This window comes from Bradyrhizobium sp. USDA 3311 (assembly GCF_054062495.1).
In genome coordinates this window covers 1,251,628-1,366,517 of sequence record NZ_JBSSFI010000001.1, presented here as the reverse complement: position 1 = coordinate 1,366,517, position 114,890 = coordinate 1,251,628, and the positions used below count along the sequence as shown (strand labels likewise).

Genomic DNA, 114,890 nt, shown 5'->3' with positions numbered 1-114,890 from the left:
ATGGCCTGGATGATGGCATCATAGCCGGGATTGCCGCCGCGCGGGCCGTCGGCGCCGAAGCCGCAGATCCGGCAATGCACGAGGCGCGGGAATTTCTCGCGCAGCACCTCGTTGCCGATGCCCCATTTCTCCAGCGTGCCCGGCTTGAAATTCTCGATCAGGACGTCGGCCGTCTCCAGCATCTTGAGCAGCACGACGCGGCCGCCCTCGGAGGCGAGGTCGAGGCCGATCGAGCGCTTGTTGCGGTTGATGCCGATGAAATAGGCCGCGTCCTCGTCGTGGAAGGGAGGGCCCCAGTCGCGCACCTCGTCGCCGGCGGGCGGCTCGACCTTGATCACGTCGGCGCCATGGTCGGCGAGGATCTGGGTGCAGTAGGGGCCGCCGAGCACGCGCGTGAGATCGACGACGCGCAGTCCGCTCATTGCACCCATAACGGCTTCAGTCATGCCTTCGCTTCCCCTGTGTCGATCGTTGGATCACAGGCCTAGCGAGGTTTATTTGCGCCAGCAATGGCGCCGGGCGTGGAGCCGTATGCGCCGCGGCGCGGCCATCCCGCGAGGTGGCAAATTCAAACGAAAGCGGCCGGCCCGAGGGGGATCCCGGGCCAGCCAATCCGCCGTTTGATCAGACGACCGTCAGGCGAACGTCGACATTGCCGCGCGTGGCATTGGAATAGGGGCACACCTGGTGCGCCTTCGCGACCAGCGCCTCGGCTTCGGCACGGGCGAGGCCCGGCAGCGAGACGGCGAGGTCGATGTCGAGGCCGAAGCCGCCTTCGGAGCGCGGGCCGATGCCGACGGTCGAGGTAACGGCGGCGTCGGCGGGAACCTTCGGGCCGCCCTGCGAGGCCACGAACTTCATCGCGCCGATGAAGCAGGCGGCGTAGCCGGCCGCAAACAGCTGCTCGGGATTGTTGCCGGCGCCGCCGCCGCCGCCGAGCTCCTTCGGCGTGGTGAGCTTGACGTCGAGCGCGCCGTCGAGGGTCGCAGCATGGCCGTCGCGGCCGCCGGTGGCTTTTGCGCTGGTCTTGTAAAGGACGTTCACGGACATTTTCGTCTCCCTGGGTTTCGGTGGGGTGCGATGTCTATCGCAGACAATTAGATTGTGCGCAATTGAAAATGCGACGTCTCACATTTAATTGTTCGCAATTGAATGTACGGCGGCGCGGCCCCACAATGCGGACAAACCTCGTGAGATTCTCCATGGCTCGGAAACCATCGGCAGCGGACGCGCCGCTGCGGCTCGACAACCAGATCTGCTTCGCGGTCTATTCGGCCGCGCACGCCTTCAATCGCGTCTACAAGCCGCTGCTCGACCGCCTCGGCCTGACCTATCCGCAATATCTGGTGATGCTGGTGCTGTGGGAGCGCGACGACGTGCCGGTCAAGGACATCGGGGAGAGGCTGTTTCTGGATTCGGGCACGCTGACGCCGCTGCTGAAGCGCCTCGAGGCCGCCCACCTCGTCAAGCGCACCCGCTCGAGCGAGGACGAGCGCCAGGTGCTGATCGCGCTGACGCCGCAGGGCCACGCGCTGAAAGACAAGGCGCGCGCCGTGCCGCAGTCGATCCTGGCGGCGTCGGACTGCTCGGTGTCGGAGCTGGTGGCGATGAAAGACGAGATCGTCGCGCTGCGCGACCGGCTCAATGCGGTGATCGGGGAGTAGTTGAGATTTAATTCAAAGCCCGCCTTCGCCCTGCGGGCTTCGGCGCGGCAGCCCTCGCTTCGCGAAGGCTGGTGGAGCCAGGCGGGATCGAACCGCCGACCTCTTGCATGCCATGCAAGCGCTCTCCCAGCTGAGCTATGGCCCCTTAAGTCTTCCAGTGGGGAGGATCCTGGGGGATCCGTCCCGGCCGGCGAGCCCTAGGCGACTCGCGCGGTGCACCCTTTTTCACAGATCAGGGCTGATCTCAAGTCTCTTCATCGCCCCCGACATCACCAATGATGTCGGTAACGTCCTCATCGCCCTCTTCTTCGTCGGCGATGAATGTCGAATCATCGTCATCGTCGTCGTCGAGGGTCTCGTCGACCTCGATATCGTCCTCCGATTCGGGCACGACGGCCTTGACCTTGCCGGTGTTCTCCTCGGCATCGGCCTCCTCGAGGGAGACCAATTCCTCGGCCTCCGCCGGCTCCGGCGTGGTGTCCGCGGCCGCTGCGTGGCGAGCTTCGGCGCCGCGAGTCGTGCGCGCAGGCGCCACGGGCGCGATCGGGACCACTTCGCCGGTATAGGGCGAGATCACCGGATTCTTGTTGAGGTCATAGAACTTCTTGCCCGTGGTCGGGCAAATACGTTTGGTTCCGAGTTCGGACTTGGCCACGGCAGAGGAATCCTGGGAATGTCTGAAAAGCGGTGTTTCACTTGGCTAGTTGGCGGCCCGCTGTCAATAGCGCATTACGGGAGAAAGACATGCCGGTGACGGGGCGCGGACCATGTGGTACCTGCGCCCCAGCTCTCCGGAGCACATCCAAGGACACAATCTTGACCCATTCCGACCAACCGAGGCCGCTTCAGTCGCGCGCAAACGGTCCCCTGACCGGGAAAGTACGGGTGCCCGGGGACAAGTCGATCTCCCACCGCGCCCTCATCCTGGGCGCGCTCGCGGTCGGCGAGACCCGGATTTCGGGCCTGCTGGAGGGCGAGGACGTCCTCAACACCGCCAAATCCATGCAGGCGCTGGGTGCCAGCGTCGAGCGCACCGGCGATTTCGCCTGGAAGGTGCAGGGCGTGGGCGTCGCAGGCTTCGCCCAGCCCAAGGCGGCGCTGGATTTCGGCAATTCCGGCACCGGCTGCCGGCTGGTCATGGGCGCCGTCGCCGGCTGCCCGATCTCGGCGGTTTTCGACGGCGACGCCTCGTTGCGCAGCCGTCCCATGCGCCGGATCCTGGACCCGCTCGAGAAGATGGGCGCCAGGGTCGTCTCCGGCGGCGAGGGCGGCCGTCTGCCGCTGACCCTCCAGGGCGCGCGCGATCCGCTGCCGATCACCTACAAGACCCCGGTCGCCTCGGCTCAGATCAAATCCGCCGTGCTGCTCGCGGGCCTCGCCGCCCCGGGCACCACCACGGTCATCGAGAGCGAGGCCAGTCGCGACCACACCGAGCTGATGCTGAAGCACTTCGGCGCCGACATCACCTCCACCAAGGAGGGCCAGCACGGCCGCCGCATCACCCTCGTGGGCCAGCCCGAGCTGCATGGCGCCAATGTCGTGGTGCCCGCCGATCCCTCCTCGGCGGCCTTCCCGGTCGTTGCGGCGCTGATCGCCGAGGGCTCCGATGTCGTGCTGTCGGATGTCATGACCAATCCGCTGCGCACCGGCCTGTTCACCACGCTGCGCGAAATGGGCGCTTCGATCGAGGAGAGCGAGGTGCGCGGCGATGCCGGTGAGCCGATGGCGCAGCTGCGCGTGCGCGCGTCGAAGCTGCGCGGCGTCGAGGTGCCGCCGGAGCGCGCGCCGTCGATGATCGACGAATATCTCGTGCTGGCGGTGGCGGCCTCCTTCGCCGAAGGCACGACCATCATGCGCGGCCTGCAGGAGCTGCGCGTCAAGGAATCCGATCGCCTGGAGGCCACCGCCGAGATGCTGCGCGTCAACGGCGTCAAGGTCGAGGTCTCCGGCGACGATCTGGTCGTCCAGGGCCGCGGTCACGTTCCCGGTGGTGGCACCGTCGCCACCCACATGGACCATCGCATCGCGATGTCCGCGCTGGTGATGGGCTGCGCCTCCGACCAGCCCGTGACCGTCGACGACACCGCCTTCATCGCCACCAGTTTCCCGGATTTCATTCCGATGATGCGTTCGCTTGGGGCCGAGTTTTCATGATTATCGCCATCGACGGGCCCGCGGCCTCGGGCAAGGGGACGCTCGGCAAGCGTCTCGCTCATCATTACGGTTATCGTCATCTTGATACCGGCGTGATCTATCGCGCGGTCGCCTATGCCCTGATGCAATCGGGCCACGATCTCCGCGACGAGGCGGCCGCGGTTGCGGCGGCGCTGGAATTGGATCCGGAAAAGTTCGGCGATCCCGCCCTGAAGACCCAGAAGGTCGGAGAGGGCGCCTCGATCGTCTCGGCGATCCCAAGGGTTCGCGAGGTCCTGGTCAATTTCCAGCGGCAATTCGCCGCCGATCCGCCGGGAGCGGTGCTGGACGGCCGGGACATTGGAACCGTGATCTGCCCCCATGCCGACGTGAAGATCTTTGTCGTGGCGGACCCCAAGGTCCGCGCCCGCCGCCGCACCATGGAGGCCAAGGCGCGGGGCGAGGCGGCGGACGAGGCGGCCGTGCTCGCCGACATCATCCAGCGCGACGAACGCGACAAGAACCGGCCGATTGCGCCGCTGAAACCCGCACCCGATGCTTACTTGCTAGATAACTCCCAACTGGATATAGAAGGCGGCGTCCGGGCCGCCATCGACATTATCGAGGCCGTCCGAGCGGGCCGGTCGCGGGGTTAAGCCGCAGCCGTCATTGGAGGAAGCGCCCGCTCCCGCTCTTTGAGGTCGATACCCCGGTCCGCCTGTTTCGGGACCGGTGCGATCGAGGCTCCGGACAAAGATTTCCACGTATCGAACGCGCGGGCCTCAGCCGGCCCGCTTCCGCCGTTCCGGTGCCAGCCGGGGCAGCAAGCGGTCGCTCGAAGGTCTTGCGGACCTTCCGACACTGCGCGTGCGATGCGCCCATGAACCCAACGGCCGGCAAGACATCCGCAACTGGAGAACAAATGGCTTCGACTTCTGCTGATACCTATAGCCCCTCGCGTGACGATTTCGCCGCGATGCTCGACGAGTCCTTCGCAGGTGGCAACCTGCAGGAAAGCTCCGTCGTCAAGGGCAAGGTGGTTGCAATTGAAAAGGACATGGCCGTCATCGACGTCGGCCTGAAGACCGAGGGCCGCGTCGCCCTGCGCGAATTTTCCGGCCCCGGCCGTGACAGCGAGATCAAGGTCGGCGACGAGGTGGAAGTGTTCCTCGATCGCATCGAGAACGCCCTCGGCGAAGCCGTGCTGTCGCGCGACAAGGCGCGCCGCGAAGAGAGCTGGGGCAAGCTCGAGAAGGCGTTCCAGAACAACGAGAAGGTCAACGGCGTCATCTTCAACCAGGTCAAGGGCGGCTTCACCGTCGACCTCGACGGTGCCGTGGCCTTCCTGCCGCGCTCGCAGGTCGACATCCGTCCGATCCGCGACGTTGCGCCGCTGATGAACAACTCGCAGCCGTTCCAGATCCTCAAGATGGACCGCCGCCGCGGCAACATCGTCGTCTCCCGCCGCACGGTGCTGGAAGAGACCCGCGCCGAGCAGCGCCAGGAGCTGGTGCAGAACCTCGAAGAGGGTCAGGTCATCGACGGCGTGGTCAAGAACATCACCGACTACGGTGCGTTCGTTGATCTCGGCGGCATCGACGGCCTGCTGCACGTCACCGACATCGCGTGGCGCCGCGTCAACCACCCGACCGAGGTGCTCTCGATCGGCCAGACCGTGAAGGTCAAGATCATCAAGATCAACCACGAGACGCACCGCATCTCGCTGGGCATGAAGCAGCTGCTGGACGATCCGTGGCAGGGCATCGAAGCCAAGTACCCGCTGGGTGCCCGCTTCACCGGCCGCGTCACCAACATCACCGACTACGGTGCGTTCGTCGAGCTCGAGCCGGGCATCGAAGGCCTGATCCACGTCTCCGAGATGTCGTGGACCAAGAAGAACATGCACCCCGGCAAGATCGTCTCGACCTCGCAGGAAGTCGAAGTGCAGGTGCTCGAAGTCGATTCCGTCAAGCGCCGCATCTCGCTCGGCCTCAAGCAGACCATGCGCAACCCCTGGGAGGTCTTCGTCGAAGGTCACCCGACCGGTTCGGTGGTCGAGGGCGAGGTCAAGAACAAGACCGAGTTCGGTCTGTTCCTGGGTCTCGAGGGCGACGTCGACGGCATGGTCCACCTCTCCGACCTCGACTGGAAGCTTCCGGGCGAGCAGGTGATCGACAACTACAAGAAGGGCGACATGGTGAAGGCCGTGGTGCTCGATGTGGACGTCGAGAAGGAGCGTATCTCGCTCGGCATCAAGCAGCTCGAAGGCGACCCCTTCGCCGAGCCGGGCGATGTCAAGAAGGGCGCGGTCGTGACCTGCGAAGTGCTCGAAGTGAAGGAGAGCGGTATCGAGGTGAAGATCGCCGGTACCGACTTCACCACCTTCATCAAGCGCTCGGAGCTCGCGCGTGACCGCAACGACCAGCGCGCCGAACGCTTTGCCGTCGGCGAGAAGGTCGATGCCCGCGTGATCCAGTTCGACAAGAAGGCCCGCAAGGTCCAGGTGTCGATCAAGGCGCTCGAAGTCGCCGAAGAGAAGGAAGCCATCGCGCAGTACGGCTCCTCCGATTCGGGTGCGACGCTCGGCGACATCCTCGGCACCGCGCTCAAGAACCGCGACAGCAAGTAAGCGAAACGTTCGTTTCGCTGACATCAAAGCCCCGGCGCGAGCCGGGGCTTTTTTGTTGCTCCATACTCAACTGTCGTCCCGGACAAGCGCGCTCAAAGCGCGCGTAGATCCGGGACCCATCACCACAGGGAGCGGTCTGGCGCGAGCTGGTAACTCCAAGTCTTCGCCAAACTCAATTCTGTGGGTATGGATCCCGGGTCAGCGCTCCGCGTCGCGGCGCTTGTCCGGGATGACGAGAAGCCTGTGACGGGGGCTCGGCCCGACCAGCACCAGCCTTGTTTTCTTCAAATTGCGCCGCAATTGATGTATCCAGATAAGCCGTTGGTCACGCCGTGACGGCACAACGCGCCTGGTCTTTCATTTGGAGATATTCCGATGTCGCTCGATTCGGACATCATCGTCGATCGTCGCAGGATCCGCCGCAAGCTGACGTTCTGGCGCGTCATGGCCGCGCTGATCGCGATCGCGGCGATTGCGGGCTTCGCGCTGATTGCGACGCCCGGCGCACGCGGCACGTTCGCAGCCGCCGGCTCGATTGCGCGGGTCCAGATCGACGGCCTGATCCGCAGCGATTCCGATCGCACGCAGGCGCTGGAGCGGCTGGAGAATTCGCAGGCTGCCGCCGTCATCGTTCACATCAACTCACCGGGCGGCACCACCGCAGGCTCCGAGCAGCTCTACGACTCGCTGGTCCGGCTCAAGGCGAAGAAGCCGCTCGTCGTCGTGGTCGAGGGTCTTGCCGCCTCCGGCGGCTACATCACGGCGATCGCGAGCGACCACATCATCGCGCAGCAGAGCTCGCTGGTCGGCTCGATCGGTGTGCTGTTCCAGTACCCCAATGTCACCGAACTCCTGAAGACCATCGGCGTCAAGGTCGAGGAGGTAAAATCCTCGCCGCTGAAGGCCGCGCCCAACGGTTTTGAGCCGACCAGTCCCGAGGCGCGGGCCGCGCTCGACGAGCTGGTGAAGGACTCCTACGCCTGGTTCAAGGGACTGGTGAAGGAGCGGCGTGGCATGGACGACACGCAGCTCGAGAAAGTGGCCGACGGCCGCGTCTTCACCGGACGCCAGGCGATCGATCTCAAGCTGATCGACCAGATCGGCGACGAGAAGACGGCGGTGACCTGGCTGGTCGAGCAGAAGGGCGTCAAGAAGGGGCTTTCGGTGCGCGACTACAAGCTTCAGTCGCGCTTCGGCGATCTGCCGTTCCTCAAGACGGCCGCTGCCGTGACGCTGGAAGCGCTGGGTTTAGGCTCGATTGCGCATCAAATCGGGCAAACCGGCGTCGCGCAGGCCGTTGACCGGTTCGGAATGGATGGAATGCTGGCCTTGTGGCAGCCGGCTGCGTCAAACTGACTGGGACAGGCGAGCGCTTAAGGGTTTTCTCGCCTGGCGAGTGTCGGGGCAGCCTGCTTTTTTGGCATTTGTCACGCATTTTCACGACGCTCAACCTTGATTTAGCGTCTTGACAGATCACGGTATTTTCACGGAAATGGTCATCCGCACGCTTCCGGGTCCTATCTCTCGATGATCAAATCCGAACTTGTTCAGCGTATCGCCGAGCACAACCCGCATCTGTACCAGCGGGATGTCGAGAACATTGTGAATGCGATTCTCGAAGAGATCGTAGCGGCTCTCGCACGCGGTGATCGCGTCGAGTTGCGCGGCTTCGGTGCCTTCTCGGTCAAGCATCGCCCTGCACGCGCCGGGCGTAATCCGCGCACCGGCGCCCATGTACCCGTCGATCAGAAGAGCGTTCCGTTCTTCAAGACCGGCAAGGAAATGCGCGAGCGGCTGAACCGCGACCATCCGGATCCCGGCGCGGCAGACTGAGGCCGGCGTCAGGGTTTCCCGCGGTCGCTCAAGATGCGGCCGGAAGCTTGATTCAAGGCGAGCGAAGCGAGATGCGAAAGTTCCTGACCGCGCTGATCGTGATTCCGCTGGGTCTGATCCTGGTGGTGTTCGCCGTCTCCAACCGGCATTTCGTCACGGTCTCCTTCGATCCCTTTGTCTCCGACGACCCGTCATTGTCGGTCACGCTGCCGCTGTTCCTGCTGCTGATCCTGGTGGCGGCGCTGGGCGTCCTGGCCGGCGGCTGTGCCGTCTGGCTCGGCCAGCGGCACTGGCGCCGCGCGGCCCGTCGGCATGAGGCGGATGCGCGCAGCGCCCGGACCGAACTGGCCGGCTTGCGGGCCCAGACGGCCGCGGCGAAGCCCGATTCCCAGCGCCTCCCCGCCCCCGTCGGGGTGGGCCTTTACGGGCCCGTCGGGCGAGACAAGCAGCGCGCGACGTTGTAGAAGCGGCCGCAACCGAAAACCCTGCTTTCCGGCCGCGGAGTTGCGGCCTTTACCTGCTTTGAGACCATGTCCCTGCTCGTCAAAATCTGCGGCCTGTCCACGCGCGAGACGCTCGAAACAGCGCTCGACGCGGGCGCCGACATGGTGGGGTTCGTGTTCTTTCCGCCGTCGCCCCGGCATCTGTCGCTGGAGCTTGGCCGCGATCTCGGCCGCCAGGTGAATCGGCGCGCGCTCAAGGTTGCGCTCACGGTCGATGCCGATGACGCCACGCTCGACAACATCATGGACGCGCTGTCGCCGGACATTTTCCAGCTCCATGGCAAGGAGACCGTCGCGCGGCTGCGCGACATCAAGCAGCGGTTCGGCCGCCCCGTGATGAAGGCGGTGCCGGTCGCAACCTCAGCCGATCTTGCCGTGCTGCCCGGCTACGCCGCGGTCGCCGACCGCATCCTGTTCGATGCGCGCGCGCCGAAAGACGCGACGCGGCCCGGCGGCCTGGGCGCGCCGTTCGACTGGCACCTGCTCGAAAACCTCGATCTGAACCTGCCCTACATGGTCTCGGGCGGGCTTCACGCCGACAACGTTGCGGAGGCCCTTCGCATCACCCGCGCCGGCGGCGTCGACGTGTCCTCCGGTGTCGAGAGCGCTCCCGGCGTCAAGGATCCCGAGATGATCAAGGCCTTCATCCGCGCCGCGCGCGCCACCCAAGATGCAAGTCAAGAGTTGAGCGTCCGATGAACATCGCCAAACCAAACTCCTACCGCAGCGGGCCCGACGAGCGCGGTCATTTCGGCATCTTCGGCGGACGCTTCGTCGCCGAAACGCTGATGCCGCTGATCCTCGATCTGGAGAAGGCCTACACCGCGGCCAAGGCCGATCCGGCCTTCCAGGCCGAGATGAACGGCTATCTCAAGAACTATGTCGGCCGGCCCTCGCCGCTCTATTTCGCCGAGCGTCTCACCGAGCATCTCGGCGGCGCCAAGATCTACCTCAAGCGCGAAGAGCTCAACCACACCGGCTCGCACAAGGTGAACAACGTGCTCGGCCAGATCATGCTGGCGCGGCGCATGGGCAAGAAGCGCATCATTGCCGAGACCGGCGCCGGCCAGCACGGCGTCGCCACCGCGACGCTGTGCGCGCGCTTCGGCCTCGAATGCGTGGTCTATATGGGCGCCGTCGACGTCGAGCGGCAGCAGCCCAACGTGATCCGCATGGAGATGCTGGGCGCAAAGGTGGTCCCGGTACAGTCGGGCACGCGCACGCTGAAGGACGCCATGAACGAGGCGCTGCGCGACTGGGTCACCAACGTGCACAACACGTTCTACTGCATCGGCACGGTGGCGGGCCCGCATCCCTATCCGACGCTGGTGCGCGACTTCCAGTCGATCATCGGCAACGAGACCAAGGCGCAGATGCAGGAGGTCGAGGGCCGCCTGCCGGATTCGCTGGTCGCCTGCATCGGCGGCGGCTCGAATGCGATGGGCCTGTTCCACCCCTTCCTCGACGATCCCTCCGTCGAAATTTTCGGCGTCGAAGCTGCAGGCCACGGGCTCACGCAGCTGCATGCGGCCTCGATCGCGGGCGGCCGTCCCGGCGTGCTGCACGGCAACCGCACTTATCTCCTGATGGACGCGGACGGCCAGATCCAGGACGCTCATTCGATCTCGGCCGGCCTCGACTATCCCGGCATCGGCCCCGAGCATTCCTGGCTGCACGAGATCGGCCGCGTGAACTATCTCTCCGCGACCGACGACGAGGCGCTCGCCGCGTTCCAGCTGCTTTCAAAGCTGGAAGGCATCATCCCGGCGCTCGAGCCTGCGCATGCCATCGCCAAGGTGATGGAGCTCGCGCCGAAGCGCGCAAAAGATCACCTGATGGTCGTCAATCTCTCCGGCCGCGGCGACAAGGACGTCCCGCAGGTCGGCGACATCCTGAGGGGCAAGAGCAAGTGACCACGCGTATCGACATCCGTTTTGCCGAGCTTGCGAAGCAGGGCCGCTCGGCCTTCGTGACCTTCCTGATGGCCGGCGATCCGGATCCCGCCACCTCGCTCGAGATCATCAAGGCGCTGCCGAAGTCCGGCGCCGACGTGATCGAGATCGGCATGCCCTTCACCGATCCGATGGCCGACGGTCCGTCGATCCAGGCGGCGGGCCTGCGCGCGCTCAAGGCCGGCATGACGCTGAAGAAGACGCTCGAGCTCGTGCGCGGCTTCCGCAAGGACGACAATGCGACGCCGATCGTGCTGATGGGCTATTACAACCCGATCTACATCTACGGCGTCGACAAGTTCCTCGTCGATGCCAAGAGCGCCGGCGTCGACGGCCTCATCATCGTCGATCTGCCGCCGGAGGAGGACGACGAGCTCTGCCTGCCCGCGATGAAGGCCGGGCTGAACTTCATTCGCCTGGCGACGCCGACGACCGACGACAAGCGCCTGCCGGCCGTGCTCGCCAACACCTCGGGCTTCGTCTACTACGTCTCGATCACCGGCATCACCGGTGCTGCGGCGGCGGATTCCTTGGCGGTGAGCGAAGCGGTTGCCCGCATCAAGCGTCACACCAAGCTGCCGGTCTGCGTCGGCTTCGGCATCCGCACGCCGGAGACTGCGCGCGCCATCGCCTCGCATGCGAATGGCGCGGTGGTCGGCACGGCGCTGGTCGATGCGCTCAAGAACAGCCTCGATGCGGACGGCCGGGCCACCGCCAAAACCGTTAACGCCGTCGCCGAACTGACGGCATCCCTGGCCCAAGGCGTCAAAGGCGCACAACAGGCGGCGGAATAGGCCATAATTCCGCTTTTGGGGCGGACGACACGGCGGCTTGCCGGGGCAGGGTCCGGCAGCCATATATCCCTTCAGGCGATCCCCGGAGCGGGATCGCACATCGGAGCAAACCATGAACTGGCTTACCAATGTGGTCCGGCCGAAGATCCGCAACATGCTGCGGCGGGAGACGCCGGAGAATCTGTGGATCAAGTGTCCGGATTCCGGGCAGCTCGTGTTCTACAAGGACGTCGAGGCCAACCAGTTCGTCATTCCCGGCTCGAACTACCACATGCGCATGGGCGCGGTGGCGCGTCTGAAGTCGATCTTCGACAACGAGACCTGGTACGACGTCGCGCTGCCGGACGTCACGCCGGATCCGCTCAAGTTCCGCGACGAGAAGAAATACGTCGACCGCATCAAGGATGCCCGCGCGCGAACTAACCTCAACGACGCGATCAAGGTCGGTTACGGCAAGCTCGAAGGCGCCGCCGTCGTCATCGCCGTGCAGGATTTCGACTTCATGGGCGGCTCGCTCGGCATGGCCGCGGGCGAGGCCATCGTGCGTGGGCTCGAACTCGCGGTCGAGAAGAAGTCGCCGTTCATCGTGTTCGCCGCATCAGGCGGCGCGCGCATGCAGGAAGGCATCCTGTCGCTGATGCAGATGCCGCGCACGACCGTCGCGGTTCAGATGCTGCGCGAGGCAAAACAGCCCTATATCGTCGTGCTGACCAACCCGACCACCGGCGGCGTCACCGCCTCCTACGCGATGCTGGGCGACGTGCAGATCGCCGAGCCCGGCGCGCTGATCGGCTTTGCCGGCGCGCGCGTGATCGAGCAGACCATCCGCGAGAAGCTCCCGGAAGGCTTCCAGCGCGCCGAGTACCTGAAAGAGCACGGCATGGTCGACATGGTCGTGCATCGTCACGATTTGCGCCCGACCCTGGCACGGCTCTGTCGCCTGTTGACCAAGGCACCGGCGCTGGAGACCGCGTCGAAATCGGTGCAGCCTGTCGTCAGCCCGGCGCAGATCGTATCGGCTTCCGAGACGGCGCCGGCCGCGCCGCACGCGTGAACGCGTCTCCTAACAGCGCAAAGCCGCCGCTCGGCGAATTGATCGGGCGGCTGTCGGCCCTGCATCAGAAGCGCATCGATCTCGGGCTGGAGCGGATGCATCGTCTGCTCGATCGGCTCGGCCACCCCGAACGCAAGCTGCCCCCGGTGATCCACATCGCCGGCACCAATGGCAAGGGCTCGACGCTCGCTTATCTGCGCGCGACGCTGGAAGCGGCAGACCTGCGCGTCCACGCCTACACCTCGCCCTATCTAGTCCGCATCAACGAATGTTTTCGGCTCGGTCGCCTCGGTGGCGGCGTGCTGGTCGGCGACGACGAACTGCGCGCCGCACTGGAAGAGGTCGAGCGCGTCAATGCCGGCGAGCCTGCGACCGTGTTCGAGCTGAAGACGGCCGCCGCGTTTCATCTGTTCGCGCAGAATCCGGCCGATGCGGTGCTGCTCGAGGTCGGCCTTGGCGGCCGGCTCGATTCGACCAATGTGGTCGATACGCCGGCGGCCACTGTGATCACGCCCGTTAGCATGGACCACACGGACTTCCTCGGCGATACGCTGACCTCCATCGCCGGCGAAAAGGCTGCGATCATCAAGCGCGGTGTGCCCGTGGTTTGCGCCGAGCAATCGGGCGAAGCGATGGCCGTGATCGAGGCACAGGCCAAGCGCATGCGCGCGCCGCTGTTTGCCGCGAACGAGAGCTGGCACGTCAATGTCGAGCATGGGCGCCTCGTCTATTCCGACGATCGCGGCCTGATGGATCTCGCAGCGCCGCGCCTGTTCGGCCGCCACCAGTTCGACAATGCAGGGCTTGCGATCGCGACACTGCGCGCGATTTCGACATTCAAGGTCAACCAGGCGGCGTTCGAGGCCGGCATCGTCGGCGCCGAATGGCCGGCGCGGATGCAGCGCATCACCTCGGGCGAGCTGCTCTCCTGGGGGCCGCAGGGCTCGGAGATCTGGCTCGACGGCGGGCACAATGCGGAAGGCGGGCGCGTTGCGGCGGCCGCACTCGGCGATCTCGAGGAACGGGTGTCGCGGCCGCTGGTCGTGATCGCGGGCATGATGGCCAACAAGGATGCGCGGGCCTTCCTCGCCAATTTCGCCGGCCTCACCCGTCACATCATCGCGGTGCCGATTCCCGACACCGAGAATGCGATGCCGGCCGACCGTCTCGCGGACGCCGCGCGCAGCCTCGGCATGCGCGTCGAGCCCGCGCCGGGCATCGAGGCCGCGCTGCGCGCGCTGTCGAAGCTCGCCTACGAGGTGCCGCCGCGCATCCTGATCACCGGCTCGCTCTATCTCGCCGGCCACGTGCTCGGCATCAACGGCACGCCTCCTGCATAGCGGTTGCGTCACCCGGATGGAGCGAAGCGCAATCCGGGATCGTGCCGCAAGCCATGATGGCCCCGGATTGCGCTTCGCTCCGTCAGGGCTACGACAGGAATGCCAATGCGTTTTGCTGCGATTGCCGACATTCACGGAAACCATCTCGCGCTGGAGGCGGTGCTTGCCGACATCCGCGCCCAGGGCATCGCCGACCTCGTCAATCTCGGCGACATGCTGAGCGGTCCGCTCGACGCGCGCCGGACCATCGAGTTCCTGATGAATCTCGACGCCGTGCATGTGCTCGGCAATCACGACCGCTACCTGCTCGACCGCCCGCCGGAGAAGATGGGCTCGTGGGATCGTCCCGCGCATGCGGCGCTCAATGCCGCGCAACTCGATTGGCTGCGGGCGCAGCCGATGACGCGCGTGTTTCGCGACCGGGTCTTCCTCTGCCATGCGACGCCCGAGAACGACGAGGTCTATTGGCTCGATACCGTGCATCCCGACGGCACGGTGGCGCTATCGCCGCTCGACCGCATCGAGCAGTTCGCGCAAGGCATCACGCAGTCCCTGATCCTCTGCGCCCACACCCATCTCGCCCGCACGGTGCGGCTTCGTGACGGCCGGCTGATCGTCAATCCCGGCAGCGTCGGTAGCCCGGGCTATCGCGACAAGCATCCGTTCCCGCATGTCGTCGAGGCCGGCACGCCGCACGCGCGCTACGCGATCCTCGAACTCGTCGATGCTGCTTGGCAAGTGACCTTCCGCCATGTCGTCTATGATCACGAGGCGATGGCCGCGCTCGCACGCCGCAACAATCAGCCGGAGCTCGCGAACGCGCTCGCGACGGGATGGATCAAGTAGCGCCGCTTCGCTCCATCCGGGCGGCGGGTTTGACTCCTTGATAAGGGCGCTTGTTATAAGCGTACATATCAAAGTGGGAGCGCGCCATGGACGACGGCCATGTCTGGCGAAACGAATATACCATCGAGACGTCTGCAACCGCAGAGACGATCTGGGGCATCTTTCGCGATGTCCCCGGCTGGAAAAACTGGAATGCGGGTATCGAGCAGATCGACATCGACGGGCCATTCGCGGCCGGCACTTGGTTCACGATGAAGCCACCCGGCGAGGAGACGCTACGCTCGCAACTGATCGAGGTTCGCGAGAACGTGTGCTTCATCGATGAAACGCGAGTCGGCGATCTCGTCATCACAGTCGCCCATCGCATCGAACCGCTTGGCGATTCTCCTGGACCGGCGCGCACGCGCATCGTTTACGCCGCGGACGCGCGAGGGCCGCAAGCGTCCGAGATCGGTCCGGCTGTCGCGTCGGACTTTCCCGATGTTCTCGCCAGTCTCGCCAAACTTGCCGAAACGAGATCGGCATGATTGCCGCCGACAAAAAACAAAACGGCCGGCGTGTTGCCGGCCGTTGCAGAATTCTCAGTTACTCGCGAGGCGGATCACACCGCCGACGTGATCCACTGCTGCAGCTTTGCCTTCGGCGCCGCGCCGACCTGGCGGGAGGCCATCTCGCCGCCCTTGAAGATCATCAGGGTCGGGATCGACATCACGCCGTACTTCGACGCGGTCTTCGGGCTCTCGTCGACATTGAGCTTCACGATCTTGACCTTGTCGCCCATCGCGCCGGCGATCTCGTCGAGGGCGGGCGCGATCATGCGGCAGGGACCGCACCATTCGGCCCAGAAATCGACGACCACAGGGCCGTTCGCCTTGAGCACTTCGGCTTCGAAATCAGTGTCAGAAACCTTGCCAACGGCCATGGGAGTACCTCACTCGGTTGAAAGAATCGGCGCGGATGGGAATCGCGCCCGGGATCATGGCGTCAACCTATGAACGGCCCCTTGCCGGGTCAAGGACGCTCACACCGAGATGAAGGGATGCCAGCGCCGCGTCCAGCGCGGGGGCTGAAATCTCCATATATTCAAGGGCCTCGGTCCAGAGCAGGACGGCCCTGACGGGCTTTTGGGGATAAAGCCGCGCCAGCACCGCCCGGTACAGCGCAAGCTGCCGGACATAGACGGCGGGCGCCTCGGCGATGCTTTTGGGTGCGGCCTGATTGGTCTTGAAATCGACGATCAGGACCTCATCCGGACGAACGACCAGCCGGTCGATCTGGCCCGACACCAGCGCTGGCGGTCGGCCCGGCCGCTCCAACCTGCCGACGATGGCGACCTCCGCCCGGCTGCCGGCGGCAAAGACCGGGGCAAAGCGCGGCTCGGCGATCAGCGCGAGCACCTTGTCGGCCAGCGCGGTGCGGTCGGCCTCCGTCCAGTCCGAGGCATTGCGGGCCATGAAGCCGCGCGCGGCCTCGCGCCGCCGCTCGGCGGCGATGTCGGGCAGGGATTGCAGCAGCCGGTGCACCAGCGTGCCGCGCTGCAGCGCCAGAGCGCGCGACTGCACCGATTCGCCTGACCGGACCGCGCGGCCTCCCTCCGCAGACTGGCCCGAGGGGCGCACGGAATCGTCGTCCTGCATCTCGCGCGGTGCCGGCGCCCGCAGCCAGTCCGGCAACGCGATCGTCTGATCCACGAATGTCGCGGGCGTGCCGAGGGCAACGACGTCCTCCGGCCGGGCGAATCGCGTCACCTTGCCAAGCGGCGTTTCCACCGTCTGCTTCTCCAGGCCGGAGCCGGCGAGCCCGGTGTCGACCAGGTCGTACCAGCTCAGCTTGCGGACCGTCCTCATATTGCCGGGCATGCAGCCGCCGACGATCAGCCGGTCGGCCGCGCGCGTCATCGCGACATAGAGCAGGCGGCGATATTCGTCCTCGGTCTCCTCGAGCATGGCCTTGCGGGCCTCGGCGACGGGCTTGGGATCGTCGGCCTTGCGGCCGGCCCACACCACCACCTCGCCGCCATTGCCGCGCGGCACCTGGATCAGCCGGACCCGCTGCGAGTCCGCGGGCGACGACGTGGTGTCGACCATGAACACGACGGACGCTTCCAAGCCCTTGGCGCCGTGCACGGTCATCACCCGCACCTCGTCGCGGGAGATTTCCATGTCGCGCTTCACCTCGGTGTCAGCCGAGCGCAGCCAGGCCATGAAGCCTTGCAGCGAGGCCGGCGCCTTGCGCTCGTAGTTCAGCGCCAGCTCCAGGAATTCGTCGAGCGCGTCATTGGCCTCGTGGCCGAGCCGGCGCAGGATGCGCGCGCGTCCGCCGTCGCCGCCAAGCAGCCAGGCGTAGAAGGCGAACGGTGTCTCCTCGCGCGCGCGAGTTTCGCAGGCCTCGAGCCGCCGCAGCACCGCGGCGAATTTCTCACTTCCGGCCGCATGCTCGCCGAGCGCCCGGCGCAGCGAGCCCTTGCGGCCCCAGGCAAGCGCAAACAAATCGTCATCGTCGAGCCCGAACAGCGGGCTCTTCAGCGCGACCGCAAGCGCGAGATCGTCCTGCGGCAGCAGCAGCGCGTCCGCAAGGTTCATCAGGTCGATGATGCCGATGTGCTCGGTGAGCTTCAGCCGGTCGGCGCCGGCGACCGGCACGTTGGCGTGCTTCAGCGCCTGGATCACGGCATCGAACGCGTTGCCGCGCCGGCGGACCAGGATCAGCATGTCGCCGTAGCGCAGCGGCCGCCGCTCGCCGTCGTGTCCGGTGAGTGTGCCGCTTTCGACCAGCCGCTTGATCTCTGCCTGGATGCGGCGGGCGAGCTTGACCTCGGGGCTGGTGACGGCAACGCCGTCGAACGGCGCGCGCCAGCCCTCGATATCCTGCCTGTCGTCGGCTTCAGCCAGGTCCCACAGCTCGATTACGCTTGGCCCTGCATCGGCGAGCGCATTGTGCAGGGGATGGCCGATCTCGACCGAATGGATGCTCTTGTAGATCGCGGGGTCGCGGAAGACGTGGTCGACCGAGTGCAGGATCGCGGCGCCCGAGCGGAACGAATAGGTGAAGGCGACCGGATCGAATTTCAGCCCGGCGGCGGTGAACTTGCGGTGCAGCTCGCGCCGGCGCGCGTCGAATTCCCGGGGCTGCGCGCCCTGGAACGAGAAGATCGACTGCTTCTCGTCCCCGACGGCGAAGATCGTGCGGTTCAGCCCCTCGCGCGCGCCTTCGCCCGCGGTGAACTCGGAGATGATGTGCGCGACGATGTCCCATTGGCGCGGACTGGTGTCCTGCGCCTCGTCGATCAGGACGTGGTCGACGCCGCGGTCGAGCTTGTAATGCACCCAGCCCGAGGAGACGCGGTTGAGCATCGCCAGCGTTTTGTCGATCAAATCGTCATAGTCGAGCAGGCCGCGCTCCTGCTTCTCGCGCCGGTAGTTCGCGGCAGCAGCGGTCGCGATATGCAAGAGAGCCGCCGTGCGGTCACGCATGGTTACCGCGCGGCGCTTCTCGATCAATCCAGTGATGCGCTGGGCCTCGTTCTCGAACAGGCGGGCGACGGAGGGATTGTGATCGCAAAATTTCCTGGTCAGCACCGCCTTGCGCGGCAGCTTCTCGTCGGTGAGGAAGACGCCGAGATAGGCGTCGACCTGCGCGCCGCCCGAAAACGCTTTTGCCTCGCGAAGCCGGCTGGCCTGGTCGTTGTCGGATTTGCTGCCGTCTTCCAGCGCAAACGCGATGTCGTCCCAGCGCGATCGCGGCAGGAACGGACCGTCGAGAATCTCCGTCTCGACGTCCTCGATGCGGTCGGCGGCGTCAACGCCCAGCACCGCCGCCATCTGCGCGGCGGCAGCTTCTGCGTTGCCGGCCTCGTCGGTCCAGGCCATGAAATGATCGCGGCTCAGACAGGCCTCGCGCACGACCTCCTTGAAGGTGACGTCGGCGGCGCTGGCCATCGCGGTCAGCAGCGCGCGGCCCGTGACCGTCTCCGGGTCGCGCGCGGCCTCCAGCAGCACCTTCAGATTGGCGCGCTCCATCATGTCGGTCTGGTCGCGCTCGTCGATGACGGAGAAGCGCGCCGGCACGTTGGCTTCGAACGGAAACTGCTGGAGCAGGCGGGTACACAGCGCGTGGATGGTCTGCACCTTCAGCCCGCCCGGCGTCTCCAGCGCACAGGCGAACAGTTTTCGCGCGTCGCGCCGTAATTTTCGATCAGGGTGCGGGATGCCGACCGCGCGGATCGCGGCATCAAGCCCTGTATCATCAAGCGTCACCCAATGGCCGAGCGTGGTGAAGACGCGCTCGGCCATGTTGGCGGCGGCGGCCTTGGTGAAGGTGATGCAGAGGATCTTTTCCGGCGGCACACCCGACAGCAGCAGGCGGATCACGCGCTGCACCAGCACGTGCGTCTTGCCCGAGCCCGCATTGGCCGACACGAAGGCCGATGCGGCCGGATCGGATGCACGCGCCTGCCTGGCGCGCACCTCATCGGGGATTGGGCGTGGCGCCTTCACCATTCCTCGATCCCCAATCCGCCGGCTGCCGACCACTCCTTGATGCGGGCGAGGTCGTCATAGGTGCCGTAGCGGTTGGACCACATCGGCAGGTTCAGCGAGGTGTAGGCCTGGTTCTCGTCCTCGAAGGCGCGGATCAGCGCTTCCAGCTTGGCCCGGGCCTCAGCGGCAGCAATATCCGGCGGCTGCGGTTCGTCGCCTTGCTTGTACTTGAGCTCGAGGATGCGCTCCTCGCCCGGCGGATTGTTGCCGCTGAGGCGGACATAGACGAGTTGGCTCACGGATGAGCCGGCGTCGATGTCGGGAAAGCCGCCTTCGCGCAGGATCGCCGCCTCCAGCGTGAGCTGCGGCGACAGGCCCATGCGGACCTGCTTGCCGGTCGGCGGCTGGCCGGTCTTGTAGTCGAGGATGGCGTAGCCGCCGCCCTGGCGGCGCTCGATGCGGTCGGCGCGCGCGGAGAGGCGGAAGCTGCGTTCATTGTCGAGCGTGATCGAGATCTCGCCGCGGGTCTCCGCGGTGATCGCCTCGACCACGTCGCGCCGTGCCGTTTCCCACTCGCCGAACCAGCGCGCGATGCGCTGGAAGCGCGGCCACCACAGCGCGCGCGCCTCGGGGCGCTCCATCAGCGGCGCGAAATGCTTTTCGCCGATCGCGCGCAGCACGCGGGCGGGATCGTCGGGCAGGCGCGTCGCATAGCGTTCCGTGAATTCGCCGATCGCATCGTGGATCGCCGAGCCGCGGTCGGCGGCCGACAGCGGCATGTCGACGGGATCGAGCGCATCCAGCCGCAAGATGTGCTTGGCGTAGATCGTGTAGGGATCGCGCAGCCAGTCCTCGATCGCGGTGACCGACATCTTCAGCGGCCGTGTCGCGCGCGGCGGCCGCGGTTCGGGTTGCTTGATCGGCCTGACCTCGTCGGGCTGGTCCAGCCGATCTGCGAACCGCACGTATTTCTCGCCGGCGCGAATGGCCGCCTTCCACCGATCGTCGCCCGCAACCGCCTCCAACCGATGCAGGAAGCGCGAAGCCACCGCCGGCGCGCCGCCGGCCTTGGCGGAATGGGTGAGGATCACCTCATCTCCGCCGAGCAACTGCGCGAAATCGTGGGCGGAGAGGCCGATGCGGCGCTCCGGCAGATCGAGGCCGAGCTCATGCCGCATCGGGCGGCTCAGCCAGGGATCGATGCGCGGCGCCGGCGGCCAGACGCCCTCGATCAGGCCACCGACGATGATGCGGTCCGCCTGCATCAGGCGCGATTCCAGCGGGCCGTAGATCTGGAGCCGCGCGCCCGGCTTGTCACGCCGCCGTACCGCGCGATCGCCGAACGCGGTCTGGAAGACATCAGGGTAATCAGGCAGCGGCACCATCAGTCCGCTGGTCGTGCCGCCGCGCAGGAGATCGTCGAAGGCGCCGGCGAGTGCGAGGCCCTCGCGCTCCTCGAAGGCGAGCGGGATGCCTTGCTCGTCGCGCGACAGCTCGATCATGATCTCGCGATGCCGGTGCGCGAGCTCGGCGAAGTCATATGGTTTTGACGGCGCCAGACTCTCGATCGGCGCCAAGGCCTTCTGCAAAGCATCGATTAGGGCCTGGACGCGATCGAGATCCTCCGCCTTGAGGCGTGCGCGCGGCTCGGCCTTGTGGAGCGCGGAGACCTCGCTGCGCCACAGCTTGGCCAGTTCCTCGCGAAAGCGGTTGAATTCACGCAGCAGGCCGGCCGTGCCCGCGGGCGGGCGCGTGCCGCGCAAGACGGCGAGCTCCAGGCCTTCGATTGCCGCCTTCCATGTATCCGGCGCGCGGCCGAGGCGGCACAGTGGATGCTTCAGCATCGCCAGCAGCGTCGGCGGCTCCAATCCCTTGGTCGCCGCTTCGGCCGCAAGGCGCGCAAAAACGCCGGCGGACGTCTCCATCAGCACGTCGCCGCCGGAATCGTCGAAGGCGAGATCCCATCGGGTGAGCGCAGCCATCACACGGCGCGCCAGCGCGCGGTCCGGGGTGACCAGCGCCGCCGACTTGTCGAGGTGCCGCGCCTCGCGCATCGCGATCGCAATCGCCAGCGCTTCCATTTCGGGGTTGGGGGCTTCGACGACCGCGAGGTTTGTCATGCCGCCGGCGATCTTTGCCGCGATATCCGGCTGCTTCAGCCGGTCGTGCCAGACTTCCGTCTTGGCGGAGGGCCGCATCGATTCGGATGCGAGCAGGTCGCGGCCGCCTTCCGCCGGCGCTTGAAGCAGCTCGACGTCGCCGCGCTTGATGCCGAAGCGCTCCAGCAGCGCGTGCATGGCATATTGCGGATGGTTCGATGCGGGATGCTCCGCGAACTTGCCGAGCGCATCGCGCACGCCGCCGATGGTCCGCCAGGCATCCTCGTCAAGATCAGTGTCGAGGCCCGGCAGCACCACCGCGCCATGCGGCAGCGAGGCGACCGCATGCAGGAATTTTGCGGTGGCCGGCATCGAGCCGGTCGAGCCGGCCGCGATCACGGGCCCATGCGGATGCGCGGTCAGGCGCTTCGCTTCCGCCGCGATCAGGAGGTCGCGCCGCGCCGCGGGCTCGATCCTGTTGATCTCGGCGAGATGGCCGGGCCAGGCGATGCGGGCGATGCGCAGGAATTCGAGCGAGTGCTGCCAGTAGCGATCGAGCTGGTCCGGCACCAGACCATCGAGCGCGCTCCAGTCGACCCCGCGCGTCACCATGTCGTCGATCAGGCGCGCGAGATCGCCGGCGAGAGCCAGCGTCGAGGCGGGGCCGCCGACCACCAGCGGCGACAGCACCGGCCCCTTGGCCCAGGCCGCGACGAGCTGCGCCAGCGTCAGCCGTCGCTCGAGCTCGCCAAGGCGCGGCGGGATGTCGAGCGGCGTTGCGCCGGAAAACTGCTCGCCTTCATCGGCGAAGGCGAGCTCGTCCTCGTCGATGTCGCCGAGCGCGACGATGCGCGGCAGCACGACCGCGTCCGCCTTCATCTCGTCGAGGAAGATCTCCCGCACGACACGCATGGCGCGCCGGGTCGGCAGGTACAGCGTGGCGTCCGCAAGCCGTGCCGGCTCCTTGCGCGCCTCGAATCCCGCGACCAGCCGGCCGTCGAGCAGGGCCGTGACGACCGTGCGCAGGAACGGAACTGAGATGGGAACACTGAAAACGCGCATCGGCTGCCTGATTCGGGATCAGGCGCCAATATAGGGAGGCGGACACAAATGGTCATGGGCGGAGGTGAAGTCGTCCCCGCTGTTCGTCACGGCCCGTAGCCTCGTAGGGTGGGCAAAGGCGCGCTTGCGCCGTGCCCACCGTATTCGTCATTGGAGTTAGCTTGTGCGGTGGGCACGCTTCGCTTTGCCCACCCTACGGCACCGTGTTCGCGGCCTACGCCACGCTCTCCAGAAATGCCTCTTCCGCGGCATGCACCGCATCAGGCGTGCCGACATGCATCCAGACGCCGTCGAGGCGCAGGCCGAACAGGCGCTCCTGCTCGTTGGCGCGGTCGAACATCTTGGTCAGCGAGAACTCGCCCTGCGGCGCATCGGCGAAGATCGACGGCGACAGGATCGCCGCGCCGGCATAGACGAACGGAACGACCTCTTTCTCCTTGCGCTTGCGCAGGGCTCCGTCGGGCAGCATGCCGTAATCGCCGCGGCCGCTATAGCCGATGCTGGTCGCCGTCGGCGCCATCAAGAGCAGGATGTCCATGCGCGCGGGATCGAAGTTTTCGGCAAGCCGCGCCAGGTTCGAGCGCACGCCGTCGATCCACAGCGTGTCGGAATTGACATGGAAGAACGGCGCGTTGCCGAGCAGCGGCAGCGCCTTGACCACGCCGCCGCCGGTGCCGAGCACCAGGTCGCGCTCGTCCGAGATGGTCACGCGCGGATGCTGGCGCGATGCGACGTGATCGATGATCTGGTCCGGCAGGTAATGCACGTTGACCACCGCCTCGCTCACGCCGGCCTGGCCGAGCTTGTCGAGCACGTGGTCGAGCAGCGGCTGGCCCGCCACCGGCACCATCGGCTTCGGCATCTTGTCCGTCAACGGACGCATGCGCAGGCCGAACCCTGCGGCGAGCACCATGGCTTTGGTCGGTTTGACGGACATCGTTTGCTTTCTCAGATTCGTCTTTCTCAGCCTCGTGGACTCAGAACTCTTGGGATTAGAACTCTTGGAATTACTCTCGAAATTGCCCTTGGAATTCGCGTTCGCGGCAATCCTAGCACGGGACTCATTCAGCCGCACCGCATCTCAACCGCCTTAGCCACCTGCCGTGACGGTTGTACGACGGGTGTGGCCGTTACGCCCCGACGGATGCGGAACGCGCCTTTTTCTTCTTGTCGCCGAGCTTGAGGAAATTGACGCCGATCTGGTCGCCATTGACCCAGGCAAGCTCACAGCGCCGGTACGCGAGTCCGGTGGATGACAGCAGGAGAAAAAATTCCTTCAGATGGAGGCCCTCGACCGAACCGTCGATGGTCAGCTTGGCGCCGCTCTGGGAGACGTCCTCCATGGTGCAGTCGCGCCGCCACGTGCCGTCGATTCCCATCATCTGGGCCGGAATCCCACGCTCGAAAACAACCCGGCTGTTGCTGCGCTGGTCTGTCTTCACCGCCATCTGCCCTTGCTCCAGCCCGGTAATCATTCGGCTCCTTGCCGCCAGAATACCGACGTCTTGGCTAACAGCCGGTAAATCGGGCCCGAATCAGCCTTGGGGCGGTTCTGGTGCCGGTTCTTGTGACGGCCTTTGGGGTGGCGGGACGTTGGCGAGATACCAGTCGCGCAAATGGCTGAGCGCGGGATGCGCCAGCGAGCGCTGGAGGTAGGTCCAGATCCGCGGCTGGTGGCGCAGGTAATGCGGCTTGCCGTCGCGGCGGTTGAGCCGGGCGAAGGTGCCGAGCAGGCGGGTGTTCCGCTGCGCCGACATGATGGCGTAGAGCTCGGCGAAACCGGCCGGATCGAAGCTCGCATCACCAGCGCGGCGCGCCTTGATGTAGCGCGACAACAGCGCCAACTCGAGATTCTCGGGCAAGTCGATGCGGGCGTCCTGGAGCAGCGACACCACGTCGTAGGATTGCGGCCCCAGCACGGTGTCCTGGAAATCGATCACGCCGACGCGTTCGATGCCGGTGCGCATCCCGAGCCAGATCAAATTGGGCGAGTGATAGTCGCGGATGATCCACGTCCTCGGCGCGGCCAGCGGCTTCTGCAGCAGCTCACGCCACATCGCAAAGAATTCCGCGCGCTTCGGCTCGCTCAGCGGCGCGTTGCGATCGGGCAGATACCATTCCGGCATCAATCCGATTTCGATCAGCATCGCCTCGATGTCGAAGACCGGAATGGCGTAGCTCTGCCCGTCCAGCGGCAGCGTCTCCGGCAGCGTCTTGCCGTGCAGCACCGCCAGCACGTCGGTCGCGGCTTCGTAGCGCTCGGGAATCGGGCGCGGCGGGTTGCCTTCGATTACGCCTTCGCTGCCGAAATCCTCCGATATCAGGAAGCCGTGGTCGAGATCGGCATGATGGATCGCGGGCGCCGAGATGCCTTGCGCGCGCAGGCCTTCGTCGATGGCGACGAAGGGTTTGACGTTTTCGGCGAGATGCACCGCGGCGCTGTAGGACTTTCCGTTGTAGAGCGCCGCGCCGTCGGGGCGCTGCGGAAAGTTCATGAGGATGACGATCTCGTCGTCGCGCAGCAGCCGCGCGTAGGACCGTGTCGAGGCGTCGCCGGCCATGCGCCGCCGCGTCGCGTCGAGATAGCCGGATGCGTCGAGGAATTCGCGCAGCGCTTTCAGACGCGCGACCTGGGCTGCGCCCTTGCCGTAACCGGTGACGTCGGCGGCACGTGCGTTCGAGCCCAGAGCGGGACGATGGTTGAGTGCGATGTCGATGCGATCCTCGGGCAGCGCCGACGGCGCACGCTCCGGCCATTCGATCAGGACAAGCGTGGCATCCGGCAGCGGCGACAGCCCGATCTCCTCGAGCTCGCTCTCGTCCTCGACGCGGTAGAGGTCGGCATGCATGACCGGAAACGGCGGCAGCTCATAACCCTGCACCAGAGTGAAGGTCGGGCTCGGCACTTCCAGCGCCTCGTCGTCGGCGAGGTAGCGGATCATGGCGCGGGCGGCCGCGGTCTTGCCGGCGCCGAGGTCGCCGGTGAGCGTGATGACATCGCCCGGCCCGACCAGCAGCGCGAGATCGGCCATCAGTTGCGCGGTGGCCGTCTCGTTGTGAAGCGCGACGGAGAATGTGGTTGGCGCGCTCATTCGGCGGCGTCGCGATGCGCCGCCTGGTCGGTCGGGAAGTCGCAGATCACGACCGTGCCCCTGCCCACGATCGAATCCACCCGCACCTTGCCGCCATGCAGCTCGACGAAGGAGCGCACCAGCGACAGGCCGAGCCCGGCGCCGCGGTGACGCGACCCCTGCGAGCGGCTTTCGAACCAGTTGAACACCTTGTCCTTCATGTCGGCAGGTATTCCAGGCCCGGAATCTGTCACAGTGAAGACCACACTGTGCTCGGTGCGACGCGCGCTGATGCCGACGGTGGAATCCTGTGGAGAAAACCCGACGGCGTTGGCGAGGAGGTTATAGAGCACCTGCACCACGCGCTTTTCGTCGCCGATGAAGCTGCCGATATCGGGCGCGATCTCGACCTTCAGGCGGATGCGGTCGGTGGCGAGCCGGTCCTGGATGCCTTCGGCGGCGAGCTCGATGGTCTTGCTGACGTCGACCGGGCCGAGTTCCAGCTTCATCGCGCCGGCGTCGATGGTGGCGAGATCGAGGATGTTGTTGGTCAGCGCCAGCAGCGCGTTGGTCGATTTCGTGACGTAGTCGAGATATTCGGCCTGTTTCGGCGTCAGCGGTCCGGTCGAGGGGTCGCTGAGGAAATGCGCGAAGCCGATGATGGTGGTGAGCGGCGAGCGCAGCTCGTAGGAGACGTGGTGGACGAAATCCACCTTCATCTGGTCGGCGGCCTCCAGCGCCTCGTTGCGCTCGCGCAGCGCGCGCTCGACGTTCTCGGTGTCGGTGATGTCCTGGAACGTCAGCATGGTGGCGCCGTCGTGCAGCGGCCGGATCATGCCGTCGAGCACGCTGCCGTCCTTGCGCTCCAGCTTCAGCGGCACGTCGGCGCGGCTCTCGATCGAGGTGACGGCCTCGCGGATCTGCCGCCAGACCACGGGGTCGTCGAACAGCTGATGGCACCAGCCTTCGACGGTCTGGATGTGCGGCTCGTCGCGCATCGCGTCGCTCGACAGCTTCCACATCCGGACGAAGGCCGGGTTGAACAGCTGCGCCTTGCCGTTGCTGCCGAACACCGCGACGCCCTCGGCGAGGCTGTCCAGCGTCTCGCGCTGGACGCGGATCATGCCGTCGAAGCGGCGGGCGAGCTCGAGGCTCTCGGTGACGTCGTCGAACAGATAGGTGACGCCGCCTTCCGGGTTCGGCGTGGTGACGACGGAGAGGGCGCGGCCGTCGGGCAGATACCAGGTATCCTTGGCGGCCTCGACCGCGCGATACGCCTCGTGCAGCTTGGCCTTCCAGGCGCGGAAGTCGGGCTGCTCCGGCAGTTTTCGCGCGGCACGGAGCTGGTCCAGCACGCTGGAATCATCGGGATTGGCGTCGAGGAAGGTACGGTCGAGGTCCCATAGCCGGCGGTAGGAATCGTTGTAGAAGGCAAGGCGCCGGTGGCCGTCGAACACGGCGACGCCGGAGGAGAGCTGGTCGAGCGTGCGGCGATGCGCCTCCGCCATCCGCACCAGCGCCGAGCTCAGCGCATCCGCCTCGCTGGCATCGATCGCGACGGCCGACGCTGCCGCTGCCGACATTGACGGCGCGCACGTCGTAGATGCGCCGCTCGCCGCCGATCACGATCGGCAGCCGGGAGGTGAAATTGGCCGCGTCCTTCAGTCCCCGTTCCATGGCGCTGCGGTCGGCGCTGTCGAGCAGCTCGAGCTTGCGCTCGTGAGCGTCGCTGAAGCTTGCAGCCTCGGTCGCACGGACATAGGCCGGGTTGGCGAACGTGAGCGCACCGTTCTCGCCCTTGGCCCAGATCGGCCAGGGTGCCGCCGCAGCGAAGCCGCGCAGCATCTCGGTCTCGTCGGAGAGCGCCTTGTAGCGCAGATTGGTTTCGGCGAGATCCCGGCGCAGGCCCGAGAGTTCGCGAATCCTGACAATGGCCTGGCCACCGATGGCGCGGCCGATGGCTTCCAGCGTATGGCCATGCGCGGTGGTCAGCGTCAGCTGGAACCCGTCGCCGCGGTCGCGCAGCGCATCCACAGCGTGGTCCATCTGGAGCGCCGGTTCCGGCGGCAGCCAGGTTCCGAAGGCGAGCACGCGCTGCGGGGAGGAGTCGCGCGGCAGCACCATCGAGACGTCGCCCGAAATCTGCGCGCGGTTGTCGCCGGCCGGCCAGGAGATCAGGATCTGCGGCTCGGCGAACAGCAGCGCGCCGAAGCGGTCGGCCTGGAGTTGCAGTTCCCCGATCCGCGCGCGCAGCCGCGCCTCGTTCTTCGCCGTGCGCACGCGCGTGCGCATCAGCAGGATCGCGGCCATCACCGAGAAGCCGAGCAGCGCCAGCGCGGTGGCGAGCACCGCAAGTTCCTGCCGGTTGAAGTCCAGCAATTCCGAAAGTGTGCCAACGAAGTCGGCGGCCTCAGCCGGCGCAGCCGGCAGCAGCGCCGCGAGAGCGCTCCCGATCAGGCCGTCGCGCACGAGCGATGTGCACGATAGCAGCGTCCGACGCATCGACACGATCACGCCTGACATAGTTGCCCCAAGACCGCACGAATTTACGCGCGGCGACCCCCGTCGCGCGCGAATCAAACGACAATACCCCCACCGTGACTCCACCGGTAAGAGTCCAGATCGTGAACGCAAAGGCGGCCCCAAAAAAATGCGGGACGTGGCGTTCCGGGTTCACGTAGTTCTTCGGGGAATTCGGCTGGAGTTGCCGTGCGTTAGCGGCCCATGCGAATTGTTGCCCCGATGAAGGTGCGCTCCCTCTCCCGCTCGCGGGGGAGGGTTGGGGAGGGGGTGTCTCCGCGGTGGGAATCCCCAAGAGGAGAGAACCCTCACCCGCGTCGCTTCGCTCCGCGACTTCTCTCGCAAGCGGAAGAGGTGAAGCCCAACTCGCTGCCGTGCGTTAGCGGCCGGTCGAGCCGAAGCCGCCGGCGCCGCGATCGGTCGCCGACAAGGTCGCCACCGGAACCAGCGCGGCCTGAACCACGGGCGCGATGACCATCTGCGCGATCCGCTCGCCGCGCTTGATCACGAAGGCCGCTGCGCCGTGGTTGATCAGGATCACCTTGATCTCGCCGCGATAGTCCGCGTCGATGGTTCCGGGCGAGTTCAGCACGGTGACGCCGTGCTTGGCGGCAAGCCCCGAGCGCGGCCGCACCTGCGCCTCGTGCCCGGGCGGCAAGGCGATCGCAAGGCCGGTCGGCACCAGCGCATATCGGCCGGACGCAAGCGTCAGCGGCGCGTCCTCCGGAACCGCGGCCATCAGGTCGAGACCGGCGGCCTCCGCCGTCTGATAGGCCGGCAGCGGCAGGCCCTCGGCATGCGGCAGGCGTTGCAGTTCGACCGTGACTTTCGTGCTCAAGATGCGGGCTCCAGGGATTTGCCGATCACACTCTTGACGATATGTGCGATCAGCTCGGTGGCGACCTGTTCCTTGGTCATCGCGGGCCAGGAATCAACCGCGATCTCGCCGTTCTTCTCACCATTCTTGCGGCTGATGAGGTGGACAGTGTTGCGGTCGCCGCCCATCACGCCGGTCGCCGGCGAGACGTCGTTGGCGACGATCCAGTCGCAGCCCTTGCGGGCAAGCTTTGTCTTGGCGTTGTCGATGAGGTGCTCGGTCTCGGCGGCGAAGCCGATCACCAGCGGCGGGCGCTTGTCGGTCAGCTTCGCGATCGTGGCGAGGATGTCGGGGTTCTCGACCAGCTGGAGCGGCGGCATGCCGGCCGAGGTCTTCTTCAGCTTCTGCTCGCCCTCATTGGCGACGCGCCAGTCGGCGACCGCGGCGGCGAAGATCGCGATGTCGGCGGGAAGGGCCGCCTGCACCTGCTCCAGCATCTGCCGCGCCGATTCCACATGCTTCACCGTCACGCCCTGGGGATCGCCGAGATCGACCGGGCCGCTCACCAGAATCACCTGGGCACCGGCGGCCTGCGCGGCGGCGGCGATGGCAAAACCCTGCTTGCCGGAGGAGCGGTTGGCGATGTAGCGCACCGGGTCGATCGGCTCGTGGGTCGGGCCCGCGGTGATCAGCACGCGCTTGCCGGCGAGCGGGCGCGGCACCGGCGGCCGCAGCAGGCGCTCGGCGGCGGCGGCGATCTCCAACGCCTCGGACATGCGGCCGATACCGGCTTCACCCGCCTCGGCCATCTCTCCGGAATTCGGCCCGATCAGCACGACGCCGTCGCGCTGAAGCTGCGCGACGTTGCGTCGGGTCGCCGCGTTGTTCCACATCAGCGGATTCATCGCCGGCGCCAGTAGCACCTTGCGGTTGGTCGCGAGCAGGATGGCGCTGGCGAGGTCGTCGGCATGGCCGTTGGCCATCTTGGCCATCAGGTCGGCCGTGGCGGGGGCCACCACGATCAAGTCGCAGTCACGGGCCAGGCGGATATGGCCGGCGTCGAACTCGCTCTGGGGATCGAACAGGTCGGTATAGACGCGCTCATGCGAAAGGGCGCTGACCGAGAGCGGCGTGACGAATTGCTGGGCCGCGTTGGTCAGCACGCAGCGGACCTCGATGCGCCGCTCCTTCAGCCTTCGGATCAGGTCGAGCGATTTAAAGGCCGCGATCCCGCCGCCGATGATCAGGGTGACGCTGGCCTCGGCAAGGGCGCCGGTACGCTGAGGCGTCGGAGCGGTGGATGCCGCAGGCGGCACCGCAAAGGGCGTCAGCGGCTCCTCACGGCCCTCGATCAGCTCCCGCAGGATGACCCGGACCTCTTCCTCGAGGGACCTGTGATTCTTGGCCGAACGCAGCCGCAGATAGGTTTTGACGTGTTCGTCGAGCTTGCGGATGGTTAGGCTCGCCATGACGCCCTCCGGCACGGAATGATAGCGATGCTATCAATCGAATGATTGCAATGCAATCACAAATTCCGGACGGCGATCAGGATCCCGATGAAGGTCGCTGCGATGATCCAGAGCGCCACCGTGCGCCAGCGGTTCTTGCGGCCCTCGCTGCGGCCCATCGCCGCGATGCTCTCCGGCGACAGCCGCAGGCCCTCCCGCGTCATGGTCTCGAGCTGCTCGAGCACCGCGACCGAACGCTGCGCGATATCGGGCAGGCGCATCAGCACGCGGGCGAGGTCGCCGCCGCCGGTGAGCGCGCCCTGCACCCGGCCGATCGGCCCGAGATTGCGCTCGATCCACTCACGCACCACGGGGTCGGCGGTCTTCCAGATATCGAGCCTGGGATCGAAGCCGCGCGCCACGCCTTCGACCACGACCATGGTCTTCTGGAGCAGGATCAGCTCGGGCCGTGTCGTCATGTCGAACAGGCCGGTGACCTCGAGCAGCAGCGTCAGCAGCCGCGCCATCGAGATCTCCTCGGCGGTGCGGTTGTGGATCGGCTCGCCGATGGCGCGGATGGCTTGCGCGAAATTCTCGACGGAGTGGTGCGCGGGCACATAGCCCGCCTCGAAATGCACCTCCGCCACACGGCGATAATCGCGGGTGATGAAGCCGAGCAGAATTTCGGCGAGGAAGCGCCGCTCCTTCATCCCGAGCCGGCCCATGATGCCGAAATCGACCGCGACGAGGCGGCCGGTGTCGTCCAGGAAAAGATTGCCCGGATGCATGTCGGCGTGGAAAAAGCCGTCGCGCAGCGCGTGGCGCAGAAAGCTCTGGATCACCTTGCGGCCGAGATCGGGCAGGTCGACCTGCGCCTCTGCCAGGCGCTTGTGATCGTTCAGCGCGATGCCGTCGATCCACTCCATCGTCAGCACGTTGTGCGTGGTACGGTCCCAGTCGACCGTGGGCACGCGGAAGTCGAGATCGTCGCCCGTGTTCTCCGCCATTTCCGACATTGCAGCCGCTTCCAGCCGCAGGTCCATCTCCATCGCGACCGAGCGCGACATGGTGTTGATGACCTCGATCAGGCGCAGCCGCCGCGCCTCGGCCGAATAGGTCTCGGCCTTGTGCGCAACGTAGAAGAAATCGGAGAGATCGCGGCGGAAGCGCGAGGCCACATTCGGGCGCAGCACTTTCACGGCGACTGCCTTGCGGATGCCGTCACGTACCACTTCGCCGCGATGCACCTGAGCGATCGAGGCGGCGGCGACCGGCGGGCCGAGGCTCGCGAACACGTCCTTGAGCGGACGCTCCAGGGAGGCTGCGATCGCAGCTTCCGCTTCTGCTTGCGAAAACGGCGGCAGGCGATCCTGGAGACTTTCCAGGTCACGCGCCATGATGACGCCGACGACGTCGGGGCGCGTCGCCAGGAACTGCCCGAGCTTGAGATAGGCCGGGCCCATCCGGGTCAGCGCGCGCGACAGTCGCGGTCCGTGCTTTGGACCGCGCCGTTCGACGATGCGCGCAAGCTTCAGCGCGAGCTGCCCGGGCGGCGGCACCAGGCTCGGATCGACGGAGCCGAACACGCCTTCGCGCGCGAACACGAACGCAGCGCGCATGAGGCGCGCGGTGTGGGTAATTGCAGAAATCACAAACGCCAGCCCGAATGCAGTGCGACGATGCCGCCGGACAATGTCTGCCAGTTCACGCGGGCAAAGCCTGCGTCGCGGATCATGTCGGCGAAGGCGTTGGGCTTGGGAAACTTGCGGATCGATTCGACGAGATATTGGTAGGACTCGGCGTCGCCCGTGATCATGCGGCCGAGCGGCGGGATCACCTTGAACGAGAACAGGTCATAGAGCTTGTCGAGGCCGGGCATCTCGACGGTGGAGAATTCCAGGCACAGGAAGCGGCTGCCGGGCCTCAGCACGCGATAGGCCTCGCGCAGCGCCAGGTCGATCTGCGGCACGTTGCGGATGCCGAAAGCGATCGTATATGCGTCAAAGCTGCGGTCGGCAAAGGCGAGCGCTTCGGCATTGCCTTCGACGAAATCGACCTGGGTCTCGAGATGGCGCTTGGCGGCGCGCTCGCGGCCCACGGCGAGCATGTCGGAATTGATGTCGCAGACCGTGGCGTGGAAGCCGGGGCCGGCGGCCTTGGCGGCGCGGAACGAGATATCGCCGGTGCCGCCGGCGACGTCGAGCAACGCGAACGGCCGGTCGCCCCTCGGCGGATCCAGCGCGTTGATCATGATGTCCTTCCAGACCCGGTGCAGGCCGCCGGACATCAAGTCGTTCATCAGGTCATAGCGCGACGCAACGCTGTGAAACACATCGTTCACCAGCGTCTGCTTGTCCCCCAGGGGAACGTCCCTGAAGCCAAAATGCGTGGTTTCGCCCGGCCGATCCATTACTCTGCTCCACGAGGCGGACCATAGCGCGCCCGCCGCAATGGCGCTATCACACCGCCCTCATAAGGTGAATGCCTGACCATGCCTGAATTGCCCGAAGTCGAGACCGTCCGCCGCGGCCTTCAGCCCGTCATGGAGGGTGCGAAAATCGTCGTCGCGGAGGCCCGCAGGCCGGACTTGCGCTTTCCGTTCCAGCCGGACTTCGTGGCCCGGCTCCAGGGGCAGGTCGTCACGGGGCTCGGCCGCCGCGCAAAATATCTCATGGCCGATCTGGCCTCCGGCGACGTGCTCTTGATGCATCTGGGCATGTCGGGCTCGTTTCGCGTCATCAAGCCGGACAATGATGCCGCACCTGGGGAGTTTCACTATCCACGGGGTAAGGACACCACCCATGACCACGTGCTGTTTCGGATGTCCTCCGGCGCCGACATCGTCTTCAACGATCCGCGCCGCTTCGGTTACATGAAAGTGATCGCGCGCAACGCGCTCGAAGACGAGCCGCTGCTCCGCGGCCTCGGCCCCGAGCCGCTCGGCAACGAATTCGATGCCGCGATGCTGGCGCGATCCTGCGAAGGCAAGGCCACCAGCCTGAAGGCCGCGCTGCTCGACCAGCGCGTGGTGGCAGGGCTCGGCAACATCTATGTCTGCGAAGCGCTGCATCGCTCGCACCTGTCGCCGCGCCGGATCGCTGCGACGTTGGCGACCAGGAAGGGCGAGCCAACGGATCACGCGAACAGATTGGTCGGTGCGATCCACACCGTGCTGAACGACGCCATCAAGGCCGGCGGCTCGTCACTGCGCGACCATCGCCAGACCACAGGTGAGCTCGGCTACTTCCAGCATTCGTTCAAGGTCTATGACCGCGAAGGCGAGACCTGCAAGACGCCTGCCTGCGGCGGCACGATCAAGCGCTTCACCCAGAACGGCCGTTCGACCTTCTGGTGTCCGAAATGTCAGAAGTGAGGATCAGGCTCGCGAGCGCGAGGCTGTGAGTCTCTGCGAGCGTGACGAGCTCACCACGACGTCATTGCGAGTGCAGCGAAGCAATCCGGCCGGGCTGGTGGCCGGATTGCTTCGACGCTGGTGCCCTTCCGGATGGTGAAGGGCCGGCTGACGCCCGATCGATCGCCCCGCTCAGGACGCCAGTGTCGTGGTCTCGTCCGTGGAAAGCCCAGTGGCGGCATGCAGCAGGCCGTCCGGAGCCGACATGACCTGGTCGATCAGGGCATTGGTCGTGGCGCTGAGCTCGAGCCGGGTCTCGATCCACTGCCAGAGGCCGCGGATCTCGTCCGCCGACTTGCCGTTCGGCGCGAATTCGCTGACGGCGAGGCCGCCGGCGAGTGAATCCTGGTGGTCGTTGCGCATCACGATCAGGGGACGCGCGAGCACCTCGGCGAGATCGAGCGCGGCTTCCTCGGCGAGCGTGTTGGCGGCATTGTCGATGCGCTGGCCGCGGATCGGCGTCTGGTTCAGCACGAAGCTGTAGGGCCGCTTCCAGGCGCGTGCGACGCTCAGCGTCGAGGCGGTCGCCTCGATGTCCGCGACGCTCGGGCGGGCCGGGATCAGGCAGAGATCGGAATGACGGATCGCGGCGGTGGTCGCGGCGCTGAGGCCGGCCGCGGTGTCGATGATCGCGAGCTGGAGGCCGCTGTCGGCCAGCATGTTCAGGCGCGGCGCGATGTCGGCGGCGTGATAGATCGGCTCGACCACGAGATCCTCGGCGGTGCGACGGCGCTGCCAGTTGGACAGGGTGCCCTGCGGGTCGGTCTCGATCAGGCGGACGGTGAAGCCGGCCTGCTTGGCCGCCAGCGCGAGGCCGACGGCGAGCGTGCTCTTGCCACTGCCACCCTTTTGGGTGGCCAGTACGATCGTGTGCATGGGAAGATAAATCCTTTGGAGTGCCTGGGTCAGGAATACGCCACGCGAACGTGCATCGCTTCTGGATGCTGAGCTCTTCTCGCTCAGGACGTGCCGGCCCGATCCAAAGGGGATCGCGGAGGTCCGAATCAACGGTAACAATGATGTCGGAATCGGGAATGCCAGCTAATCCGTACCATTACTGGACCCGTAGTCGTACGTGCGATGTGCGCCGATAGACACGAGAGATTGTGATTGTCGCCTGGCTTACTTCCGCACGCAGATCACGCGGACGACGGCGGCCTTCGCATCCGCTGAACTGCCGTTTGCTGTGACGCCGTTGGCCTTCAGGAAATCGCGCACCGTCTCCGCTGAGACCATCACGGCCTGCGACGCCGGCACCGACGTCGCGGGTCCCGCCACCATCGCCGGCTTCAACAGCGCAATGCCGGCGAATTTGCTGTCCGCGTCGATCGCGGGGCTGCCGGAAAATCCGACCGCTGGCGGTGGCGACAGCGCGGAATCGCTGCTCGTGACGGGTGCGAGCGCGCCCTTGACGCTCGAGACCCCGGCCGCGCCACCCTGGCTTTGCGGATCGGCGATGCCGACGACATCGACATTGGTCTTCGCCCCGCCGCCAGCGAGGCCGAGTGGCTTCAGGCCACGCGCGCCGTAGATGTGCAGGAGCGCAAGATCGTGCTCCTTGTCCTCGGCAAGACGATCGGCGCTGCCGTAGCCGGCGATGGTGATCGCAAGGCAGCTGTCGGTGACGAGGCGGTCGGTGAGGATCGCGCCGTCGTCGCTGACGACGATGCCGGTGCCGTATTCGACGGTCTTGCGCGGCGGCGGTCCGGCTTGCGGTCCTGCCGGAAATGCATTGAACGCGCTCGACATCGCGATCACGACCGGCTCGACCGTGTTCTCGGTGGCCTGGTCGTAGAGGATCGTCATGATGCGGACTTCGTCGCCCTTGAAGGTGCCGCGCACATAGAATTTCTTCAGGCCCTGGAGCCCCGACAGCACGAAGAAGTCGGGCTTCACCACGGTGTAGTCGACCTTGCGTCCGGCCGGCTCCTTCTTCTCGGCGTCCGCGAGCTTCGCGGTCGTGGGGTTCGCCTCCTTGCGCCGGCTGAGCAGCACCTGCACAGTTCCGGTCGGCGAGGTCCATTTCGAGCCGTTGGCGTCGGTCGCCTGCTGCGGCACCAGTTTTGAGGGAATGCCGAGCCGCGCGCCGCTGGTCATCTCCGTCACGATCTTCCAGCCGACGCTGTCCTGCTTCCGCCGCGCGGTCTCGGCAAGCGCAGCGCGCTCCTGCGGATTGAGCACGCCGGTCGGCTTGCCGCCCTTGTTCTTCTGGTACTCCTTGATGGCATTGACCATGCGCTCGCTGACCTCGCCGGTGATGGCGCCGTTATATTGGCCGACCCAGGCGAGGTCGGACTGGAGCGAGAGGCGTTCGGCCTGCGCCATGGCATCGGCCGTTTCCGACGGTGTCTGAAGTGCGGGCGGGCGGATCGGAACGGTCTGGACCGTTTTCGGCTTGGTGCCGGGGACCTGCGGCGTCGTCATCTGGGCGTTCGCGCCTGTGGCGGCCGCAAACATCAGTGTTGCCGCAAGCATCGATCTCATGACAAATCCAGCCAGCCCATTGAACGCAATGCCATTGAAGCACATCTCGTTGGTCGCGAACAATCTCGGGGTGGTTCAGGCCTGCGGGCAGGCCGGACCCTCATCTGAGAGGACGTGAGTGTTACGAGGTTATTCCGGGGCGGCTCGAAGAGCCGAACCCGGAATCTCGAGATTCCGGGTTCGATGCTTCGCATCGCCCCGGAATGACAGTATGTGCGACTTCCGCGCTCCTCGCGGGGAGCGGCAGCAATCTAGGAAGAGCTGAGAATGCTGAGCCCGGACGAACTCGAACGTTATGCCCGCCATATCGTGCTGCGCGACGTCGGCGGCCCGGGCCAGGCCGCGCTGAAGCGGGCCTCCGTGCTGGTGATCGGCGCCGGCGGGCTCGGCGCGCCCGCCTTGATGTATCTGGCTGCCGCCGGGATCGGCACGCTCGGCGTGGTCGATGACGACGTGGTGTCGCTGTCCAACCTCCAGCGCCAGGTGATCCATACGACGCCCGATATCGGCCGCCACAAGGTCGAGAGCGCGGCCGAGCGCATTTCCGCTCTCAATCCGCATGTCCGCTTTGTCGGTCACGCCACCTGGCTCAACGCCGACAACGCGCTCAGCCTGATCGGCGACTACGACCTCGTGCTCGACGGCTCCGACAATTTCTCGACGCGCTATCTGGTCTCGGACGCATGCTTCTTCGCGAAGAGACCGCTGATCACCGCGGCGCTCGGCACCTTCGACGGCTCGCTCACCACCATCCGCGCGCATGAAAAGAACGAGGCTGGTGAATTCAATCCGACTTATCGCTGCCTGTTTCCGGAAGCGCCGCCGCCCGGCACGGTGCCGGCCTGTGCCGAAGCCGGCGTCATGGGCGCGCTCGCGGGCGTGCTCGGCTCGATGATGGCGCTGGAGGCGATCCGCGAGATCGTCGGTTTCGGCGACGGCCTCGTCGGCCGCCTCCTGATGATCGATGCGCGCGCGATGCGCTTCGAGACGCTGCGCTACGGGCGCGATCCCGCCAATCCGCTCAACGGCGATGGGCCTGTGATCGAGGATCTAAGCATCCATCGCGCGTAGGCGCGTGTTCTTCAATCTCTACCCCCGCGTGGCCCCCAGCGCACAGCGCCTCAGAGCATGCTCGGCAGCACGCGATCCGGCGGCTTGTGCGCGTCGAGGAAGGTGCGGATGTTGATGATCACCTTCTCGCCCATCTCGACGCGGCCTTCGATCGTGGCCGAGCCCATGTGCGGCAGCAGCGTCACCTTGCCGGCCTTGGCCAGCCGCACCAGCTTCGGGTTCACCGCGGGCTCGTGCTCGTAGACGTCGAGCCCGGCGCCGCCGATCTCGCCGCCTTCGATCAGCTTGATCAGCGTGTCCTCGTCGGTCACCTCGCCGCGCGCGGTGTTGACGATGTAGGCGTCCTTGCGGATCAGCTTCAGCCGTCGCGCCGAGAGCAGGTGATAGGTCGCCGGCGTGTGCGGACAGTTCACCGAGAGAATGTCCATCCGCGCCAGCATCTGGTCGAGGCTTTCCCAATAGGTCGCGCCAAGCTCTTCGGCGATCTTCGGCGCCACGGGACGGCGGTTGTGGTAGTGGATCTGCAGGCCGAAGGCGCGGGCGCGGCGCGCCACTGCCTGGCCGATGCGGCCCATGCCGATGATGCCGAGGCGCTTGCCGCCGATACGGTGGCCGAGCATCCAGGTTGGCGACCAGCCGGGCCAGGGCTTGCCTTCCGTCAGGATCGAGGCGCCTTCGATCATCCGCCGAGGCACGGCCAGGATCAGCGCCATGGTCATGTCGGCGGTGTCTTCGGTCAAAACCTTTGGCGTGTTTGTGACGGTGATGCCGCGGGCATGCGCGGCCTCGACATCGATATTGTCGACGCCGTTGCCGAAATTGGCGATCAGGCGCAGCTTGCAGTCGGGCTGGTTGACGATGTCGGCGGTGATGTGGTCGGTGACGGTCGGAACCAGCACGTCGGCGGTGCGCGCGGCTTCCGCGATCTGGTCGGCCGACATCGGCGTGTCGTCGAGATTGATCCGCGCGTCGAACAGCTCGCGCATCCGCGTCTCGATCGAATCCGGCAGCTTGCGCGTTACCACGACGAGGGGCTTTTTCTTCACCGACATGTCCTGCTCTCATGAGGCGTGGCAAGCCCGCCTCTGTCGCCAAAGGCCGGCCGTTCAGGCCTCATTAACCCGGTTGTTCGACACTGCCCTTGCCGTGTCGTCCCCGGCGTTTCCTTCAAGCTCTCCCGATATTTCCATCCGGAAAATCGGGCCAAACTGGTTGTTCAAGCGTCCGTCCTCTCTAGCAGAAGGCCGGGCCAAGACAAGAACCACGGGGTAAGGCTTGGCGGAACACCCGCGTGGGGCGGGTCAGGGACGACCGCGGCAGGGTATTTTGGAATTTTGGGGTGAGGGTCCGGCTCGGCCGGGTCCTCGACAGGAGACGGGTTGATGGCGTTGGGGCGTTTTTGTTCGGTGATGGCGCTCGTTTGCACCTGGTTGAGCGCCTCGGTCAGCCCCTCGCATTCGGCGAAGGACAACACCCCCCAGAGCGCCAGCGGCCTCCCGGTGCCGCGCTATGTCAGCCTGAAGTCGGATCACGTGAACGTCCGTGCCGGTCCGACCAAGGACAATGACGTGGCCTGGGTCTATACCCGCGCCGGCCTGCCGGTCGAAATCACAGCCGAGTTCGAGAACTGGCGCCGGGTGCGCGATTCCGAAGGCGCCGAGGGCTGGGTCTATCACTCGCTGCTGTCGGGCCGCCGCACCGCGGTCGTCACCATGAAGCACAAGGACGAGCTCGCCCCGATCTATGACCGCGCCGATCCTGACAGCGCGGTTGCGGCCAAGCTCCAGGCCGGCGTCGTCACCCAGGTGAAGAAGTGCAGCGCAAACTGGTGCCGCGTCACCGGCAACGGTTTTGACGGCTGGATCCAGCAGGAACGCCTCTGGGGCGTGTATTCGGACGAGCAGGTGAATTGACGCTGCAGGCGTCATCCCGGGATGGCGCGAAGCGCCAGACCCGGGATCTCGAGATTCCCGGTTCGGTGCTACGCACCGCCCGGAACGACGGCGTAAACAATTACGGCCGGGACAAGCCCGGCCATGACGACCAAATCAACAGTTTAGGATAGATCTCAGCGCTTCTTGCGCAGGCGCACGACCATGTCGATGCGCGCGATCTCGTAACCCTCGGGCACCTCCGGCATCTTGGACAGCGCCAGATGCGGATCCTCGATGTCGACCAGCTCGTGGCTGTTCTCGAGGTAATAGTGGTGGTGCGTGGTGACGTTGGTGTCGAAATAGGTCTTGGTGCCGTCGACACTGACCTGGCGCAGCAGGCCGGCGTCGGTGAGCTGGTTCAGCGTGTTGTAGACGGTCGCCAGCGACACCGGAACCTTGGCCAGCGTGGCTTCCTCGTACAGCATTTCAGCCGTAAGGTGGCGAGCACCCTTGCCGAACAGGAGCCAGCCCAGCGCCATGCGCTGCCGCGTCGGGCGGAGCCCGGCGGACTGGAGCATTTCGTTAACGTCGTGCCACGGGCAGCCGGTCAAAGCCGGCTGGCGGCCGGACAGGAGGGCTGCGGCATGGACGTCGTCGTCGTGATGGGGCGCGGTATTCTCGCTCATTTCCAGATTTCGGGCACGCGTGAACAATAACTCCCTGCAATATAAGAACAGATAGATGCAGATGCAAGTTTCTCGCAACTAGAGAGGTTCTAATCGGAGTGGAACCGAGCGAGGAGCCCGTCATTTTACCTTCATGAGAGCGCTTTGCCACCGAAATGGCCTGTGTTAGAGAGCGCGCGGTTCCGCTTAGCCGATTTTGGTGCACCCGGGCATCGAGGCCCGGTCCGCAGTCCATCGGGGCTTGTGGGAGTTGCGCCTGACGATGGCAATTGGCGTTACTCTCCGACCGGGACGGGGCCCATTTTCGCCAAAAAACGTCGCTCAATCGGACTTTGAACAGAGGCACATGCATGCTGAACAGGCGCAACGGTTACGAATACGAAGATCTGCTGGCATGTGCCCGCGGCGAGATGTTCGGCCCGGGCAATGCCCAGCTGCCGCTGCCGCCGATGCTGATGTTCGACCGCATCACGGACATCAACGACAATGGCGGCGAATTCGGCAAGGGCCTGGTGCGCGCCGAGCTCGACGTGAAGCCCGACCTCTGGTTCTTCGGCTGCCATTTCAAGAACGATCCGGTGATGCCCGGCTGCCTCGGCCTCGATGCGCTGTGGCAAATGGTCGGTTTTTACCTGGGCTGGAGCGGCGGTGAAGGTCGCGGTCGCGCGCTTGGCCTGAACGAGCTGAAGTTCAGCGGCCAGGTGCTGCCCGAGGCCCGCAAGGTTGTGTACAACGTCGATATCAAGCGCGTGATGCGGGCAAAGCTCGTGCTCGGTATCGCCGACGGGTGGCTTTCGGTCGATGACCAGATTATCTATCGCGCGAAGGATCTGAAGGTCGGCCTGTTCAAGCAGGGCACGAGCCTGGGCTGAACGCATCACAAAGAAAGACAACGATTTAGGCGAGGCTGTCATGAGGCGGGTTGTGGTCACCGGGATGGGCATCGTCTCGTCCATCGGAAACAACACCCAGGAAGTGCTTGCGAGCCTCCACGAGGCGAAGTCGGGCATTTCGCGGGCTGAGAAATATGCCGAGCTCGGCTTCCGTTCGCAGGTGCAAGGTGCGCCGACGCTCGACCCTGCGACGGTCGTCGACCGCCGCGCGATGCGCTTCCTCGGCCAGGGCGCGGCCTGGAATCACATCGCGATGGAACAGGCGATCCAGGACTCCGGTCTGTCGCCCGAAGACGTCTCCAACATCCGCACCGGCATCATCATGGGCTCCGGCGGCCCCTCCGCCCGCACCATCGTCGAATCCGCCGACATCACCCGCACCAAGGGCCCGAAGCGCGTCGGACCGTTTGCAGTGCCGAAGGCGATGTCGTCCACGGCGTCCGCGACGCTCGCGACCTGGTTCAAGATCAAGGGCGTGAATTATTCGATCTCCTCGGCCTGTGCGACCTCGAACCATTGCGTAGGCAATGCCTATGAGACGATCCAGATCGGCAAGCAGGACATCATCTTCGCCGGCGGCTGCGAGGAGCTGGACTGGTCGCTGTCGGTGCTGTTCGACGCGATGGGCGCGATGTCGTCGAAGTACAACGACACGCCCGCGACCGCCTCGCGTCCCTACGACGTCAACCGCGACGGCTTCGTGATCGCCGGTGGCGCCGGCGTGCTGGTGTTGGAAGAGCTCGAACATGCCAAGGCGCGCGGCGCGCGCATCTACGGCGAGATCGTCGGCTATGGCGCGACCTCGGACGGCTACGACATGGTCGCGCCGTCGGGCGAGGGCGCCGAGCGCTGCATGCGCATGGCGATGTCGACGGTGAAGACCAAGGTCGACTACATCAATCCGCACGCGACCTCGACGCCGGCAGGCGATCCGCCGGAAATCGAGGCGCTCCGCAAGGTGTTCGGCACCGGCGAGAAGTGCCCGCCGATCTCGGCGACCAAGGCGCTGACCGGCCATTCGCTGGGCGCGACCGGCGTCCAGGAGGCGATCTACTCGCTGCTGATGATGAACAACGGCTTCATCTGCGAGAGCGCGCACATCCAGGAGCTCGATCCCGTGTTCGCCGACATGCCGATCGTGCGCAAGCGCATCGACAACGTCAAAATCGGCACCGTGCTGTCGAACTCCTTCGGTTTCGGCGGCACCAACGCCACGCTGGTGTTCAGCCGGCTGGACGTGTGATCTCTGATTTTGTCATGCCCCGCGAAGGCGGGGCATCCAGTATGCCGCGGCTTCTCCATTTATCACGACGGTCTCTGGATACTGGATCGCCCGCCTGCGCGGGCGATGACGTCGAAAATAGGAGCGACGGCTGACATGGAAGGTTTGATGAAGGGCAAGCGCGGTCTGATCATGGGCATCGCCAATGATCATTCGATTGCCTGGGGCATGGCGAAGACGCTGCATGCCCATGGCGCCGAGCTTGCCTTCACCTTCCAGGGCGAAGCCCTAGGCAAGCGAGTCAAGCCACTGGCGGAGCAGCTCGGCGTCGAACTGGTGCTGCCTTGCGACGTCGAGGACATCGCCAGTGTCGACGCGACCTTCGATGTGCTGCGCGAAAAATGGGGCAAGCTCGATTTCGTCATCCATGCGATCGGCTTCGCCGACAAGAACGAGCTGAAGGGCCGCTACGCCGACACCAGCCGCGAGAATTTTTCGCGCACCATGGTGATCTCCTGCTTCTCGTTCACGGAGGTCGCAAAACGTGCCGCCGAGCTGATGACGGAGGGCGGCAGCATGATCACGCTGACCTTCGGCGCCTCGGAGCGCGCGATGCCGAACTACAACGTGATGGGCGTGGCCAAGGCGGCGCTGGAAGCCTCCGTGCGCTACCTCGCCTCCGATTTCGGACCGCGCGGCATCCGCGTCAACGCGGTCTCCGCCGGTCCCATCCGCACGCTTGCCGGCTCGGGCATCGGTGAGGCGCGCGCGATGTTTGCCTTCATGCAAAAACACTCGCCGCTTCGCCGCGGCGTCACGCTCGACGAGCTCGGCGGTTCGGCGCTGTACCTGCTGTCGGATCTGTCCGGCGGCGTGACCGGCGAGATCCACTACGTCGATTCCGGCTACAACATCGTCCTGATGCCGAGGCCTGACGATCTGAAGTCGGAATAAAGCGTTCGCAGGCCGCCTGAGGCCGCGACCGTTTCCTCGCACCCCACGATCATGGGGCAGACTCGGCGATAGAAATAATGTTTGCTGCGCCCGGTGGCGCCGCGGGGTCGTATCCCGCGGTTCGGGAGAGCGGTCTTGCCGAGGATACGTGCGATCAGTCGCGTAGGCGTGCTGGCGTCTGTTGCCGGTGCGATGCTGGTTTGCGGCAGCTCCCGCGCCGTAGCGCAGTCGGCGATCTGGGATGCGACCCTCTCCAACACGAACTGGTACGTGCCGACAGCGCAGCTGCTGGCCTACGCCGCGCCCAAGACCGGCTTCTCCAATCCGATCCCGATCGGCGACCAGACGCTGTGGTCGCTGGCGACCGCGACCAACGGCGCCTTCACCGGAACGAGCGTGGCGCAGCTCAAGCTTGGTCCGGCGCTGCTGACCGATACCTCGACCATCCAGGGGTTCGTCACGACCGCGGGCCAGATCACGATGCTGTTCACGCCGACCGCGGGCGGTGCAGTGACCGTCGGCCTCGGCCACATGCGAACCGTCAACGGCGTGACCGGCATGGAAATGCAGATGATCACGGGCGACAGCCTGCTGGTGACGCATTGGGCCTACATGCTTCCTTACGATCCCGCGACCTTCACGCCGCCGGCCTCGCAGGCCGTTCCGGCGAACTCCGTCCCGCAATGGGCCTGGACGTCGGGCACGCCGTGGCGGATCGTCAGCTCCACGCTGTTCGGCACGTCCGCGCCCGGTCGCTTCGTCATCACGAATTACCAGAACGGATATTTCTGGGGCGCCGGCATTGCGCCCGCGGGGAGCGGTGCTGCGAACTTCACGCTGCTGGGGTCGGTGACGCCGGAAGGCAACGTGCTCTTCAACACACTCTCGAAGGGCACTCTTAGTAGTCTCTATGGCGCTGCGAGCGGCGACGCATCGGGCGCACAGATGCTGGTCAGCAGCTATGATCTCTCGGGCAACCCGACCGGCGGCATCGCCTATCTCTCCCTGGTGCGGCCCTATGCCGAAACGCTTCAGGCCCAGAACAGCCGTGCGGGCCTAGGCGCGGCGGATATGCTCTATCGCCTGTCCGCGACGTCACTCGGCTGGACCGGCAGCATGGCGACCGGCTTCACCGCGCTCGACAATCTCAGCGGCTCCGGTCTCGTCAACGCCGTCAACCAGACCTTGCCTGTCCTCACCGGCGCGGCGTCGCAGGCGACCTATTCCACGCAACGCACATTTCAGCAGGCGATGACAGGACGATTGGACGACGTGCTCGGGCTGAACGCGGGCGCAACGCCTGAGCGGAATCTTTGGATGAAGCCGCTCGGCGGCAGTGTCCGGCAGGGCAGTGTGGATGGCGTCCCCGGCTATAACGCGTCCGGCGGCGGCATTGCCGTGGGCGCGGACACGACAATCTCCACGCGCGCGATGATCGGCGGCGTGTTCGCCTATTCGCATCAAACGATCACCGGCAGCGAGGATGCCGTCCCGAACCGGCTCGCCATCGATTCCTATCAGGCCGGACTCTACGGCGCCTATGCGCTCGGCCATGGCGTTCAGGTCGATGGCCAGCTCGACGGTGCGTTGAATGACAATGGCGAGAGCCGCTCGCTCACGTTCATCAACAATACGGCTGCGGCCGGCTATCGGTCCTATAGCGGGCACGCCGGTGTGGGTGTTCGCAAGCTGATCCCGATCGAGTCTGGATTTGCGATCGCGCCGTCGCTGCGGCTGGACTACGGACAGGTTCGTTCGCCAGCCTATCAGGAAGGCGGCGCAGGCGGCTTCAGCCTCAATGTGGATTCGCAAACCTATCGCGAATTGACGCTGACGGCAGGGCTGAAGGGCGCCTACAGGATCGCGCAGCACGTCTATCTTACCGGCGATGTCGGCGTCGGCTACAACGCGCTGAATCAGGGACTTCAGATCAAGTCAGCGTTTGCCGGCGGCGGCGAGACCTTCACGACCGGCGGCCTTGCCCTGTCGCCGTGGATCTACTCGACCGCGCTGGGCATCGTCGCGGCCGACAACAACCGTTTCGATCTCGGCCTCCGCTACGGCCTTGCGGCGACATCCTCCGGATTGCTCCGGCAGTCCGGGCTCGCCGTCCTCAAGATCAGGCTTTGAGCCGGATTCTTGTTTTGTCGCGTTTTCTTTACGCGAACCGGCATCCACTTCGCTTGAAGACGCTCTAACCCGCCGCGATCTTCTCCGCGCGCTGGAACGCCGGCCGCGCCATGCAGCGCGCCAGATAGGCATCGAAGGCCGGGCGCGACGGCACCATCTTGAACAGGCGCACCGCGAAGTTCAGGCCCGAGCCGACCGTGATGTCGGCGGCGGAAAACTCCTCGCCGAGAATCCATGGGCCCTTGGCGAGCGCAGCTTCCAGCACGTCGAACACCTGCGTCGCGCTGCCCCACGCCGCGGTCGAGGTCGGGATCTCGATCTTGGTGAAGATCTGGATGATGGCCGGCTCGATGCAGCCCGGCGAGAAGAACAGCCATTGCAGATAGCGCGCGCGGCGCGGATCGGTCACAGCGGGCGCAAGCTTGGTCTCGGGATAGCGGTCGGCGATATAGGCGCAGATCGCCGCGGCCTCGCCGAGCGCAGCGTCGCCGTCGCTGAGCGCCGGCACCTTGCCCATCGGGTTGACCTTCAAATAGTCCGGCGCCTTCTGCGCACCGGTCGAGATGTCGGTCAGCACGCGCTCATAGGGCAGGCCGCTCTCCTCCATCAGCCAGAGCGTCGTGAACGAGCGAGAACGGGGCGACCAATAGAGCTTGATCATGGCGGGAACCTTTCATCGACGGAAGGCCAACAGCGCGCAATTCATGCCGCGTTTGCCGCGCATCCGCAACGCACTACGCCTAGGCAGAAGGCAAGCGGCGTGAACGACATGTGGGTCAACGTTCTTTGGCGTCGCTTTGACTCGCTGCTGATCGAACACCGAGCAAAAGCGGCAGCGTCTTGTCGAGGCTTTCCGCCAGCATGGCGCGCACGCCGTCGCGCAGTGCGGGATTGTCGGCGGCATCTTCAGGGCGCGTTGGAAACGATTCTGCGGGTAATTCGCGATAGGGGCCGCCGATTTGCCTCCCCAGAAGCCGCTGCACCACCAGGGAATGATGCACGTTGATCAGCGCAGAGCTCTGTCTGACAACGGAGAAGTCGCGCCCGTCAAAGATGCGGATAAACGCCAGGGCATAAAGATAGATGCGACGCCCTAGCACTACATCCTGGTTGAGGATGCCGAACCCGCGGACCGTATAGTTCGATGTCCCGATAGGGCTGATTGAATTGAGGATCTGAATGTAGTGCCGGCAATTCGTTCCTTTCGCGACCTCGCGCATGTATCCGGCCAGCTCCGCGTTGAGATCGCGGAACAGCCTGTCCTTCAATGTGTCCTTGGACTCATCGCGGGGAGGAAATTTCGCTGGGTTGTAGGAGATTCTCAGAACGGACACGCTGGCAGGGATCGCGGCGCGAGTCCGCGCGAAGATCAGATCGTTGAGCCCCCAGCCTGGGATCGGGACCACCATCGTCTTGTTCTGGAATACGGTGAGGCCGGTCGTCAGCACGGTGAACTCATCGCCGGTGGTGACCACGACACCGAAGTCGCACGAGCCGCCGGCCACGGGAGCGGGCTTGCCCGTCGCTTCACGCCGCGTGGTTATCTTGCCGATGGCTTGTTTGACGGTTGGTCGTGCCGTCTCCAATTGGGCTTGTGCCCGCGCCTGAGTTGAAAAACACCACAGGATGATCGCGACGACGAACAGCAGGGTCATGATGCTGAACACGGCTGTGTTCGCAAGCGCAGCGAAATTTGATTCTCTGGCGTGTCGCGTCGGCAAAGGCGCTTACTCTTCCTTTAGATAGCCCGGCAGGCCCCGGTCGAGCCTGTCGGTGATGAGCGCGCGCGTCCTCTCGCGCAGCGCCGCGCTGGCGGAAGCTGCCGCGGGTGGGTCGGGAAATAGCGAGTTGTCGAGCTTGTTGAGTGGGTCTTCGGTCAGTCGCAGACTCGCAGCGAAGTTGGCGCCGAAATTCACAAAGGGGCGCTTGATCTCCTCGTAGCTCCTTCCGTCGATCAGTGTGATCGCAACATTGGCGAAAAGATGCGAGTGACGGAGGATGCCGCCGACCCCCTGATTGTAAGTGCCGATGCCGTTTAGCGTCATATGCGAATTTGGCAGCTCCGCCTTGAACGTGGTTGCGACAAGATAGCGCTCGCAATTCGCATTCGCGGTGAAGCTTCGTACGATGTCCGGCAGACGCTCTCCGGGATCGCGGATCAGGATCGTTTTCGGATTATAGAAGGGCTCGAAGACGCCCTTGGGATAGGCGATCCTACGTACCCCGGGATCGTTATTCGTTGCCGCGCGCACCCGTGCGAAGACGAGATCGTCGAGACCCCAGTCGATCGGGACCTCGCTTGCCTCAGCCTCGAAGATCGTAATGCCAAATTTCTGTACGGAGTAGCGATCTCCGATCACCGAGATCACACCGAGCCGACACGGGCCGCTCTCTGCCGCGACCGGCGGCTTCGCAGTCGGCTTGGCCTTCGGCGCCGCTTTCTTGGCAACCGGCTTTGCCTGTGGTGCGGACTGAGCGACGGGCGCTGTTGTTGCGGGAGGAGTTTGTGCGACTGCCGGGGTCAGAAGGGACAGGAGCGCGATCAGCGAGACAGCAATGCGAAGCATGGATTCCAGGAGCAGGGGTCATCGGTCCCGCCACACTAGGTGGGGATCGTGACAACCGCAAGCTGCATCCAGAGATCGTGGTCTATCCCGCAGCCGGCCGCTTCCAACGGTAATACTTCATCACGAACCCGTTCGACGGTTCGACCTCTTCCTTCTCAAACACAAAGCCTTCGCGCTCGTACCAGCGCCAGGCCTTTTCGTTTTCGCGCACACAGCGCAGGTACATCTCGTCAGGCATTTGCGTGCGCGTGAAGGCGAGCAGTTTTCGCCCGAGCGATTGCCCCTGAAAGGCGGGCCCGACAAAGAGCATATCGAGATAGAGTTTGGGCAGATGCAGTGCGAGCATCGCGGCGATGGCGCCGTTGTCGTCGGCGACGAACAGGCTCCAGCCGTTCTCGATCTCGCGCCTGATGCGTGCGCGCAGGTTTGCCAGCAGGAATTCACTCGCCTCGGCAAGCCCGGTCGAGACCCAGCTCTCCATCCAGACGCGGGCGATCTCGTCATATTCGTCCGCGCGGGCGGGGCGGATGACGGGTTGCGGCATCGGAAGTCAGGCCCGTTGGCTGCGCACGGATTGCCGTGCGCGCACCTTGCCGGCCGACAGGCACACCACCTCCGAAATCTGGAGCAGCTGCCGCGCCAGCGGGCTGGTCTTGCGCCAGACCATGCCGATGGTGCGCGAGGGCTGCGGGTCGCGAAAGCGCGTGAGCGAGACCGAGGCCGATCGCGTCTCCACCGGCACCGCCATCTCCGGGATCAAGGTGACGCCGATGCCGGCGCTGACCATCTGGACCAGCGTCGACAGCGAATTCGCATCCAGCATCTCGCGCGGCGGCGCCGATTGCATGTTGCAGAAGGACAGCGCCTGGTCGCGGAAGCAGTGTCCCTCCTCGAGCAGCAGGAGCCGCATCTCCCGCATCATCTCGCGCGAGGGTGCGGGCGTTCCCTCATCCGCGCCCGGCCGCACCAGCAGGAATTTCTCCTCGAACAGGGCAACTTCGGTGAGCGAGGGCTCGGACACCGGCAGCGCGACGATGGCGGTGTCGAGCCGGCCTTCGACCAGTTCCTGGATCAGCCGCGGCGTCATCGTCTCGCGCACGCGGATGTCGAGTTCCGGATGCATGCGCGTGAGATTCTTGGTGATCTTGGGCAGCAAATACGGCGCGATCGTCGGAATCATGCCGATGCGCAGTCGGCCGGCGAAGCGGTCCTGCGACGCCCGCGCGAAATCGCCGAGCTCATCGACCGAGCGCAGGATGTCGCGGACGCGGGGGGCGAGCTCTTCGCCGAACCGCGTCAGCGCGACCTGCCGGGCGGTGCGCTCCAGCAGCAGGCCGCCGAGCGCCTCCTCCAGTTCCTTGATCTGCATCGACAGGGCCGGCTGCGAGATCGAGCTCGCCTCCGCCGCGCGCCCGAAATGGCCGTGACGCGCCAGCGCGTCGAAATACCGGAGCTGGCGCATCGTCACGTTGACCATCAGAAAATCCTATCGCAGCGATCATTAAAGTCAACTTCCCCTGATGGAATGCGAGGCTTAGAGTGTTTCTACCTGGTCAAAGGCGCGAGTTCGACGCCACCAGAGGAGGTATTCATGGACGACACTTCAAAGTGCCCGTTTTCGGGTGGAAAACGCGTGCCGGCGAACCGCGATTGGTGGCCAACCCAGCTCAGCATCGAGATGCTGCATAAGAATTCCGGCCTGTCCGATCCGATGGGCAAGGAATTCGACTACGCCAAGGAATTCAAGACGCTCGACCTGAACGCGGTCATCAAGGACCTGACCGCCCTGATGACGGACTCGCAGGAGTGGTGGCCCGCCGACTTCGGTCATTATGGCGGCCTGATGATCCGCATGGCCTGGCACAGCGCCGGCACCTACCGCATCACCGATGGCCGTGGCGGGGCCGGTGCCGGTCAGCAGCGTTTCGCGCCGCTCAACAGCTGGCCCGACAACGCCAACCTCGACAAGGCGCGCCGGCTGCTCTGGCCGATCAAGCAGAAATACGGCCGCAAGATCTCCTGGGCCGATTTGATGGTGCTCGCCGGCAATGTCGCGCTGGAATCGATGGGCTTCAAGACGTTCGGTTTCGCCGGCGGTCGCGCCGACGTCTGGGAGCCGGAAGAGCTCTATTGGGGTCCCGAAGGCACCTGGCTGGGCGATGAGCGCTACAGCGGCGAACGCCAGCTCGCCGAGCCGCTCGGCGCGGTGCAGATGGGCCTCATCTACGTCAATCCGGAAGGCCCGAACGGCAAGCCGGACCCGATCGCCGCGGCAAAGGACATCCGCGAGACCTTCTTCCGCATGGCGATGAACGACGAGGAAACCGTCGCGCTGATCGCCGGCGGTCATACCTTCGGCAAGACCCATGGTGCGGGCGATCCGTCGCTGGTCGGACCGGAGCCGGAAGCGGGCGCGCTCGAGGATCAGGGTCTCGGCTGGAAGAGCAAGCACGCTTCGGGCCTGGCGGGCGACTCCATCACCAGCGGTCTCGAGGTGACGTGGACGACGACGCCGACGAAGTGGAGCAACAACTTCTTCGAGAACCTGTTCAAGTACGAATGGGAGCTGACGAAGAGCCCGGGCGGCGCGAACCAGTGGACGGCCAAGGGTGCCGAGGCGATCATTCCCGACGCCTTCGACAAGTCGAAGAAGCACCGGCCGACGATGCTGACCACCGATCTCTCGCTGCGCCTCGATCCGGCCTATGAGAAGATCTCGCGGCGCTTCCTGGAGAACCCGGATCAGTTCGCGGATGCATTCGCCCGCGCCTGGTTCAAGCTCACCCATCGCGACATGGGTCCGATCCAGCGCTATCTCGGCCCGCTGGTGCCGAAGGAGACGCTGATCTGGCAGGATCCGATCCCGGCCGTGAATCACGAGCTGGTCAGCGATCAGGACATCGCTGCGCTGAAGACGAAGATCCTGGCCTCGGGCCTCTCGGTGCCGGAGCTGGTCTCGACCGCATGGGCGTCGGCCTCGACGTTCCGCGGTTCGGACAAGCGCGGCGGCGCCAACGGCGCGCGCATTCGTCTCAGCCCGCAGAAGGACTGGGAGGTGAACCAGCCGGCTCAGCTCTCGAAGGTGCTCGGCAAGCTCGAAGCGATCCAGAAGGAGTTCAACGCCTCGGCCGGCGCGAAGAAGGTCTCGCTCGCCGACCTGATCGTCCTCGGCGGCACCGCCGCGGTCGAGAAGGCCGCGAAGGACGCCGGCGTCGACGTCAAGGTCGCGTTCACGCCGGGCCGCATGGACGCCTCGCAGGAGCAGACGGATGCGGCTTCCTTCGCGCCGCTGGAGCCGCGCGCCGATGGTTTCCGCAACTACGTCGGCAAGCGGCAGCAGTTCCTGCAGCAGGAAGAAGCGCTCGTCGATCGCGCACAGCTTCTGAAGCTCACCGGACCCGAGTTGACCGTCCTGGTCGGCGGTCTGCGCGTGCTCGGTGCCAATGCGAACGGTTCGAAGCACGGCGTCCTCACCGCGAAGGTGGGTGCGCTGAGCAACGACTTCTTCGTCAACCTGCTCGACATGAGCACGCAGTGGGCGCCGGCGGCCGACGGCACCTACGAGGCTCGCGACCGCAAGACCAACGCGGTGAAGTGGACCGGCACGCGCGCCGATCTCATCTTCGGCGCGCACTCGCAGCTCCGCGCCTACGCCGAGGTCTATGCCACGTCGGACTCCAAGGAGCAGTTCGTGAAGGACTTCGCCAAGGCCTGGACCAAGGTGATGAACCTCGACCGGTTCGATCTCGCGGCGTAAGATGGTGTTACACCTCTCCCGCCTGCGGGAGAGGTCGCGCCGAAGGTGCGGGCTCACCCCAGCCCTCTCCCGCAAGCGGGAGAGGGAGCGCAGCTCTCCCGGGGCGAGCACGAACACAAACAAAAAGGGCGGCCTCTCGGCCGCCCTTCGTTTTTCTGGACTGGTGCGAGACTTACTCGCCGGCCGCTTCGCGCGGAGCCTTCTCGCCCTCGGCGGCCTTGTCCTTGGCCTCGAGGTCCTCGCCGGTGGTCTGGTCGACCACCTTCATCGACAGGCGGGTCTTGCCGCGGTCGTCGAAGCCGAGCAGCTTGACCTTGACCTTGTCGCCTTCCTTGACGACGTCGGAGGTCTTCTGCACGCGCGCCGAAGCGAGCTGGCTGATGTGAACGAGGCCGTCCTTGGAGCCGAAGAAGTTCACGAAGGCGCCGAACTCCATCACCTTGACGACGGTGCCGTCATAGATCTGGCCGACTTCCGGCTCGGACGCGATCGACTTGATCCACTTGATCGCGGCCTTCATCGCCTCGCCGTCGCTGGAGGCGACCTTCACGGTGCCGTCGTCCTCGATGTTGACCTTGGCGCCGGTCTTCTCGACGATCTCGCGGATCACCTTGCCGCCGGTGCCGATCACTTCGCGGATCTTGTCGGTCGGGATCTTGAAGGTCTCGATGCGCGGCGCGTATTCGCCGAGCTCGGCGCGGGCGTTGGTCAGCGCCTTGGCCATCTCGCCGAGGATGTGGATACGCCCATCCTTGGCCTGGCCGAGAGCGACCTTCATGATCTCCTCGGTGATGCCCTCGATCTTGATGTCCATCTGGAGCGAGGTGATGCCCGATTCCGTGCCGGCGACCTTGAAGTCCATGTCGCCGAGATGATCCTCGTCACCGAGGATGTCGGAGAGAACCGCAAAGCGCTTGTCTTCGAGGATCAGGCCCATTGCGATGCCCGCGGTCGGCCGCTTCAGCGGCACGCCGGCGTCCATCAGCGCGAGCGAGGCGCCGCAGACCGAAGCCATCGACGAGGAGCCGTTGGATTCGGTGATCTCGGAGACCACGCGGATCGTGTACGGAAACTCGTGATGCGGCGGCAGCACCGGGTGGATCGCGCGCCAGGCGAGCTTGCCATGGCCGATCTCGCGGCGCTTGGTGCCGCCGAGGCGGCCGGTCTCACCGACCGAATAGGGAGGGAAGTTGTAGTGCAGCAGGAACGTCTCTTTGTACGTTCCCGACAGCGCGTCGATGTACTGCTCGTCCTCGCCGGTGCCGAGCGTGGTCACGACCATCGCCTGGGTCTCGCCGCGGGTGAACAGCGCCGAGCCGTGGGCGCGCGGCAGCACGCCGACTTCGGCGATGATGTTGCGCACGGTCTTGGAGTCGCGGCCGTCGATGCGCTTGCCGGTGTCGAGGATGTTCCAGCGAACGATCTTGGCCTCGAGCTCCTTGAACACGCCGGCGATGCGCAGCTTGTCGTATTTCGGTTCCTGCCCTTCGGGGAAATAATGGGCGATCACCTTTTCCTTGACCTTGCCGACCGCGGCGTAGCGATCCTGCTTGACCGGAATGGCGTAGGCGGCGCGCAGTTCCTGCTCGACGAGGCCGAGCATTTCCTTCTCGAGCGCGGCATTGTCGATGACGGTGACTTCGCGCGGCTCCTTGGCGGCCTTCTCGGCGAGCTCGATGATCGCGTTGATCACCGGCTGGAAGTGGCGGTGACCGAACATCACCGCGCCGAGCATGATGTCTTCGTTCAGTTCCTTGGCTTCCGATTCCACCATCAGCACGGCGTCGGCCGTGCCGGCGACGACGAGGTCGAGCTGGGTGTCGACCATCTCGTCGAGCGTCGGGTTGAGCACGTATTCGTCATTGACGAAGCCGACGCGCGCGGCGCCGATCGGACCCTTGAAGGGAGCGCCCGACAGGGTCAGCGCAGCCGACGAGGCCACCAGCGCGACGATATCGGGATCGTTCTCCATGTCGTGCGACAGCACGGTGGCGATCACCTGGGTCTCGTTGCGCCAACCGTCGACGAACAGCGGACGGATCGGGCGGTCGATCAGGCGGGAGACCAGCGTCTCCTTCTCGGTCGGACGGCCCTCACGCTTGAAATAGCCGCCGGGAATGCGGCCGGCGGCGTAGGTCTTCTCCTGGTAGTCGACGGTCAGCGGCAGGAAGTCGACGCCTTCGCGCGGCGCCTTCGCCGCGACGACGGTGGCGAGCACCACGGTCTCGCCATAGGTGGCGACGACGGCGCCGTCGGCCTGGCGGGCGATCTTGCCGGTTTCGAGCTTGAGAGGGCGTCCGCCCCAGTCGATCTCGACTGAATGCTTATTGAACATAGAGGTCTTCTTTCATGGGTTCTCGAAACGAGGGACGCTTCGAAAAACAAAAACCATGCGCAAGATTGCGGGACGCTGATCGGAGCGGATGATCAGCGTCCTGCGATCCTGCCATGGTTTTTGGATTTCGGATGGCGTCCATCCTTTCGGGTCATACGGGCGCCTTGCCCGTTGTGCCCAGCCGCCGGATTGCTGCTGGACTGTCAGTCGGCACGAACGCGAACACCGAACTGCGGTCTTCGCCGATCGTGCCCCGGATGCTGGCCGTCACTCGAGTATGATCCGGAAAAGTGCGAATCGGTTTTCCGAAAAGATCATGCTCAAACAACAATCCAAAGTGCGATTCTTCGCGCTTTGGGCTCGCATCCGACGCGCACGCAGCCTCGATCAAAAACCTTTAAACAAACGCTTTCGTTCGAAACCACGCGCGAAAACGCGCGCCAGTGGCGCGCGCAGGAACACTTAACGACGAATGTTGTGCTTCTCGAGCAGTGCCTTGTAGCGCGCCTCGTCCCTCTTCTTGAGGTAGTCGAGGAGCGAGCGGCGGGTCGAGACCAGCTTCAAGAGGCCGCGACGCGAATGGTTGTCCTTCACGTGAGTCTTGAAATGGCTGGTGAGGTTGTTGATGCGTTCCGACAGGATCGCGACCTGAACCTCGGGCGAACCGGTATCGCCGGCCTTGGTGGCATTCGTCTTGATGACTTCCGCTTTGCGTTCTGCGGCAATCGACATCGTCAATTTCTCTCGTTGCGACCGGGGCTGGCAGTCAGGCCGGTCAGGTTGAACACACGCTTGGGGATGATTTCGCCATTGCCGACTTCGGCAAGCGCCAAAAGGCGGCCTGCCACCGTGACATAGACTGTGCCGCTACAAGTGGGCGCATCCCGTCCGCGCAACAAAACGGCCTGGCCCCGATGGAGCCTTGCCGCATCAGCCCGAGTGACGGCCAGTGCCGGGATGTCGTCCAGCGCGGTCTCAACGGGCAAAAGCGCGTCGGCGAGGCTGCCCTCGCCGGACGCGGCTCTATCGCACAAAGCCTCCAACTGATCCAGCGGAATCATGTCGTTTTCGCCAAATGGGCCGACCAGGGTCCGCCGCAGCGCGCAGATATGGCCATAAGTGCCGAGAATCCGGCCCATATCGCGGGCCAGCGCACGGACATAGGTGCCCTTGCCGCACTCGGCCTCGAACACGGCCCGGTCGTTATCCGGTTGATCCACAAGGGTTAATCGGTGAATCTCGACCGGGCGGGGAGCCAGCTCCACGACCTCGCCGTCGCGGGCGAGGTCATAGGCGCGCTCGCCCTGGATCTTGATCGCAGAATAGCGCGGCGGGATCTGCTCGATCACCCCGGTGAAGCGGGGCAACAGCGCCAGGATGGCCTCCCGGGTCGGGCGCAGCTCGGAGGTCGCGGTCACCCGGCCCTCGATGTCGTCGGTGTCGCGCTCCTCGCCCCAGCACACGGTGAACTGGTAGCGCTTGCGGCCGTCCATGACGAAGGGAACCGTCTTGGTGGCTTCGCCGAGCGCAATCGGCAGGCCGCCGGAAGCGAGCGGATCGAGCGTGCCGGCGTGGCCGGCGCGCTTGGCGTTGAACAGGCGCTTGAGCACGGCGACGGCCTGCGTCGAGGTCATGCCGATCGGCTTGTCGAGCACGACCCAGCCATGGACGTCGCGGCGGTCGCGGCGAACCTGGTTGCCCTTCTGCTGCTTGGCGCGGGGATCGTTGTTGACGCGGCGCGGCTCCTGGTGCGGCTGGGAATTGCCGCCCATGTCCGCGAAATTATTTTTCTGCACGTCGCTCTGATCGGCCTGTTCGCCGCCGATCGTGCCGTGAGCCGGGTCCATCGTCATTGCTCTTCTTCCCGATCCGAATCCGGATCCTGTTCCAGGTCCTTCTGCACCGCAGGTGTTCGCAAAAGCTTCTCGATCCGTTCCGCTTCGTCGAATCGCTCGTCGACGCGGAAGCGAACGTCAGGTGCAAATTTCAGGTTAACGCGCCGCGCGACTTCGCCGCGCAGGAATTTCTTGTTGCGCTCGAGCGCAGCGATGACGATCTCGGTGTCGCGGCCACCGAGCGGCATCACGTAGATTGTCGCGAGCTTCAGGTCGGGGGACATCCGCACCTCCGGCACGGTGACGATGTGACCTTCGAGGTCCGCATCATGCACGTTGCCTTGCGCCAGAATCTCGGCCATCGCATGGCGAACCTGCTCGCCGACGCGCAACTGGCGCTGCGAGCCTCCGCCGGACGCGGAACTTTTTTTCTGGTGGTGGCGCGGCATTCTGGAAATCACCTCGTCGTGCCCGCGTTTGGGACACGAGCATTGTCATTTGTCCGTTGAAACGAAGAGGCGCGGATGGCCGGAAAAAATCCGGCCATCTCACTCCCGCTATTTCAGCTCAAAAAGATCCGGGCGCTTCGGTAAGATTTGGACTTACAGGGAGCGCTGGATCGTCTCCACGCGATAACACTCGATCACGTCACCGGCACGCATGTCGTGATAGTTCTCGAAGGCCATGCCGCATTCCTGACCGGACTGGACTTCCTTCACTTCGTCCTTGAAGCGCTTCAGCGTCGACAGCTTGCCTTCGTGCACGACGACGTTGTCGCGGATCAGGCGCACATTGGCGCCGCGTTCCACGGTGCCGTCGGTGACGCGGCAGCCGGCGACCTTGCCGACCTTGGAGATGTTGAAGATCTCCAGGATCGCGGCATTGCCAAGCATGGTCTCGCGCAAGGTCGGCGCGAGCAGGCCGCTCATCGCCTTCTTCACGTCGTCCACGAGGTCGTAGATGATGTTGTAGTAGCGGATCTCGATGCCGTTGCGCTTGGCGGCCGCAGCGGCTTCCTTGTTGGCACGAACCGAGAAGCCGATGATCGCGGCGTTGAAGCCTTCCGCGAGCGTCACGTCCGACTCCGAGATACCGCCGACGCCGGCATGCAGGATGCGGGCGGCGACTTCGTCGGTGCCGAGCTTCTCCAGCGAGCCGAGGATCGCTTCCAGCGAACCCTGCACGTCGGCCTTGATGATCAGCGGGAATTCCTTGCGGCCCGCCGTCTTCAGCTGCGACATCATCTGCTCGAGCGAGCCGCGCATGCCGGAGATCGAGGCTGCCGCGTTCTCGCGCTTCTGGTGCGCGCGGTAGCTCGTGACCTGGCGGGCCCGGGCTTCGTTCTCGACGACGGCGAGGCGATCGCCGGCTTCCGGCGGACCGTTGAAGCCGAGCACCTCGACCGGCACCGACGGACCTGCTTCCTGCACCGTCTCGCCCTGGTCCGAGATCAGCGCGCGGACGCGGCCCATCTCGGCGCCGGCAACGATGATGTCGCCGACACGGAGCGTGCCGCGCTGAACCAGCACGGTCGCGACCGGGCCACGGCCGCGGTCGAGCTTGGCCTCGATCACGGTGCCTTCGGCCGGACGCTCCGAATTGGTCTTCAGGTCGAGGATGTCGGCCTGGAGCGCGATCATCTCGAGCAGCTTGTCGAGATTGGTCTTGTTCTTGGCGGACACCTCGACGTCGACGACGTCGCCGCCGAAGGATTCCACCTGCACTTCGTGCTGGAGCAGTTCGGTGCGCACGCGCTCGGGCTTGGCATCGGGCTTGTCGATCTTGTTGATGGCAACGATGATCGGCACCCGCGCCGCCTTGGCGTGGTTGATGGCTTCGACGGTCTGCGGCATCACGCCGTCATCGGCCGCGACCACCAGCACGACGATGTCGGTGACCTTGGCGCCGCGGGCGCGCATCGCGGTGAACGCGGCGTGGCCGGGCGTGTCGATGAAGGTGATCTTCTTGCCGCTTTCGGGCGACACCACCTGATAGGCGCCGATATGCTGGGTGATGCCGCCGGCTTCGCCGGAGACCACGTTGGCATGTCGGAGCGCGTCGAGCAGCGAGGTCTTGCCGTGGTCGACGTGACCCATCACGGTCACCACGGGCGAACGCGTCTCGGTGTCGGTGGAATCGTCGACCTGGTCGAACAGGCCTTCTTCAACGTCAGACGCGGCGACGCGCTTGACTGTGTGACCGAGCTCTTCGGCGATAAGCTGCGCGGTGTCGGCGTCGATCACGTCGGTGATCTTGTGCATCGCGCCCTGCTTCATCAGCATGCGGATGACGTCGACCGCGCGCTCGGCCATGCGGTTGGCGAGCTCCTGGATCGTGATCGCTTCCGGAATGATCACCTCGCGGATGAGCTTTTCCTTCGGCTCGTTCGAGGCATGCCCCTTCAGACGCTGGGTGCGGCGGCGGAACGAGGCGATCGAGCGCTCGCGCACCTCGTCGGCGTTGAGCGCGGTGACCACCGTGAGGCGGCCGCGCTCTTTCTGCGGGCCGGGCTTGTGAGTGGTCTTGGGAGGCGGCGCGGGACGCGCGGCGCCGCCGGGACCGCGACGGATCTGGCGCGGCGCCTCGTCCTCGTCCGGCTCGGCCGCAACTGCGGGGCCACGGCCTGCCGGTGCACCCGGACGCTGCGCGGTCGTCGTTGCAGGACGCGCGGTCGTTGTTCCCGGGCGGGTCGTCGTGGTTCCGGGTCGTGCCGCGGGCGCACCGGGGCGCGGTGCGGGCGCGGCCGGCGCTGCGGTTGCGGGACGCGCGGCCGAAGCCGGCTGCTCGCCCTCGCCAAAACGCTTCTTGGCCTCGGTCTCGGCCTTCCGCTTGGCTTCGTCCTCGTGGCGATGGCGCTCGTCCTCGGCCTTGCGGCGGGCTTCGGCGGCTTCGCGCTCGGCGCGTTCGGCGGCCTCGCGGACGGCGCGGCGCTGGGCCTCTTCCTCGGCCTGGCGGCGTTCCTCGACTTCGCGCAGCTTGGCATCGGCCAGCGCGCTGGCACGGGCCGAACGCTCGTCCTCGGTCAGGGTGCGCAGCACCACGCCGGAACCGGCATTGCGCGGCGGGGCGGGCGGCGGAGCCGGGCGCGACGGGGCAGGCGCGGCGGGCGCCGGCTTTGCGGTCACCTCGGGCGCGTGCGGCTCGGGACCGTCGCCAATACGGCGCTTGCCGCGCTTCTCGACCACGACCTGCTTGCTCCGGCCGTGGCTGAAGCTCTGGCGCACGGTGCCCGTTTCGACGCGCGGCTTGAGCGATAGCGTCTTGCTCGGAACGCTCAGCTTCTTGTCGCCAGGGGTCTTGGTATCAACCATTCAGCAGTCCTAATCCTGATCTTGTTGTCGTTGTGCGTTGCCGCACAGTCACGTCGGTTGGTCGTTGTCTCTCAGAAATCCTGGCCGCGCTTTTCGGCAGTCTTGTCATCGTCCGCCATCCGGTATCGGACCAGCATCTGGCTACGTGACAGGAATGACCTGCTCGCCGGGCCCGCGAGCAGCGCAGCATGTATCACATTTGACCGGGTCAGTGCCAAATCCAATTCTATCGATTTCAGTCCGGTCACGACGGGAATCTGCGGCTTGGCGCCGCGATTTCCGGCATTTTGACGCGCCAGCATGTCCAATTTGCGGATTCCGTCCGCGGCCCCGTCGCTGGCGTGGATCAGGACCTCGACCGTGCCTTCCCGAAGCGCGCTCTCGACCTTGCCGAAGCCGGCCACGACCTGGCCCGCCTTGGCGGCAATCCCAAGGGCTTCCGTCACGCTCCGGACCAGGAGCGCCTCGATGTCGGCGGGAAGCGTCTGAGGGGTGCGCAGCTCGCGCTTGAAGGCCTTGCTAAATTGGTGACGCCGCACCGCTTCCGCAACCACCTCGCGCGAGGCGGTGATCCACATGCCGCGTCCGGGCAGCTTGCGCTTGAGATCGGGAACTATGTGCCCTTCCGGCGAGACGACGAAACGGATCAGCTCGTCGATCGGCCGGACCTCGCGGCTGACCGCGCACATCCGCATGGTCGCGGACCTTTCGGTCCGCGGCCCATGGTCGAGATCGTGGTCAGTATCTGCGAGCATCCGGGCGACATTCTCCTTCGTCCTTAAGCCGGCTGATCTTCGCTCGCCTCAGCCTCTTCGGCGGGCTTGGCGAGATCGGCCTCGGTGATCCAGCCGGCCTTGACGCGGGCCTGCATGATCATCGCTTCGGCATCGTCACGGGAAATCTCGATACCGTCGAGCGCACCCGGATATTTGGTGGATTCGCCACCTTCCTTGCGCTCGGTCCAGCCGACCAGATCGTCGGTGGCGCAGCCGGCGAGGTCGTCGACGGTCTTGATGTCGTTCTCGCCGAACTTGACCAGCATCTTCGAGGTGACGCCGGGCACGTCCTTGAGAGCGTCCTCGACGCCGAGTTCCACGCGCTTGGCCTCGAGCTCGGCTTCCTGCTGCTCGAGATATTCGCGGGCGCGGTTCTGGAGCTCCTGCGCGGTCTCCTCGTCAAAACCCTCGATGCCGGCGAGCTCCTTGATGTCCACCATGGCGAGTTCCTCGACCGAGGTGAAGCCTTCGGACGCCAGCAGCTGGCCGACCACTTCGTCGACGTTGAGCGATTCCATGAAGACGCGGGTGGAGTTCTCGAAGTCGGCCTGGCGGCGCTCCGATTCCTCCTGCTCGGTCAGGATGTCGATATCCCAGCCGGTGAGCTGCGAGGCGAGGCGCACGTTCTGGCCGCGGCGGCCGATCGCCAGCGAGAGCTGGTTGTTGGTATCGGGCACCACGACCTCGATGCGCTCGCGGTCTTCGTCGATGACGACCTTGGAGACTTCGGCCGGCGCCAGCGCGTTGACCACGAAGGTCGCGATGTCGGGCGACCAGGGAATGATGTCGATCTTCTCGCCCTGCAATTCGTTCACCACGGCCTGCACGCGCGAGCCGCGCATGCCGACGCAGGCGCCGACCGGATCGACCGAGGAATCGCGGGAAATCACGCCGATTTTCGCGCGCGAGCCGGGATCGCGGGCAACCGCCTTGATCTCGACGATGCCGTCATAGATTTCCGGCACTTCCTGCGCGAACAGCTTCGCCATGAACTGCGGATGGGTGCGGGAGAGGAAGATCTGCGGGCCGCGGGTCTCGCGGCGGACGTCGAAGATATAGGCGCGGACGCGGTCGCCGTTGCGGAACACTTCGCGCGGCAGCATCTCGTCGCGGCGGATGATGGCTTCACCGCGGCCGAGATCGACGATCACGCTGCCATATTCGACGCGCTTGACGACGCCGTTGACGATGTCGCCGATGCGGTCCTTGAATTCCTGATATTGCCGGTCGCGCTCGGCCTCGCGCACCTTCTGCACGATCACCTGCTTGGCCGACTGCGCAGCGATGCGGCCATATTCGAGCGGCGGCAGGGTGTCGGCGATGGTGTCACCGACCTGGGCGCCGGGATTGGCGCGCTGCGCATCCACCAGCGAAATCTGGTTGGAGTGGTTTTCGACCTTCTCGACCACCAGCATGTGGCGCGACAGCCGCAGCTCGCCCTTCTTCGGGTCGATCTCGGCGTGAACGTCAGTTTCGCTGCCGTAACGGGCCCGCGCCGCCTTGGCGATGGCGTCCTCCATCGCCGCGATGACGATGCCGCGGTCGATCGATTTCTCGCGCGCGACGGCATCGGCGATCTGGAGCAGTTCAAGTCGATTGGCGCTGACTGCCATGGCTAGTCTCCTTCGTCAGGCTCGATCTCGCCGCGCCGCGCGCGTTCGGCGGCCAGGCGATGTTTCTTCGTATTGGTCGGTGCCGGCTTCTTCTTCGGCTTGGTGTTCTTGGTCGTTTTTTCGCTGATTTTCGCGTGAGGCGCAGCCGGCGGCTCCAGGCCGAGATTGCGGCGCATCTCGCGCGCCGCGGCCTTGCCACGGCGCATCGATTCCGCGATCAGCTCGTCGGTCAGTACCAGCCGGGCCTCGCTGATGTCCTCCATCGTCAGGAGAACGTCGCGTTCCTCGCCCGCCTTGACGTCGTCGCGCTGCAGATGCACGCGGTCGCCTTCGACAGCGCCGATCATGCCGCGGAACCGCTTCCGCCCCTCATGGGCGACCGCCATCTCGACCTTCACCAGATGTCCGGCATAGCGCTCGAAATCGGAACGCCGCACCAGGGGGCGATCGATCCCCGGCGAGGAGATTTCCAGCCGATAGGCGCGATCGATGGGGTCGGCGACGTCGAGCACGGGCGACAGCGCCCGCGAGATTGCCTCGCAATCCTCGATCTGCATCGAGCCGTCCGGGCGCTCGGCCATGATCTGCACGGTGCAGCCGGCCTCGCCGGAAATGCGGATCCGCACCAGGCGGTAGCCCATGCCCTGGAGCACGGGACCTGCCACCGCGGACACCCGTGCCGCGACGCCCGGCTCGACCACGAGCCTCGGCTCGGCCAGCAACTCGGCATCCGTGGAACCAGCGGTCGGTTCGGTCATATCCAGGGTCAAGGCGCTCGATGGTTAAGGCTTGGTTACGATTTCAAAGCCCGCTTCGGAACTCTCCCGGCAGCTCGCCGGGCCGCATCTTCCGCCAAGCCGCGCTCAGGTAATAAAAAAGAGCGGGTCCTTTCGGGCCCACTCTCACTACGCGGATCGTATGAGAAGATGAATTGGCGCTGATATAGCCCTTTCCACCCTCGCGGACAAGGCCCATCGCAGGGCAGGCGAGGCTTTTTGCGCCTTTCCAACGGCCCCCCGCGCAACGCTTCCTTCATCAACGGGGCCTAAATTCCCTGATTGTGGGGCGACTTGGACCAAGGGCGCACCCGCGGCGTGCCCTGTACGAGTTTGCGTTTTCATGACCGTTGCCACGTCGCTCATTCCCGGACTGGACGATATCGTCAAACGCGGCGACCCCCGGCGCCGTGGCGAGATCGCGCGTGCCATCGCCGAGCTGTTCTTCCAGGATCCCGCCAAGCTCCGTCCCGAGCTCATAGATCTCTTCGACGATCTCCTGATCGATCTCGTCCCGCATGCCGAGCTCGCCTCGCGCGTCGATCTCGCCGAGCGCTTTTCGCGCCTGGACAACGCGCCGCGGCACCTGGTGAACCAGTTCGCGCGCGAAAACGAGATCATGGTGGCGGCCCCTGTGTTGCGCCGCTCGCCCGTGCTCGACGAAGCGGCGCTGGTCGAGATCGCGCGGCTGAAGGGCCAGGGTCATCTGCTGGCGATGACGGAGCGTCCCGCCCTGTCGTCTGTCGTCACCGACGTACTGGTCGAGCGCGGCGACCGCGACGTGGTGCGTCGCGCCGCAGGCAATGCCGGTGCGATGTTCTCACCCGGCGGCTATTCCGAGCTGATCAAGCGTGCCGCGCAGGACGGCGTGCTGACGCTCAAGATCGGCCAGCGCAACGATCTTTCGGGCGAGCACCTGAAAGAGCTGCTCAACGGCACGCTCGACGTCATTCGCCGCCGTCTCTCCAGCGTGGTCAATCCCGTGCGCCAGGTCGAGATCAAGCGCGCCATGGCGGCCATCGAGGAGGCCGCGCTGCCGCCCGGGCCGCGGCGCGATTTCACGGCGGCACAGCGCACGGTGCTCGGCTTGCATCGCGAGGGCCATCTCGGCGAGAGCGCGCTGCTCGGCTTTGCCAAGGCAAACAAATACGAGGAAGCGATCGCCTCGCTCTCGGCGATGTCCGGCGTCCGCCTCTCGATCCTCGACCGCCTGATCGCGGGCGACCGCTACGATCCGATTCTGATCCTGGGGCGCGTGCTCAATCTCGGCTGGCCCACGGTGCGCGCGCTCATCCTGCTCTGGTACGGTCCGCATCGCACGCCGGCCGATGCCGACATCGAGGCCGCCCGCATGAACTTCACGCGCCTGATGCCGACGACGGCGGAACGCGTCGTGAATTTCTGGCGCAACCGGCAGACGATCTGAAGTTACTGTGTTGGTCATTCCGGGGCGATGCGAAGCATCGAACCCGGAATCTCGAGGTTCCGGGTTCGCGCTTCGCGCGCCCCGGAACGACAATCAGCTTCTTCTGAACCGCAAATACGCGGCCTTGCGTCCTTCGCGCGCGGCCTTCCAGCCGTAGCGCGTCATCGTGTAGCCGTCCCATGGCTGCCGGAAATCGTCGGCGCGCTCCGCAAGCCATTTGAAGTCCGCCGAGCGCGCAAGATGCGACAGCGTCCAGGCGCAGTAATCGTCGATGTCGCAGACGAAGCGGAATTCGCCGCCGACCTTCAGCACGCGCGCCATTGCGGCGATGGTCCTGTCCTGGACGAAGCGCCGCTTCCAGTGCCGCCGCTTCGGCCAGGGATCCGGGTGGATCAGGTCGATCCGCGACAGCGAGGCCTTCGGCAGCCAGGCCAGGAGCTCGGCGGCATCGCCCGCGAACAGGCGGATGTTGGCGATGTTGCCGGCCTCGATCTGCGCGAGGATCTTCGCCATGCCGTTGACATAGGGCTCGCAGCCGATGAAGCCGGTCGTGGCGAAGTTCTGCGCCTCGGCCGCAAGATGCTCGCCGCCGCCGAAGCCGATCTCGAGCCGCACGTCGCTCGCCGCGGGATCGAAGATCTCGCACGCATTCCCCGGCGCCTCGCCCGCGATGTCGAGCGCAAGATGCGGCAGCAGATGATCGATCAGCTCGGCCTGGTGCTGCCTGAGCTTGTGGCCCTTGCGGCGCCCGAAGAAGGCGCGCTCGCTGTTGTCATCGCGATCGGGATCTGACTTGCGTTCGCTCATCGCAGCGTCTGATACAGGCGATAGAGCAGCCGCGCGCGCGGTTCGAGCGACGAGACATAGAGCTGCTCATAATGGGTGTGTGCGCCCTTGCCGTCGACGCCGAGCCCGTCGAGCGTGCCGGTGTGGGGAGCGGTGAAATTGCCGTCCGAGCCGCCGCCCGTGTAGGTGTCGATCAGTTCGAAGCCGATCTCCGTGGCGAGCGTCCTGGCATGCTCGTACAGCGAGGCACCTGCATTGCCCTTCTCGTAGGGCGGACGATTGAGCTCGCCGGTGACCCTGACGGTGACGCCGTCCGTCTTCGACCTCAGGGCGAGGATCTTGCCGACGAATTCGTCCGCATCGGTGAAGCTCGGCACGCGCAGATCGATTTCGGCATAGGCCTCTTCCGGCGTCACGTTGGGGCGCGTGCCGCCGCGCACCACACCGACATTCACGGAGACGCCGCGCGCCGGGTCGTTCATCCCTTCCAGCGTCAGGATGATATTGGCGAGCTCGCGGACGGCGCTGCGACCATCTTCGGGTCGCGAGCCGGCATGCGCCGGCACGCCCTTGATGAACACCTGGAAGCGTCCGACGCCCTTGCGTCCGGTGACGATCTTGCCGCCGTCGCGTGCCGGCTCCGTCACCAGCACGTATTTGGCCTTGCGCCCTTCCTTCTCGATCAGCGCACGCGAGGTGGGGCTGCCGATCTCCTCGTCGGAGGTGAACAAGTGGGTGATGCCGAGTGGCGAGCGCTCGGCCGTGGCGCAAAGCGCGCGAAACGCGTGATGGGCGATGTAGGCGCCGCCCTTCATGTCGTAGATGCCGGGACCGAACGCGCTGTCGCCTTCGACCTTGAACGGCAGGCGCTCGATGAATCCCAGGGGATGAACGGTATCGAGGTGGCTCAGCACCAGGATGCCGGGCTGGTCCTGGCCCCAGGCCGAGCGTGCCAGCAGATGATCGCCGCAGCCGTCGACGCCGGCGATGCGCTCGAGCGTGACAGGCAGATCGCGATAATGATCCGCGACCAACGACACCAGCCTGTTGACCTGTTCAGGCGCCTCTGTCGGCGTCTCGATCTCCACCCAGCGCCGGATGCCGTCGAGAATAGTTTGGTTATCGAACCAGTTGGAGTTCGCCATGGGCGCATCTATGCCTTTGAATCGCATCATCCGGGAGGACGCGCGTCAAGGCGCGGCCGCAAATGACGACATAGGCCAGATTTGGCGCAGCCTCAAATCGATTGAGCTGGCACGCCTCAGCGCTTGTCGGGACCTTCGCGCGCCGCGATCTGCTCGACGAGATCGACGATCGAGCGGCGCATCTTCGAATCAGTGATTCGCGTGAACGCCTTGGTCAAAGCGAGTCCCTCGGAGGTCGCGAGGAAGTCCGAGACGTAAGAGGGCGAGGCGCCTTCCGCGAAGCCGTTCGGGCCGGCCGCACCGCTCGGTCCGCCTTCGAACAGGAACGACACCGGCACCTGGAGAATTTCGGCAATCTGCTGGATGCGGCTCGCGCCGACCCGGTTCGTGCCCTTCTCGTATTTCTGGATCTGCTGGAAAGTCAGGCCCAAAGCTTCACCGAGCTTTTCCTGGCTCATGCCCAACATGATGCGGCGCATGCGCACGCGGCTGCCGACATATTTGTCAACAGGGTTGGGCGCTTTCGACATTTCCTCAGCCTCCAAACACCACCCTCAGCGCAATCGACGGAATGCCTCAGGTGCCAGCATCATAAAAATCAGACCCTGTTATTGGGAAACATTGCGGAGAAATTTAGCAATGCCCACTGTCTTTTGCAGCTGGTGCAGAATGAGGAACCCGCGTGCAGTCTGTCAACCGTGGGACCGCGGTTGTCAAAGGATTCCGGCCGCTTCGGCGGTGACGGCGGGATCAGGGGTGCCGTTTGGCCACACGTCGGCGGACCGCGAGAAGCACGGCCAGCGCGACGAGCACGGCCGCGGGCACGTCGCCCACCCGTGCATAGATCGTCGGCGGGATCGCGGCGGGCAGGCTTGCATCCAAAATGCCTTCGACGCCGAGACCGAGGCTGGCGACGGTTCGCCCCACCGGATCGATCACCGCGGAGATGCCGGTATTGGCGGAGCGGACCAGCGGCAAGCCGAGTTCGATCGCGCGCATCCGCGCCTGCTCCAGATGCTGATAGGGTCCGGTCGAGATGCCGAACCAGCCGTCATTGGTGAGGTTCACGATCCAGCCCGGACGTTCGTTGCGACCGGCAACCTCGCCGGGAAAGATCGCTTCGTAGCAGATCAGCGGCAGCGCTGACGGCGCGCCGGGTATCGGCAGCGCATGCCGCACGGTGCCGGCGATGAAGCCGCCGCGCACACGCGTGAGCTGCTCGAAGCCGAGCTTCTCCATCAGATCCTGGTAGGGAAGAAATTCTCCGAACGGCACCAGGTGCAGCTTGTCGTAGACCGCGAGCACGCTGCCGTCGTGATCGATCGCGTAGATCGAATTATAGGCACGCGTGATCGGCGTTCCCCGCGGCAGATCGGGCGCGCGAACCGAGCCCGTGATCAGCACCGTGCCCTTCGGCAGCAGCTCGGCGATCTCGGCCATCGCGTCGGCTTCGCGGGTCAGGAAGAACGGAAAGGCGGATTCCGGCCAGATCAGGATGGTGGCATCGCGCACGCCGGTCGATTGCGGTCCGGAGGCGCGGTCCGACAGCGCCAGGTATTTCTTCATCACCTCCGTCTTGGCGGCGTAGTTGAACTTCGCGTCCTGCTGGAGGTTCGGCTGCATCAGGCGCAGCTTGGCGCCCGCGACCATCGTGGTCGGATGCAGCGACAGGCGGATCGCGCCGAAGATGCTCATGGCAATCAGAAGCGCGACTGCCGCGGCCGGCGCGCGCCACGCCACGCGGCGATCGGGCGTGCGGTCGATCAGCGTCGCGGGGCTTGCAAAGATCGCAACAGTCAGGAACGTCATGCCCCACAGGCCGATCAGCGACGCCGTCTGCGCCAGCGGCAACGGCTCGGACAGCGCATAGCCGAACGCGTTCCAGGGAAAGCCGGTCAGCGCGTGACCGCGCAGCCATTCGGCGATGGTGAGGCTTGCCGCGAGCGCAAGCACGCGCGTGGCGTTCTTGGTCCAGAGCAGGCGGGCGAGCGCAAAGCCGATCGCCGTGAAGATGGAAAGATAGGCCGGCAGGCCCAGCACGGCGAACGGCGTCAGCCAGGCGAACACATCGGCGTCGACGAAGAAGGCATAGCCGATCCAGTAGAGGCCGGGGACGAAATAGCCGAGCCCGAACCAGTAGCCGGTCAGCGCCGCGGCGGGGATGCCGCGGTATCGCCCAGCGCCGGCGCCGTCGATCAGCCAGACCAGCACCGGGAAAGTGATGAACAGCACGGGGAAGAGATTGAACGGCGCCAGCGCCAGCACCGACAGCGCGCCGGCGGCCATGGCGACGAGGGCGCGCTTCCATCCCCAGGTGAGGATGATGGCAAGCGCAATCTGCCGGAGTCGCTGGAACGCGCTCACTGCGGGCCGGTCCCGTCGCTTGGCGGCGGGGTCGGCGTGTCACTGGCCGGCGGTTGACCGCTCTCCGGCGCGCTCTCGCGGCGTCGGCTCTCGCGCTGGGTGCGCGGCGCGGGGCGTTCCTTCCGCGTCGAGATGCGCAGCCGCTTGACGCGGCGCGGATCGGCATCGAGCACCTCGACCTCATAGTTGCCGGGGCCCGAGATCACCTCGCCGCGCACCGGCAGGCGCCCGACGAAGCTGACGAGATAGCCGCCGAGCGTCTCGACTTCCTCGCCGGCCTCGCCGGTGACGAAGTCCGCGCCGATCACGGTGCGGACGTCATCGAGGCTGGCGCGGGCGTCGGCGATGAAGGCGTTGTCGGGCAGGCGCACGATCGAGGGCGGCTCGTCGCTGTCGTGCTCGTCGTCGATCTCGCCGACGATCTGCTCGACGATGTCCTCGAGCGAGACCAGCCCGTCGCTGCCGCCATATTCGTCGACCACCAGCGCCAGGTGGATGCGCGTGGCCTGCATCTGCGCGAGCAGGTCGATCGCCCGCATCGACGGCGGCACGTAGAGCAGCTTGCGGATGATGCGCGCGTCCTCGAGCGGCATCGCGAGATCGACGGTACGAAGGTCGAGGCCGGCCGGCAGCGGCTTCTTGCGCTTGGTCTTGGTGGCGTCCGACACGCGTGCCCGCGCGGTCATGAACGCGAGCAGGTCGCGGATGTGGACGATGCCGACGGGATCGTCGAGCGTCTCGTTGTAGACGACGAGGCGCGAATGGCCGGCGCTTTCGAAGCGGTCCATCAGCTCGCCGAGCGGAATGTCGCGCTTTACCGCGATGATGTCGGCGCGATGCACCATGACGTCGGCGATGCGGCGCTCGTGCAGACCGAGGATGTTGCGCAGCATGGTGCGCTCGACGGCGGAGAAGCCGGTGTCGTCGGGCGTCGAGGCGTCGAGCACGACCTGGAGATCGTCGCGCACCGACCCCGCCTTCCAGCCGAACAGCGTGCGGATCGCGCGCAGCAGCCAGCCTTCGGCGGTCGGACGCAGCACCTCGCCGGGTGCCACCACGACCGGCAAATTGGGCGTGTTGCGGGGATTGTCGTGGATCGGGTCGGAATCCGGCATCTCAGTGCGTCCCCGGGCGGTCGGCATAGGGATCGGGAATGCCGAGATGGGCCAGGATCTGCGTCTCCAGCGCTTCCATCTCCTCCGCGTCGTCGTCGTTCTCGTGGTCGTAGCCGATCAGGTGCAGGAAACCGTGCACGGCCAGATGGCTCAGATGGTGGTCGAACGGCTTCTTTTCCTCGTCCGCCTCGCGCCGCATGGTCTCGTAGGCGATCGCGATGTCGCCGAGCATGCGCGGCGCATCGCCTTCCTTCCATGCGCCCTCCGGCTGGAGCGCGGGAAACGACAGCACGTTGGTCGGCTTGTCGATGCCGCGCCAGTTGCTGTTGAGCGTGCGGATGCCGGCATCGTCGGTCAGCATCACCGCCACTTCCGCCTCCGCGACGTCTTCGTCGACACTCTCGGCGGCGGCCGCGACCGCGCGCTGGATCACGGCTTCGGAATCGGGTTCGCGCTGCCAGCAATCGGCGACGACGAGGACCTCGGTCATGGGAAGGTTGGGGTGTGACATTGTCTTTGTTCGGAACGAAAAGGCGCTCGCGTCCGCGCCCATATGGTCCGGTTGTTGTCCCGTCAGGATTTACCGGCGGCCGGCCGCTGCGGCTGCCCTTCATAGGCGGAGACGATCCGCGCCACGAGTTCGTGGCGGATCACGTCCTCGGCTTTGAAATGAACTTGTGCAATGCCTTCGACGCCGTTCAGCAGGCGGGTTGCCTCGGCGAGGCCCGAGGTCTGGCCGTTCGGCAAGTCGATCTGCGAGGGGTCGCCGGTGACGATCATGCGGCTGTTCTCGCCGAGGCGGGTCAGGAACATCTTCATCTGCATCGATGTTGTGTTCTGCGCCTCGTCCAGGATGATGGCGGCGTTGGTCAGCGTGCGGCCGCGCATGAAGGCGAGCGGCGCGATCTCGATCTCGCCGGTCTGCAGCGCCCGCTCGACGATGCGTGCGTCCATGAGGTCGTAGAGCGCGTCGTAGATCGGGCGTAGATAGGGATCGACCTTCTCACGGAGATCGCCGGGCAGGAAGCCGAGCCGCTCGCCGGCTTCCACCGCCGGGCGCGACAGGATGATCTTGTCGACTTCCTTGCGCTCGAACAGTTGCGCGGCATGCGCGACCGCGAGCCAGGTCTTGCCGGTACCGGCAGGTCCAATGCCGAACACCAGTTCGTGGCGCTTCAGCGCGCGGATGTAGGAGTCCTGCGCGGCGGTGCGCGCGCGCACCGGGCGTTTACGCAAGTTGATGCTGTCGAAGGTCGTTTTGGCCGATTTGGCGTCGAACTCGAACAGGGAGCCCTGTGCGATCACGGCGCGGATCGCGCCCTCGACCTCGCCCTGGTCGAGATCCTGCCCCTTCACCGCCTGGGCGTAGAGCACCTCCAGCACGCGGCGCGCGGCATCGCAACCGTCGCGCGTGCCGCCGATGGTGATGTGGTTGCCCTTGGAATCGACGACGACGCCGAGCCGACGCTCGATCTGCGCGAGGTGCTGGCCGTAGGGGCCGACCAGTGCGGATGCGGCGCGGTTGTCGTCGAAGTCGATGACGACCTGGGTTTCGGGCGGAACTTGCATGTCGCGGTCAAATTTGCGGCTGGGAGCGATAGAAGACGAATCCGATGCGCTTTTTGGCAAGGGTTCAGGCTCCAGTGGCGATGGGTGATAAAGCGGGCTCGCGCGCAACGCGCGGTGTGACGAGCTCCCCGAGGAAGCTGTAGCGTTCGAGGCTGTCGATCCGCACCGGAAGGATTTGTCCGATGATGTCGGGCGAGGCCATCACATGCGCGGGCTGGAGGAAGGCGGTGCGGCCGACGATCTGGCCGTCCTTGCGCGCCGGACGCTCGAACAGCACATCGACGGTTGAGCCAATCGCGGCCTTGTTGAAGGCCGATTGCTGGCTGTCGATCAGTTCCTGGAGCCGCTCCAATCGCTGGTCCATCTCGGCGGGGGACACCGTCTCCTGCATATCCGCGGCCGGCGTTCCCGGCCGGGCGGAGTATTTGAACGAATAAGCGGCAGCGTAGCCGATTTGCGTGACAAGCGCGAGGGTGGCGAGAAAATCTTGCTCACTTTCACCCGGGAATCCGACGATAAAATCTGATGAAAAAGCAATGTCTTGGCGCGCGGCCCGGAAACGGTCGATGACACGCCGATAATCATCGGCGGTATGTTTGCGGTTCATGGCGGCCAGAATCCGGTCCGAGCCCGACTGCACCGGCAGGTGCACGAACGGCATCAGGGCCGCGAGATCGCGATGGGCCGCAATCAGGCTGTCATCGACGTCGCGGGGATGGCTGGTCGAATAGCGCAGCCGCGCGATGCCGGGAATCCCTGCCAGGTGTTCGAGCAGCCGGCCGAGTGGCCAGCTTTTTCCGTCGGGTCCGTCGCCGTGATAGGCGTTGACGTTCTGCCCGATCAGCGTGAGCTCGCGCACGCCGTTGTCGGCGAGCCGCTTCACGTCGTCGACGATCCTGGCCACCGGGCGCGACACTTCGGCGCCGCGCGTATAGGGCACGACGCAGAAGGTGCAGAACTTGTCGCAGCCTTCCTGCACCGTGACGAAGGCGGAAATGCCGCGCGCGCGGATCGCATCGGGTTTCGGCTGGGCCAGGAAGCCGAACTTGTCGGCCGCGGGAAATTCGGTCTCGACCGCGCGGCCTTCGTTGCCGGCCCGCTTCAGCAGCTCCGGCAGGTGATGATAGCTCTGCGGGCCGACCACGACGTCAACCACCGGCGCCCGGCGCACGATCTCCTCACCCTCGGCCTGCGCCACGCAGCCTGCGACGGCGATCTGCATCGCGCGGCCCCCGCGGGCGGCCTCGTCCTTGGCGACGCGCAGCCGGCCGAGCTCGGAATAGACCTTCTCGGAGGCCTTCTCGCGGATATGGCAGGTGTTGAGGATGACGAGGTCGGCGTCCTCGGCGCTGGCCGTCTCCACGAATCCTTCCGGAGCCAGCGTGTCCACCATGCGCTGGGCATCGTAGACGTTCATCTGGCAGCCATATGATTTGATGTGCAGCTTGCGCGGCGGCGTCATGGAACCCGAAAATGGAGGTGGAGGACGGCCCTCAGATATAGGCTGGAGGGGGGAAAATCCAGCGAATGGAGCCCGAGGCGGTCATTCCGGGGCGCCCGCAAGGCGGGCGAACCCGGAATCGCTCCAAAAGCACGGGATTCCCGGTTCACGCGCCTTGCGCGTGCCCCGGAATGACGGGCAAGGGGGCGAAATCAGCCCGCCAAAGCGTCCGCCTCGACCCGCCGGACCAGCTCCGGCAATTGCCGCATATCGTCGAACGTCAGTCCGGCGCCGGCGGCCCGCAGCCTTTCGGCGTGCCCCGGCGGGCAATGGCTGCCGCCGTGAAAGCCCAGCACGGTCATCCCGGCGGCGTGCGCGCCGGTCACTCCGGGAAGGCTGTCCTCGATCACGAGGCAGCGCTCCGGGGCGACCTTCATCTGCGCGGCGGCAAACAGGAACAGGTCGGGCGCGGGCTTGCCGCGGGCGACCTGGCTCGCGGAAAAGATGTTCGGCGCGAGCAGGTCGTAGAGCCCGGCGCACGTCAGGCCGTGATGGATCTTCTCCGGCGTGCCGCTCGATGCGACGCATTTCGGTAGATCGATTGCGGCGATCGCCGCGGCCACATGGGTGATCGGCTGCAAGTCGCTGGCGTAGAATTGCAGCGTGGCCGCATTCACTTGGCTCTCCAGATCGTCGGGGAGGCTGCGGCCGATTTCCTGCTCGACCATCCGCCGCGCGTCCTTCTCGGATACGCCGAGAAAGCGGATTAGTACCTGCTCCGAGGTGATCGGATAGCCGTGGCGGGTCAGCACGTCCGCATGCGCGCGACAGGAGATCACCTCGCTGTCCACGAGCACGCCATCGCAGTCGAAGATGATGAGATCGACGGGCACTTAGCTTGTGGGCTTGTCGTCGTCGAGCGGGACGCAATAGAGCTCGAGCCGGTGGTCGACCAGCTTGTAGCCGAGCTTGCGGGCGATCTCCGCCTGGAGCTTCTCGATCTCTTCGGAGGTGAACTCGATCACCTTGCCGTCGCGCAGATTGATGAGGTGGTCGTGATGGCTGTCGCGCATCGTCTCGTAGCGCGCGCGTCCCTCGCGAAAGTCATGGCGTTCGATGATGCCGGCATCCTCGAACAGCTTGACGGTGCGATACACGGTTGAGATCGAGATCTTGTCGTCGACGGCGACGCAGCGGCGGTATAATTCCTCGACGTCGGGATGATCGACCGCCTCCGCGAGCACGCGGGCGATGACGCGGCGCTGCTCGGTCATGCGCATGCCGGTGGCGGCACAGCGCGCCTCGATGCCGGACGCCTTGGATGCAGAAGAAGGTTTCAGTGCGGTCATGATCTGTCTGCCTGACGGGGCGCTTTCTGCCATCAATGTTACGACAAGTCACGCCGCATCAGAAGGGCGTTCAATTGTTCCCCGTTCGGCTGTTTATAGTAGCGTTCGCGGCGTCCGACCACCATGAATCCGCACCTCGCGTAGAGCCGCCGTGCCGGCTGGTTATTTTCCTCGACCTCGAGAAATATCGTGCGCACGCCGCGCCCGGCGAGGTGGCCGAGATGGCTCATCAGCAGTGTCTGGGAGAGGCCGCGGCCGCGATGGGCCTGGTCGACCGCGATCGAGAGGATCTCCGCTTCGTCCGCGCCGATCCGCGACACCGCAAAGCCGATGGTCTTGCGGCCGAGGCGCAGCCGATGCACCAGCGTATTGCGCTCGCTCATCATGCTCTCGAATTCGCCTTCGCCCCAGCCGTGCGCGAAGGAGGCGCCATGAAGCTGCGCGAGCCGCGCGGCATCGCGCGCGGAAGCCGGCTCGACGGCGGCCGTGCCGCCGCGCCACCATTCCGACAGCCAGCTCATCATGAAGTTGCGGCTTGAGCTGCGAGCGGCGGCTGCGTTGCCGGTTTTGCATCGGGGGCGCGCAGATAGAATGGCCGCGCCGGATTTGTCTCGGGATCGGCGGCAGCACCAAGCCATGCGACCCAGCCGATATCGGGCGCGGGCTGCGCGTCGACCGCGACCGGCTGCGGTGCATCCTTCGGCCAGCGATCGGCAAGGATGTTTGCGGCATTGCCGACCAGATGCGGTGCGCCGAATTGCGAGGCCGCGATCGCCTCGTCGACGGAGACGACGCCCGGCCGCACCAGCTGGCTGCCGTCGCCGGCGACGATCTGGAAGTAGACGTGATCGTGCCGCGCATCGATAGCGGAGATGACCGGGGCCGATTTGCTCTGGCCGACGACGGTGGCGGCATAGCCGGACAACGTCGTCAGCCCGACGGCCGGCCGCTTGGCCGCGAGTGCAAGGCCGCGTGCCGCCGAAATGCCGACGCGGAGGCCCGTGAAGCTTCCCGGGCCGACGGTGACGGCGATGCGGTCGAGCGCGGTGAAGGAAAGATTGGCCGATTGCATGACGCGCGCGATCATCGGCATCAACGCCTCGGCGTGGCCGCGCTTCATGAGAAGCTGCTCCTGCGCAAGCAGCTCGCCGGCGTCGGTATCGAGCACGGCGGCCGCGCACGCCTCGAGCGCGGTATCGATGGCAAGGATCAGCATGAGAACGCGAATGGCGAGTGGCGAATAACGAGTAGTGTAGCGAACCACGCGCCAATCCGCCATTCATCACGCACTATTTGCAGGCCTCCAAAATGCCCCACGCAAGCTGTCATTCCGGGATGGTGCGTCAGCACCAGACCCGGAATCTCGAGATTCCGGGCTCGGTCCTTCGGACCGCCCCGGAATGACGACTTCGTCGTCACATCGGCCGGACTTCGACCACGTCGGGCACGAAGTGCTTGAGCAGGTTCTGGATGCCGTGCTGGAGCGTCGCGGTCGATGACGGGCAGCCGGAGCAGGCGCCCTTCATGTTGAGATAGACGATGCCGTCCTTGAAGCCGCGGAAGGTGATGTCGCCGCCGTCATTGGCGACCGCCGGCCGCACCCGGGTCTCGATCAGGTCCTTGATCATGTCGACCGTCTCGGCATCGGCCTCGTCGAAGAACTCGTCTTCGTCGTCGAGATCGGCATCGCTTTGCGCCGCGCCGTCGGCGAGCAGCGGCGCGCCGGACATGTAGTGCTCCATGATGGCACCCAAGATCGCAGGCTTGAGCTGCTGCCACTCACCGTTCGCCTTGGTCACGGTGATGAAGTCCGATCCGTAGAACACGCCGGTAACGCCGGGCACCTCGAACAGCTTTTCGGCGAGCGGCGAACGCGCGGCCGATTCGCGGCTCGCAAATTCCATCGGGCTGCCGTCGACCACGACGCGGCCGGGAATGAATTTCAGCGTGGCGGGATTGGGGGTGGGTTCGGTTTGAATGAACATGGTTTTCTCCAGACGTCGCCGGTTCAAGGCCGGCGCGCAAGCTATCCACTAGCAGATGGCGACGGGGAACGCACGATCAAGGGGCGAGATGGCCGTTCCGTTGTTATATCAGTGGGTTAAGGTGCCAAGATATTCCAACCTCGTCATGGCCGGGCTTGTCCCGGCCATCCACGCCTTACTTCGCGGAACCAAGAACGTGGATGCCCGGGACAAGCCCCGGGCATGACGAGCGCCCGGCCTACGACAGCGAATCCACGCTTTGGTCGCTCAGCGCGCCGGAGATGATCGTCACCGGCACCGGGAACGTGCCCAGCTCATGCGCGAGCAGCGCGACCAGGGGTCCCGGACCTTCCGCGCCGGGATTGGCGGCGAGCACCAGCATGGCGATGTCGGGGTCCTCGTCGATCACCGCGAGCAGCTGTTCCATCGCGGCCCCTTCGCGGATCACCCGCTCCGGCGTGATCGCGGCAATGCCGTTGGCGCGGCCGGCGGCGCGGTCGAGCGCGGCTTCCGCCGCCTCATGCGCCTCGGCGCGCATGATGTCGGCGACACCAAGCCATTCCTGGGTCTGCTGCTCGGGCTCGATGATGCGCAGCATCACCACCCCGCCGCCGGCGCGGATCGCCCAGCGGCTGGCGTAGTAGACCGCGCGGTCCCATTCGGCGGTGTCGTCGACGATGACGAGGCATTTGGGCTTGTGACCCGGCTCGAAGCAAAGTCGCTTGCTGGTCATGCATGTCCCGGCGTGTGCGCGGCCGGCATGCTGCCACACTCCCGCAACGTTTGGGAGAGGGGAAGCGGCCGACGCCGGCGCGCCGGCCGCGTTTTGCGAATGCGACAATCAGCGCCGGCGGATGAAGCCGACGATGTCCTTCGAGAGCTTCATGGTCTCGTCGGCGATCGCGCGGGCCCGGTCGGAACCCTCGTTCAGGATCGCGTCGATATGGCCGGGGTCGGCGACGAGGCGCTTCATCTCGCCGGCAATCGGCGCGAGCTTGGTGACGCACAGCTCCGCCAGCGCGTTCTTGAAGCTGGAGAACTGTCCGCCGCCGAAATCCCTGAGCACGTCGGCCTTGGAGCGGTCGGCGAGCGCCGCGAAGATGCCGACGAGATTGTCGGCCTCGGGCCGGGCTTCCAGGCCTTTCTCCTCGGTCGGAAGCGGCTCCGGATCGGTCTTCGCCTTGCGGATCTTCTGCGCGATGGTGTCGGCGTCGTCGGTGAGGTTGATGCGCGAATTGTCCGAGGCATCCGACTTCGACATCTTCTTGGTGCCGTCGCGCAAGCTCATCACGCGCGTCGCCGGGCCCGTGATGAAGGGTTCCGGCAGCGGGAAGAACAGGCCGTCATTGGTGCCCTGGGCGCGGATCGAGTCGCCGAAGTCGTTGTTGAACTTCTGCGCGATGTCGCGCGAGAGCTCGAGATGCTGCTTCTGGTCCTCGCCGACCGGCACGTGGGTGGCGCGGTACAGCAGGATGTCGGCCGCCATCAGCACGGGATAGTCGAACAGCCCGACGGAGGCGTTCTCGCGGTCCTTGCCTGCCTTCTCCTTGAACTGGGTCATGCGGCCGAGCCAGCCCATGCGCGCGACGCAGTTGAATATCCAGGCGAGCTCGGCATGACCCGAGACCTGGCTCTGGTTGAACACGATGTGCTTCTTTGGATCGATGCCGCTGGCGATGAACGCAGCGGTCACCTCGCGGGTGTTGCGCGCGAGCTCGACCGGTCCGCCCCAGACGTCCACGCCCTGCGTGATCGCGTGCATGTCGACGACGCAATAAATGCAGTTATGGGTTTCCTGCATCTTCACGAAGTTGACGATCGCGCCGAGGTAATTGCCGAGATGCAAATTGCCCGTCGGCTGGACGCCCGAGAAGACCCGTTCAACGAATGGCATGGCAAGCTTTCCTGGAAGGTACCGGCCGTCGTTTCCAACAGCGGCGCTGCCCCGTCAAGGGCAATTCGATCATCCTGCGCGCCGAGGTCGGGCTAGGCGGGCCGCCTCAAGGCGGCAGCCGCCTCGCGCCAGGAGGCCGCGCCGAGGATTTGCAGGAGCAGGCCGTAGACGGCGATTCCGGCCGCGATCTGCACGCCCAGCACGATGAATTTGATGACGCCATGCGCTTCGGGCGGCACCAGGCCAGCGGTCAGCCAGAGCAGGGCGCCCATGGCGGAAGCGGCGAGCACGATCCGCGGCAGTCGCTTGCGGGCGGCGGTGTCGACCGAGAAGCCGAATTCGCCCGTGCCCTTCCGCAGCAGCGAGAGCGCGCTGCTCCAGGCGCCGGCCGCGATACTCGCGGCGATCCCGCTTGCGCCGAAGAAATGGCCGAGCAGAACCGCAAGCGCGACCGCGACCACAAAACCCTTGGCCGTTGCGAGCAGCGGCGTCATCGTGTCGCTGCGGGCATAGAAGGCCGGTGACAGCGCCTTGATCAGCACGTGAGCCGGCAGGCCCAGCGCCAGCCACATCAGCGCACGCGCGGTGGCCGTGCTGTCATCGGCGCCGAAGGCGCCATGCTCGAACAGCAGCCGCACGATCGGCTCGGCCAGCACGATCAGGCCAAGGGTTGCCGGCAGTGCGAGCCCGGTCGCAAGTTCCAGCGCGCGCGATTCCGCATGCGCCACCGCGTCGCGGTCGCCGCCGGTGACGGCGCGCGTGAGCTCCGGCACCAGCACCGTGCCCATGGCGACGCCGACGATGCCGAGCGGCAGCTCGATCAGGCGGTTGGCGAAATAGAGCCAGGAGACGGCAGAGGGCGTCGCCGAAGCGATGATCGCACCGGCCACCATCAGCCATTGCGGGCCCGAGCTTGCGATCATGCCGGGAATGGCCTTGGCGAAGAAGCCGCGCATCTCCTTGTCGAAGCTTGCGCGCAACGGTGCGGCAAGCCGTCCGCTTCGCTGCGACAGTAACATGGCGAGTTGCAGTAGCCCGGCAATGCCGACGGTCGCCGCCAGCATCCACGCGGCGGAGGTCGCATCGGCATGCCAGGCCAGCAGCGTCGCGATTGCGGCGATCAGGGCGATGTTGAACAGCAGCGGCGAGAACGCCGTGAGCGCAAAACGCCCCTGCGCGTTGAGCAGCCCCATCAGCACGGTGACGGGGCCGGCGAAAGCGAGATAGGGCAGCATCAGCCGCGCGTTCTGGACGGCGAGATCGAGGGTGCTGCTGCCGAGAAATCCCGGCGCGATCACCGTGATGATCAGCGGCATCAGCAGCGCAATGACGAGCGAGATTGCGATCAGGGCCGCGCTGACCGTGCCGAGCACGCGTCCCGCGAACGCGGAGGCGGCCGCCTCGCCGTCGCGATCCCCGACGCGCAGCCAGGCCGGGATCAGCGCCGCGTTCAGGGCCCCTTCGCTGAGCAGCCGCCGCACCACGTTGACGAGCTGGAACGCCGCCAGAAAGGCGTCCGCCACGGCGCCGGTGCCGAGCAGGGCGGCAATCATGGAATCGCGCGCAAAGCCCAGCAGTCGCGAGGCCAGTGTTCCCGTCGAGACGGTCAGGAAGGAGCGGATCATTGCGCGTGCATAATACCGTGGCTTGCCCGCGAAGGCCGGGTCGTGATAGGCCGCGAGCCAGATTTCAGGCAGACAGGAAGCGGATTTTCCCGGCAATCGCAATCCGCCAAACAGGATCAAGGTGAATGGCTGACGTGAAATATGACGTTCTCGGGATCGGCAACGCGCTGTTCGACGTGCTGGTTAGGACCGACGAGGCTTTTCTCGCCAAGCACGGCATGACCAAGGGCAGCATGTCGCTGATCGACGAGGCGCGGGCCGCCGCCATCTACCAGGACATGGGCCCGGCGACGGAAGTCTCGGGGGGATCTGCCGCCAACACCATCGTCGGCATCGGCAGCCTAGGCGCCCGCGCGGCCTATGTCGGCAAGGTCAAGGACGACCAGATCGGCAAGCTCTACGTCCACGACATCCGTGCCGCCGGCGTCGCCTTCAACACGCCCGCCGCGAAGGATGGCCCCGCCACCGGCTGCTCCTACATCCTGGTCACGGGCGATGGCGAGCGCACCATGAACACCTATCTCGGCGCGGCGCAGGATCTGTCGCCGGCCGATATCGATCCGGCCGAGATCGCGAGCGCCGGGATCGTCTATCTCGAGGGCTATCTCTGGGACCCCAAGAACGCCAAGGAGGCCTTCGTCAAGGCGGCCAAGATCGCCCATGACGCGAGGCGCAAGGTGGCGCTGACGCTGTCGGATTCCTTCTGCGTCGATCGCTATCGCGACGAGTTCCTGTCCTTGATGCGCAACGGCACCGTCGACATCGTCTTTGCCAACGAGTCCGAGCTGCATTCGCTCTACATGACCTCGGACTTCGACACGGCGCTGAAGCAGCTGCGCAACGACGTCAATCTCGGGGTGGTCACCCGCAGCGAGAAGGGCTGCATGGTGGTGTCAGTGGAAGACGCCGTCGCCGCGCCGGCGGCTCCCATCGCCAAGCTCGTCGACACCACAGGCGCCGGCGATCTCTTCGCCGCCGGCTTCCTCTATGGCCTGGCGCGCAACCTGCCGTACAAGCAGTGCGGCGAGCTCGGCGCGCTTGCGGCCGCCGAAGTGATCCAGCACATCGGCGCCCGTCCGCAAGTGTCGCTGAAGGAATTGGCGGAGCAGCGCGGGCTGACGGCGTAACGCAAGCCCGCGCCTCGCTCTCCGCTGTCATCGCCCGGCTTGACCGGGCGATCCAGTACTCCGAGACGCCTGTGATTTATTGAGAAGCCGCGGCGTACTGGATCCCCCGCCTTCGCGGGGGATGACAGTCGTCGTGTGGTGAGAGCCGTGCGCGAAGTCGCCCCCTCACGCCGCCTTCTGCCCGCTCCCCGCATCGAGCCCGGCATAGACGCCGCGCTCGAATCCCGCGAACGCCTCCAGGCACTTTCCGTCCGCGAACGGCAACACCTGCATCAGGATCACGCCGGTGACGTCGCGCGCCGGGTCGATCCAGTAATAGGTGTTGGCGAGGCCCGCCCAGGCGAGGCTGTTCGGGCTGCGGCCTTCCGGCGTCTTGGCGGTGTTGATGAGGAAGCTGAGGCCCCACTTCTTCACCTGGTCCGGATAGAGGTCGACGTCGTTGGTGTACATCGGCGCCACCGAGGTCATCTTGGTGACGTTGAGATCGCCGATGTGGTTCTGCCCCATCGTTGCGACCGTCTCGGCCTTCAGCACCTGGTTGCCGTTGCCGCGGCCCTTGTTCAGGATCATCTGCGTGAACCTGATGTAGTCGGCCGCGGTCGAATAGAGGCCGCCGCCGCCCATGCAAAATTCCGGCGCTTGCTCGAGCTCGAACGGGATCGCGCCGAGCTGGCCGTCCTCGCCGCGCGCATGCATGCCGACCAGCCGTTTGCGCATGTCGTCGGTGATCTTGAAGCCGGTGTCGCTCATGCCGAGCGGGGTAAACAGACTGTCACGCAAATACGCGTCCAGCCGCTTGCCGCTGACGGCTTCCACCGCCTTGCCGACGAAATCGATATTGGTGCCGTATTCCCAGCGCGTGCCGGGATCGGAGGCGATCGGCGTCTTCAACGCGGCGTTCTGGCAGGTGATGATACCCGGCGTTCCGGTCTTCTCGAGATAGATGCCCATATTGCCGTTCCACATGTCGTAGCAGAAGCCGGCGGTGTGGGTCATGAGCTGGCGCAGCGTGATCGGTCCTTTGGCCGGCCGCAGCTTCGGCTCGCCCTTGGCGTCAAAGCCTTCGAGCACTTGCGGCTTGGCGAGATCGGGCAGCACCTCACTGATCGGCGCGTCCAGCGACAGCTTGCCTTGCTCGACCAGCTGCATCGCGCCCGCTGTCGTCACCGCCTTCGTCATCGATGCGATCCAGAACACGCTGTCCGCTGTCATCGCGTCGGGCTTGGACAGATCGCGCTTGCCGAACGCGCCCTGATACAGCACGTCGTTACCGTTGGCGGCGATGGCCACGACGCCGGGAATCTCCTTGGCGTCGCTTGTCTTACGCAGAACCTCGTCGATCTGGGCTTGGCTTTGCATACGCGTTTCCTCCGGTTTGATTATTGTTGGAAGTGATCGATTGTCCTCCTGCATGCCCCGCGCGGCAAGCGCGTCGCGATGTCTCCGCCGGTCGCGATGTCGTGACTTGACGACCTGCGCCCCGCGCAGGACGAGAAGACGTCTGGACTGCAACACTCCGTCACAATCTGCGGTGGATGGCCGCAACGAACCGTGACCGTGGGCGGGCTCTGGCGATATGTTTCGCGTGTTTGAAGCACTTGAAACATTTTGTGCGTTGCGGCGTTTGGCAACGGGCCCAATCAGCCGCGGACGTTAGGACTTGATACAAATTTGGCGGCCGGCACCGGCCGCGAGGGGGACCTCTGATGATTTCAACCTGGAGCGAATGGAAGCGCTATCCCCGTCCCGGACGGGGCGACAATCTCGAGGCGCCGATCTCGCCCGGCATTTACGAGGTCCGCATCGCCGGCAGCGGCGCGCTCTATTCCTTCGGCGCGGTCGACAATCTGGCGCAGGCGCTGGCGCTGCTTCCGGTCGGCTCGAAATCGTGGTTTGGCCGCCGCGACACCACGGGCGTTCCCGATCTCGAATATCGCACCTGTGCGACCTCCTCGAAGTCCGACGCCAAAGCCGCCGCCGAGCGCATGATCGGCCGGCGCGAGACCTATATGAGCGGCGCGGCCTGAGCATGATCCGGACCCGAAGGGCCGCGTTAGCGCAAAGTGTGCAGCGGTTTTCCGGAAAGATCATGCTCAAACAATAAGTTCGCCGCTACGAGCTTAGCTCCCATCTGATGTGCGTTGCGGGGCGGTGCATTACGCGCCGTCTGTCCCTATATTCCGGGCCGATCCGATCGCGCTCCGAGGAGTAACGCCATGACCCCGACTGCCGCCGCACGCGCTCAGCACGCCACCGCCACCCTGCGCGACCGGTTGAAGGACCCGTCGCTGCTGAAGGAGGCCTGCTACATCGACGGCGCCTGGGTCGGCACGCCGGTCTTTGCCGTCAACAATCCCGCCACCGGCGTCGAGCTTGCGAAGGTTCCGCAGCTTGGTGCGGACGATACGACCAAGGCGGTCGAAGCCGCCGAGCGGGCCTTTCCCGCCTGGGCCAAGCACACCGCCAAGCAGCGCTCCAACATTTTGCGCAAATGGTTCGAGCTGATCATCGCCAATCGCGAGGACCTTGCGCTGATCCTCACCTCCGAGCAGGGCAAGCCGCTCTCCGAGGCATTGGGCGAGGTCGACATCGGCGCCGCCTATATCGAGTTCTTCGCCGAGGAAGCCCGCCGCGTCTATGGCGAAACCATTCCGACGCAACGTCCTGATGCGCGCCTGCTCGCGATCAAGCAGCCGATCGGCGTCTGCGGTGCGATCACGCCGTGGAATTTCCCGAACTCGATGATCACGCGAAAAGTCTCGCCGGCGCTGGCGGCCGGCTGCACCGTGGTGCTGAAGCCCGCCAACGAGACGCCCCTGTCGGCGCTGGCGCTGGCCGTGCTCGCCGAGAAGGCCGGCATCCCCAAGGGCGTGCTCAACATCATCACCGGCGATGCGCCGCCGATCGGCAAGGTGCTGTGCGAGCATCCAGCGGTGCGCTTCGTCGGCTTCACCGGCTCGACCGCCGTCGGCAAGATTCTCTACCAGCAGGCCTCCGTCGGCGTGAAGCGGCTCGGCCTCGAGCTCGGCGGCAACGCGCCCTTCGTGGTGTTCGACGACGCCGATATCGATGCGGCGGTCGAAGGCGCGATCGTCTCGAAATACCGCAACATGGGCCAGACCTGCGTCTGCGCCAACCGCCTCTACGCCCAGGACAAGATCTACGACGAGTTCGTGCAGAAGCTGTCGAAGAAGGTCGCGGTGATGAAGATCGGCGACGGCACAGAAGCCGGCGTGACGCAGGGCCCGCTGATCAACCTGAAGGCGGTCGACAAGGTCGAGCGCCACATTGCCGACGCCGTGAAGCGCGGCGCCAAGGTCGTCACCGGCGGCAAGCGCAGCGAGCTCGGACGCTCCTTCTTCGAGCCCACGGTGCTCGCCGACGTCAAGCCGGACTCGCTGGTGGCGCAGGAGGAAACCTTCGGCCCGCTCGCGCCGGTGATCCGCTTCAAGGACGAGGCCGACGTCATCGCGATGTGCAACGCCTCGCCGTTTGGGCTCGCCTCCTACTTCTATTCCCGCGATCTCGGCCGCGTCTGGCGTGTCGCCGAAGCGCTGGAGTCCGGCATGGTCGGCGTCAACACCGGCCTGATCACCACGGAAGTCGCGCCGTTCGGCGGCGTCAAGGAAAGCGGCTTGGGGCGCGAAGGCTCGCGCCACGGCATGGAAGAGTATGTCGAGATCAAATACGTGATGATGGCGGGGGTCTAACCGGCAATCGATGCTGCGCGCCGGCGATTTGAACTCGCCGGCGCGAATGCATCAGCGGCATACGTAGGCGCCGTTCACATATACGCGGACGCATGCTGTGCCGACCGCTGCCGCGCCTACCGCCGCTCCCCCTACGACCGCGCGCCGCGTGGTTCGACGTGCGACGCCGGCGACGCTCGCCGGGGTTGCCGGTCGTCCGACCCTGGCTTCAGCGGCTTGAACGACGAGCGTGATGCCGTCCTCGTGTGACCAATTGATCGAGCCGAAAATTCCACAGCCTAGAACGGCTGCAACAAGTAGCTTGGTGCCGGCCAGCTTCATGGCAATCTCCCTCGGGTATCAAAGCCGAGCGATCAGCATTCTCTGGTCATTTGCTCCCGGCTTGATCTGGATCAATGGAGCACAGGAATTGCAAAGCGGCTTGCTCGCTGTTGCGAGGCGTGCGCCGTCTGGCAAAGGTGCAAGATGCGGGAGGCGGCTCGAAAGCCGCCTCCCGCTGATGCGACTGTGCCATTACTGACAGCGATACATGCGGCCGTCCTCCATCTTGGTCAGCGTACCGGGTGTGCAGACCATGCCGTTTCGCCTGCGCCAGTCCTCCGGCGAGTAGGCGTAAGACGCGTAAGGACCGCCGCCCGCATAATAGCCCGGACCGGCCCCCCATCCAGGTGACGTTGCGGCAATCGCGGCGGCTGTGCCAACCGCTGCGACACCTGCTCCGACACCGTAGGCGCCGGCACCGTATACGGCGCGACGTGTCTGTCGACGCGCCACGCCGGCAACGCTCACGGGAGTCAGCGGGCGACCGACCCGCGCCTGTGCACTGTCGACCGACATCGAGACGCCGTGCTCCTCAGACCAGGCGAAGGAGAACAACGTCGCGCAGGCGAAGGTCGAGACTGCTATTGCAATTCTTGTCGCGCATGTACGTGTCATGTTTTTTCCTCCATTGCTGTCTTCCAAATGCGCTTTCGCTGTCCGGGGTCCGTTGCGCGATCCCTGGCGGTCTTCTCGCGCTGGTCTGGAGCGGCGTGCAACCGACGCCGTTTGCGCTCGGCGCAAGCGGCGGCCCTTGCGATAAGAGAAGCTTCATCGGAGGCACGCCGTATCGTACTCGGAGAGCAATGGCAGGCCGGATCATATTGCAGATCGGCGACGCCCGCTATTGTCCCAATGCACCGCAATGGGTCACGCCAACTGCCTCATTGCAATGCTTGGTGGCGCAATCTCATGAGACGGAAGTGCCGTAGCCCGGACTGCGCTTCGCTCCGTCCGGACTACGCGGTCGTTACCGCCGCAGCACCGCGATCGTCCTGTTCGCAAATGTCAGTCGCTCGGCCATGACCGACACGAAATAGGTCAGCAGCTTGCGGCTGAGCGCGGGGGCCTCGTCCCTGATCGCGTCGAACTGGTGCGTGTTCAGCACGTAGAGCACGCTGTCGACCTCGGCCTGGATCGTCGCGCTGCGCGGCGTCTGCGACACCAGGCCCATCTCGCCGATCGTGGTGTAGCGCCCGAGGCTTCGGACCCGCGTCATGCCATTCTGCTCCGCGGGGATCATGATCCCAACGCGGCCGTCGAGGATGAAGTGCATGGAATCGGCGGCATCGCCGGCCTGCACGATGATTTCGCCGGCCTCGACCTCGAGGCGCTGGCAGCGGCGGATCAGTTCGTCGGCATCGTCCTCGCTGTCGAGAATCCCTGCGAACCAGTCGCGCAAATTCGCCTCTTCCTGCGCCAGGCCCTGATGCTGCGCGATGAGCTCGTTCTCGCACCACTCCAGCGCATGATCGAGCTCGGGAATGACGGTGACGCCGTCGCCGAGGAAATCGCTGGAGCGCAGCACCTTCTCGGCCGCGGCTGGCAGGTGCACCAGGATCAGCTCGACGCCGAGGTCGCCGGCGCTGCGCTTGATCTGGGCAAAACTGTAGGCGGCCGACGAATCGACGCCGGTGACGAGCTTGAAGTCGAACAGCAGATAGCGGCACTCCGGGCGTTCGTGCAGCAGTTTCTTGACGTGCTGATAGAGCCGGTTGGCGGACCCGAAGAACAGATAGCTCTGGAGATTCAGGCCCTGAATCTTGCCGCCATGAGCGAGCAGCACCTCCTGGTCGTCGCGCGAGCGATCGAGCGAGGAGCGATATTCGGCGCCGTCAAAACTGTATTTGATCGATTCGACCCGCGCCGCGCTGAATGCGAAGGTCGCGCAGCCGATGATCACGCCGATCAGGATGCCCGGCACGAAACCCCAGATGACGATGATCGCGATGATGGCGACCAGCGACAGATATTCGAGCTTCGAGAGCCGCTTGCGCGACTCGATGAGCCATTTGTGGAGCTGATCGGCGCCGAGATAGAGCAGCAGGCCGCCGAGCACGAATTTCGGCATGAAGCCGAGCAGCTCCGGTGCGATCGCGAGCATCAGCAGTGATATGGCCGCAACCGTGAAGCCGGACAGGCGTCCGCGGCCGCCGCTGCTGAAATTGAGGATCGAGCGGCTGACCGAGATGCAGCCGGCATAGCCGGCGAGCGCGCCGGACAGGATATTGGCGGCGCCGGTAGTGTTCAGCTCCCGCTCAAGATTGGCCTCGCGGTGAGCGGCGACCTCGATGCCGGTGGTGTTGAACAGGGTGCTGGAGGCGCTAACGAAGATGACGGCGACGACGTTGCCGAGCAGGTCCGGCACGGCGAACCACGGATAGTGCGCGAGGTCGTCGATGTGCCAGGGCAACATGAAGGTCGCCGGCGGCGGCGGCTGGAACATCCAGCCCAAAGCGCGCGCCTCCTCCGGCGAAATCCCGGCGATCCAGAACGCCAGATGCGCGGCGAGCATGCCGCCGACCAGGATGATCGGCAACCCGAACGCGCTGCGCGAGCGGTGCCACGTCAGATAGAGCACCAGCGCCATCGCGCAGGCGGCGCCCAGCTCCGACATCGTGACGCCGTTGGTGAAGCGCGGCAGGGTGGCAAACTGCACGGGATGATCGGTGATCACCCGGATCGCGCCCATCACGATCAAGAGCCCGGTGGCGCCGAGAAAGCCGCCGATCACCGGATAAGGCACGTAGCGGATGGCGCGGCCCATCCGCGTCAGTCCCAGTCCGCACAGCACGATCCCGGTCAGCATGGTCGACAGGCCGAGCGTGATCAGGACGGGCGAGAGCAGCGGCGCCGACAGATTGGCCGCTTCAATGCGTTCGACCAGTGAGGCGGCCAAGATGCCCGTCACTGCGGCGGTCGAGCTGTCGGGGCCGGCGACCGCGAAGGGCAGGGAGCTTCCCAGCCCGATGACAGCCGCAAGGACCGCGGAGCTGATGAAAGTCGCGGCGATGCCGTAGGACAGATAAGGCGACAGCGGCCCGGTGAAGATCAGCAGCGCGTAGGATAGCCCGAAAGTGACGGCCAGGACGCTGGCGGCGCTCCCGCCCAATATATCATTCAGCGCACGCCTGAGGGCCGGGTTGAAACGGGCAGCCGGACTGAAAATAATTGCTGGATCGGTCACGCGGTTGCGCTCGCCCCTGAAAAAGTCCCGTCCGAGACGTAGACGACTGCGGACTTAGCGCAACAGGATTCTTGTAACTATGAAATATCCGACAGTTTCGGCGATGGCATGTGAACGGCCAATCATGCGTGAGGGAATAGAGCCGGATGGACAATGCCGGAGCGGCGCACCGACCCCCTCCACGTCATTGCGAGCGTAGCGAAGCAATCCAGAATCCCTCCGCGGAAAGACTCTGGATTGCTTCGTTGCGCTCGCAATGACGAGTTTGTGGCAGCAACTGCGCCTAAATCTTCAGCTCTTTCCCCGTCACGCGCCGATACGCCTCCAGATACCGTTTGCTGGTCGCCTCCACCACGCTCGCCGGCAGCGGCGGCGGCGGGGCGTCGCCGTTCCAGCGGCCGGCGCGGCGCTCGACGTCGAGATAGTCGCGCAGCGGCTGCTTGTCGAAGCTCGCCTGTGGCTGGCCGGGCTTGTAGGCATCGACGGCCCAGAACCGCGACGAATCCGGCGTCATCACCTCGTCGATCAGGATGATGCGGCCGTCCTTGTCGCGGCCGAACTCGAACTTGGTGTCGGCGATGATGATGCCCTGCTCGCGCGCCAGCTCCTCGCCGAGCGTGTAGATCGCGCGCGTCATGCTCTCGAGCGTGTAGGCTGTCTCGTCGCCGACCACCTCGCGCATCCGCGCAATCGTGATGTTCTCGTCATGGCCGGTCTCGGCCTTGGTCGCCGGGCTGAAGATCGCTGGCTCCAGCTTCTCGCTCTCGACGAGGCCGGCCTTCAGCTTCTCGCCCGCGAGCGTGCCGCTGGCGGCGTATTCCTTCCAGGCCGATCCCGAGAGATAGCCGCGGATCACGCATTCGATCGGAAACACCGTGGTGCGGCGGGAGAGCATGGCGCGGCCGAGGATCTCGGCGCGATGCGGCTTCAAGGCGGGCACGGCCGCGATGATCTCGTCGGTGTCGGCGCTGATCATGTGATGCGGCACCACGCCTTCAAGCTCGTTGAACCAGAACGCGCTGATCTGGGTCAGCACCGCGCCCTTCATCGGGATGGTCTCGCCCATGACGACGTCGAAGGCGCTGATGCGATCGGTGGTAAGGAGCAGCAGGCGGTCGTCGTCGACGGCATAGATGTCGCGCACCTTGCCGCGCCCGATCTTGGGGAGCGGCAGGTCGCTGGAGAGCATGGTGGTCATCGGCAAAGCTTTCGCAGACAGGGCCTTCAGGCGGGAAATCCGGCCGCGCCTGACGGCACGGCCGGAAACCGGATTAGCCTATTCCGGCAACGGAATGAACTCATGTTCCTGAGGAACCGCCGCGAAGCGGCCGGTTTTCCAGTCCTGCTTGGCCTGCTCGATCCGCTCCTTGCTGGAGGAAACGAAATTCCACCAGATGTGGCGCGGGCCTTCCAGTGCATCGCCGCCGAGAAACATCATTCGCGTGGCCTTGAGTGCCTTCACGGTGATGCGGTCACCGGGGCGGAAGATCAGTAGCCGCGGCCCCTCATAGCGCTCGTTCGCGATCTCGACCTCGCCGTCGACCACGTAGATCGCGCGCTCCTCGTGATCGGGGTCAAGCGGCACGCTCGCGCCCGCGACCGCCGTGACCTCGGTGTAGAACCAGGGCGAGACCATGGACACCGGCGACGTGATGCCGAAGGCGGAGCCCGCGATCACCCGCGCGGTGAAATCCCGCTCGGAGATCATCGGCAGGTCGCCGGCGCCGTAATGCTGGAACGACGGTGCGATCTCTTCCGATCCGGCCGGCAGCGCGATCCAGCTTTGCAGGCCCAGCATCTGCTGGCCCGAGGCGCGCTGCGCATCCGGCGTGCGCTCGGAATGCGCGATGCCGCGGCCCGCCGTCATCAGGTTCATCGCGCCGGGCGCGATCTCCTGGACGTTGCCCTCGCTGTCGCGATGCATGATCGAGCCGTCGAACAGATAGGTGACGGTGGCAAGTCCGATATGCGGATGCGGCCGCACGTCCATGCCCTTGCCGGAAACGAACTGCACCGGGCCGAAATGATCGAAGAAGATGAAGGGTCCGACCATTTGCCGCCTGCCATGGGGCAGCGCGCGCCGCACGACGAAGCCGTCGCCGAGGTCGCGCGTGCGCGGCACGATGACAAGATCGAGCGCATCGCAGGACATGGGATCGCCGAGCACGGGATCGTTGGAGGGTTGCCAGCTCATGATGGACTCCTTTTTACTTTCTTGGGCACGATCGTAGCAGGATTTGGCGTCGCCGTCGCGACAAAGCCGGACAAGATGTCGTGGGGGCGGCGGTGCCACATTCTCAACTGTCTTCGCCCGCGAAGGCGGGCGATCCAGTACGCCGCGGACCATCGATTTAATCATTGCCGTCTCGGAGTACTGGATCGCCCGGTCAAGCCGGGCGATGACGGTTGTGGTGCGGATGGTGCTTGAAAAAATCGGCCTGACGAACGATGGTCGGTCGATTACACCAGACGGCCGCCACAACTGATGACCCTTGCCGCAACAGAGCTTGCATTTCGCGCCGCGTCCGTGGCGCTGCTGCTGGTGCTTGCGGCGTCCTTGGTCTCGGATTTCCGCAATGTGCTGGCGGCCCGGCTCGGTGCGGCCTTCGCGCTGGGCTCAGCGGCGCATGCGGCGAGCTATTCGGTAGATGTCACGTCGCGGATCCCGCTCCTGCATGCGCCGCTGATCGCGCTCTCGACCGGCACCATCGTGGTGTTCTGGCTGTTCACGCGCTCCCTGTTCGACGACGAGTTTCGCCTCCGCTGGTGGCACGGATGGGTCTGGGCGCTGGTGACGGCCTTCAGCTTCGCAGGCTGCGTCTGGATTGCACCCAGCGGCCATGTGCGGTTCTCGGTGACGGCGGTGAATCTGATCGTGCTCGGTTTCATCGCGCTCGCGGTCGGGCAGATGATCGCCTCCTGGCCGGCCGACCTGGTCGAGCGCCGCCGCCACGTTCGTGTCTTCATCGTCTGCGTAACCGCACTCTATGGCGGGCTGAACGCGGTACTCCAGATCGTCGTCGCCGGCCACCACGTCGGCGATGTCGCCGAAACCATCAATGCCGGCGTGCTTGCCTGCACCGTCGCGGCGATCGTCTATGCCATGATGCGCGTTGACGGGGCGGATCTATTTCCGGCTGCGGCGGAGCCCGCACCGCCGATTGTTTTCAGTCAGCCTGCAGCCGATGACGCGGCCGATCAAAAGCTTATCGACGCCCTGATGCGGCTGATGGCCGACGAGCGGATCTATCGCCAGGAGAACATCACCATCGGCGTCCTGGCAGGTCGGCTGAAGATTCCCGAATACAGGCTGCGCCGGCTGATCAACCAGCGGCTCGGCTACCGCAACTTCAATGTCTTCCTGAACAACCACCGGATCGAGGAAGCCAAGGCCGCGCTCGCCGATCCCGCCCAGGCCGAGGTCCCGGTCATCACCATCGCGATGGATGCCGGCTTCCAGTCGCTCGGCCCGTTCAACCGCGCCTTCAAGGCGGTCACCGGCGTGACGCCGACGGAGTACCGGCGGCTGAAGGTGAATGCGGCGTAACCGGCTCTTCGCCTCTCCCCGCGTGCGGGGAGAGGCGACGCGCGAAGCGCGGCGGGTGAGGGGGAGCCTCCGCGAGTCCAACTCTCACCGCCCCCGCGGAGGCTCCCCCTCACCCCAACCCTCTCCCCGCAAGCGGGGCGAGGCAGCGGACCACCGTCGTGACTGCATCCTCGCATTGCTTTGAAATATTTGAGTTATTTCGGAATCGGCCAGCCCCGCTCAGTTTCAGCCACGCTATTTTCCAAATCCGGCGAGCGCGTGTCGCCCGCATCCGGCCTGCTCTCCCGCACCTGCCCCGAAGCCGGAGAAAGCCCGTGACCCGCCGCCGCAAGATCATCCTCCTCACCACCGCCATCGCCGCTGCCGGCGTCGCGCTCGGCGCGGCGCGGGCGCATGACGTGCCCAGGATCGCCACCGGCTTCGTCGCCGACATCCTGTGCTCCGAGACGTTCGTCTCGGGCCTGGATATCAGGCGGACCTTCGCCGAAACCATGGACGCCATGCCGGGCACCAGTCTGATCACCTGGGCGATGGACTATCAGGTCGATCGCGCGCGCAAGGACGTCACGGTGACATTGTTCGGCATCGGCCGCAGCCATGCCGTCTATCGCGAGGGGCTCGGCTGCACGCTGGAGCACGGCGCGGCGATCGCCGACGTCACCGTGCCTGCGGACGACAGGCAGCCGGCGCTGCTGCCCGAAATCGCCGGCCCCGCGATCGTGCCGCCGGAGAGTCCCGAGCTTGTCGCCGCGCTCGACCGTGCCTTCGCGGAGCCCGCGCAGCCGCCTTATCGCCGCACCCGCGCGGTCGTCGTGATGAAGGCGGGCCGCATCATCGCCGAGCGCTATGCGGACGGCCTCGGACCGGAGACACCGCTGCTCGGCTTCTCCATGACGAAATCGGTGATCTCGGCGCTGACGGGCGTGCTGGTGCGCCAGGGCAAGCTGAAGCTCGATGGGCCTGCGCCGGTCGCCGCCTGGAAAGATCCTGACGATCCGCGCCACGCCATTACCGTCGATCAGCTGCTGCGCCACACTGCGGGCCTTGCGCTCGGCAGCTCATTGGAGGCTTCGCTCGGCTCCGCCTTCGAGCCCGTCAACCGGATGAAGTTCATGGAATCCGACATGGCCACCTATGCGGAGAGCATCCCGCTCGAGACCGCACCGGGCACCGCGTGGAACTATCACGACGGCAACACCATCATTCTCGCGCATCTGATCCGCGTTGCTGCCGGCGGCACCCCCGAAGATGCGCTGCGCTTCGCGCGCCGCGAATTGTTCGCCCCGCTCGGCATGCGCCATGTCACGCTCCAGCTCGACGGCGCCGGCACGGTCGAGGGCTCCAGCGAGATGCTGGCGACCGCGCGTGACTGGGCGCGGTTCGGCCAGCTCTATCTCAATGACGGCCTCGCCGGCGGCAAGCGCATCCTCCCCGAGGGATGGGTGAACTATTCGGCGACGGCGACGCCAAACGCGTGGGTCGGCATCGGCGCCGGCTTCTGGACCAGCCACGGCGCCAGCTTTGGCGCGAACCTTCGCATCACACACGGCTGGCCGCGCGATGCCTTCTTCGCCAAGGGCACGATCGGGCAGTACACGATCGTCATTCCCTCGGAGCGACTCGTGATCGTGCGGCTCGGCCGCTCGCCGAACTGGCCGCCGGAGGCGGACGGCGTGTTCGATCTCGTGCGCGACGTGGTGGCCGCAACGCGCGAGAAGGGGAAGCTGGCGGGGGTGAATTGAGGTGTCGAGCGCCGCCTCTTCTCCCTCGCCCCGCTTGCGGGGAGAGGGTTGGGGTGAGGGGGAGTCTCCGCGAGGACGGTGAGAGTTGGATGCGCGGAGATTGGATTCCGGCCTCTCCCTGCAAGCGGGGAGAGGCGATATCTCTCTCTACTGCCGTCCCAGCTCCGTCGCCTTCGCCACGCGGTCGAACCGCTCCAGCGTCAGGATCGCGTCGGCAAATTTCTCCGCGCGCACATTCAGCACCGGACGCGCCAGCGTCAAGAATTTCTGCTGCATCGCCTGCGCATCGGGAAACGAATTCGGCTCGCCGGAGGGATCGGCATACAGCCGCTCGTGCACGCCGTCGTCCGTCGTGATGCTGACGCGCGCGCCGAACGGATGGGTGCGGCCGATCTCGAGCCGGTCGTCCTGCACCACGTCGAACTTGTCGGCGAGCGCGTCGATGGCGGTATCGCCGAGGCGGTTGTAGTCGTCCCAACCAAAGCTGCCCTGATCGAGCGCGAGCGCGCCGGTGAAGAACATCGAGAACTGGCCGCCGACGATCGAGGTCGGATGCCGCTTGGTCGCGGCATCACCGGTCAGCGTGATGCCGTTGCGATGCAGGCCGATCTCGACGCGCTTGACCTGGTCTGGCGTCAGATTGTGCTCGCGCCGCATCGCGATCAGCGCGTCGATTGCGGCATGGGTGTAGCGGCAGCTCGGATACGGCTTCACGCCGATCTTCATCGTCTCATAGGTCTTGCCGAGCTCGGCGACGGCCTTGCCGGGATGCGCGTCGTCGGTGTAGCCGGTGAGCAGGCCGTGCTTGCCCTCGACCGATTCGGTCGCGCCGACGAAATCGTTGCGCGCCAGCGTCGCGGCGATCACGCCGTTCATCGCGGCTGCGCCGACTTGGTAGCGCTTGTTCCAGGCGCCGTTGACCAGGAATTGCAGCGAGCCGGCGGCCTGGCTGCCGGAGACGCCGAAGGCGGCGATGATCTGCTTTTCGCTGAGGCCGAACAGTTTTCCGGCCGCGGCGGCCGCGCCATAGGTGCCGGCGGTCGCGGTCGGATGGAAGCCGCGCGCATAATGCGAGGTCGGGTCGAGCGCGTTGCCGAGCCGGCAGCAGACTTCATAGCCCGCCACGATCGCGGTCAGCACGTCGCGCCCGGAAGCGCCGACCATCTCGCCGACGGCGAACGCGGCCGGAACGACCGGCGCGCTCGGATGAAGCGAGGAATCCGCATGCGTGTCGTCGAAATCGAGGGAATGGCCGAGCGCGCCGTTCAGCAGCGCCGCCACCGCCGGGGTCCAGGTCTTGCTGTCGCCGAACACGGTGGACTCGCCCTTGGTGTCGAGCGCGAGCGCCTCCAGCATCTTCAGGATCGAGGGGGTGGATTCCGCTTCGCTTCTGGCCCGGATCGCGCTGCCGAGGAAATCCAGCGTCAACACCTTGGCGCGATCCAGCACTTCCGCCGGAATATCCTGGTATTTCAGATTGAAGACATAGGCGGCGAGCGTTGCGGTTTCGTGGGCCATCGTGTTTCCTCGTTTTGGCGCGCAAGTTAGGCGGGCTGATTTGGCCTTTCAAGCGGCCTTGGGGCCGCGGGCATCAGCTATGCTTTTGGCAGGCGCAAGAGGATCGGACCGGGACATTCGACGATGGCACTCGCAAGACAAATGTTCGACCGGATCCGATCACGGCGGACGCAGTTGGGGTTGGCCATCCGGGTCACGGTCGCCGCGGTGGCGGCCTATGCGATCGCCACCGCGCTGCATCTGCTGTTGCCGCTCTGGGCGGTGCTGACCTCGCTGATCGTGACCCAGATGAGCGTCGGCCGCTCGCTGAAGGCGACACGCGACTACGTGCTTGGCACGATCGGCGGCGCCATCTATGGCGGCGCCATCGCGATCCTGATCCCTTACTCTACCGAGGCGGGCCTGTTGGGGCTGCTGGTGCTGGCGGTCGCGCCACTCGCCTTCGTGGCCGCGATCAACCCAAGCCTCAACGCGGCGACGGTGACCGCGATTATCGTGCTGCTGGTTCCGACCATGCATCATTCCGATCCCATGACCTCGGCGATCGATCGCGTCAGCGAGGTCGGGGTCGGCGCCATCACGGGATTGCTCGTTTCGTTCCTGGTACTGCCCTCACGCGCGGTGCGACAGATCCGCGCCAGCGCGGCAAGACTGCTCGAACTGATCGCGGACGCCTTCACCGAGCTGCTCGCGGGTCTCACGCGCGGCCGCGACAACGATGCGCTGCACCGGATCCAGGACGGTATCGGCACCGCGATGGTGGGCATGAATGCCATCGGTGCAGAAGCCGAACGCGAGCGTGCCGCGCGCCTGTCGAGCGGGCCCGATACCGGTCCCTTGCTGCGAACGGTGCTGCGGCTGCGCCATGACGTCGTGATGATCGGCCGCGCCACCGTCGTCCCGCTGCCGGTCGAGGTGCAGATGCGGCTCGCCGCGCCGCTGGCGGAGGTCAGTGCGGCGATCGTGCGCTTCCTGCGGTCGGCGGCCGAAGCACTGCGGGCTGGCGCCGGCGCGCCGCCGATCCATCCCGTGCACGTCGCGCTTCAGCACTACGCCGAGGCGGTTGCCGCGGTGCGCCAGGACGGTCTGATCCGCGGCCATTCCGGCGACACCGCCGAGCGCTTCTTCGCTATCGGATTCTCGCTGGAGCAGATGCACCAGAATCTCTGCGATCTCGACCGCGTCGTCGGCGAGTGGTCGGAGGCAGCAAGCGACAAGCCCGCGCGCGTGGCGGAGTGAGCCGGTGCTGGAACTAGCAGGCCGATGCGACCCGCCGGTCACGCTGGATCAGCAGTGCCAGAGAGACAGCTCCAGCCACCAACAGCGCCCAGTCTTGCGGCACGCGGAGCAGTATCGCGGCGCTGCCGCCGACAAGCGACCATAGAAACGGGATCACAAGGAGCCAGCGCGGGACCGGCTGCCTTGTCAGCAGCAACATGCCGAAGCTGAAGATGGTGACGGGACACGGCGTGACTCCGAACATCGGCAGTTCGTTGGGGTGCTGACCCATCTCGAGGCCGAACAGGGGGTAGATCGCCGCCGCGTAGAACACGAACGCGACTCCGATAACCCCCGCTGATTCCTCATTGTAGTCGAAATCGATCCGGTTTTGGCACACGCCGAAATAGACGAAGGCCGCAGCCTGGACGACAAACAATGCGCCGAAAATGTAGGCCAGCTTGTTGATCGTTGCGAAGAAGGTCAGGTGATAGACGATCCCGGTCCATGCCCACATCGCCGCAAGAATGCCGGCGACGATCTGATCGGCCCATCTGTCCTTGCGAAACACCAGCACGAAGGCCAGCCCGCCCAACAGATATGCGAGAACCTGCATCGGCCAGATTGCCCGGTTGTAGCTCGCAAAAACACCTAGGAATTGCTCGATCGTGAACGGCAGCATGATCGCGGCTCCTTCCGGGAGGAGACGCTATGCAGCCGGCGAGATGCGTCATTTGACCGGGATCAACGCGGATGCACGCCCGGCCGCGGCATGTTGACCTATGTCGGTCATGGGCCGAGGCCGGTACGCATCAGGACTTGCCCTACCGCTTCGTCAGGCCCTTGTCCTGCATGCGCCAGACCAGCAGATCGATGCGGTCCTGGCCGAAGAACGGCTCGTTCTCGAACACGAAGGTCGGCACGCCCCAATGGCCGGAGGCGGCGTGGTCCTTCTCGTTCTCCGCGATCACCTGCTCGTAACGATCCGGATCGGCGCTGATCGCAGCATCCATCGCGGCGAGATCGAAGCCGGCCTTCTCGGCAGCGCGGGCGAGATGATCGCCTTCGTTCCAGCCCGCCACCGAGCCGTCCCACAGCACGCGCGCAATTGCATCGGTGAATGCGAGCGAACGGCCCTCGAGCTGCGCCATCGCGCCCAGCCGGGTCAGCCGGTGGATGTAGGGTTGCTCGGCCGCGACATCGAACGTCGTCTTGTCCTGCACGATCGGATCTGGCCTCGGAAAGCGGAACGGAATGCCCTCGTGCTGCGCGACGCGCGTGCTGTCGAGCACCACATAGCGAATGAAGTTCGGGCTGGCCTTCTTGAAGAAGCCGGGGACGCGGACTGCGAGCGGATAGACCGGTCGCAGGTTCACCGCGAGGTCATACTCCGCGACGAGCTTCAGCGTCTTCGGCAGCGCCAGATAGCTGAAGGGACTGCGGTAGGAGTAGAAGAGGTCGACGGACAGGGTCATCTCGCCAGTTCCCCGATGCGCTTCATCATGCCGCGGACCACGAACTTGTGGAAGGGCATGATGAGGGCGAGATAGGTCCGGCCGAGCAGATTGTGGGTGCGCACCAGCGTGGTCGATGTCACCTGGCGGTTCGCCGGCGTTCCGGCGACATCGACGACGAGGCGGAAATCGAGATGGGAATCGTTGAAGCCCGCGACCAGCCGCTCGGGTGTTTCGCTGACCACCGGAAACAATCCGATCAGGCCATACGGCGCCGGTGCGCCTTCGCCCGAGGTCTTCAGTCCGAACGGTCTCACCAGGATGTTGCGCAGGCGTATGAGCGCATCGACCCAGCGCGGTCCGTGCAGAACCATCCGCACGCAGGCCTCGCGGGCATTCACCGCCGTTGCGCCGATCTCCACGCGAAATGCGTCGACGAACTGCGCGCCCGCCAGCAGCGTGCCAGCGTCGACATTGGGAGGAACTTCGCGGACTGTGCCGATCATCCCGCCAGTCTGCGCGCCAGCATCCGGAAGCGCAAGACCAGGAGGCCGGCATAGACGAACGTGCCGATCGAGAATCCGATCCAGACGCCGACTGCGCCCAGCCCGGTGTGGAAAGCCAGGACCCAGGCGACGGGAAAGGCGACGCACCAATAGCCGATCGCCGCGAACACCAGCGTCATCCTGGTGTCATTGATGCCGCGCAGTGCGCCACCCATAATGGTCTGGAGGCCGTCGGCGATGAAGAAGGTCGCGCCGACCAGCAGCAGTGTCGCCGTCAGCTCGATCGTTGCCGCGCTGGCCTCGCTGCCGCCGAAGAACAGCCGTCCGAGCTCGTAGCGGCCGAGGATGATGGCAACCGTCAGGGCCGAGACCAGCGCCACGCCAAGCACCGCAGCGACGAGGCCCGCACGTCTCACCGCGGCCGGGTCGTTGCGGCCGAAGGCGTGGCCGACGCGGACCGTCGCCGCCATGCCGATGCCGAGCGGGACCATGAACAGCACGGCCGTGACCTGGAGCGCAATCTGGTGCGCGGCAAGCGCCGTGGTCGAGATCAACCCCATCAGCAGCGCGGCGGACGAGAACAGGCCATATTCCAGCAGCAGGGAAAACGAGATCGGCGCGCCGAGCGCGATGAGCTGGCGCATCAGGGGCCAGTCGATCCGCCAGAGATGGGCGAGCGGGCGGTAGTCCGCGAATGGCTTTCGCCATGCGGCGATGGCGAGCACGGCGAGGAAGGTGCCGAGATTGACGAGCGTGGTCGCAAGCCCGGCGCCGAACAGGCCGAGCTCCGGCAGGCCGAACAACCCGTGGATCAGGACATAGACCAGCGCAGCATTGACGGGGATCGCCGCGACCGTGATCCACAGCGGCGGCTGCGGCCGGTTCACCGCGCTCATCATGCTGCGCAGCGCGATGAAGCCGAGCGCCGGTGCGATGCCCCAGGCGAGGCCGTTCAGATAGCGCTGGGCGAGCGCGGCCGATTGCGGCACCTGTCCGAGAGCGATCAGGATGTGTTCGCCATAAAGCGGCGAGGCCATCATCGGCAGCGAGATCAGCAGCGCGACCCACAGGCCGACGCGCAAGGCGCGGCGGATGCGCCTGACGTCGCCGGCGCCGAACGCCTGCGCCACCAGCGGCGACACCGCAGCCATCAATCCGAGCCCGAAGGTAAAGCTGACGAAATAAACCGTATGCGCCAGCGCGGCGGCGGCGACCGCATCCTCGCCGAGCCTCCCGATCAGCGCGAGATCGGTCGTGATCATCGCGATCTGTCCGAGCTGCGTCAGCATCATCGGCACGGCCAGCCGCAGCGTCTCGACGAACTCATCGGCGAGATGGTTTTGCGGCACGCCGGATTGCGGCTGCGAATGATGTTGCACGGTGTCGAGCATGGTCACTCAATAGCATCACTGAGCGACGAAAACATGGCCCGTGTTTTTTCCCTCTCCCACAAGGGGAGAAGGGAAGAAAGATGCCTCAGCTCTTCCGCTCGGGCACGCGCTTGATCTTCGCGCCCAGCGCGTTCAGCCGCTCCTCGATGCGCTCGTAGCCGCGCTCGATCTGGTCGGCGTTGTTGATGGTCGAGGTGCCCTCGGCGCAGACCGCGGCCAGCAGCATCGCCATGCCGGCGCGGATGTCGGGCGAGGTCATCGGCGCGCCGCGCAGGCGGCTGGGACCGGCGATGATGGCGCGATGCGGATCGCAGAGCACGATACGCGCGCCCATCGCGATCAGCTTGTCGACGAAGAACATCCGCGATTCGAACATCTTCTCGAACATCAGGATCACGCCCTCGCATTGCGTGGCGGTGACGATCGCGATCGACATCAGATCGGCGGGGAAGGCCGGCCAGGGCTGGTCCTCCAGCTTCGGCACGTGGCCGCCGAAATCGTCCTGTATCTTCAGCGTCTGGTTCGAGGGCACGATGAGGTCGTCGCCCTCGACGCGGCAGACGATGCCGAGCCGTTCGAAACCCATGCGGATCGAGCGCAGATGCTCGACACCGGCGCGCACGATGCGAAGCGGCGAGCGCGTCACGGCGGCAAGCCCGATCAGCGAGCCGACCTCGATATGGTCGGGCTGGATCCGGTAGGTCGCTTCCCCCAGCGTCGCCGGCCCGTGCACGATCATGGTGTTGGTGCCGATGCCCTCGATTTTGGCGCCGAGCGCGACCAGGAAGTTGGCGAGGTCCTGCACATGCGGCTCGGAGGCTGCGTTGCGCAAATAGGTGACGCCGTCGGCGGCGACCGCCGCCACCAGCGCGTTCTCGGTCGCGGTGACGCTCGGCTCGTCCAGGAACACGTCAGCGCCGGCGAGCTTTGGCGCGCGGAATTCGAGCCGGTCGGTTGCGGTGACTTTGGCCCCGAGCTGTTCCAGCGCCAGCACATGGGTGTCGAGCCGGCGGCGGCCGATGACGTCGCCGCCGGGCGGCGGCAGCATCACCTCGCCGCAGCGGGCGAGCAGGGGGCCCGCGAGCAGGATCGAGGCGCGGATGCGGACGCAGAGCTCGGGGTCGAGATCCGCAGCGCGGATGCTCTTGGCATGGATATGAAGCGTGTTGCGGGCGGTCCACTCCGCCGCCGCGCCGACCGAGCGGATCAGCTCGACCAGCGTCTCCGTGTCGCGGATCCGCGGCACGTTCTCCAGCGTCACCGGATGCTCGGTGAGCAGCGCGGCGGCGATGATCGGCAGCGCCGAATTCTTGTTGCCGGACGGCTCGATCGAGCCCGAGAGCCGGTGACCGCCCTCGACGATGTACTGGATGGGCGCCACGGTGGTTCTCGCTGTCCTGTTGGGTGGGGCGGGCTACTTCGGAGGCGCAAACTACCGAGATTTGGGCACGGTAGCAATTCGGGCTTGATGGTCGCCACGAAGGAGGTGCGCTCCCTCTCCCGCTTGCGGGGGAGGGCTGGGGTGGGAGTGCTTCAGCGGTGGGGTTGTCGAAATCTACGGAGAATATCCCCGCGAGGAGAAAGCCCTCACCCGCCGCGCGCGGGACGATGCTTCGCATCGCCCGGGGCGCGTCGACCTCTCCCGCAAGCGGGAGAGGTGCAACGAGGTCGGGGCTAGATATCGATCGTCGCGCTGAGCGAATGTTCCTGGATGAAGTCGCGGCGCGGCTCGACCACGTCGCCCATCAGCTTGGTGAAGATGTCGTCGGCCTCGTCGACCTCCTTGACCTTCACCTGGAGCAGCGAGCGCGCATTGGTATCCAGCGTTGTTTCCCAGAGCTGCTCCGGGTTCATCTCACCCAGTCCTTTGTAGCGCTGCAGGGTGACGCCCTTGCGGCCGGCGTCGGTGACCGCTTCGAACAGATCGACCGGACCGTGGACCGTGTGCTCGACGTCCTTGCGCCGAAGGTTGCCGGGGCGGGCATAAACATCCTGCAGCTTGGGCGTAAATTCGTCGAGCTTGCGGGCCTCGGCCGAGCCCAGGAACGCGGAGTCAATGATCGCGACGTCCTTGACCCCGCGCACAGTGCGCTCGAACTGGAAGCCCTGGCCTTCCACGTAGTGGCCGACCCATCCGCGTTCGACATCCTCGGCCTGCTTGTCCAGCCGTCCGGCGACGTATTGGGCGGCCGCGGCGGCCTTGTCGGGATCGCCGTAGATGTCTTTGTTCAGCACGCCCGTGATGGCGGCCTGCTCGACGACCTTGCGGTTGTAGCGGGTGTGCAGATTGCGCAGGATGCTGCGAACGACGCGGGCGTCGTCGATCAGTCCGCGCAGGTCACGGCCGCTGCGGTCGCCGCCAGTGCCGGGCGTGAATATGCAATCATCGAGACCGGTCTCGATCAAATAGTCCTCCAGCGCCCGCTCGTCCTTCAGGTACTGCTCGGACTTGCCTCTGGAGACCTTATAGAGCGGCGGCTGGGCGATGTAGAGATAGCCGCCGTCGATGATGTCGCGCATCTGCCGGTAGAAGAAGGTGAGCAGCAGCGTGCGGATGTGGGCGCCGTCGACGTCGGCGTCCGTCATCACGATGATCTTGTGATAGCGCAGCTTCTCGATCGAGAACTCGTCGCTGATTCCGGTGCCGAGCGCGGTGATCAGCGTGCCGATCTGCTCGCTTCCCAGCATCTTGTCGGGACGCACGCGTTCCACGTTGAGGATCTTGCCGCGCAGCGGCAGCACCGCCTGGAATTCGCGGTTGCGGCCCTGCTTAGCGCTGCCGCCTGCCGAGTCGCCCTCGACGATGAAGAGTTCGGACTTGGCCGGATCCTTTTCCTGGCAGTCGGCGAGCTTGCCGGGCAGCGAGGAGACCGAGAGCGGGCTCTTGCGCGTCAGCTCGCGCGCCTTTCGCGCGGCTTCGCGGGCGGCTGCGGCCTGGATCACCTTGCCGACGATCATCTTGGCTTCGCTAGGGTGCTCCTCGAACCAGGCCTGGAGCGCCTCGTTGAGCACGTTCTCGACCACGGGACGCACTTCCGAGGACACCAGCTTGTCCTTGGTCTGCGACGAAAACTTCGGATCGGGCACCTTGACCGACAGAACGGCGGTGAGGCCTTCGCGGCAATCGTCGCCGGTCAGCGCGATCTTTTCCTTCTTCGCATTGGCCTCGGCATAGCCGTTGACCTGGCGCGTCAGCGCGCCGCGGAAGCCGGCGAGATGGGTGCCGCCGTCGCGCTGCGGGATGTTGTTGGTGAAGCACAGCACGTTCTCGTGGTAGCTGTCGTTCCACCACAGCGCCGCCTCGACGCCGATGCCGTTGGCTTCCGCGCGCACCATGATCGGCGCCGGCACGATCGCCTTCTTGTTGCGGTCGAGATATTTGACGAATTCCTCGACGCCGCCGGAATAGTGCATCTCCTCGCGCCTCTCGACCGCGTGGCGCATGTCGGAGAGGGCGATGTTGACGCCGGAGTTGAGGAAGGCGAGCTCGCGCAGGCGGTGCTCGAGCGTCGCGAAATCATATTCGATGTTCTTGAAGGTGTCGGGCGAGGCCAGGAACGTCACCTCGGTGCCGCGCTTGCCCGGCGCGTCGCCGACCACCACCAGCGGTGCGACGGCATCGCCATGGGCGAACTCGATGTAGTGCTCCTTGTTGTCGCGCCAGATGCGCAAGCCGAGCTTGCTCGACAGCGCATTCACGACGGAGACGCCGACGCCGTGCAGGCCGCCGGACACCTTGTAGGAGTTCTGGTCGAACTTTCCGCCGGCATGGAGCTGGGTCATGATGACCTCGGCCGCCGAGATGCCTTCACCCTTGTGGATGTCGACGGGAATGCCGCGGCCGTCGTCGCGCACGGTGACGGAATTGTCGGCATTGAGCACGACATCGACGCGCGTGGCGTGGCCCGCAAGCGCTTCGTCGATCGCGTTGTCGACGACCTCGTACACCATGTGGTGCAGGCCCGAGCCGTCGTCGGTGTCGCCGATATACATGCCCGGGCGCTTGCGGACGGCATCGAGACCCTTGAGCACGCGGATCGATTCCGCCCCGTAATCGCTCGGATTTGAGGGCTCGTTTTCGGCAGGCGTCTGCCGAGCAGGTTCTGTCATAAGAGGCCTTCGAGATGTCGCCCGAATCAGCCGCGCAAAAGGCGCTGATGTGAGGCTATTTGTGCCATGAAAGACCGCTCGCGCCTAGCGCAAAGTATCCTCCGGCAACCCTTTGACTAAATAGGGATTTTCGGCCGGTTTTCAAGCCTCGCAAAGGCCGATTCTGGGCGCCGCAAAAAGCGCGATTCGGACCCTCCTTTTCACCCCCCGAAGGCGTGGATTTTGCGGGGCGGAGAAGCGCGTTCCGAGATGCCGCGGCGCCCCGGACCGGGCCACGGGTTCAGTATATCTGGGACGGTTTCTTATCGTCGCTGAGGCCCCAGGCCTCGCCTGAGGCCAGGGTGACGGTATCGGTGCGCACCAGAAGGCCCGACACGCGTAGCTCGTAGGAATACGTGCCGGGCGGCAGATCCAGCACTTGTGGATGGTTTTCGCCGCCCGCGATCTTGATGGTCTGCTTGTTGATCGTGAGCGATGCTTCCTTCGGCCCGATATTGCCGAGCATCACCCTGGCCTGGCCCGGCTTGGGCATGATGTCCGCCTTGGTCGCGGCATCCGGATTCTTCTGCGCCAGATTGACTGTGGTCTCGCCATTGGCGCGACCAAGCTTGAGCACGGCCGGGCCCTGCGGCGAGGTGAATTCGATCTGCGCGCTAACTGCGGACACGGCGGCACCGTCGGCCTTTTCCTGCCAGCCGAGCTTTCCAAGCTCGGTGCGGTAGAACGCCAGCACGTCGCCGAGCGGGGCGGGGATGCTGGCCTCCAGCTCGCGGCGGAACGGCGTCTCGCTGCCCGGCAGTTTCGTGGTGGCGAGCGAGGTCGACGACCGCTGCGTCGGCACGGGCAGCTGGGATTCGGTGTCCGGCTTGAGCGGTTCGGATGACTTGGCCTGCACCTCCGCAGGTTTGGCGGCGGCCACCTTAAGGCCCGAACCCTCGGCGCTGACCCTCACCTTCGGGCCCATCTGCATCACGGTGAAGGAGATCGACTTGCCGCCCTTGGCAAACTCCAGCATCGCCATGTTGGGCTGGTTGATGACCGAAGGCCGCTCGTTCCAGCCCAATGGCTTCAGCGAGGCCCGGTAGAACGCGGTCAGCGCCTTCACGCTCGATGTGGACGAGAATTCGAGGCTGCCGTCGCTGCCTTCGAACTTCACGCCCTCGGCGTTCTCCGGCAGCGGCACCGGCGTCTTGCTGTCGGCGAGCGCGTTGAGCGGGGCATCGGACAGCGCGGCCGCCTGCACCTTGCGCCGCGCCTCGTCGGCGGCGATGACCTGCTTTGCGGCTGCCGCGGCATCGCTGAAGAATCTGTCGTCAGCCTCCTTCTTTGCCTTGGCGCGGGCGGCAAGGGCTGCTTCCTTCACCTGCGCGGTCAGGCTGACCATGGTGAAATCGTATTTGCGGCCAAGCCGCAGCACGCCGGTTTCCTCGGCGTTGGAGATCTTGATCGCCACCTCGTCGCCGGGCGCGAGCGGCGCGCTGCCGTCCTCCTGCCAGCCGCGCGCGGCGAGTTCGCGATGATAGAAGGCCTGCACCGCGGGCAGCTCGGCCATCGCGGCCGCCGACATCTCGCGCTTGCTGGAGCTTGCGCTGCCGAGCCCCCTCGACGACTTGGTGAAAGTTGGCCGCGGCAGCCCGGCGGCGTCGCTGTCGGCCTTGAGATCGAAGGGAAGCGCGAAGGGCGCGACGCGGATGTCGACATTGGTGCGGCCGTCGTCGCGGCGCGTCAGCGTCAGCATGACGGGCTTCTGCTTGTAGAAGCCGGTGACCTCGCTGTCGGGATGCTCGTAGAACACGCGTAAGCCGTTGGGAACGGCCTCATCCAGGCTGGTCGTCCAGCGCGCGGCCGTTTCCGGCGCGAGCTTGCGCCAGCCGATCGCTTCCATCTGGCTGGCGTAAAAGTCCGATGTCGCATCGAGCGCGCTGGGCGCGATGCAGCCGAGATAGGGCCTTGTGCCATCGAACACGATGTCGCTCGCGCCGTCGGGGAACGGCACGTTGCCGTAGATCCGGTCGGTCGAATAGTAGACCACGGACTGGTCGGGCCGGCCGAGGGCCTGCGTGAAATGAACGGACAGGCCCTGCCGTCCCTTCTTGAAATTCAGCGTGGTGCTCTTCTCCTCCAGCGGCCGCACATAGGGCACCCAGCCGGCGGCGCCGAGGAGCTTCTTCACCGCCGGCGATGTCACGGATTCCGGCGTTGCCATGCGATATTCGACGCGGTAGGGATCGGGGCGCGAATTATCCTCCACCGCACCCTCGAGCTGCGGCAGCGCGTGAACGTCGACAATGCCATCGTCGGCGCGTGCGGGCAGAGACGCGCTCGCCATGAGCAGAAGGCCGCATGCAAGCAGCCGCCAGCGTACCGGGACCTGCGTCCCGCGCTTGATGATCGACATCGCCAAAACTCCTGGATTTCGCGCGGGTCTTGATCCCTCGCGCGATTGCAGGCTGCGACACCGTCGGCGCGGCCTCAGACGAGAAGTCGCGGCAGGAACCCGTGAGGTTCAAAAGGGCTCAATACAGCAGGAGCGGCGACCATGCGTCACCGTCGGGCCCGACGGTGAGCTCCCAGGTATCGCCGGCAGCGACGTCGAGGACATTCGTGGTGGCTGGATGGCCCGGCACGCTCATCTCGTAGGAATATTTGCCGGGCTGCAGATCCAGCGACACCGCATGGGCGCCGGCGGCGCGCTTGATGGTCTGCTCATTGATCGTGAGCGTGGCGTCCGTCTTGCTGATATTGGCGAACACCAGCTTGGCCTGGCCGGGTTCGGGCATGACGTTCGCGTCGGTCGCGACCAATGCGTTCTTCTGCACGAGCTTGACCGTGGTGCTGCTGTCCTTGCGGTGGAGCTCCAGCAGCGCTGGTCCCAGCGGGGAGGCGAAGGCGAGCTGGACGTGATCGGCGGCGATCACCGCGCCGTCGCGCTGCTCCTGCCAGCCGAGCTTGCTGAGCTCGGTGCGGTAGAAGGCGAGCACGTTGCCGAGCTCGGCGGGTACGGTGGCCTCCAGTCTGATGCGAAGCGGCGCTTTAACGCCCTGCACCACGGTGGTGTGGGTCCCCCTGTAGCTGTAACGGGTCGGCGCGGGCAGCTTGGCCTCGGGGTCCGGTGTGAGCTCTGCCGAAAACAGCCGCGGCAGATCCGGCACAAAGGCGCCGGCGGTTGCCGCGAGCATGCAGCTTGCGAGCAGGGCGAGGCCGCACGCAAACGCCCGCCATCGTGCCGGGGCTTGCGCCCCGGACCTTACCGTCCGCATCTCACTCTCCAAGAGATTGCGATTCATGTCATCGCGCAGTCACGGCTGCGACGTCGTCGGCGCGGCCTCCGACAGCTAGTCGCGGCGGGAAATCGTCGGGTTCAATGGCGTTCTAGCGCCGGGCAGAGACGCGTCCGCTCTCGACGTCAAAGACTTCGCCCCCGGCGCCGATCTCGGCGAAAGCGGCCGGGTCCGCGCCGGTCAGCCAGACCTGCGCGCCGAGCTTCTTCAGCTCCTCGAACAGCGCGGCGCGGCGGTTCGGATCGAGATGGGCGACGACCTCGTCGAGCAGCAGCAGCGGCACGATGCCGGTCATCTCGGCGACCAGCGTCGCGTGCGCCAGCACGAGGCCGATCAGAAGCGCCTTCTGCTCGCCGGTCGAGGCATCGCGCGCCGGCATGCCTTTCGGCGCGTAGATGACCTGGAGATCGGTCAAATGCGGGCCGTCGGTGGTGCGGCCGGCGATGGCGTCGCGCGGACGGTTGTCGCGCAGGATCTGGCGGTAGCGGTCCTCGACCGACGTCGCGGTCTCCCGGAGCAGCGCGTTCTCCATCCAGCCGTCGAGCGCGATCTGCGCCGAAGGAAAGGCGGAAGCCTGCGCGCGTGCGTTCAGCATGCCGGTCAGCCTTGCTGCGGTCTGGCCGCGGGTCGCTGAGACCGCGACCGCAAGCTCGGCGGTCTCGCGCTCGATCGCGTCACACCAATGGTCGTCGTAATTGCGCGTCTCGAGCAGGCGGTTGCGCGAGCGGAGGGAGCGCTCAAGCGCGTTGATGCGGCTGGAATGGTCGCTGTCGATGGCGAGCACCAGGCGGTCGAAGAAGCGCCGTCGCTCGGAGGCCGCGCCCATGAACAGCCCGTCCATCGCCGGCGTCAGCCACACCATGCGGATGTGGTCGCCGAAGGCGGCCGCCGAATTCACCGGCTCGCGGTCGATGCGGCAGCGCCGGCTCACGGCAGCGTCGGCGCGCGGCGGCTCGATGCCGGTGCCGAGCGTGGCGAGGCCCAATGCGCCCTCGACCTGCGCCGATACCGCCCAGGAGCCGTCGCCCTGATTGTCGGCAACGTCCTCCAGCGTCGCACGCCGCAGGCCGCGCCCCGGCGACAGGAACGAGATCGCCTCGATGCAATTGGTCTTGCCCGCCCCGTTCGGCCCGACCAGCGCCACCATGTCAGCCGCCGTCTCGAGCCCCGCCGCCCGATAATTGCGAAAATGCGTCAGCGTCAGGCGATGAATGCGGGAGGGGGTCATTTTAACTCGTCATTGCCGGGCAGTGCCTTTCCCTCCCCCCTTGTGGGGGAGGGTGGCGCCTCACGAAGTGAGGCGACGGGTGAGGGGTATGTTACCGCGTGGCGAGCTTTGCAAGAATGTCTTCCAGCACAGCCGCGGGCTGTTGCAACACCTCGTTGTTCCAGTAACGCGCTATGGCGAAACCTGCCGCGGACAAGGCTGCGTCACGAGTTGCGTCGCCTTGTGATTCCGCATGTTGGCTTCCGTCAATCTCGATCACGAGCCTCTTCTCGAAACAGACAAAGTCGAGAATGTAGTTCTTGAACGGCTCCTGTCGGCGAAACTTGAAAGTGGAGAGCCGACGATCCCTCAACAAGCGCCACATTGCCCTCTCGGCGTCAGTCGGCTCGTGCCGCATCTTCCTTGCAAATTGGCGGAGAGGCGGGGCGATCGGTCGATGGGACGGGTCTCGTGGCACCAACCCCTCACCCAAGTGAGCTTGCGTCAAACATTGGTGTAGCCCTCTCCCACAGGGGGAGAGGGCGCAGTAACGTGCATCGCGCGCGGTTCTAAGGGCAGTGTGTGCTGGCGAGGGAGCACGGCCCTCACACCCGCATCGGCATCAGCACGTAGAGCGCGCTCTTGTCGTCGCGGTCCTGGACCAGGGTGGGCGAGCCGGGGTCGGCGAGCCTGAGGGTCGCGACCTCGCCTTCGATCTGGGCGGCGATGTCGAGCAGATAGCGGGAGTTGAAGCCGATATCGAGGGCGTCGGAGGCGTATTCGACCTCGAGCTCTTCGGTCGCGCTGCCGGAATCCGGGTTGGTCACCGACAGCACCAGCTTGCCCGGCGACAGCGACAGTTTCACCGCCCGGCCGCGCTCGCTGGAGATGGTGGAGACGCGGTCGACCGCGTTCTCGAAATCCTTCTTGTCGACGACGAGCTCCTTGTCGTTGCCTTGCGGGATGACGCGGCCGTAGTCGGGGAAGGTGCCGTCGATCAGCTTCGAGGTCAGCACGACGTTGCCGATCGTAAAGCGGATCTTGGCCTGCGACAGCTCGATCGTCATCTCGGCTTCGGTGTCCTCGATCAGGCGCTGCACCTCGCCGACCGTCTTGCGCGGCACGATCACGCCGGGCATGCCGTCGGCGCCCTTGGGCTGGACCAGGTCGAGCTGGGCGAGGCGGTGGCCGTCGGTCGCGACGCCGCGCAGGGTCGCGGCCTTGGCGGTGCCGGCGGCGTGCAGATAGATGCCGTTGAGATAATAGCGCGTCTCCTCGGTCGAGATCGCGAACTGGGTGCGGTCGATCAGCCGCTTGACGTCCTTGGCGGCGAGCGAGAACGAATGCGACATGTCGCCGGCGGCCAGATCCGGGAAATCATTCTCCGGCAGGGTCTGGAGCGTGAAGCGCGAGCGGCCGGCGCGGATCGCCAGCACGGCGCGGTCGCCGTCGGCCTCGAGTACGATCTGGGAGCCGTCCGGCAGCTTGCGCACGATGTCGTAGAACATGTGCGCCGGCACGGTGGTGGAGCCGGCGGTCGCGGTTTCCGCGGGCAGCGTTTCCGTCACCTCGAGGTCGAGGTCGGTCGCCTTCAGCGACAATTTCGCGTTCTCGGCCCGGACCAGCACATTGCCGAGGATCGGAATCGTATTGCGGCGCTCGACCACGCGGTGGACATGACCCAGCGATTTCAGGAGTTGCGCGCGTTCGACCGTAACCTTCATTGCACTACTCGCCCGATCCCCAAGATGAAAAAAGCCGGGCGGCCGAAAAGCGCGCCGCGGCACCGAAGACCCCGACAGGCCGGGGTCTCCAGCCGATATGACCAAAGCCGTCAGGGTCGCGCAAGGTGGCGCGGATGGCCCCCGGTTTCAAGGGATCGGGAGGCAGTTCCCCACGATTTACAGGCAAAAACACCGCCGCCGCTCAGGCATAGGTCTGCTCCCTCGCCCCGCTTGCGGGGAGAGGGTTGGGGTGAGGGGGAGTTACCGCAAGGGAGGTGAGAGTTGGATGCGCCGAGAGTCCCCCTCACCCGGAATCCGCGCTGCGCGCGTATTCCGACCTCTCCCCGCAAGCGGGGAGAGGTGAAAGAAATAGGCGTTTATTCCTGAAGCTGGCGCTTCAGCGACTCGACTTCCTCCGACAGCGCGGTGTCCTTGGAGACCAGCGCCTCGATCTTGCGCACGGCGTGCAGCACCGTGGTGTGGTCGCGTCCGCCGAAGCGGCGGCCGATTTCGGGCAGCGAGCGCAGGGTCAGCGTCTTGGCGAGGTACATCGCCACCTGGCGCGGACGGACCACGTTGGCGGTGCGGCGCGAGGACAGCAAGTCGGAGCGGCTGACATTATACTGCCGCGCCACCACGCGCTGGATGTCCTCGATCTTGATCCGCTTCGGCTCCTGCGGCCGGACCAGGTCGCGCACCTCGCGCTCGGCCATCTCCAGCGTCACCGGCTGGTTGTTGAGCTTGGAATGCGCCAAGAGCCGGTTGATCGCGCCTTCGAGGTCGCGGCCGTTATGGGTGATGGTGCGGGCGAGATAATGCAGCACCTCCTCCGGCACGTCGAACGTCGCATGATGGGCGCGGGCGGCGGCGACGCGCGACTTGAGGATGCCGTGGCGCAGCTCCTCGCCGAGCGAGCCCATCTCGACCACGAGGCCGCCGGCCAGCCGCGAGCGCACGCGGTCATCCAGGCTTTCGAGATCGGACGGCGGACGGTCGGCCGCGATCACGACCTGGCGGCCGGCGTCGATCAGCGCGTTCAGCGTGTGACAGAACTCGGCCTGAGTGGACTTGCCCTGCAGGAACTGGAGATCGTCGATCACCAGCACGTCGATACCGCGCAGCGCTTCCTTGAAGGCGAGCGCCGTCTGCGTCTTCAGCGCGGCGACGAAGCCGTACATGAACTTCTCGGCCGTGAGATACAGCACCTTACGCTCGTTGCCGGAATTGCCGGCCCAGGTCACCGCCTGGAGCAGATGCGTCTTGCCGAGGCCGACGCCGGCATGGATGTAGAGCGGGTTGAACATGACGGGATCGCCGCGACGTCCTTCGGCAACCTGGCGCGCGGCTGCATGGGCCAGTGTGTTGGAGCGGCCGATGACGAAGCTCGCAAAGGTCAGGCGCGGATCGAGCGGCGAGCCGCCGAGCGCGTCATGATTGGCCGAGACCGGCGCGGTCGCAGTCGAGCGCAGCTCCGGCGCAGGCGCGCGGCGTGTTTCGACCGGCACCGGGGCTTCCTTCGGCGGCGCGACCGGGCGCACCGCGGAGCGCACGGTGAGATCGATGCGATGCACTTCCGGCATCTCGGCCTGCCAGCACGACAGCACGCGCTCGGCATAATGGGCCTGGATCCAGCTCTTCAGGAAGCGCGTGGGAACCGAGAGCCGCACGCTCTCATCCTGCACGTCTTCGAGATCCATGCGCGCAAACCAGCTCGTATAGATGTCTTCGCCGACGCTCGAGCGCAGCCGACCCTTCACGCGTGACCAGCGATCCTGTTCCGATGTGTTCATCGTCAAAACTTCTCTTGAGAGATTTAGTTGCGTTGTGAGCGCCATGCAGGGTTCCTGCCATAGGGTTCCTGGCATGGCGCGACCTCAAAGCGAGTCCATCGTCAGACATGGCTCGACCGTTCGGCGAGAACGCCGCGTCCGATCAGCGATGTCAGAGATGGAGGGGTCGCGAGGTCAGCGCGTACTCGGCGCTCCGTCACACGCGGGAGGCTGGGTGTCCGACGGATTTAAAACGGCATCGTTGGAATGGAAAACCTGTTTCAATACCGCGTTCTGTCCGTAAGACATGATACCTCCCCGTCCTGCCGTGATTGCTCACGGCAAGGTCCTGCGTGTCCTGAAGACATCCGCGGCTAAAGTCGCCGATGTCCTGCCCGTCTGCACTGTTCGTCCGCTCGGCTTCGCCAATCACGCGTGTCGGGGTAGTCTCAAGATGTCTCTCGTTTGCGCTTGGATCTCGCTTGGAGACATTCAGACAAAGAGCTACCATTCCCATGTTGCTATGGGTTTTGAACCGACAATCGCTTGTTGAAGCGTCGCCAACGTGCACACCGCCGCCGATTTGCACGCTCGCCCCGTTTCCAAAACCGCGCTGGTCTCAAGATCGTGGGCGCCGCGAACGACTTAAGGAATACACTAAGCGGAAAGACTCGCAACGAAATTGATTCACACTCGATGCATCAAAAAACTTGACCAGCGTTAACGCCGCGCGCGACTTGTGCACAGGCTCGTGACCAAGTTTTTGGATTCGTGCACAGAATCGAAAATGCGCCGCGTCATGTGACAAATCCTCGTCACAGCCAAAAATTTTTTACAAAATCGTCACGCGCGCGACGTGCAGACGAATTTTCCAAATGCTTGTGATCGCTATGTCGATAAGTGATTAGCGAGACACCGTTTTTTGAGTCTCGTTTCACAGGGTAACTCCATCGCACGATGTGTCCCGGTGAAACTACGGTGTGCAGAACCTGGCGCGCGTGCAGGTGCGAGTTGGGCCCGCCTCGCAAGGGTTTTTCGCAGCGCAGCGCAGCGCAGCGAAAGTTTCCGCTGTTGCAATATCACCCGCAACGAGGCTGGAGGTAAAATTGCGGAACGCATCATAGTGCGGAGATGCAAATCCTCCAATCGAGGATTGGCGCGTGACTGCTTGCGTGAATATGACAGGCAGCAAAAAGCCCGGCGCGAGGCCGGGCTGATTGACGAACGTGATGTCGAGCGGATCAACCGATCGGATGATTGCAGCCAGTCGCTTGGCGAGCCTGGTCCGCGAACTTGCTTCGCGAACTTACTTGGCGAGCTTGGCGATCTGCGCGGTGAGCCGCGAGACTTTGCGGCTGGCATTGTTCTTGTGAATGATGTTGCGCTGCGCGGCGCGCATCAAGGCGGGCTCGGCATTCGCCAGCGCCTTCACGGCGGCGGCGCGGTCGCCGGTCTTGATGGCTTCCTCGACGTTGCGCACGGCGCCACGCATCTGGGTGCGGCGCGACTTGTTGACGGCGGTGCGGCGGGCGATCTTGCGCGTCGCTTTCTTGGCGGAGGTGGTATTGGCCATGGTCTCAATGTCCTTTGCGGGTACCGGTCGCGTCTTGGTCGGGTAGCGCCGGCTTGCTTGACCGCGTAATCGACGCTCGGATTTAGGGTGTTCGGTTCAAGGCTGTTCCCGGAACATGAGGCCTCAAAGAGCCTGCAACTGCTCAAAGAACAGCGGCGGCAGGATTGCGCCCGCCGCCAGTTGGCGCCCTTATAGAGAGGGTCTTTGGCACCGTCAACGCTTTCAAGACCCGGAAAACCGGCTCTGGCGGCCTGAATGGGTGCCGTAACGCCCTGAAGAGGTTGAATTTCTGCCGTCGCCCGGCTATTGGCTGGCGGCGTTTCTTTGGGTCCTCCGACCGGACGACCATATAAGGTGAGGCATGATCCGCGGCTTTTTCCGACTGATTGGGCTGTTGCTGCTCGCCGGCGGGTTCATCTTCATGGTCTATGACGGCGCCCGCTGGGTGGCCGACCAGACCCTCAAGTTCACCCGGTTCGGCCAGTTCTGGAACGACATCAATCAGGCCAGCCAGTCGGCGTTCCGGACCTGGGTCGAGGCCAAGGCGCCCTGGCTCTGGACCTCGGTGATCCGCCTTGTGCTGGATCAGCCGGTGTTTGCCGTCCTCGGCATCCTGGGCATCCTCCTGATGATCCTGTTCCGCCCGCGCAAGCCGCTGATCGGCTATTCCCGGGACTGAGTCCCGCGCGCGGCGCCGCGTAACAAGGCTGCCCCTTCGCGCGTAAACGCCTATATTCCCACCTGATCGCGAGCACGCCGCCTGAGCGCCTGGCTTTTCGAGTCGGCACAAGCGACGGACAGCTCGTTCTTCGGAGATCCGACCATGCTGTTCATGCGCAAGACCACCGCATTGCCGAGCGCAACTGAGGCGCTGCCGGGCCGTGCGCAAGCCATCCCGACCGCGAGCACCCATTTCGTCAACGGCAGCAAGTTGCAGCCGCCTTATCCCGCCGGCCTCGAGCAGGCCGTGTTCGGGCTCGGCTGCTTCTGGGGCGCCGAGCGCAAGTTCTGGGAGCTTGGCGATGGCGTTTACACCACCGCCGTCGGCTATGCCGGCGGCCACACGCCGAATCCGACCTATGAGGAGACCTGTTCGGGACGCACCGGCCACACCGAAGTGGTGCTGGTCGTGTTCGATCCGAACAAGGTCTCCTACGAGAAGCTCTTGAAGACGTTCTGGGAGAGCCACAACCCGACGCAGGGCATGCGCCAGGGCAACGACGTCGGCACGCAGTACCGAAGCGCGATCTACACTTACTCGGATGCGCAGAAGAAAGCGGCCGACGAGTCGAAGGCGCTCTACCAGAAGGCGCTCGCGGCCAAGGGCCTCGGTGCCATCACCACCGAGATCGCGCCCGCCGGCGCATTCTATTTCGCCGAGGACTACCATCAGCAATATCTGGCGAAGAACCCCGCCGGCTATTGCGGCCTCGGCGGCACCGGCGTGTCCTGCCCGATCGGCGTCGGCGTGAGCGCGTAAGTCAGCTCCGGACTCGCTGCACCTCTCCCGCTTGCGGGAGAGGTCGGCGTGCCCGGGCGATGCGAAGCATCGTCCCGCGCGCCGGGTGAGGGCTCTATCCCCCGGGGGACTGTCCCGTTGTGGAGACACCCTCTCCCCAGCCCTCTCAGCGCGAGCGAAGCTCGTCGCGCCCCGCATCCGCCTTCGCCAAGGCTTCGGCGGACAAGAGCGGGAGAGGGAGCGCAGTGTGCCCGTTGCTCGCGGCGCTCCAGCCCCCTCAACGCTTTATTAACCATAACCGGTGCATCACTGGAGCCGTCTCGTTTCGAGGGATAGGTCCGGTGCCGGTTGCACGCGCGTTTCGATGGTCGATGTTGGCAGCGTCCGCCGCGCTTGCCCTTGGCGGCTGCATGCAGACCGCCGGTCCCGTCGCGGTGATGCAGCCGCGCGCCGATCTCGATTCGATGGCCTACGGCCAGCCCTACAACGCGCCGCAGCCGGTTGTCGTCGCCGACGGTGGCGGCGCCATCGGCGCGCTGCGCAACTCCTTTGCCTCCGCGCCTGCGCCGATGCCGGTCGGCTACGCCGCGCCGATGGGAGCGCCGGTCCGTTATGATGCCTCCTACCATCTCGATGCCGGCGACAAGCTGCGCGTCGTGGTCTATGGCCAGGAAGGTCTCACCAACAGCTACGCGATCGATGCCGGCGGCTCCATCACCATGCCGCTGATCGGCGCGGTGCCGGCGCGTGGCCGCACCACGGCGGGCCTCGCCGGTGAAATCGCCGCGCGCCTGCGCAACGGTTACATCCGTGAGCCCTCGGTCGCCGTCGAGATCGAGGCCTATCGCCCGTTCTTCATTCTCGGCGAAGTCTCGGCGCCCGGCCAATATCCCTACGTGCCGAACATGACGGTCGAAAGCGCCGTCGCCATCGCCGGCGGCTTCTCGCCCCGCGCCAAGCGCGACGTGGTCACCGTCACGCATACCGAAGCCGGCGGCTCGATGCGCGCCGTGGTTCCGCTCGGCACGCCGTTGGCACCGGGCGACACCGTGTTCGTCGGCGAGCGCTGGTTCTAGCTCTCTCGTCATTCCGGGGCGCGCGTAGCGCGAGCCCGGAATCTATTTCTCCACCATCTCTGACGCACGGTGGATTCCGGGCCTGCACCGCTGCGCGGCGCATCCCGGAATGACGGCAGGGATGATGTCGGCGACCTCGCGACCTATCTCCTGAAATCCAGCCGCCCTTCCGGAAAACATCCGTCGATGCGCGCGGCATCGACCACGCGCCCGACCCACGGCCGCGTGATCGCAGGGTTGGTGAGGTTGATGTACTTGCCAACCAAGCGATCCGCGCCCTCGCGCGCGGCATCGATCAGCCCGTGCCGGCGGCCATCGTCCCAGTCGAAACGCAG

Annotated in this window: 99 protein-coding genes, 1 tRNA gene and 1 pseudogene (2 of these 101 only partly in view); 32 read left to right on the top strand and 69 right to left on the bottom strand. The window is 65.6% G+C overall.

Annotation, left to right across the window (positions count from 1 at the left end; genetic code table 11):
* On the bottom strand, positions 1–446 hold the beginning of the coding sequence (locus tag ACVWW6_RS06480) for a CaiB/BaiF CoA transferase family protein (protein ID WP_456680374.1). It extends 757 nt beyond the left edge of the window; 446 of the gene's 1,203 nt are visible here — the first part of the coding sequence; it begins with the start codon at positions 444–446; its stop codon lies beyond the left edge, outside the window.
* 178 nt (positions 447–624) lie between these two features.
* A complete protein-coding gene (locus ACVWW6_RS06475; RefSeq protein ID WP_011083560.1) occupies positions 625–1,050 on the bottom strand; it encodes an organic hydroperoxide resistance protein in 426 nt (141 codons plus the stop codon).
* A gap of 152 nt (positions 1,051–1,202) precedes the next feature.
* On the opposite strand from ACVWW6_RS06475, the gene ACVWW6_RS06470 reads away from it, so the two are divergent.
* Complete coding sequence (locus ACVWW6_RS06470; protein WP_038965150.1) at positions 1,203–1,664, top strand: MarR family winged helix-turn-helix transcriptional regulator; 462 nt, start codon at positions 1,203–1,205, stop codon at positions 1,662–1,664.
* A gap of 69 nt (positions 1,665–1,733) precedes the next feature.
* Here the strand turns inward: ACVWW6_RS06470 and ACVWW6_RS06465 are convergent.
* Together ACVWW6_RS06465 and ACVWW6_RS06460 are read right to left on the bottom strand one after the other, a co-directional pair.
* Positions 1,734–1,809: transfer RNA gene (locus ACVWW6_RS06465), tRNA-Ala, on the bottom strand.
* Between the two features lie 99 nt (positions 1,810–1,908).
* A complete protein-coding gene (locus ACVWW6_RS06460; protein ID WP_011083562.1) occupies positions 1,909–2,319 on the bottom strand; it encodes a TIGR02300 family protein in 411 nt (136 codons plus the stop codon).
* Positions 2,320–2,480: 161 nt separating this feature from the next.
* On the opposite strand from ACVWW6_RS06460, the gene aroA reads away from it, so the two are divergent.
* The 13 genes from aroA to ACVWW6_RS06395 all read left to right on the top strand — a co-directional run bounded on the left by aroA (position 2,481) and on the right by ACVWW6_RS06395 (position 15,275).
* Complete coding sequence (aroA, locus tag ACVWW6_RS06455; RefSeq protein ID WP_038965151.1) at positions 2,481–3,818, top strand: 3-phosphoshikimate 1-carboxyvinyltransferase; 1,338 nt, start codon at positions 2,481–2,483, stop codon at positions 3,816–3,818.
* Positions 3,815–4,453 (top strand): (d)CMP kinase, encoded by a 639-nt coding sequence (cmk, locus tag ACVWW6_RS06450; protein WP_011083564.1) that lies wholly within the window; start codon positions 3,815–3,817, stop codon positions 4,451–4,453. The genes aroA and cmk overlap by 4 nt, the downstream gene beginning before the upstream one ends.
* 266 nt (positions 4,454–4,719) lie before the next feature.
* Entirely contained in the window at positions 4,720–6,426 is a 1,707-nt protein-coding gene (gene rpsA / locus ACVWW6_RS06445; RefSeq protein WP_027546860.1) for a 30S ribosomal protein S1, read from the top strand.
* Between the two features lie 375 nt (positions 6,427–6,801).
* Positions 6,802–7,782, top strand: a complete 981-nt coding sequence (gene sppA / locus ACVWW6_RS06440) for a signal peptide peptidase SppA (RefSeq protein ID WP_011083566.1) — start codon at positions 6,802–6,804, stop codon at positions 7,780–7,782.
* A gap of 171 nt (positions 7,783–7,953) precedes the next feature.
* Positions 7,954–8,259 carry an integration host factor subunit beta gene (locus ACVWW6_RS06435; RefSeq protein WP_008539997.1) on the top strand — a complete coding sequence of 102 codons (306 nt, stop codon included), beginning with the start codon at positions 7,954–7,956 and terminating at the stop codon, positions 8,257–8,259.
* Between the two features lie 71 nt (positions 8,260–8,330).
* The gene (locus tag ACVWW6_RS06430) at positions 8,331–8,723 is read left to right on the top strand and encodes a lipopolysaccharide assembly protein LapA domain-containing protein (RefSeq protein ID WP_011083567.1); all 393 of its coding nucleotides are present in this window, start codon (positions 8,331–8,333) and stop codon (positions 8,721–8,723) included.
* A 66-nt stretch (positions 8,724–8,789) separates the two neighbouring features.
* A complete protein-coding gene (locus ACVWW6_RS06425) occupies positions 8,790–9,461 on the top strand; it encodes a phosphoribosylanthranilate isomerase (RefSeq protein ID WP_011083568.1) in 672 nt (223 codons plus the stop codon).
* On the top strand, positions 9,458–10,675 hold the full coding sequence (gene trpB, locus ACVWW6_RS06420; RefSeq protein ID WP_011083569.1) for a tryptophan synthase subunit beta: 1,218 nt from the start codon (positions 9,458–9,460) through the stop codon (positions 10,673–10,675). The genes ACVWW6_RS06425 and trpB overlap by 4 nt, the downstream gene beginning before the upstream one ends.
* The gene (gene trpA, locus ACVWW6_RS06415; RefSeq protein ID WP_456680373.1) at positions 10,672–11,508 is read left to right on the top strand and encodes a tryptophan synthase subunit alpha; all 837 of its coding nucleotides are present in this window, start codon (positions 10,672–10,674) and stop codon (positions 11,506–11,508) included. Before trpB ends, trpA begins: the two co-directional genes overlap by 4 nt.
* A 112-nt stretch (positions 11,509–11,620) precedes the next feature.
* A complete protein-coding gene (accD, locus tag ACVWW6_RS06410; RefSeq protein ID WP_011083571.1) occupies positions 11,621–12,562 on the top strand; it encodes an acetyl-CoA carboxylase, carboxyltransferase subunit beta in 942 nt (313 codons plus the stop codon).
* Positions 12,559–13,902: a bifunctional folylpolyglutamate synthase/dihydrofolate synthase gene (locus ACVWW6_RS06405; RefSeq protein ID WP_456680372.1), complete on the top strand. Its 1,344-nt coding sequence runs from the start codon at positions 12,559–12,561 to the stop codon at positions 13,900–13,902. Before accD ends, ACVWW6_RS06405 begins: the two co-directional genes overlap by 4 nt.
* Before the next feature lie 105 nt (positions 13,903–14,007).
* Positions 14,008–14,748, top strand: coding sequence for a metallophosphoesterase family protein (locus ACVWW6_RS06400; protein WP_456680371.1), 741 nt, complete (start codon positions 14,008–14,010; stop codon positions 14,746–14,748).
* Positions 14,749–14,834: 86 nt separating this feature from the next.
* Entirely contained in the window at positions 14,835–15,275 is a 441-nt protein-coding gene (locus ACVWW6_RS06395; RefSeq protein ID WP_011083574.1) for an SRPBCC family protein, read from the top strand.
* Between the two features lie 74 nt (positions 15,276–15,349).
* Here ACVWW6_RS06395 and trxA read toward each other — a convergent pair whose 3' ends face one another.
* From trxA to ubiE, 11 genes and pseudogenes are all read right to left on the bottom strand, one after another.
* On the bottom strand, positions 15,350–15,670 hold the full coding sequence (gene trxA, locus ACVWW6_RS06390) for a thioredoxin (RefSeq protein WP_007598398.1): 321 nt from the start codon (positions 15,668–15,670) through the stop codon (positions 15,350–15,352).
* A gap of 67 nt (positions 15,671–15,737) precedes the next feature.
* On the bottom strand, positions 15,738–19,247 hold the full coding sequence (addA, locus tag ACVWW6_RS06385) for a double-strand break repair helicase AddA (RefSeq protein WP_456680370.1): 3,510 nt from the start codon (positions 19,245–19,247) through the stop codon (positions 15,738–15,740).
* Positions 19,241–22,387, bottom strand: a complete 3,147-nt coding sequence (gene addB, locus ACVWW6_RS06380) for a double-strand break repair protein AddB (protein ID WP_456680369.1) — start codon at positions 22,385–22,387, stop codon at positions 19,241–19,243. The genes addA and addB overlap by 7 nt, the downstream gene beginning before the upstream one ends.
* Positions 22,388–22,601: 214 nt before the next feature.
* On the bottom strand, positions 22,602–23,324 hold the full coding sequence (locus ACVWW6_RS06375) for a nucleotidyltransferase family protein (RefSeq protein WP_028172501.1): 723 nt from the start codon (positions 23,322–23,324) through the stop codon (positions 22,602–22,604).
* A 193-nt stretch (positions 23,325–23,517) separates the two neighbouring features.
* Entirely contained in the window at positions 23,518–23,835 is a 318-nt protein-coding gene (locus tag ACVWW6_RS06370; RefSeq protein ID WP_011083578.1) for a PilZ domain-containing protein, read from the bottom strand.
* Positions 23,836–23,922: 87 nt separating this feature from the next.
* Positions 23,923–25,479, bottom strand: coding sequence for a tRNA (adenosine(37)-N6)-threonylcarbamoyltransferase complex ATPase subunit type 1 TsaE (gene tsaE / locus ACVWW6_RS06365; RefSeq protein WP_456680368.1), 1,557 nt, complete (start codon positions 25,477–25,479; stop codon positions 23,923–23,925).
* Positions 25,476–27,981 (bottom strand): annotated as a pseudogene (locus ACVWW6_RS06360) (ATP-binding protein). Before ACVWW6_RS06360 ends, tsaE begins: the two are co-directional and overlap by 4 nt.
* 376 nt (positions 27,982–28,357) lie before the next feature.
* A complete protein-coding gene (gene dut / locus ACVWW6_RS06355; RefSeq protein WP_011083581.1) occupies positions 28,358–28,816 on the bottom strand; it encodes a dUTP diphosphatase in 459 nt (152 codons plus the stop codon).
* Positions 28,813–30,264 carry a bifunctional phosphopantothenoylcysteine decarboxylase/phosphopantothenate--cysteine ligase CoaBC gene (coaBC, locus tag ACVWW6_RS06350; protein WP_456680367.1) on the bottom strand — a complete coding sequence of 484 codons (1,452 nt, stop codon included), beginning with the start codon at positions 30,262–30,264 and terminating at the stop codon, positions 28,813–28,815. The genes dut and coaBC overlap by 4 nt, the downstream gene beginning before the upstream one ends.
* Before the next feature lie 56 nt (positions 30,265–30,320).
* On the bottom strand, positions 30,321–31,895 hold the full coding sequence (gene ubiB, locus ACVWW6_RS06345) for a 2-polyprenylphenol 6-hydroxylase (protein ID WP_011083583.1): 1,575 nt from the start codon (positions 31,893–31,895) through the stop codon (positions 30,321–30,323).
* Positions 31,892–32,653 carry a bifunctional demethylmenaquinone methyltransferase/2-methoxy-6-polyprenyl-1,4-benzoquinol methylase UbiE gene (gene ubiE / locus ACVWW6_RS06340; RefSeq protein ID WP_011083584.1) on the bottom strand — a complete coding sequence of 254 codons (762 nt, stop codon included), beginning with the start codon at positions 32,651–32,653 and terminating at the stop codon, positions 31,892–31,894. The genes ubiB and ubiE overlap by 4 nt, the downstream gene beginning before the upstream one ends.
* Positions 32,654–32,734: 81 nt before the next feature.
* Between ubiE and mutM the strand changes: the two genes are divergently transcribed.
* On the top strand, positions 32,735–33,616 hold the full coding sequence (gene mutM, locus ACVWW6_RS06335) for a bifunctional DNA-formamidopyrimidine glycosylase/DNA-(apurinic or apyrimidinic site) lyase (RefSeq protein ID WP_271555662.1): 882 nt from the start codon (positions 32,735–32,737) through the stop codon (positions 33,614–33,616).
* 171 nt (positions 33,617–33,787) lie between these two features.
* Here the strand turns inward: mutM and ACVWW6_RS06330 are convergent, their stop codons facing one another.
* Positions 33,788–34,531, bottom strand: coding sequence for a ParA family protein (locus tag ACVWW6_RS06330; RefSeq protein WP_161532854.1), 744 nt, complete (start codon positions 34,529–34,531; stop codon positions 33,788–33,790).
* 246 nt (positions 34,532–34,777) lie between these two features.
* A complete protein-coding gene (locus ACVWW6_RS06325; protein WP_456680366.1) occupies positions 34,778–36,139 on the bottom strand; it encodes a serine protease in 1,362 nt (453 codons plus the stop codon).
* 267 nt (positions 36,140–36,406) lie between these two features.
* Here ACVWW6_RS06325 and ACVWW6_RS06320 point away from each other — a divergent pair, with 267 nt between their 5' ends.
* Complete coding sequence (locus tag ACVWW6_RS06320) at positions 36,407–37,210, top strand: HesA/MoeB/ThiF family protein (RefSeq protein ID WP_456680365.1); 804 nt, start codon at positions 36,407–36,409, stop codon at positions 37,208–37,210.
* Positions 37,211–37,260: 50 nt separating this feature from the next.
* Here ACVWW6_RS06320 and ACVWW6_RS06315 read toward each other — a convergent pair whose 3' ends face one another.
* Positions 37,261–38,262 (bottom strand): 2-hydroxyacid dehydrogenase, encoded by a 1,002-nt coding sequence (locus ACVWW6_RS06315; RefSeq protein WP_011083589.1) that lies wholly within the window; start codon positions 38,260–38,262, stop codon positions 37,261–37,263.
* 330 nt (positions 38,263–38,592) lie between these two features.
* Here ACVWW6_RS06315 and ACVWW6_RS06310 point away from each other — a divergent pair, with 330 nt between their 5' ends.
* A complete protein-coding gene (locus tag ACVWW6_RS06310; protein ID WP_011083590.1) occupies positions 38,593–39,123 on the top strand; it encodes an SH3 domain-containing protein in 531 nt (176 codons plus the stop codon).
* Between the two features lie 155 nt (positions 39,124–39,278).
* On the opposite strand, the gene irrA is transcribed toward ACVWW6_RS06310, so the two are convergent.
* Entirely contained in the window at positions 39,279–39,770 is a 492-nt protein-coding gene (gene irrA, locus ACVWW6_RS06305; protein ID WP_008131763.1) for an iron response transcriptional regulator IrrA, read from the bottom strand.
* A gap of 350 nt (positions 39,771–40,120) precedes the next feature.
* Between irrA and fabA the strand changes: the two genes are divergently transcribed.
* From fabA to ACVWW6_RS06285, 4 genes are all read left to right on the top strand, one after another.
* Complete coding sequence (gene fabA / locus ACVWW6_RS06300) at positions 40,121–40,642, top strand: bifunctional 3-hydroxydecanoyl-ACP dehydratase/trans-2-decenoyl-ACP isomerase (RefSeq protein ID WP_011083591.1); 522 nt, start codon at positions 40,121–40,123, stop codon at positions 40,640–40,642.
* A gap of 40 nt (positions 40,643–40,682) precedes the next feature.
* The gene (fabB, locus tag ACVWW6_RS06295) at positions 40,683–41,906 is read left to right on the top strand and encodes a beta-ketoacyl-ACP synthase I (RefSeq protein WP_060909547.1); all 1,224 of its coding nucleotides are present in this window, start codon (positions 40,683–40,685) and stop codon (positions 41,904–41,906) included.
* A 135-nt stretch (positions 41,907–42,041) separates the two neighbouring features.
* Positions 42,042–42,839 (top strand): enoyl-ACP reductase FabI, encoded by a 798-nt coding sequence (gene fabI / locus ACVWW6_RS06290; protein WP_011083593.1) that lies wholly within the window; start codon positions 42,042–42,044, stop codon positions 42,837–42,839.
* A 192-nt stretch (positions 42,840–43,031) separates the two neighbouring features.
* Positions 43,032–44,969 (top strand): autotransporter outer membrane beta-barrel domain-containing protein, encoded by a 1,938-nt coding sequence (locus ACVWW6_RS06285; protein ID WP_456683124.1) that lies wholly within the window; start codon positions 43,032–43,034, stop codon positions 44,967–44,969.
* Positions 44,970–45,033: 64 nt separating this feature from the next.
* On the opposite strand, the gene ACVWW6_RS06280 is transcribed toward ACVWW6_RS06285, so the two are convergent.
* The 5 genes from ACVWW6_RS06280 to ACVWW6_RS06260 form a co-directional block, all read right to left on the bottom strand.
* Positions 45,034–45,630: a glutathione S-transferase family protein gene (locus ACVWW6_RS06280; protein WP_011083595.1), complete on the bottom strand. Its 597-nt coding sequence runs from the start codon at positions 45,628–45,630 to the stop codon at positions 45,034–45,036.
* Between the two features lie 115 nt (positions 45,631–45,745).
* Positions 45,746–46,636, bottom strand: a complete 891-nt coding sequence (locus ACVWW6_RS06275; RefSeq protein ID WP_161532859.1) for a hypothetical protein — start codon at positions 46,634–46,636, stop codon at positions 45,746–45,748.
* Between the two features lie 60 nt (positions 46,637–46,696).
* A complete protein-coding gene (locus ACVWW6_RS06270; RefSeq protein WP_161532860.1) occupies positions 46,697–47,536 on the bottom strand; it encodes a hypothetical protein in 840 nt (279 codons plus the stop codon).
* 82 nt (positions 47,537–47,618) lie between these two features.
* Complete coding sequence (locus tag ACVWW6_RS06265) at positions 47,619–48,080, bottom strand: GNAT family N-acetyltransferase (protein ID WP_060909542.1); 462 nt, start codon at positions 48,078–48,080, stop codon at positions 47,619–47,621.
* 6 nt (positions 48,081–48,086) lie between these two features.
* On the bottom strand, positions 48,087–49,013 hold the full coding sequence (locus tag ACVWW6_RS06260) for a hydrogen peroxide-inducible genes activator (RefSeq protein ID WP_011083599.1): 927 nt from the start codon (positions 49,011–49,013) through the stop codon (positions 48,087–48,089).
* A 114-nt stretch (positions 49,014–49,127) separates the two neighbouring features.
* On the opposite strand from ACVWW6_RS06260, the gene katG reads away from it, so the two are divergent.
* Positions 49,128–51,293, top strand: coding sequence for a catalase/peroxidase HPI (gene katG, locus ACVWW6_RS06255; protein ID WP_456680364.1), 2,166 nt, complete (start codon positions 49,128–49,130; stop codon positions 51,291–51,293).
* Between the two features lie 172 nt (positions 51,294–51,465).
* On the opposite strand, the gene pnp is transcribed toward katG, so the two are convergent.
* The 8 genes from pnp to rimP all read right to left on the bottom strand — a co-directional run bounded on the left by pnp (position 51,466) and on the right by rimP (position 61,921).
* Positions 51,466–53,628, bottom strand: a complete 2,163-nt coding sequence (gene pnp, locus ACVWW6_RS06250) for a polyribonucleotide nucleotidyltransferase (protein WP_028172517.1) — start codon at positions 53,626–53,628, stop codon at positions 51,466–51,468.
* Positions 53,629–54,090: 462 nt separating this feature from the next.
* On the bottom strand, positions 54,091–54,360 hold the full coding sequence (gene rpsO / locus ACVWW6_RS06245) for a 30S ribosomal protein S15 (RefSeq protein ID WP_011083602.1): 270 nt from the start codon (positions 54,358–54,360) through the stop codon (positions 54,091–54,093).
* Between the two features lie 2 nt (positions 54,361–54,362).
* The gene (gene truB / locus ACVWW6_RS06240) at positions 54,363–55,481 is read right to left on the bottom strand and encodes a tRNA pseudouridine(55) synthase TruB (RefSeq protein ID WP_456680363.1); all 1,119 of its coding nucleotides are present in this window, start codon (positions 55,479–55,481) and stop codon (positions 54,363–54,365) included.
* Positions 55,478–55,912, bottom strand: a complete 435-nt coding sequence (gene rbfA, locus ACVWW6_RS06235) for a 30S ribosome-binding factor RbfA (protein WP_011083604.1) — start codon at positions 55,910–55,912, stop codon at positions 55,478–55,480. The genes truB and rbfA overlap by 4 nt, the downstream gene beginning before the upstream one ends.
* Positions 55,913–56,065: 153 nt before the next feature.
* Entirely contained in the window at positions 56,066–58,774 is a 2,709-nt protein-coding gene (gene infB, locus ACVWW6_RS06230) for a translation initiation factor IF-2 (RefSeq protein WP_011083605.1), read from the bottom strand.
* A 71-nt stretch (positions 58,775–58,845) separates the two neighbouring features.
* The gene (locus tag ACVWW6_RS06225; RefSeq protein ID WP_011083606.1) at positions 58,846–59,529 is read right to left on the bottom strand and encodes an RNA-binding protein; all 684 of its coding nucleotides are present in this window, start codon (positions 59,527–59,529) and stop codon (positions 58,846–58,848) included.
* Positions 59,530–59,552: 23 nt separating this feature from the next.
* Positions 59,553–61,163 (bottom strand): transcription termination factor NusA, encoded by a 1,611-nt coding sequence (gene nusA, locus ACVWW6_RS06220; protein WP_028172520.1) that lies wholly within the window; start codon positions 61,161–61,163, stop codon positions 59,553–59,555.
* 2 nt (positions 61,164–61,165) lie between these two features.
* Positions 61,166–61,921, bottom strand: coding sequence for a ribosome maturation factor RimP (rimP, locus tag ACVWW6_RS06215; protein WP_028172521.1), 756 nt, complete (start codon positions 61,919–61,921; stop codon positions 61,166–61,168).
* Between the two features lie 361 nt (positions 61,922–62,282).
* Here rimP and ACVWW6_RS06210 point away from each other — a divergent pair, with 361 nt between their 5' ends.
* Entirely contained in the window at positions 62,283–63,365 is a 1,083-nt protein-coding gene (locus ACVWW6_RS06210; protein ID WP_011083609.1) for a DUF2336 domain-containing protein, read from the top strand.
* Between the two features lie 93 nt (positions 63,366–63,458).
* On the opposite strand, the gene ACVWW6_RS06205 is transcribed toward ACVWW6_RS06210, so the two are convergent.
* From ACVWW6_RS06205 to murJ, 16 genes are all read right to left on the bottom strand, one after another.
* The gene (locus ACVWW6_RS06205; RefSeq protein ID WP_456680362.1) at positions 63,459–64,172 is read right to left on the bottom strand and encodes a tRNA (guanine(46)-N(7))-methyltransferase TrmB; all 714 of its coding nucleotides are present in this window, start codon (positions 64,170–64,172) and stop codon (positions 63,459–63,461) included.
* Positions 64,169–65,326: a M20 family metallopeptidase gene (locus ACVWW6_RS06200; RefSeq protein ID WP_456680361.1), complete on the bottom strand. Its 1,158-nt coding sequence runs from the start codon at positions 65,324–65,326 to the stop codon at positions 64,169–64,171. The genes ACVWW6_RS06205 and ACVWW6_RS06200 overlap by 4 nt, the downstream gene beginning before the upstream one ends.
* Before the next feature lie 86 nt (positions 65,327–65,412).
* Complete coding sequence (locus tag ACVWW6_RS06195; protein WP_456680360.1) at positions 65,413–65,826, bottom strand: helix-turn-helix domain-containing protein; 414 nt, start codon at positions 65,824–65,826, stop codon at positions 65,413–65,415.
* Positions 65,827–66,046: 220 nt separating this feature from the next.
* Entirely contained in the window at positions 66,047–67,660 is a 1,614-nt protein-coding gene (gene lnt / locus ACVWW6_RS06190) for an apolipoprotein N-acyltransferase (RefSeq protein WP_456680359.1), read from the bottom strand.
* On the bottom strand, positions 67,657–68,775 hold the full coding sequence (locus tag ACVWW6_RS06185) for a hemolysin family protein (protein ID WP_028172525.1): 1,119 nt from the start codon (positions 68,773–68,775) through the stop codon (positions 67,657–67,659). Before ACVWW6_RS06185 ends, lnt begins: the two co-directional genes overlap by 4 nt.
* Before the next feature lies 1 nt (position 68,776).
* Positions 68,777–69,265: an rRNA maturation RNase YbeY gene (gene ybeY / locus ACVWW6_RS06180; protein WP_456680358.1), complete on the bottom strand. Its 489-nt coding sequence runs from the start codon at positions 69,263–69,265 to the stop codon at positions 68,777–68,779.
* An 83-nt stretch (positions 69,266–69,348) separates the two neighbouring features.
* Entirely contained in the window at positions 69,349–70,344 is a 996-nt protein-coding gene (locus tag ACVWW6_RS06175) for a PhoH family protein (RefSeq protein WP_011083616.1), read from the bottom strand.
* Positions 70,345–70,408: 64 nt separating this feature from the next.
* A complete protein-coding gene (gene miaB / locus ACVWW6_RS06170; RefSeq protein ID WP_304550043.1) occupies positions 70,409–71,806 on the bottom strand; it encodes a tRNA (N6-isopentenyl adenosine(37)-C2)-methylthiotransferase MiaB in 1,398 nt (465 codons plus the stop codon).
* A gap of 191 nt (positions 71,807–71,997) precedes the next feature.
* Positions 71,998–72,678 carry an HAD family hydrolase gene (locus ACVWW6_RS06165; RefSeq protein WP_456680357.1) on the bottom strand — a complete coding sequence of 227 codons (681 nt, stop codon included), beginning with the start codon at positions 72,676–72,678 and terminating at the stop codon, positions 71,998–72,000.
* Entirely contained in the window at positions 72,679–73,134 is a 456-nt protein-coding gene (locus tag ACVWW6_RS06160; protein WP_011083619.1) for a Fur family transcriptional regulator, read from the bottom strand.
* A gap of 38 nt (positions 73,135–73,172) precedes the next feature.
* Positions 73,173–73,658 carry a ribosomal protein S18-alanine N-acetyltransferase gene (gene rimI, locus ACVWW6_RS06155; protein WP_456680356.1) on the bottom strand — a complete coding sequence of 162 codons (486 nt, stop codon included), beginning with the start codon at positions 73,656–73,658 and terminating at the stop codon, positions 73,173–73,175.
* Positions 73,655–74,350 (bottom strand): tRNA (adenosine(37)-N6)-threonylcarbamoyltransferase complex dimerization subunit type 1 TsaB, encoded by a 696-nt coding sequence (gene tsaB, locus ACVWW6_RS06150; RefSeq protein ID WP_456683123.1) that lies wholly within the window; start codon positions 74,348–74,350, stop codon positions 73,655–73,657. The genes rimI and tsaB overlap by 4 nt, the downstream gene beginning before the upstream one ends.
* A gap of 199 nt (positions 74,351–74,549) precedes the next feature.
* A complete protein-coding gene (locus ACVWW6_RS06145) occupies positions 74,550–75,119 on the bottom strand; it encodes a NifU family protein (protein ID WP_456680355.1) in 570 nt (189 codons plus the stop codon).
* 238 nt (positions 75,120–75,357) lie between these two features.
* Complete coding sequence (locus tag ACVWW6_RS06140; protein ID WP_028172532.1) at positions 75,358–75,852, bottom strand: universal stress protein; 495 nt, start codon at positions 75,850–75,852, stop codon at positions 75,358–75,360.
* A gap of 108 nt (positions 75,853–75,960) precedes the next feature.
* Positions 75,961–77,013: a tryptophan--tRNA ligase gene (gene trpS, locus ACVWW6_RS06135; RefSeq protein ID WP_011083624.1), complete on the bottom strand. Its 1,053-nt coding sequence runs from the start codon at positions 77,011–77,013 to the stop codon at positions 75,961–75,963.
* Between the two features lie 92 nt (positions 77,014–77,105).
* The gene (murJ, locus tag ACVWW6_RS06130) at positions 77,106–78,638 is read right to left on the bottom strand and encodes a murein biosynthesis integral membrane protein MurJ (protein ID WP_456683122.1); all 1,533 of its coding nucleotides are present in this window, start codon (positions 78,636–78,638) and stop codon (positions 77,106–77,108) included.
* A 125-nt stretch (positions 78,639–78,763) separates the two neighbouring features.
* Between murJ and ACVWW6_RS06125 the strand changes: the two genes are divergently transcribed.
* A complete protein-coding gene (locus ACVWW6_RS06125; RefSeq protein ID WP_060909530.1) occupies positions 78,764–79,765 on the top strand; it encodes an adenosine kinase in 1,002 nt (333 codons plus the stop codon).
* A 165-nt stretch (positions 79,766–79,930) separates the two neighbouring features.
* Here ACVWW6_RS06125 and ACVWW6_RS06120 read toward each other — a convergent pair whose 3' ends face one another.
* Positions 79,931–81,124 carry a serine hydrolase domain-containing protein gene (locus ACVWW6_RS06120; protein ID WP_456680354.1) on the bottom strand — a complete coding sequence of 398 codons (1,194 nt, stop codon included), beginning with the start codon at positions 81,122–81,124 and terminating at the stop codon, positions 79,931–79,933.
* A 347-nt stretch (positions 81,125–81,471) separates the two neighbouring features.
* Here ACVWW6_RS06120 and ACVWW6_RS06115 point away from each other — a divergent pair, with 347 nt between their 5' ends.
* On the top strand, positions 81,472–81,792 hold the full coding sequence (locus ACVWW6_RS06115; protein ID WP_011083628.1) for a hypothetical protein: 321 nt from the start codon (positions 81,472–81,474) through the stop codon (positions 81,790–81,792).
* Positions 81,793–81,981: 189 nt separating this feature from the next.
* The gene (locus tag ACVWW6_RS06110; protein WP_011083629.1) at positions 81,982–83,475 is read left to right on the top strand and encodes an NAD-dependent succinate-semialdehyde dehydrogenase; all 1,494 of its coding nucleotides are present in this window, start codon (positions 81,982–81,984) and stop codon (positions 83,473–83,475) included.
* 51 nt (positions 83,476–83,526) lie between these two features.
* Here ACVWW6_RS06110 and ACVWW6_RS06105 read toward each other — a convergent pair whose 3' ends face one another.
* The 5 genes from ACVWW6_RS06105 to ACVWW6_RS06085 all read right to left on the bottom strand — a co-directional run bounded on the left by ACVWW6_RS06105 (position 83,527) and on the right by ACVWW6_RS06085 (position 89,174).
* Entirely contained in the window at positions 83,527–83,796 is a 270-nt protein-coding gene (locus ACVWW6_RS06105) for a hypothetical protein (protein WP_404524760.1), read from the bottom strand.
* A gap of 192 nt (positions 83,797–83,988) precedes the next feature.
* Positions 83,989–84,411 (bottom strand): hypothetical protein, encoded by a 423-nt coding sequence (locus tag ACVWW6_RS06100; protein WP_231166608.1) that lies wholly within the window; start codon positions 84,409–84,411, stop codon positions 83,989–83,991.
* 352 nt (positions 84,412–84,763) lie between these two features.
* A complete protein-coding gene (locus tag ACVWW6_RS06095; protein WP_456680353.1) occupies positions 84,764–86,980 on the bottom strand; it encodes an SLC26A/SulP transporter family protein in 2,217 nt (738 codons plus the stop codon).
* Positions 86,981–87,263: 283 nt separating this feature from the next.
* Complete coding sequence (locus ACVWW6_RS06090; RefSeq protein ID WP_028172538.1) at positions 87,264–88,178, bottom strand: phosphoribosylaminoimidazolesuccinocarboxamide synthase; 915 nt, start codon at positions 88,176–88,178, stop codon at positions 87,264–87,266.
* A 78-nt stretch (positions 88,179–88,256) separates the two neighbouring features.
* The gene (locus ACVWW6_RS06085) at positions 88,257–89,174 is read right to left on the bottom strand and encodes a pirin family protein (RefSeq protein ID WP_028172539.1); all 918 of its coding nucleotides are present in this window, start codon (positions 89,172–89,174) and stop codon (positions 88,257–88,259) included.
* 291 nt (positions 89,175–89,465) lie between these two features.
* On the opposite strand from ACVWW6_RS06085, the gene ACVWW6_RS06080 reads away from it, so the two are divergent.
* Both ACVWW6_RS06080 and ACVWW6_RS06075 read left to right on the top strand, forming a co-directional pair.
* On the top strand, positions 89,466–90,527 hold the full coding sequence (locus ACVWW6_RS06080) for a helix-turn-helix domain-containing protein (protein WP_456680352.1): 1,062 nt from the start codon (positions 89,466–89,468) through the stop codon (positions 90,525–90,527).
* Between the two features lie 314 nt (positions 90,528–90,841).
* Positions 90,842–92,269, top strand: coding sequence for a serine hydrolase domain-containing protein (locus tag ACVWW6_RS06075; RefSeq protein ID WP_456680351.1), 1,428 nt, complete (start codon positions 90,842–90,844; stop codon positions 92,267–92,269).
* A 147-nt stretch (positions 92,270–92,416) separates the two neighbouring features.
* Here ACVWW6_RS06075 and ACVWW6_RS06070 read toward each other — a convergent pair whose 3' ends face one another.
* Complete coding sequence (locus ACVWW6_RS06070) at positions 92,417–93,787, bottom strand: MmgE/PrpD family protein (RefSeq protein ID WP_456680350.1); 1,371 nt, start codon at positions 93,785–93,787, stop codon at positions 92,417–92,419.
* Between the two features lie 123 nt (positions 93,788–93,910).
* Between ACVWW6_RS06070 and ACVWW6_RS06065 the strand changes: the two genes are divergently transcribed.
* The gene (locus ACVWW6_RS06065) at positions 93,911–95,026 is read left to right on the top strand and encodes an FUSC family protein (protein WP_028172543.1); all 1,116 of its coding nucleotides are present in this window, start codon (positions 93,911–93,913) and stop codon (positions 95,024–95,026) included.
* Between the two features lie 13 nt (positions 95,027–95,039).
* On the opposite strand, the gene ACVWW6_RS06060 is transcribed toward ACVWW6_RS06065, so the two are convergent.
* The 13 genes from ACVWW6_RS06060 to rpsT all read right to left on the bottom strand — a co-directional run bounded on the left by ACVWW6_RS06060 (position 95,040) and on the right by rpsT (position 112,020).
* Complete coding sequence (locus ACVWW6_RS06060) at positions 95,040–95,687, bottom strand: DUF6064 family protein (RefSeq protein WP_011083640.1); 648 nt, start codon at positions 95,685–95,687, stop codon at positions 95,040–95,042.
* Between the two features lie 142 nt (positions 95,688–95,829).
* Positions 95,830–96,480 carry a 2-hydroxychromene-2-carboxylate isomerase gene (locus ACVWW6_RS06055; protein ID WP_011083641.1) on the bottom strand — a complete coding sequence of 217 codons (651 nt, stop codon included), beginning with the start codon at positions 96,478–96,480 and terminating at the stop codon, positions 95,830–95,832.
* Positions 96,477–96,965 carry a DUF2867 domain-containing protein gene (locus ACVWW6_RS06050; protein ID WP_456680349.1) on the bottom strand — a complete coding sequence of 163 codons (489 nt, stop codon included), beginning with the start codon at positions 96,963–96,965 and terminating at the stop codon, positions 96,477–96,479. The genes ACVWW6_RS06055 and ACVWW6_RS06050 overlap by 4 nt, the downstream gene beginning before the upstream one ends.
* Positions 96,962–98,356 (bottom strand): MATE family efflux transporter, encoded by a 1,395-nt coding sequence (locus ACVWW6_RS06045; protein WP_028172547.1) that lies wholly within the window; start codon positions 98,354–98,356, stop codon positions 96,962–96,964. The genes ACVWW6_RS06050 and ACVWW6_RS06045 overlap by 4 nt, the downstream gene beginning before the upstream one ends.
* An 85-nt stretch (positions 98,357–98,441) precedes the next feature.
* A complete protein-coding gene (gene murA / locus ACVWW6_RS06040; protein ID WP_028172548.1) occupies positions 98,442–99,737 on the bottom strand; it encodes a UDP-N-acetylglucosamine 1-carboxyvinyltransferase in 1,296 nt (431 codons plus the stop codon).
* A 293-nt stretch (positions 99,738–100,030) separates the two neighbouring features.
* Complete coding sequence (gyrB, locus tag ACVWW6_RS06035; RefSeq protein ID WP_404524748.1) at positions 100,031–102,466, bottom strand: DNA topoisomerase (ATP-hydrolyzing) subunit B; 2,436 nt, start codon at positions 102,464–102,466, stop codon at positions 100,031–100,033.
* A gap of 280 nt (positions 102,467–102,746) precedes the next feature.
* Complete coding sequence (locus ACVWW6_RS06030; protein WP_456680348.1) at positions 102,747–104,864, bottom strand: hypothetical protein; 2,118 nt, start codon at positions 104,862–104,864, stop codon at positions 102,747–102,749.
* 118 nt (positions 104,865–104,982) lie between these two features.
* A complete protein-coding gene (locus tag ACVWW6_RS06025) occupies positions 104,983–105,726 on the bottom strand; it encodes a hypothetical protein (protein ID WP_304550071.1) in 744 nt (247 codons plus the stop codon).
* Positions 105,727–105,838: 112 nt separating this feature from the next.
* Positions 105,839–106,975 carry a DNA replication/repair protein RecF gene (recF, locus tag ACVWW6_RS06020; protein WP_456680347.1) on the bottom strand — a complete coding sequence of 379 codons (1,137 nt, stop codon included), beginning with the start codon at positions 106,973–106,975 and terminating at the stop codon, positions 105,839–105,841.
* Positions 106,976–107,066: 91 nt separating this feature from the next.
* Entirely contained in the window at positions 107,067–107,432 is a 366-nt protein-coding gene (locus tag ACVWW6_RS06015; protein ID WP_011083650.1) for an endonuclease domain-containing protein, read from the bottom strand.
* Between the two features lie 127 nt (positions 107,433–107,559).
* Positions 107,560–108,678: a DNA polymerase III subunit beta gene (gene dnaN / locus ACVWW6_RS06010; RefSeq protein ID WP_011083651.1), complete on the bottom strand. Its 1,119-nt coding sequence runs from the start codon at positions 108,676–108,678 to the stop codon at positions 107,560–107,562.
* A gap of 377 nt (positions 108,679–109,055) precedes the next feature.
* The gene (gene dnaA, locus ACVWW6_RS06005; RefSeq protein ID WP_028172553.1) at positions 109,056–110,468 is read right to left on the bottom strand and encodes a chromosomal replication initiator protein DnaA; all 1,413 of its coding nucleotides are present in this window, start codon (positions 110,466–110,468) and stop codon (positions 109,056–109,058) included.
* A gap of 1,285 nt (positions 110,469–111,753) precedes the next feature.
* The gene (gene rpsT / locus ACVWW6_RS06000; RefSeq protein ID WP_011083654.1) at positions 111,754–112,020 is read right to left on the bottom strand and encodes a 30S ribosomal protein S20; all 267 of its coding nucleotides are present in this window, start codon (positions 112,018–112,020) and stop codon (positions 111,754–111,756) included.
* Between the two features lie 361 nt (positions 112,021–112,381).
* Between rpsT and ACVWW6_RS05995 the strand changes: the two genes are divergently transcribed.
* From ACVWW6_RS05995 to ACVWW6_RS05985, 3 genes are all read left to right on the top strand, one after another.
* Complete coding sequence (locus tag ACVWW6_RS05995; RefSeq protein WP_011083655.1) at positions 112,382–112,699, top strand: hypothetical protein; 318 nt, start codon at positions 112,382–112,384, stop codon at positions 112,697–112,699.
* A 144-nt stretch (positions 112,700–112,843) separates the two neighbouring features.
* Entirely contained in the window at positions 112,844–113,500 is a 657-nt protein-coding gene (gene msrA, locus ACVWW6_RS05990) for a peptide-methionine (S)-S-oxide reductase MsrA (RefSeq protein ID WP_304550088.1), read from the top strand.
* A 350-nt stretch (positions 113,501–113,850) separates the two neighbouring features.
* Positions 113,851–114,555 (top strand): polysaccharide biosynthesis/export family protein, encoded by a 705-nt coding sequence (locus ACVWW6_RS05985; protein WP_231166607.1) that lies wholly within the window; start codon positions 113,851–113,853, stop codon positions 114,553–114,555.
* Positions 114,556–114,698: 143 nt separating this feature from the next.
* Here ACVWW6_RS05985 and ACVWW6_RS05980 read toward each other — a convergent pair whose 3' ends face one another.
* Positions 114,699–114,890, bottom strand: the 3' portion of a protein-coding gene (locus tag ACVWW6_RS05980; RefSeq protein ID WP_456680346.1) for a hypothetical protein. 291 nt of this gene lie beyond the right edge of the window; 192 of the gene's 483 nt are visible here — the last part of the coding sequence; its start codon lies beyond the right edge, outside the window — the gene reads right to left on this strand; the stop codon is at positions 114,699–114,701.

Coding starts and splice junctions, on each gene's coding strand:
- ACVWW6_RS06175 (WP_011083616.1), bottom strand. CDS start 70,344: ATGCAAGTTCCGCCCGAAACCCAGGTCGTCATCGACTTCGACGACAAC.
- cmk (WP_011083564.1), top strand. CDS start 3,815: ATGATTATCGCCATCGACGGGCCCGCGGCCTCGGGCAAGGGGACGCTC.
- ACVWW6_RS06070 (WP_456680350.1), bottom strand. CDS start 93,787: ATGGCCCACGAAACCGCAACGCTCGCCGCCTATGTCTTCAATCTGAAA.
- katG (WP_456680364.1), top strand. CDS start 49,128: ATGGACGACACTTCAAAGTGCCCGTTTTCGGGTGGAAAACGCGTGCCG.
- msrA (WP_304550088.1), top strand. CDS start 112,844: ATGCTGTTCATGCGCAAGACCACCGCATTGCCGAGCGCAACTGAGGCG.
- ACVWW6_RS06125 (WP_060909530.1), top strand. CDS start 78,764: ATGGCTGACGTGAAATATGACGTTCTCGGGATCGGCAACGCGCTGTTC.
- addA (WP_456680370.1), bottom strand. CDS start 19,247: ATGGTGAAGGCGCCACGCCCAATCCCCGATGAGGTGCGCGCCAGGCAG.
- fabB (WP_060909547.1), top strand. CDS start 40,683: ATGAGGCGGGTTGTGGTCACCGGGATGGGCATCGTCTCGTCCATCGGA.
- ACVWW6_RS06400 (WP_456680371.1), top strand. CDS start 14,008: ATGCGTTTTGCTGCGATTGCCGACATTCACGGAAACCATCTCGCGCTG.
- ACVWW6_RS06470 (WP_038965150.1), top strand. CDS start 1,203: ATGGCTCGGAAACCATCGGCAGCGGACGCGCCGCTGCGGCTCGACAAC.
- ACVWW6_RS06395 (WP_011083574.1), top strand. CDS start 14,835: ATGGACGACGGCCATGTCTGGCGAAACGAATATACCATCGAGACGTCT.
- rimI (WP_456680356.1), bottom strand. CDS start 73,658: ATGATGAGCTGGCTGTCGGAATGGTGGCGCGGCGGCACGGCCGCCGTC.
- rpsA (WP_027546860.1), top strand. CDS start 4,720: ATGGCTTCGACTTCTGCTGATACCTATAGCCCCTCGCGTGACGATTTC.
- ACVWW6_RS06080 (WP_456680352.1), top strand. CDS start 89,466: ATGACCCTTGCCGCAACAGAGCTTGCATTTCGCGCCGCGTCCGTGGCG.
- ACVWW6_RS06270 (WP_161532860.1), bottom strand. CDS start 47,536: ATGCTTCGCATTGCTGTCTCGCTGATCGCGCTCCTGTCCCTTCTGACC.
- ACVWW6_RS06110 (WP_011083629.1), top strand. CDS start 81,982: ATGACCCCGACTGCCGCCGCACGCGCTCAGCACGCCACCGCCACCCTG.
- truB (WP_456680363.1), bottom strand. CDS start 55,481: ATGACGATGGACCCGGCTCACGGCACGATCGGCGGCGAACAGGCCGAT.
- ACVWW6_RS06225 (WP_011083606.1), bottom strand. CDS start 59,529: ATGCTCGCAGATACTGACCACGATCTCGACCATGGGCCGCGGACCGAA.
- ACVWW6_RS06030 (WP_456680348.1), bottom strand. CDS start 104,864: ATGTCGATCATCAAGCGCGGGACGCAGGTCCCGGTACGCTGGCGGCTG.
- ACVWW6_RS06430 (WP_011083567.1), top strand. CDS start 8,331: ATGCGAAAGTTCCTGACCGCGCTGATCGTGATTCCGCTGGGTCTGATC.
- rpsO (WP_011083602.1), bottom strand. CDS start 54,360: ATGTCGATTGCCGCAGAACGCAAAGCGGAAGTCATCAAGACGAATGCC.
- ACVWW6_RS06055 (WP_011083641.1), bottom strand. CDS start 96,480: ATGACCCTGTCCGTCGACCTCTTCTACTCCTACCGCAGTCCCTTCAGC.
- ACVWW6_RS06320 (WP_456680365.1), top strand. CDS start 36,407: ATGCTGAGCCCGGACGAACTCGAACGTTATGCCCGCCATATCGTGCTG.
- ACVWW6_RS06285 (WP_456683124.1), top strand. CDS start 43,032: ATGCTGGTTTGCGGCAGCTCCCGCGCCGTAGCGCAGTCGGCGATCTGG.
- ACVWW6_RS06145 (WP_456680355.1), bottom strand. CDS start 75,119: ATGTTCATTCAAACCGAACCCACCCCCAATCCCGCCACGCTGAAATTC.
- ACVWW6_RS06475 (WP_011083560.1), bottom strand. CDS start 1,050: ATGTCCGTGAACGTCCTTTACAAGACCAGCGCAAAAGCCACCGGCGGC.
- mutM (WP_271555662.1), top strand. CDS start 32,735: ATGCCTGAATTGCCCGAAGTCGAGACCGTCCGCCGCGGCCTTCAGCCC.
- trpB (WP_011083569.1), top strand. CDS start 9,458: ATGAACATCGCCAAACCAAACTCCTACCGCAGCGGGCCCGACGAGCGC.
- ACVWW6_RS06050 (WP_456680349.1), bottom strand. CDS start 96,965: ATGATCGGCACAGTCCGCGAAGTTCCTCCCAATGTCGACGCTGGCACG.
- ACVWW6_RS06085 (WP_028172539.1), bottom strand. CDS start 89,174: ATGAGCTGGCAACCCTCCAACGATCCCGTGCTCGGCGATCCCATGTCC.
- ACVWW6_RS05985 (WP_231166607.1), top strand. CDS start 113,851: ATGTTGGCAGCGTCCGCCGCGCTTGCCCTTGGCGGCTGCATGCAGACC.
- ACVWW6_RS06375 (WP_028172501.1), bottom strand. CDS start 23,324: ATGTCCGTCAAACCGACCAAAGCCATGGTGCTCGCCGCAGGGTTCGGC.
- rimP (WP_028172521.1), bottom strand. CDS start 61,921: ATGACCGAACCGACCGCTGGTTCCACGGATGCCGAGTTGCTGGCCGAG.
- ACVWW6_RS05995 (WP_011083655.1), top strand. CDS start 112,382: ATGATCCGCGGCTTTTTCCGACTGATTGGGCTGTTGCTGCTCGCCGGC.
- murJ (WP_456683122.1), bottom strand. CDS start 78,638: ATGATCCGCTCCTTCCTGACCGTCTCGACGGGAACACTGGCCTCGCGA.
- ACVWW6_RS06160 (WP_011083619.1), bottom strand. CDS start 73,134: ATGACCGCACTGAAACCTTCTTCTGCATCCAAGGCGTCCGGCATCGAG.
- tsaB (WP_456683123.1), bottom strand. CDS start 74,350: ATGCTGATCCTTGCCATCGATACCGCGCTCGAGGCGTGCGCGGCCGCC.
- ACVWW6_RS06105 (WP_404524760.1), bottom strand. CDS start 83,796: ATGAAGCTGGCCGGCACCAAGCTACTTGTTGCAGCCGTTCTAGGCTGT.
- ACVWW6_RS06370 (WP_011083578.1), bottom strand. CDS start 23,835: ATGGCGGTGAAGACAGACCAGCGCAGCAACAGCCGGGTTGTTTTCGAG.
- coaBC (WP_456680367.1), bottom strand. CDS start 30,264: ATGGCGAGCCTAACCATCCGCAAGCTCGACGAACACGTCAAAACCTAT.
- fabI (WP_011083593.1), top strand. CDS start 42,042: ATGGAAGGTTTGATGAAGGGCAAGCGCGGTCTGATCATGGGCATCGCC.
- ACVWW6_RS06025 (WP_304550071.1), bottom strand. CDS start 105,726: ATGCGGACGGTAAGGTCCGGGGCGCAAGCCCCGGCACGATGGCGGGCG.
- addB (WP_456680369.1), bottom strand. CDS start 22,387: ATGCGCGTTTTCAGTGTTCCCATCTCAGTTCCGTTCCTGCGCACGGTC.
- tsaE (WP_456680368.1), bottom strand. CDS start 25,479: ATGAGCGCGCCAACCACATTCTCCGTCGCGCTTCACAACGAGACGGCC.
- ACVWW6_RS06120 (WP_456680354.1), bottom strand. CDS start 81,124: ATGCAAAGCCAAGCCCAGATCGACGAGGTTCTGCGTAAGACAAGCGAC.
- nusA (WP_028172520.1), bottom strand. CDS start 61,163: ATGGCAGTCAGCGCCAATCGACTTGAACTGCTCCAGATCGCCGATGCC.
- accD (WP_011083571.1), top strand. CDS start 11,621: ATGAACTGGCTTACCAATGTGGTCCGGCCGAAGATCCGCAACATGCTG.
- ACVWW6_RS06425 (WP_011083568.1), top strand. CDS start 8,790: ATGTCCCTGCTCGTCAAAATCTGCGGCCTGTCCACGCGCGAGACGCTC.
- ACVWW6_RS06210 (WP_011083609.1), top strand. CDS start 62,283: ATGACCGTTGCCACGTCGCTCATTCCCGGACTGGACGATATCGTCAAA.
- ACVWW6_RS06435 (WP_008539997.1), top strand. CDS start 7,954: ATGATCAAATCCGAACTTGTTCAGCGTATCGCCGAGCACAACCCGCAT.
- ACVWW6_RS06205 (WP_456680362.1), bottom strand. CDS start 64,172: ATGAGCGAACGCAAGTCAGATCCCGATCGCGATGACAACAGCGAGCGC.
- ACVWW6_RS06060 (WP_011083640.1), bottom strand. CDS start 95,687: ATGCTGCCGTTCACGATCGAGCAATTCCTAGGTGTTTTTGCGAGCTAC.
- irrA (WP_008131763.1), bottom strand. CDS start 39,770: ATGAGCGAGAATACCGCGCCCCATCACGACGACGACGTCCATGCCGCA.
- ybeY (WP_456680358.1), bottom strand. CDS start 69,265: ATGACCGAGGTCCTCGTCGTCGCCGATTGCTGGCAGCGCGAACCCGAT.
- ACVWW6_RS06045 (WP_028172547.1), bottom strand. CDS start 98,356: ATGCTCGACACCGTGCAACATCATTCGCAGCCGCAATCCGGCGTGCCG.
- dnaN (WP_011083651.1), bottom strand. CDS start 108,678: ATGAAGGTTACGGTCGAACGCGCGCAACTCCTGAAATCGCTGGGTCAT.
- recF (WP_456680347.1), bottom strand. CDS start 106,975: ATGACCCCCTCCCGCATTCATCGCCTGACGCTGACGCATTTTCGCAAT.
- ACVWW6_RS06200 (WP_456680361.1), bottom strand. CDS start 65,326: ATGATGCGATTCAAAGGCATAGATGCGCCCATGGCGAACTCCAACTGG.
- ACVWW6_RS06325 (WP_456680366.1), bottom strand. CDS start 36,139: ATGAGATCGATGCTTGCGGCAACACTGATGTTTGCGGCCGCCACAGGC.
- ACVWW6_RS06195 (WP_456680360.1), bottom strand. CDS start 65,826: ATGTCGAAAGCGCCCAACCCTGTTGACAAATATGTCGGCAGCCGCGTG.
- ACVWW6_RS06115 (WP_011083628.1), top strand. CDS start 81,472: ATGATTTCAACCTGGAGCGAATGGAAGCGCTATCCCCGTCCCGGACGG.
- ACVWW6_RS06280 (WP_011083595.1), bottom strand. CDS start 45,630: ATGATCAAGCTCTATTGGTCGCCCCGTTCTCGCTCGTTCACGACGCTC.
- trxA (WP_007598398.1), bottom strand. CDS start 15,670: ATGGCCGTTGGCAAGGTTTCTGACACTGATTTCGAAGCCGAAGTGCTC.
- ubiE (WP_011083584.1), bottom strand. CDS start 32,653: ATGGATCGGCCGGGCGAAACCACGCATTTTGGCTTCAGGGACGTTCCC.
- trpS (WP_011083624.1), bottom strand. CDS start 77,013: ATGCCATTCGTTGAACGGGTCTTCTCGGGCGTCCAGCCGACGGGCAAT.
- infB (WP_011083605.1), bottom strand. CDS start 58,774: ATGGTTGATACCAAGACCCCTGGCGACAAGAAGCTGAGCGTTCCGAGC.
- miaB (WP_304550043.1), bottom strand. CDS start 71,806: ATGACGCCGCCGCGCAAGCTGCACATCAAATCATATGGCTGCCAGATG.
- ACVWW6_RS06185 (WP_028172525.1), bottom strand. CDS start 68,775: ATGCCGGATTCCGACCCGATCCACGACAATCCCCGCAACACGCCCAAT.
- ACVWW6_RS06100 (WP_231166608.1), bottom strand. CDS start 84,411: ATGACACGTACATGCGCGACAAGAATTGCAATAGCAGTCTCGACCTTC.
- fabA (WP_011083591.1), top strand. CDS start 40,121: ATGCTGAACAGGCGCAACGGTTACGAATACGAAGATCTGCTGGCATGT.
- sppA (WP_011083566.1), top strand. CDS start 6,802: ATGTCGCTCGATTCGGACATCATCGTCGATCGTCGCAGGATCCGCCGC.
- pnp (WP_028172517.1), bottom strand. CDS start 53,628: ATGTTCAATAAGCATTCAGTCGAGATCGACTGGGGCGGACGCCCTCTC.
- gyrB (WP_404524748.1), bottom strand. CDS start 102,466: ATGACAGAACCTGCTCGGCAGACGCCTGCCGAAAACGAGCCCTCAAAT.
- ACVWW6_RS06310 (WP_011083590.1), top strand. CDS start 38,593: ATGGCGTTGGGGCGTTTTTGTTCGGTGATGGCGCTCGTTTGCACCTGG.
- ACVWW6_RS06315 (WP_011083589.1), bottom strand. CDS start 38,262: ATGTCGGTGAAGAAAAAGCCCCTCGTCGTGGTAACGCGCAAGCTGCCG.
- ACVWW6_RS06260 (WP_011083599.1), bottom strand. CDS start 49,013: ATGGTCAACGTGACGATGCGCCAGCTCCGGTATTTCGACGCGCTGGCG.
- ACVWW6_RS06090 (WP_028172538.1), bottom strand. CDS start 88,178: ATGACCACCATGCTCTCCAGCGACCTGCCGCTCCCCAAGATCGGGCGC.
- dnaA (WP_028172553.1), bottom strand. CDS start 110,468: ATGAACACATCGGAACAGGATCGCTGGTCACGCGTGAAGGGTCGGCTG.
- ACVWW6_RS06065 (WP_028172543.1), top strand. CDS start 93,911: ATGGCACTCGCAAGACAAATGTTCGACCGGATCCGATCACGGCGGACG.
- ACVWW6_RS06265 (WP_060909542.1), bottom strand. CDS start 48,080: ATGCCGCAACCCGTCATCCGCCCCGCCCGCGCGGACGAATATGACGAG.
- ACVWW6_RS06330 (WP_161532854.1), bottom strand. CDS start 34,531: ATGCACACGATCGTACTGGCCACCCAAAAGGGTGGCAGTGGCAAGAGC.
- ACVWW6_RS06140 (WP_028172532.1), bottom strand. CDS start 75,852: ATGACCAGCAAGCGACTTTGCTTCGAGCCGGGTCACAAGCCCAAATGC.
- rpsT (WP_011083654.1), bottom strand. CDS start 112,020: ATGGCCAATACCACCTCCGCCAAGAAAGCGACGCGCAAGATCGCCCGC.
- rbfA (WP_011083604.1), bottom strand. CDS start 55,912: ATGCCGCGCCACCACCAGAAAAAAAGTTCCGCGTCCGGCGGAGGCTCG.